At 65.3% G+C, this 115343-nt stretch carries 102 protein-coding genes, 1 tRNA gene and 1 pseudogene (2 of these 104 running past the window's edge); 37 read left to right on the top strand and 67 right to left on the bottom strand.

What is annotated here, in order from left to right; translation table 11 throughout:
• Together AC07NC_RS02290 and glmM are read right to left on the bottom strand one after the other, a co-directional pair.
• On the bottom strand, positions 1-754 hold the 5' end (the start) of the coding sequence (locus AC07NC_RS02290) for a DUF885 domain-containing protein (protein ID WP_292147953.1). The gene continues 1082 nt to the left of window position 1, outside the view; only the first 754 of its 1836 coding nucleotides appear in the window; it begins with the start codon at positions 752-754; the stop codon falls past the left edge of the window.
• 236 nt (positions 755-990) lie between these two features.
• Positions 991-2340 carry a phosphoglucosamine mutase gene (glmM, locus tag AC07NC_RS02295; protein WP_292147952.1) on the bottom strand — a complete coding sequence of 450 codons (1350 nt, stop codon included), beginning with the start codon at positions 2338-2340 and terminating at the stop codon, positions 991-993.
• 178 nt (positions 2341-2518) lie between these two features.
• On the opposite strand from glmM, the gene glmS reads away from it, so the two are divergent.
• Entirely contained in the window at positions 2519-4333 is a 1815-nt protein-coding gene (glmS, locus tag AC07NC_RS02300; protein ID WP_292147950.1) for a glutamine--fructose-6-phosphate transaminase (isomerizing), read from the top strand.
• On the opposite strand, the gene AC07NC_RS02305 is transcribed toward glmS, so the two are convergent.
• The 7 genes from AC07NC_RS02305 to AC07NC_RS02335 all read right to left on the bottom strand — a co-directional run bounded on the left by AC07NC_RS02305 (position 4294) and on the right by AC07NC_RS02335 (position 11623).
• On the bottom strand, positions 4294-4923 hold the full coding sequence (locus AC07NC_RS02305; protein WP_292147949.1) for a Crp/Fnr family transcriptional regulator: 630 nt from the start codon (positions 4921-4923) through the stop codon (positions 4294-4296). The two genes, glmS and AC07NC_RS02305, sit on opposite strands and share 40 nt — an antisense overlap.
• A 105-nt stretch (positions 4924-5028) precedes the next feature.
• Positions 5029-5796, bottom strand: coding sequence for a Crp/Fnr family transcriptional regulator (locus tag AC07NC_RS02310; RefSeq protein ID WP_292147947.1), 768 nt, complete (start codon positions 5794-5796; stop codon positions 5029-5031).
• Positions 5793-6056 carry a DUF6894 family protein gene (locus tag AC07NC_RS02315; RefSeq protein WP_008263959.1) on the bottom strand — a complete coding sequence of 88 codons (264 nt, stop codon included), beginning with the start codon at positions 6054-6056 and terminating at the stop codon, positions 5793-5795. The genes AC07NC_RS02310 and AC07NC_RS02315 overlap by 4 nt, the downstream gene beginning before the upstream one ends.
• Before the next feature lie 56 nt (positions 6057-6112).
• Positions 6113-7612, bottom strand: coding sequence for a phosphomannomutase/phosphoglucomutase (locus tag AC07NC_RS02320; RefSeq protein WP_292147946.1), 1500 nt, complete (start codon positions 7610-7612; stop codon positions 6113-6115).
• A 40-nt stretch (positions 7613-7652) separates the two neighbouring features.
• Positions 7653-8738, bottom strand: coding sequence for a glycosyltransferase family 4 protein (locus AC07NC_RS02325; RefSeq protein ID WP_292147945.1), 1086 nt, complete (start codon positions 8736-8738; stop codon positions 7653-7655).
• A 92-nt stretch (positions 8739-8830) separates the two neighbouring features.
• Positions 8831-11047, bottom strand: a complete 2217-nt coding sequence (locus AC07NC_RS02330) for an AGE family epimerase/isomerase (protein WP_292147944.1) — start codon at positions 11045-11047, stop codon at positions 8831-8833.
• A gap of 114 nt (positions 11048-11161) precedes the next feature.
• Positions 11162-11623 (bottom strand): Lrp/AsnC ligand binding domain-containing protein, encoded by a 462-nt coding sequence (locus tag AC07NC_RS02335; protein WP_039243792.1) that lies wholly within the window; start codon positions 11621-11623, stop codon positions 11162-11164.
• 109 nt (positions 11624-11732) lie between these two features.
• On the opposite strand from AC07NC_RS02335, the gene putA reads away from it, so the two are divergent.
• On the top strand, positions 11733-14864 hold the full coding sequence (putA, locus tag AC07NC_RS02340) for a bifunctional proline dehydrogenase/L-glutamate gamma-semialdehyde dehydrogenase PutA (protein ID WP_494568477.1): 3132 nt from the start codon (positions 11733-11735) through the stop codon (positions 14862-14864).
• A gap of 145 nt (positions 14865-15009) precedes the next feature.
• On the opposite strand, the gene AC07NC_RS02345 is transcribed toward putA, so the two are convergent.
• The 15 genes from AC07NC_RS02345 to gmd all read right to left on the bottom strand — a co-directional run bounded on the left by AC07NC_RS02345 (position 15010) and on the right by gmd (position 31918).
• On the bottom strand, positions 15010-16332 hold the full coding sequence (locus AC07NC_RS02345) for a glycosyltransferase family 4 protein (protein ID WP_292147941.1): 1323 nt from the start codon (positions 16330-16332) through the stop codon (positions 15010-15012).
• A gap of 43 nt (positions 16333-16375) precedes the next feature.
• Complete coding sequence (locus AC07NC_RS02350; RefSeq protein WP_292147940.1) at positions 16376-17218, bottom strand: FkbM family methyltransferase; 843 nt, start codon at positions 17216-17218, stop codon at positions 16376-16378.
• A gap of 15 nt (positions 17219-17233) precedes the next feature.
• A complete protein-coding gene (locus AC07NC_RS02355) occupies positions 17234-17902 on the bottom strand; it encodes a hypothetical protein (RefSeq protein WP_292147939.1) in 669 nt (222 codons plus the stop codon).
• Positions 17899-19014 (bottom strand): glycosyltransferase family 4 protein, encoded by a 1116-nt coding sequence (locus tag AC07NC_RS02360; RefSeq protein ID WP_292147937.1) that lies wholly within the window; start codon positions 19012-19014, stop codon positions 17899-17901. The genes AC07NC_RS02355 and AC07NC_RS02360 overlap by 4 nt, the downstream gene beginning before the upstream one ends.
• Positions 19011-20813, bottom strand: a complete 1803-nt coding sequence (locus AC07NC_RS02365; RefSeq protein ID WP_292147936.1) for a glycosyltransferase — start codon at positions 20811-20813, stop codon at positions 19011-19013. Before AC07NC_RS02365 ends, AC07NC_RS02360 begins: the two co-directional genes overlap by 4 nt.
• Before the next feature lie 56 nt (positions 20814-20869).
• Positions 20870-21781, bottom strand: a complete 912-nt coding sequence (locus AC07NC_RS02370) for an NAD-dependent epimerase/dehydratase family protein (protein ID WP_292147935.1) — start codon at positions 21779-21781, stop codon at positions 20870-20872.
• Positions 21778-24672 (bottom strand): glycosyltransferase family protein, encoded by a 2895-nt coding sequence (locus tag AC07NC_RS02375; protein ID WP_494568478.1) that lies wholly within the window; start codon positions 24670-24672, stop codon positions 21778-21780. The genes AC07NC_RS02370 and AC07NC_RS02375 overlap by 4 nt, the downstream gene beginning before the upstream one ends.
• A 199-nt stretch (positions 24673-24871) precedes the next feature.
• Positions 24872-25273 (bottom strand): hypothetical protein, encoded by a 402-nt coding sequence (locus AC07NC_RS02380; protein WP_292147932.1) that lies wholly within the window; start codon positions 25271-25273, stop codon positions 24872-24874.
• Between the two features lie 56 nt (positions 25274-25329).
• Positions 25330-26241: an FkbM family methyltransferase gene (locus AC07NC_RS02385; protein ID WP_292147931.1), complete on the bottom strand. Its 912-nt coding sequence runs from the start codon at positions 26239-26241 to the stop codon at positions 25330-25332.
• Between the two features lie 65 nt (positions 26242-26306).
• On the bottom strand, positions 26307-27227 hold the full coding sequence (locus tag AC07NC_RS02390; protein WP_292147928.1) for a hypothetical protein: 921 nt from the start codon (positions 27225-27227) through the stop codon (positions 26307-26309).
• The gene (locus AC07NC_RS02395; RefSeq protein WP_292147925.1) at positions 27209-27886 is read right to left on the bottom strand and encodes an ABC transporter ATP-binding protein; all 678 of its coding nucleotides are present in this window, start codon (positions 27884-27886) and stop codon (positions 27209-27211) included. The genes AC07NC_RS02390 and AC07NC_RS02395 overlap by 19 nt, the downstream gene beginning before the upstream one ends.
• Positions 27886-29049, bottom strand: coding sequence for a KpsE/RkpR family capsule polysaccharide export protein (locus AC07NC_RS02400; RefSeq protein ID WP_292147923.1), 1164 nt, complete (start codon positions 29047-29049; stop codon positions 27886-27888). The genes AC07NC_RS02395 and AC07NC_RS02400 overlap by 1 nt, the downstream gene beginning before the upstream one ends.
• A gap of 42 nt (positions 29050-29091) precedes the next feature.
• Entirely contained in the window at positions 29092-29910 is an 819-nt protein-coding gene (locus AC07NC_RS02405; RefSeq protein ID WP_292147920.1) for an ABC transporter permease, read from the bottom strand.
• The gene (locus AC07NC_RS02410; RefSeq protein ID WP_292147918.1) at positions 29903-30895 is read right to left on the bottom strand and encodes an NAD-dependent epimerase/dehydratase family protein; all 993 of its coding nucleotides are present in this window, start codon (positions 30893-30895) and stop codon (positions 29903-29905) included. Before AC07NC_RS02410 ends, AC07NC_RS02405 begins: the two co-directional genes overlap by 8 nt.
• 39 nt (positions 30896-30934) lie before the next feature.
• Positions 30935-31918, bottom strand: a complete 984-nt coding sequence (gmd, locus tag AC07NC_RS02415; protein WP_292147970.1) for a GDP-mannose 4,6-dehydratase — start codon at positions 31916-31918, stop codon at positions 30935-30937.
• A gap of 184 nt (positions 31919-32102) precedes the next feature.
• Here gmd and AC07NC_RS02420 point away from each other — a divergent pair, with 184 nt between their 5' ends.
• From AC07NC_RS02420 to dapD, 5 genes are all read left to right on the top strand, one after another.
• Positions 32103-32693, top strand: coding sequence for a hypothetical protein (locus AC07NC_RS02420; RefSeq protein ID WP_292147916.1), 591 nt, complete (start codon positions 32103-32105; stop codon positions 32691-32693).
• A 96-nt stretch (positions 32694-32789) separates the two neighbouring features.
• Positions 32790-34769 (top strand): glycosyltransferase family 61 protein, encoded by a 1980-nt coding sequence (locus tag AC07NC_RS02425; RefSeq protein ID WP_494568479.1) that lies wholly within the window; start codon positions 32790-32792, stop codon positions 34767-34769.
• Positions 34770-35056: 287 nt separating this feature from the next.
• Positions 35057-35986 carry an acetylglutamate kinase gene (gene argB / locus AC07NC_RS02430; RefSeq protein WP_292147912.1) on the top strand — a complete coding sequence of 310 codons (930 nt, stop codon included), beginning with the start codon at positions 35057-35059 and terminating at the stop codon, positions 35984-35986.
• On the top strand, positions 35983-36657 hold the full coding sequence (locus AC07NC_RS02435; RefSeq protein WP_292147909.1) for a pyrimidine 5'-nucleotidase: 675 nt from the start codon (positions 35983-35985) through the stop codon (positions 36655-36657). Before argB ends, AC07NC_RS02435 begins: the two co-directional genes overlap by 4 nt.
• On the top strand, positions 36654-37523 hold the full coding sequence (gene dapD / locus AC07NC_RS02440; RefSeq protein WP_292147906.1) for a 2,3,4,5-tetrahydropyridine-2,6-dicarboxylate N-succinyltransferase: 870 nt from the start codon (positions 36654-36656) through the stop codon (positions 37521-37523). The genes AC07NC_RS02435 and dapD overlap by 4 nt, the downstream gene beginning before the upstream one ends.
• On the opposite strand, the gene AC07NC_RS02445 is transcribed toward dapD, so the two are convergent.
• From AC07NC_RS02445 to AC07NC_RS02485, 9 genes are all read right to left on the bottom strand, one after another.
• Positions 37524-38861, bottom strand: a complete 1338-nt coding sequence (locus AC07NC_RS02445; protein WP_292147903.1) for a sensor histidine kinase — start codon at positions 38859-38861, stop codon at positions 37524-37526.
• Between the two features lie 152 nt (positions 38862-39013).
• Entirely contained in the window at positions 39014-39511 is a 498-nt protein-coding gene (locus AC07NC_RS02450; protein ID WP_292147901.1) for a YciE/YciF ferroxidase family protein, read from the bottom strand.
• A gap of 106 nt (positions 39512-39617) precedes the next feature.
• Positions 39618-40607, bottom strand: coding sequence for a UDP-glucose 4-epimerase GalE (gene galE / locus AC07NC_RS02455; protein WP_292147900.1), 990 nt, complete (start codon positions 40605-40607; stop codon positions 39618-39620).
• A gap of 96 nt (positions 40608-40703) precedes the next feature.
• Positions 40704-42641 carry a threonine--tRNA ligase gene (thrS, locus tag AC07NC_RS02460; RefSeq protein WP_292147898.1) on the bottom strand — a complete coding sequence of 646 codons (1938 nt, stop codon included), beginning with the start codon at positions 42639-42641 and terminating at the stop codon, positions 40704-40706.
• The gene (yidD, locus tag AC07NC_RS02465) at positions 42638-42889 is read right to left on the bottom strand and encodes a membrane protein insertion efficiency factor YidD (protein WP_008261575.1); all 252 of its coding nucleotides are present in this window, start codon (positions 42887-42889) and stop codon (positions 42638-42640) included. The genes thrS and yidD overlap by 4 nt, the downstream gene beginning before the upstream one ends.
• Before the next feature lie 79 nt (positions 42890-42968).
• The gene (locus AC07NC_RS02470; protein ID WP_291752501.1) at positions 42969-43424 is read right to left on the bottom strand and encodes an iron-sulfur cluster assembly scaffold protein; all 456 of its coding nucleotides are present in this window, start codon (positions 43422-43424) and stop codon (positions 42969-42971) included.
• A gap of 73 nt (positions 43425-43497) precedes the next feature.
• On the bottom strand, positions 43498-44388 hold the full coding sequence (locus AC07NC_RS02475) for an AraC family transcriptional regulator (RefSeq protein WP_292147897.1): 891 nt from the start codon (positions 44386-44388) through the stop codon (positions 43498-43500).
• A 63-nt stretch (positions 44389-44451) separates the two neighbouring features.
• Complete coding sequence (locus AC07NC_RS02480; RefSeq protein WP_292147894.1) at positions 44452-45117, bottom strand: HAD-IA family hydrolase; 666 nt, start codon at positions 45115-45117, stop codon at positions 44452-44454.
• A 246-nt stretch (positions 45118-45363) separates the two neighbouring features.
• The gene (locus tag AC07NC_RS02485; RefSeq protein WP_372705815.1) at positions 45364-46179 is read right to left on the bottom strand and encodes a tetratricopeptide repeat protein; all 816 of its coding nucleotides are present in this window, start codon (positions 46177-46179) and stop codon (positions 45364-45366) included.
• A 75-nt stretch (positions 46180-46254) separates the two neighbouring features.
• Between AC07NC_RS02485 and AC07NC_RS02490 the strand changes: the two genes are divergently transcribed.
• On the top strand, positions 46255-47634 hold the full coding sequence (locus tag AC07NC_RS02490) for a leucyl aminopeptidase family protein (RefSeq protein WP_292147813.1): 1380 nt from the start codon (positions 46255-46257) through the stop codon (positions 47632-47634).
• An 82-nt stretch (positions 47635-47716) separates the two neighbouring features.
• Positions 47717-48505 (top strand): C40 family peptidase, encoded by a 789-nt coding sequence (locus AC07NC_RS02495; RefSeq protein WP_292147812.1) that lies wholly within the window; start codon positions 47717-47719, stop codon positions 48503-48505.
• A 1-nt stretch (position 48506) separates the two neighbouring features.
• Here the strand turns inward: AC07NC_RS02495 and mmcB are convergent, their stop codons facing one another.
• From mmcB to thpR, 5 genes are all read right to left on the bottom strand, one after another.
• A complete protein-coding gene (mmcB, locus tag AC07NC_RS02500; protein ID WP_291752269.1) occupies positions 48507-48953 on the bottom strand; it encodes a DNA repair putative endonuclease MmcB in 447 nt (148 codons plus the stop codon).
• Positions 48954-49056: 103 nt separating this feature from the next.
• The gene (locus tag AC07NC_RS02505; protein WP_008259173.1) at positions 49057-49593 is read right to left on the bottom strand and encodes a carbonic anhydrase; all 537 of its coding nucleotides are present in this window, start codon (positions 49591-49593) and stop codon (positions 49057-49059) included.
• 149 nt (positions 49594-49742) lie between these two features.
• A complete protein-coding gene (locus tag AC07NC_RS02510) occupies positions 49743-50276 on the bottom strand; it encodes a lipocalin family protein (RefSeq protein ID WP_292147811.1) in 534 nt (177 codons plus the stop codon).
• 61 nt (positions 50277-50337) lie between these two features.
• Complete coding sequence (locus AC07NC_RS02515) at positions 50338-50913, bottom strand: GNAT family N-acetyltransferase (RefSeq protein ID WP_292147808.1); 576 nt, start codon at positions 50911-50913, stop codon at positions 50338-50340.
• Positions 50910-51449 (bottom strand): RNA 2',3'-cyclic phosphodiesterase, encoded by a 540-nt coding sequence (gene thpR / locus AC07NC_RS02520; RefSeq protein ID WP_292147815.1) that lies wholly within the window; start codon positions 51447-51449, stop codon positions 50910-50912. The genes AC07NC_RS02515 and thpR overlap by 4 nt, the downstream gene beginning before the upstream one ends.
• 130 nt (positions 51450-51579) lie before the next feature.
• On the opposite strand from thpR, the gene AC07NC_RS02525 reads away from it, so the two are divergent.
• A complete protein-coding gene (locus tag AC07NC_RS02525) occupies positions 51580-52329 on the top strand; it encodes a Bax inhibitor-1/YccA family protein (RefSeq protein ID WP_008263679.1) in 750 nt (249 codons plus the stop codon).
• Between the two features lie 55 nt (positions 52330-52384).
• On the opposite strand, the gene AC07NC_RS02530 is transcribed toward AC07NC_RS02525, so the two are convergent.
• Both AC07NC_RS02530 and AC07NC_RS02535 read right to left on the bottom strand, forming a co-directional pair.
• Positions 52385-52720: a DUF2794 domain-containing protein gene (locus AC07NC_RS02530; protein ID WP_291752284.1), complete on the bottom strand. Its 336-nt coding sequence runs from the start codon at positions 52718-52720 to the stop codon at positions 52385-52387.
• 345 nt (positions 52721-53065) lie between these two features.
• Complete coding sequence (locus AC07NC_RS02535; RefSeq protein WP_292147804.1) at positions 53066-54421, bottom strand: trypsin-like peptidase domain-containing protein; 1356 nt, start codon at positions 54419-54421, stop codon at positions 53066-53068.
• 154 nt (positions 54422-54575) lie between these two features.
• Here AC07NC_RS02535 and AC07NC_RS02540 point away from each other — a divergent pair, with 154 nt between their 5' ends.
• The 4 genes from AC07NC_RS02540 to AC07NC_RS02555 all read left to right on the top strand — a co-directional run bounded on the left by AC07NC_RS02540 (position 54576) and on the right by AC07NC_RS02555 (position 57630).
• Complete coding sequence (locus tag AC07NC_RS02540; RefSeq protein WP_494568480.1) at positions 54576-54875, top strand: DUF6356 family protein; 300 nt, start codon at positions 54576-54578, stop codon at positions 54873-54875.
• 81 nt (positions 54876-54956) lie between these two features.
• A complete protein-coding gene (gene rlmN, locus AC07NC_RS02545; RefSeq protein ID WP_292147802.1) occupies positions 54957-56117 on the top strand; it encodes a dual-specificity RNA methyltransferase RlmN in 1161 nt (386 codons plus the stop codon).
• 226 nt (positions 56118-56343) lie between these two features.
• Entirely contained in the window at positions 56344-56784 is a 441-nt protein-coding gene (locus tag AC07NC_RS02550) for a DUF350 domain-containing protein (protein WP_008263805.1), read from the top strand.
• Positions 56785-56799: 15 nt separating this feature from the next.
• A complete protein-coding gene (locus AC07NC_RS02555; RefSeq protein WP_154726334.1) occupies positions 56800-57630 on the top strand; it encodes a S1 family peptidase in 831 nt (276 codons plus the stop codon).
• Between the two features lie 58 nt (positions 57631-57688).
• Here the strand turns inward: AC07NC_RS02555 and AC07NC_RS02560 are convergent, their stop codons facing one another.
• Both AC07NC_RS02560 and AC07NC_RS02565 read right to left on the bottom strand, forming a co-directional pair.
• Positions 57689-60538 carry a M16 family metallopeptidase gene (locus AC07NC_RS02560; protein WP_494568481.1) on the bottom strand — a complete coding sequence of 950 codons (2850 nt, stop codon included), beginning with the start codon at positions 60536-60538 and terminating at the stop codon, positions 57689-57691.
• An 81-nt stretch (positions 60539-60619) separates the two neighbouring features.
• Complete coding sequence (locus AC07NC_RS02565) at positions 60620-61489, bottom strand: isoaspartyl peptidase/L-asparaginase family protein (RefSeq protein WP_494568482.1); 870 nt, start codon at positions 61487-61489, stop codon at positions 60620-60622.
• Positions 61490-61633: 144 nt separating this feature from the next.
• Here AC07NC_RS02565 and AC07NC_RS02570 point away from each other — a divergent pair, with 144 nt between their 5' ends.
• Positions 61634-62635, top strand: coding sequence for an NADPH:quinone oxidoreductase family protein (locus AC07NC_RS02570; RefSeq protein WP_490333984.1), 1002 nt, complete (start codon positions 61634-61636; stop codon positions 62633-62635).
• Positions 62636-62793: 158 nt separating this feature from the next.
• Here the strand turns inward: AC07NC_RS02570 and AC07NC_RS02575 are convergent, their stop codons facing one another.
• Positions 62794-63183: a YkvA family protein gene (locus AC07NC_RS02575; protein ID WP_154726330.1), complete on the bottom strand. Its 390-nt coding sequence runs from the start codon at positions 63181-63183 to the stop codon at positions 62794-62796.
• A gap of 55 nt (positions 63184-63238) precedes the next feature.
• On the opposite strand from AC07NC_RS02575, the gene AC07NC_RS02580 reads away from it, so the two are divergent.
• Both AC07NC_RS02580 and AC07NC_RS02585 read left to right on the top strand, forming a co-directional pair.
• A complete protein-coding gene (locus AC07NC_RS02580; protein WP_040349825.1) occupies positions 63239-64021 on the top strand; it encodes an SDR family NAD(P)-dependent oxidoreductase in 783 nt (260 codons plus the stop codon).
• A 242-nt stretch (positions 64022-64263) separates the two neighbouring features.
• Positions 64264-64338: transfer RNA gene (locus AC07NC_RS02585), tRNA-Gly, on the top strand.
• A 271-nt stretch (positions 64339-64609) separates the two neighbouring features.
• Here AC07NC_RS02585 and AC07NC_RS02590 read toward each other — a convergent pair.
• The 9 genes and pseudogenes from AC07NC_RS02590 to AC07NC_RS02630 form a co-directional block, all read right to left on the bottom strand.
• A pseudogene (locus AC07NC_RS02590) lies at positions 64610-65283 on the bottom strand (transposase).
• Between the two features lie 298 nt (positions 65284-65581).
• Positions 65582-66007, bottom strand: coding sequence for a hypothetical protein (locus AC07NC_RS02595; RefSeq protein WP_494568483.1), 426 nt, complete (start codon positions 66005-66007; stop codon positions 65582-65584).
• A gap of 4 nt (positions 66008-66011) precedes the next feature.
• The gene (copM, locus tag AC07NC_RS02600; RefSeq protein WP_494568484.1) at positions 66012-66458 is read right to left on the bottom strand and encodes a CopM family metallochaperone; all 447 of its coding nucleotides are present in this window, start codon (positions 66456-66458) and stop codon (positions 66012-66014) included.
• Positions 66459-66483: 25 nt separating this feature from the next.
• Positions 66484-69108, bottom strand: coding sequence for a heavy metal translocating P-type ATPase (locus tag AC07NC_RS02605; RefSeq protein ID WP_494568485.1), 2625 nt, complete (start codon positions 69106-69108; stop codon positions 66484-66486).
• A gap of 208 nt (positions 69109-69316) precedes the next feature.
• Entirely contained in the window at positions 69317-70015 is a 699-nt protein-coding gene (locus AC07NC_RS02610; protein ID WP_419755952.1) for a methyltransferase family protein, read from the bottom strand.
• On the bottom strand, positions 70012-70605 hold the full coding sequence (locus AC07NC_RS02615; protein ID WP_494568486.1) for a cation efflux transmembrane domain-containing protein: 594 nt from the start codon (positions 70603-70605) through the stop codon (positions 70012-70014). Before AC07NC_RS02615 ends, AC07NC_RS02610 begins: the two co-directional genes overlap by 4 nt.
• Entirely contained in the window at positions 70605-73826 is a 3222-nt protein-coding gene (locus AC07NC_RS02620) for an efflux RND transporter permease subunit (RefSeq protein WP_419755950.1), read from the bottom strand. The genes AC07NC_RS02615 and AC07NC_RS02620 overlap by 1 nt, the downstream gene beginning before the upstream one ends.
• Positions 73827-73838: 12 nt before the next feature.
• The gene (locus AC07NC_RS02625) at positions 73839-75056 is read right to left on the bottom strand and encodes an efflux RND transporter periplasmic adaptor subunit (RefSeq protein WP_494568487.1); all 1218 of its coding nucleotides are present in this window, start codon (positions 75054-75056) and stop codon (positions 73839-73841) included.
• Positions 75056-76309, bottom strand: coding sequence for a TolC family protein (locus AC07NC_RS02630; protein WP_419755948.1), 1254 nt, complete (start codon positions 76307-76309; stop codon positions 75056-75058). Before AC07NC_RS02630 ends, AC07NC_RS02625 begins: the two co-directional genes overlap by 1 nt.
• 871 nt (positions 76310-77180) lie before the next feature.
• On the opposite strand from AC07NC_RS02630, the gene AC07NC_RS02635 reads away from it, so the two are divergent.
• Entirely contained in the window at positions 77181-77528 is a 348-nt protein-coding gene (locus AC07NC_RS02635) for a DUF411 domain-containing protein (protein ID WP_419755947.1), read from the top strand.
• Positions 77529-77592: 64 nt separating this feature from the next.
• Here the strand turns inward: AC07NC_RS02635 and AC07NC_RS02640 are convergent, their stop codons facing one another.
• Positions 77593-77958 (bottom strand): MerR family DNA-binding protein, encoded by a 366-nt coding sequence (locus AC07NC_RS02640; RefSeq protein WP_421731961.1) that lies wholly within the window; start codon positions 77956-77958, stop codon positions 77593-77595.
• Between the two features lie 732 nt (positions 77959-78690).
• Between AC07NC_RS02640 and AC07NC_RS02645 the strand changes: the two genes are divergently transcribed.
• From AC07NC_RS02645 to AC07NC_RS02670, 6 genes are read left to right on the top strand one after another with little or no spacing between them, the layout of a single operon-like run.
• Positions 78691-79902 (top strand): TolC family protein, encoded by a 1212-nt coding sequence (locus AC07NC_RS02645; RefSeq protein WP_419755945.1) that lies wholly within the window; start codon positions 78691-78693, stop codon positions 79900-79902.
• Positions 79899-81062 (top strand): efflux RND transporter periplasmic adaptor subunit, encoded by a 1164-nt coding sequence (locus tag AC07NC_RS02650; RefSeq protein ID WP_419755944.1) that lies wholly within the window; start codon positions 79899-79901, stop codon positions 81060-81062. Before AC07NC_RS02645 ends, AC07NC_RS02650 begins: the two co-directional genes overlap by 4 nt.
• A 3-nt stretch (positions 81063-81065) precedes the next feature.
• A complete protein-coding gene (locus tag AC07NC_RS02655) occupies positions 81066-84314 on the top strand; it encodes an efflux RND transporter permease subunit (RefSeq protein WP_428061300.1) in 3249 nt (1082 codons plus the stop codon).
• Between the two features lie 54 nt (positions 84315-84368).
• Positions 84369-84716, top strand: coding sequence for a DUF190 domain-containing protein (locus tag AC07NC_RS02660; protein ID WP_419755942.1), 348 nt, complete (start codon positions 84369-84371; stop codon positions 84714-84716).
• Positions 84709-85617: a cation diffusion facilitator family transporter gene (locus AC07NC_RS02665; protein WP_494568488.1), complete on the top strand. Its 909-nt coding sequence runs from the start codon at positions 84709-84711 to the stop codon at positions 85615-85617. The genes AC07NC_RS02660 and AC07NC_RS02665 overlap by 8 nt, the downstream gene beginning before the upstream one ends.
• Positions 85618-85631: 14 nt before the next feature.
• Positions 85632-85964, top strand: a complete 333-nt coding sequence (locus AC07NC_RS02670; RefSeq protein ID WP_494568489.1) for a hypothetical protein — start codon at positions 85632-85634, stop codon at positions 85962-85964.
• A gap of 342 nt (positions 85965-86306) precedes the next feature.
• On the opposite strand, the gene AC07NC_RS02675 is transcribed toward AC07NC_RS02670, so the two are convergent.
• On the bottom strand, positions 86307-88418 hold the full coding sequence (locus AC07NC_RS02675) for a heavy metal translocating P-type ATPase (RefSeq protein WP_494568490.1): 2112 nt from the start codon (positions 88416-88418) through the stop codon (positions 86307-86309).
• Between the two features lie 100 nt (positions 88419-88518).
• Here AC07NC_RS02675 and AC07NC_RS02680 point away from each other — a divergent pair, with 100 nt between their 5' ends.
• The 5 genes from AC07NC_RS02680 (at position 88519) to AC07NC_RS02700 (ending at position 94880) form a co-directional block, all read left to right on the top strand.
• Complete coding sequence (locus tag AC07NC_RS02680; RefSeq protein WP_419755937.1) at positions 88519-88941, top strand: MerR family transcriptional regulator; 423 nt, start codon at positions 88519-88521, stop codon at positions 88939-88941.
• 117 nt (positions 88942-89058) lie between these two features.
• Complete coding sequence (locus tag AC07NC_RS02685) at positions 89059-90201, top strand: acyltransferase family protein (protein WP_494568491.1); 1143 nt, start codon at positions 89059-89061, stop codon at positions 90199-90201.
• 473 nt (positions 90202-90674) lie between these two features.
• Entirely contained in the window at positions 90675-93362 is a 2688-nt protein-coding gene (locus tag AC07NC_RS02690; RefSeq protein ID WP_419755935.1) for a TonB-dependent receptor domain-containing protein, read from the top strand.
• Between the two features lie 74 nt (positions 93363-93436).
• Positions 93437-94135: a hypothetical protein gene (locus tag AC07NC_RS02695; protein WP_494568492.1), complete on the top strand. Its 699-nt coding sequence runs from the start codon at positions 93437-93439 to the stop codon at positions 94133-94135.
• Between the two features lie 10 nt (positions 94136-94145).
• Entirely contained in the window at positions 94146-94880 is a 735-nt protein-coding gene (locus AC07NC_RS02700) for a PepSY domain-containing protein (RefSeq protein ID WP_419755933.1), read from the top strand.
• Positions 94881-94898: 18 nt separating this feature from the next.
• Here the strand turns inward: AC07NC_RS02700 and AC07NC_RS02705 are convergent, their stop codons facing one another.
• The 5 genes from AC07NC_RS02705 to hutI are packed head-to-tail and all read right to left on the bottom strand — an operon-like array spanning position 94899 to position 100693.
• The gene (locus AC07NC_RS02705) at positions 94899-95477 is read right to left on the bottom strand and encodes a HutD/Ves family protein (protein ID WP_419755932.1); all 579 of its coding nucleotides are present in this window, start codon (positions 95475-95477) and stop codon (positions 94899-94901) included.
• A complete protein-coding gene (gene hutU / locus AC07NC_RS02710) occupies positions 95474-97141 on the bottom strand; it encodes a urocanate hydratase (protein ID WP_419755931.1) in 1668 nt (555 codons plus the stop codon). The genes AC07NC_RS02705 and hutU overlap by 4 nt, the downstream gene beginning before the upstream one ends.
• Entirely contained in the window at positions 97138-97959 is an 822-nt protein-coding gene (gene hutG, locus AC07NC_RS02715; RefSeq protein WP_419755930.1) for an N-formylglutamate deformylase, read from the bottom strand. The genes hutU and hutG overlap by 4 nt, the downstream gene beginning before the upstream one ends.
• Positions 97959-99503, bottom strand: coding sequence for a histidine ammonia-lyase (hutH, locus tag AC07NC_RS02720; protein WP_419756008.1), 1545 nt, complete (start codon positions 99501-99503; stop codon positions 97959-97961). Before hutH ends, hutG begins: the two co-directional genes overlap by 1 nt.
• Complete coding sequence (hutI, locus tag AC07NC_RS02725) at positions 99488-100693, bottom strand: imidazolonepropionase (protein WP_419755929.1); 1206 nt, start codon at positions 100691-100693, stop codon at positions 99488-99490. Before hutI ends, hutH begins: the two co-directional genes overlap by 16 nt.
• Positions 100694-100779: 86 nt before the next feature.
• Between hutI and AC07NC_RS02730 the strand changes: the two genes are divergently transcribed.
• The gene (locus AC07NC_RS02730) at positions 100780-102183 is read left to right on the top strand and encodes a formimidoylglutamate deiminase (protein WP_419755928.1); all 1404 of its coding nucleotides are present in this window, start codon (positions 100780-100782) and stop codon (positions 102181-102183) included.
• A complete protein-coding gene (gene hutC, locus AC07NC_RS02735) occupies positions 102180-102908 on the top strand; it encodes a histidine utilization transcriptional repressor HutC (RefSeq protein WP_419755927.1) in 729 nt (242 codons plus the stop codon). The genes AC07NC_RS02730 and hutC overlap by 4 nt, the downstream gene beginning before the upstream one ends.
• Before the next feature lie 34 nt (positions 102909-102942).
• Here the strand turns inward: hutC and AC07NC_RS02740 are convergent, their stop codons facing one another.
• The 3 genes from AC07NC_RS02740 to AC07NC_RS02750 all read right to left on the bottom strand — a co-directional run bounded on the left by AC07NC_RS02740 (position 102943) and on the right by AC07NC_RS02750 (position 105127).
• Positions 102943-103404 (bottom strand): DUF411 domain-containing protein, encoded by a 462-nt coding sequence (locus AC07NC_RS02740; RefSeq protein ID WP_419755926.1) that lies wholly within the window; start codon positions 103402-103404, stop codon positions 102943-102945.
• A gap of 205 nt (positions 103405-103609) precedes the next feature.
• A complete protein-coding gene (locus tag AC07NC_RS02745; protein WP_421731960.1) occupies positions 103610-104713 on the bottom strand; it encodes an acyltransferase family protein in 1104 nt (367 codons plus the stop codon).
• A gap of 138 nt (positions 104714-104851) precedes the next feature.
• Entirely contained in the window at positions 104852-105127 is a 276-nt protein-coding gene (locus AC07NC_RS02750; protein ID WP_248120162.1) for a metal-sensitive transcriptional regulator, read from the bottom strand.
• Between the two features lie 99 nt (positions 105128-105226).
• On the opposite strand from AC07NC_RS02750, the gene AC07NC_RS02755 reads away from it, so the two are divergent.
• The 4 genes from AC07NC_RS02755 to AC07NC_RS02770 all read left to right on the top strand — a co-directional run bounded on the left by AC07NC_RS02755 (position 105227) and on the right by AC07NC_RS02770 (position 111879).
• Complete coding sequence (locus AC07NC_RS02755) at positions 105227-107578, top strand: heavy metal translocating P-type ATPase (RefSeq protein WP_419755925.1); 2352 nt, start codon at positions 105227-105229, stop codon at positions 107576-107578.
• 212 nt (positions 107579-107790) lie between these two features.
• Complete coding sequence (locus AC07NC_RS02760; protein WP_447941385.1) at positions 107791-108279, top strand: DUF305 domain-containing protein; 489 nt, start codon at positions 107791-107793, stop codon at positions 108277-108279.
• 136 nt (positions 108280-108415) lie between these two features.
• Entirely contained in the window at positions 108416-110284 is a 1869-nt protein-coding gene (locus tag AC07NC_RS02765; RefSeq protein ID WP_419755924.1) for a copper resistance system multicopper oxidase, read from the top strand.
• A gap of 311 nt (positions 110285-110595) precedes the next feature.
• Entirely contained in the window at positions 110596-111879 is a 1284-nt protein-coding gene (locus AC07NC_RS02770; RefSeq protein WP_494568493.1) for a copper resistance protein B, read from the top strand.
• A 188-nt stretch (positions 111880-112067) separates the two neighbouring features.
• Here the strand turns inward: AC07NC_RS02770 and AC07NC_RS02775 are convergent, their stop codons facing one another.
• The 5 genes from AC07NC_RS02775 to AC07NC_RS02795 all read right to left on the bottom strand — a co-directional run bounded on the left by AC07NC_RS02775 (position 112068) and on the right by AC07NC_RS02795 (position 114306).
• The gene (locus AC07NC_RS02775) at positions 112068-112475 is read right to left on the bottom strand and encodes a copper resistance CopC family protein (RefSeq protein WP_494568494.1); all 408 of its coding nucleotides are present in this window, start codon (positions 112473-112475) and stop codon (positions 112068-112070) included.
• Between the two features lie 28 nt (positions 112476-112503).
• Positions 112504-112827: a hypothetical protein gene (locus AC07NC_RS02780; RefSeq protein ID WP_419755921.1), complete on the bottom strand. Its 324-nt coding sequence runs from the start codon at positions 112825-112827 to the stop codon at positions 112504-112506.
• A gap of 174 nt (positions 112828-113001) precedes the next feature.
• Entirely contained in the window at positions 113002-113493 is a 492-nt protein-coding gene (locus AC07NC_RS02785; protein ID WP_494568495.1) for an RNA polymerase sigma factor, read from the bottom strand.
• 94 nt (positions 113494-113587) lie between these two features.
• Positions 113588-114028 carry a Spy/CpxP family protein refolding chaperone gene (locus AC07NC_RS02790; RefSeq protein ID WP_494568496.1) on the bottom strand — a complete coding sequence of 147 codons (441 nt, stop codon included), beginning with the start codon at positions 114026-114028 and terminating at the stop codon, positions 113588-113590.
• Complete coding sequence (locus AC07NC_RS02795; protein ID WP_494568497.1) at positions 114025-114306, bottom strand: hypothetical protein; 282 nt, start codon at positions 114304-114306, stop codon at positions 114025-114027. Before AC07NC_RS02795 ends, AC07NC_RS02790 begins: the two co-directional genes overlap by 4 nt.
• 117 nt (positions 114307-114423) lie before the next feature.
• Here AC07NC_RS02795 and AC07NC_RS02800 point away from each other — a divergent pair, with 117 nt between their 5' ends.
• Together AC07NC_RS02800 and AC07NC_RS02805 are read left to right on the top strand one after the other, a co-directional pair.
• On the top strand, positions 114424-115062 hold the full coding sequence (locus AC07NC_RS02800; RefSeq protein ID WP_494568498.1) for a DUF2231 domain-containing protein: 639 nt from the start codon (positions 114424-114426) through the stop codon (positions 115060-115062).
• A 78-nt stretch (positions 115063-115140) separates the two neighbouring features.
• On the top strand, positions 115141-115343 hold the start of the coding sequence (locus AC07NC_RS02805) for a YybH family protein (RefSeq protein WP_494568499.1). Its footprint extends 280 nt past the window's final position; 203 of the gene's 483 nt are visible here — the first part of the coding sequence; its start codon is at positions 115141-115143; its stop codon lies beyond the right edge, outside the window.

Below are 115343 nucleotides of genomic sequence, written 5' to 3' on the forward strand. Positions count from 1 at the left end.
CCAGCAGGGTCTCGACCTGGGCGCCCCAGTCGCCGGTCAGTCCCTTGGCGCGCGCCCGATCCGCCACCGAGGCGACCAGGGGCGAGGCGGCGGCGTTCGTGGCCAATATGCCGTCCTGCTGGGCGATGGCCTTGGCCAGGATAAAGTCCGGCGAAATGACGCCCAGGGCGTACTCCTCACGCAAACGGTCCGTCTCGGCGCTCAGCACGTCGGCGAAGGCGTTGACGCGGGCCACATAGGCGTCGGCGTCGGCGGCGGTCTCGATCGTGTGCTGGTTGGCCAGGAAGTCCGGCGTCGACTGATAGGCGCCGCCCTGCTGGCTGACCCGATAGGGATTGGGCCAGCCGCCCTGGCCATAGGGGATGGCGAAGGTGGCGATCACCCCGTCCAGATTGTCGGCGATAGTGTCGTAATAGATGCCGTCCTGGGCGTCCATGGACGTGCGGTCCATGGCGCTCAACGCGGCGCGCTGGGCCTTGGTGAAGGCGCGGAACTTCTCCTCGTTCTCCAGGGTCGGCGCGGTCAGCTGGGACTTGGCGGCGGCGCGCGGGCCCTTGTCCAGGCCGAAGGCGGTGACGGCCTCGGGGCTCAGGTCCAGCGTCTGTTCGAAGGCCTGGTCCATGAAGCCGGCCAGGGCGGCCTTGGCTGCGGCGGCGTCGCCGGCCGGGGGGGTTCCGGCAAAGACCTGCCCCCCTGCTGCGGCCAGGCCCGCCCCGGCTGCGGCGGACAGAAGAAGGCGGCGACGGTCGATCATGGAAGGCCCCTGCGAAGATGTCGGCCGCAATGGAGCGCTGCTCGCTTCGCCCCGCAAGTGAAATTGCGGACAGGTAGGCCGCTTCCTTCTCCCATAGGGAGAAGGTGGCCCGAAGGGCCGGATGAGGGTTCCGCCGGTGGGCCAGTTCGCACCACCGTAGCCCTCACCCTTTCGCGCCAGAACGACGGCTTCGCCGCCGTGCGCTCAAGCCCTCTCCCGCCGGGAGAGGGAGGCTGTCACCCCGCCGCCTTCACCGCCGCCGCGACCTCGCCCACCACCTGTTTGACCAGGGCGGCGTCGTCGCCTTCCGCCATGACGCGGATCAGCTTTTCCGTGCCCGAGGGGCGGACCAGCAGACGCCCCTGGCCGTTCAGGGTCGCCTCGGCCTCGGCGATGGCGGTCTTGACCGTGTCGCTCTCCAGCGGCTTGCCGGCGGTGTAACGGACATTCTCCAGCCGCTGCGGCACCGGGTCGAACTGGCGGGCCAGTTCGCTCATCGGCTTGCCGGAGTCCACCAGAACGGCCAGCACCTGCAGCGCCGCCATCAGGCCGTCGCCGGTGGTGGCGTGGTCGTGCAGGATGATATGGCCCGACTGTTCGCCGCCGATGTTGAAGCCGCCTTCGCGCATCCGCTCCATCACATAGCGGTCGCCGACCTTGGTCCGCTCCAGCGTCAGGCCCTCGGCCTTCAGCCGGCGCTCCAGCCCCAGGTTGGACATGACGGTGGCCACCACGCCGCCGCCGGTCAGCAGGCCGCGTCTGGCCCAGTCCAGCCCGACGAGGGCCATGATCTGGTCCCCGTCCACCACCTGACCCTTTTCGTCGCAGATGATCAGCCGGTCGGCGTCCCCGTCCAGGGCGATGCCGATGTCGGCGCGATAGCGTTTGACCGCCTCGACCAGGGTCGCCGGATGGGTCGAGCCGCATTCGGCGTTGATATTGGTCCCGTTCGGGGTCACCCCGACCGGGAAGACCTCAGCGCCCAGTTCGAACAGGGTGGTGGGCGCGACCTTGTAGCCGGCGCCGTTGGCGCAATCGACGGCGATCCTCAGGCCTTGCAGGCTCAGCCGCTTGGGGAACGCCTGTTTGGCGATCTCGATATAGCGGGCCTGGGCGTCGTCGATCCGCTTGACCCGGCCCAGCCTGTTCGACGGCGCCAGCCCCTGGTCCAAGCCATCGTCCATCAGGGCCTCGATCTTCAGCTCGATCTCGTCCGACAGCTTGTAGCCGTCCGGGCCGAACAGCTTGATCCCATTGTCGGCGTAGTCGTTGTGCGAGGCCGAGATCATCACCCCCAGGTCGGCGCGCATCGACCGGGTCAGCATGGCCACCCCCGGCGTCGGCACGGGACCGAAGGTGCGCACGTCCATCCCCACCGAGGCGAAACCGGCGACCAGGGCCGGTTCGATCGTATAGCCCGACAGCCGGGTGTCCTTGCCGATCACCACCAGATGCCGGCGGTCATCCCCGGTGCGGAACAGTTTGCCCGCCGCCAGGCCGACGCGCAGCGCGACCTCGGCCGTCATCGGATAGGTGTTGGCGCGCCCGCGAATGCCGTCGGTGCCGAAATATTTCCTGTCGCCCACGGGCTGGTCCTTCGTCTGGCGGTTTCCGAACAGGAAACCTTCCGAAACCCCTTTTTAGGTGCGGTCCGTCCTAAGATTGCATAGACGGCCGGTGGGGGCTGGTGCGTGGCTTAGCCCCGGATCGCCGTCTGTGCAAAGCGGCGCCCTTCTGTTTCCCTCTTCCTCGGAGTCCCTGCGCATGTGCGGCATCATCGGCGTCACCGGCAATGGACCTGTCGTTCCCCGGCTGATCGACAGTCTGAAACGGCTGGAATACCGCGGTTATGACTCGGCCGGGGTCGCCGCCATGGTGGACGGCGCGGTCGAACGCCGCCGCGCCCAGGGCAAGATCCGCAATCTGGAAGCCGTCCTGGCCGAACAGCCTCTGACAGCCTCGGTCGGCATCGGCCACACCCGCTGGGCCACTCACGGCGCCCCGACAACGGCCAACGCCCACCCGCACAAGGCCGGGCGCGTCACCCTGGTCCACAACGGCATCATCGAGAATTTCGCCGAGCTGAAGGCCGAGCTGGCCGCCGAGGGCCATGTCTTTGAAAGCCAGACCGACACCGAGGTCATCGCCCATCTGCTGGACGCCGAGCTGAACACGGGCCGGGCGCCGCTGGAGGCCTTCAAGGTCACGCTGGACCGGCTGACCGGCGCCTATGCCCTGGCCGTGCTGATCGACGGCCAGGACGATCTGATCCTGGGCGCCCGTCGTGGCAGCCCCCTGGTCGTCGGTTGGGGCGAGGACGAGATGTATCTGGGCTCGGACGCCCTGGCCGTCGGCCCCTTCACCCAGAAGATCAGTTATCTGGAAGAGGGCGACTATGTCGCCGTGACCCGCAGCGGCGCCCAGATGTTCGATGTGACCGGCTCTCCGGTCGAACGGGCGGTGGTCCAGGTCTCGGCCTCTTCGGCGATGGTCGAGAAGGGCGAATATCGCCACTTCATGGAAAAGGAGATCCATGAACAGCCCGACAGCGTCCAGCACACCCTGTCGGAATATCTCGACCTGGTGACGGGCGCGGCCAAGCCTCAGGCCGTGGACTTCGCCGCCCTCGACCGGATCCAGATCGTGGCCTGCGGCACGGCCTTCTACGCCGGCCAGATCGCCCGCTACGCCTTCGAGAAGCTGGCGGGCCTGCCCTGCGACGTCGAGATCGCGTCCGAGTTCCGCTATCGCTCGCCGGCGGTGTCGCCAAGGACCCTGGCGGTCGCCGTCAGCCAGTCGGGCGAGACGGCCGACACCCTGGCCAGCCTGACCTGGTGCAAGGCCCAGGGGCTCAGGACGGCGGCGGTGGTCAATGTCCATTCCTCGTCCATGGCGCGCGAGGCCGAGGTGCTGTGGCCGACCCACGCCGGGCCCGAGATCGGCGTCGCCTCGACCAAGGCCTTCACCGCCCAGGTGGCGGCCCTGCTGGCCCTGGCCGTGGCGGCCGGGGTGGCGCGCGGCCGGATCGACGCCGCGACCGAGGGCGAACTGGTCAAGGCCCTGTTCGAAAGCCCGCGCCTGATCGCCGACGCCCTGCGCATGGGCGACAGCATCCGCGCCGTGGTCCAGGACCTGGCCAAGGCCGACGACGTCCTGTTCCTGGGCCGGGGGGCCATGTTCCCCCTCGCCATGGAAGGGGCGCTGAAGCTGAAGGAGATCAGCTACATCCACGCCGAAGGTTACGCCGCCGGCGAGCTGAAGCACGGTCCCATCGCCCTGATCGACGAGGAGACCCCGACCATCGCCCTGGCTCCGCTGGACGATGTGTTCGAAAAGACCACCTCGAACCTGCAGGAGGTCGCCGCCCGCGGCGGCCCGGTCATCATGATCACGCCGGAAAGGGCTCCGGATCTGCACGGCGCCGGCATCCGCCGCATCCACGCCCCGGACTGCCACCCCCTGATCGCGCCCCTGGTCTACGCCGTGCCGGTCCAGCTGTTGGCCTATTACACCGCCGTCCAGAAAGGCACCGACGTCGATCAGCCCCGCAACCTGGCCAAATCCGTCACGGTGGAGTGAGGGGCCTGTTCGCCGACCGAGCCCGCCGCCGCCCTTTGCAGGGCGGCCATGTCGGACAGCAGTATGGCCGCCCGTCGCACCCGGATCGCCCCGGTCGCCCGAAGCTCGCCTGCCGCGGTGGAAATTCCGGCCCGGCGTACGGCCAGAAGATCGGCGAGGTCGCTCTGGCGCAATGTGACCTCGGTCGCGCCGACGAGAGCGTGGATGTCGAGCAGGAGGCCGGCCAGGCGTTCCGTCACCCGGCCATGCGCGTGACGCGTCACCTCGGCCCGGGCTGTCTCCATCCGACGGCGCATATCCGCCAGGGCGGTCTCGATCAGGGTGTCGCGATCGATCGCCTCGATGAGGCTGTCGGCTGAAATCACGACCTGGCGACCGCGCGTCAGCCACAGAGCGCTCTCGTCCGGTCCCGTTCCCAGCGCCGCGTCGAAGTTCAGCAGGTCGCCGGGACCGACGAGGCCGAGGCAGACCGGATCCTTCGCTCCCTGCCGCGCCGCCACGCCTTCCAGAACCAGGGTCACAAGCGATCGACCCGCCTGCAGTGACTGGCTGCGGGCGCCGGGAAAGACGGGGTCTTCGCCCGGTTCCATCCCTTGGATCGCCAGTTGGGAGAGGAGTGCGCGCGCGAGATTCGGTCGGAGCATGGGCCGATCAATCGCGAAGCGGAGCCGCGCGCGATAACATGGGTTAAGCCGTCACACCGGCTCGTTCTGAAGGCGCAGATAGGTGGCGTCGAATTCCGCGATCTCGGCCAGCCGGCGCCAGTCCAGGATTTCCACCTGTCCGCCGCTCCAGTTGATCACCCCCTCGCCGCGCAGCTCGGTGACGAGACGGCTGACGTGAACGGTTGACAGGCCCAGGGCGTCGCCCAGGGTCGCCTGGGTGAGGGGCAGGTCGAAACGCATTCCGTCGACCTTTCCACTGGTCTTTCCCGTTGTTTGGCCGACCGCCTGAAGACGCAGATAGAGTTCGCACACCAGATGGGCCAGATGGCCCAGGCCGCTGCGACGCCCCATGGCCACCAGCCACTGGCGATGGATGGCGGCGTCGATGATGGTGTCCAGCCATAGAAGCCGCGTCAGGTGCGGATGGCGCTCGGTCAGGCGGATCAGCTTGGCGTGGGGGGCGGAGGCGACGACACAGTCGGTCAGGGCCACGACCCCATGATCCATCTGTTTCATCAGCAGACTGTGCAGGTCGATGAAATCGCCCGGCACATTGAGCTCCGTGATCTGGCGCGCGCCGTCCGCCAGACTGCTGTAGCGGGCCGAGAAGCCGGAGATCAGAAGCGTGCTGTGCAGGGGATGGGAATGTTCCTTGACGATGTCCGCGCCGCTGCGAATCTCGCGCGGCGGATCGAGCACATCCTTCAAGGCCTCGATCTCATCCGGCGCGACCTGATCGCGCAGCGAGAGTTTCTCGACCAGGGTGGTGATCCTGGAGGGGGGCGAGACGGTGGTCATTCGCCGGTCTCCTGCAAGGTCCAACCTTCCGGCGCCGCGTCCGAGGCCCGGGCGGTGACGCTGACTACCGTGCGGCCGTCGGCATCGGTCACGATCACGCTAAACGACGCCGTTTCCCAAAAAGCCGCGCCGCGATAGCGCAGAATCTCCCCAAGGACGGTGACCGCCTCTTCGCGGGCGGCTTCGACATCGGGCAGATCCTCGCCCTGGTCATCGCGAATACAATCGCCGTTTTCGGTGTGGAAATAGAAATGCGGCAATCTGGCCTCCAGCAGCAGGTCTGCAGGAAGCGGTCGTCAGGCCGATTGGTTCAGCCCTAGATTTCCTGGTTGAAGGCGCCGATTTCGGGATAGGCGGCGAGGCGGGGCTTGATCTCCCTGCGGAACAGGTCGCGCATGTCGTCCTCGGATCGCATGCTCTCGACCACCACGACCAGTTCGGGCTTGTTCGACGAGGCGCGGACCAGGACCCAGGAGCCGTCCTCCAGGTGCACACGCACGCCGTTGACGGTGATGGCCTCGAGGATCTTGCGACCCAGGATCTTGCCGCCCGCCGCGGCCAGATCCGAGTATTCCTTCACGATCCGCTCCAGCACCCCGTACTTCAGCTCGTCGTCGCAGTGGGGCGACATGGTCAGGCTGGTCCAGGCGTCCGGCAGGGCGGCCTTCAGCTCGCTCAGTTTCTTGCCCGGATTGCGGTCCAGCATGGCCAGGACCGCGCCGGCGGCCACCAGGCCGTCGTCGTAGCCATGGCCCAGGTCTCCGGCCATGAAGAAGTGGCCTGACTTCTCGAACCCGGCCAGGGCGCCCAGTTCAGCGGTCTTGCGCTTGATGTAGGAGTGGCCGGTCTTCCAGTAGACCACCTCGGCGCCATTGGCCTTGAGGATCTCGTCGGTCTTGTACAGGCCGGTCGATTTCACATCGACCACGAAGGTGCTGTCCGGATAGACCTTGGATAGGTCGCGAGCCAGCATCAGGCCGATCTTATCGGCGAAGATCTCTTCGCCCGTGTCGTCCACCACGCCGCAGCGGTCTCCGTCGCCGTCGAAGCCCAGGGCCAGATCGGCGCCCGTCTCACGGACCCGCTGGGCCATCTGCACCAGCATGGCGTGATCTTCCGGGTTCGGATTATATTTCGGGAAGGTATAGTCGAGTTCGGTGTCCATCTCGATCACCTCGACGCCCATCCGGCGCAGGGCGTCGGGCGCGAAAGCGCCGGCTGTGCCGTTGCCGCAGGCGCAGACGACCTTCAGCGGTCGCTTGATCTGCACCTTGGAGGCCACGTCGGCGACATAGGTTTCGCGGAAGTCATCGACGCGCACCAGCTTGCCGCCGGGGCGGGCCACGCCCTCGCCGTTCAGCACGATTTCTTTCAGGCGGCCCATCTCGTCGGGGCCGAAGGTCAGGGGCTTGTTCGCCCCCATTTTCACCCCGGTCCAGCCATTCTCGTTGTGGCTGGCGGTGACCATGGCGACGCACGGCGCATCCAGTTCGAACTGGCCGAAATAGGCCATGGGCGACAAGGCCAGGCCGACATCCAGAACCTCCATCCCGCCTTCCAGCAGCCCGAGTATCAGGGCCTGTTTGACGCTGAGGCTGTAGCCACGAAAGTCATGGCCGGTGACGATCTTGGGCGCGATGCCGATTTCATGGACATAGGTGGCCAGGCCAAGGCCCAGCGCTTGAACGCCGAGAAGGTTGATCTCCTTTTCCAGGATCCAGCGCGCGTCATATTCGCGGAACCCGGTCGGCTTGACCAAGGCCTGGGTTTCATAAGCGGCCGTGTTCGGCTTCAGGTCCTGACGGGGCTTGAGCATGGTTGTAGTCCTTGGTTGTCTCGGTTGGATTGCCGGCCGATCAGGCTGCGGCGCGATTGCGGATGCGGGCGATGCGGCGCAGGCGGCGCCAGAAGCGCCCGCGTTCGGGTTCGGGATAGGGTTGCAGGTTTTCGACGAACTGCTCGGCTGAGGCACGCCAGCTGAACTTCTCCGCATAGGCTCGGACGGCTTTGCGGTCGAGGTCGAGACACTCCAGGCAGGCGGTCCTGAGATCCCTGTTGATCGCCCCGGCGTTCGAGCCGGGAATGATGTCGATCGGGCCGTGAGCCGGATAGGCGGCGACCGGCGTGCCGGCAGCCATGGCTTCCAGGATCACCAGGCCGAAGGTGTCGGTCCAGCTGGGGAAGACGAAGACGTCGGCGTCGCGGAAGCAGCGGGCCAGATCGTCGCCGAACCGGGCGCCCAGAAACTTCGCCTCTGGATATTTCTCCTGCAGCTCCGCGCGGGCGGGGCCGTCGCCGACCACAATCTTGGTGCCGGGCAGGTCGAGCTGAAGGAAGGATTCGATGTTCTTCTCAACCGCCACGCGACCGACGTTCAGGAAGAAGGGCCGCGGCCAGTTCTTGCCGCCGAGTTCGTGGTAGATGCGCTCCAGGTCGGGATTGAACACATCCGTGTCCACGCCCCGCGACCATGGCGAGACATTCTTGAAGCCATGCTCGACCAGCTCGTCGCGCAGGGTCGGCGTCGCCACCATCAGCCGACCGGACGGCTTGTGGAACCATTTCATATAGGCGTAGCCGACCTGGACCGGGATCGGGAAACGAGCCGAGACGTATTCGGGGAATTTTGTGTGGTAGCTTGTCGTAAACGGCAGCTTCCACTCGACGCAGATGCGGCGCGTGGCAATGCCGATTGGTCCCTCGGTTGCGATATGGACGGCCTCGGGTTCAAAGGCCCGCAGCATCTCGCGGATTTCTTCCTCGGCTCCGAGCGCCAGCCGGATTTCCGGATAGGTGGGGCAGGGGATGGTCTTGAACAGGCTGGGTTCGATGACTTCGACCTCATGGCCCATGCCGCGGCATTCCGCGACGGTGCGCGTCAGGGTGCGGACGACGCCATTGACCTGAGGTTCCCAGGCGTCGGTGGCCAGAACGATGCGCATTGAGGCGGGCGGACCCTGAGCCGTTGAGTAAGGGTGGAACTTCTAGACGGTTCGAATGACGAAGGCGAGACAGTCTCCGATGTCTAAGGCTCCTATAGCAGCCGCAAGGGCGGAGCTATATCAGGCTCCATTACGGTCAGGGTTTCTTTCGCCTGAACGTAAGCGGCCATGATGTGATAGAAGGAACTGGCAGGAGCCGGCTCGTCGATGAACTCGCCAGTGGCAAGGAGCTTGTCGTGCCAAAGTCCTTGCGGCGTGAGATATTTCCAAAGCGCACGCTGCGCATTGGCGGCCTGTTCCAAACATTGAACGCGTCTGCCGTCGTCACTTAACGACGCCAGTATAAGAGAGGCCTTGAGCCATTCGGTTTGGGGCCAGAGCCTGGATCTGCCGCTCCTTACGCTTCCGTCGGTGTTCATGGCGTCTATGGCGATATTGCGCTTCCTGTCGATACCCTTCAGACCCGCTTCATAAAGTCTCCAGGCGTCCGCAATGACGGATTCATCGCGCCTGTTGCGGCCATGCCGTGCAAATAGCCAAGCCCACTCAAACTGATGTCCCGGCTCGACCAAGCGCCCGTCTTCTCCTGCAGCCGGAGACCAGTCCTTCTGGAAGAATTCCAGCAGATATCCGGACTCGGGATCAATGAATCGGGTTCGAGCGAGGTCTACGATGCGGTCAGCGAGACGCCCCCATGCCGCGTCGCCGTTTGCTTCTTCCCAGGCGAGCGCGGACTCCAACAGATGCATGTGCGCGTTTGATTGATACGGGTGGGCCCCGCTTTCCATTACGCCGCCGACAGCATCTGCCCGCTTAAGTATTTCCTCTCTGACGGCAGCCGCATCGACTTCCAGCGCAGGGTCGCCGGTTGCGACCGACGCGCGTGCGAGAGCGAAGATCAGGAACGCTTGATCATAAACCATCGCGGTCTCGTCCATCGGCGAGCCGTCGGCTGCAAGAAGCGTCCGCATCAGCCCGTCAGGGCGCAGGTAGAGTGACCTAAGCCGCTCAAGACCCTTTGAAATCACCGGCTTCCACGGGCCCTGCCAGCCCTGCAATCCTGCTTCCGCATAGACCTGCAACTGCCTCGCCTGTACACGGGCGCGGCGCGGCGCCGAGACGTGGCGGCCGTCGAGCGCCAGAACTTCTTCAAAAGCCCCCGTAGCGTCCTGGCCCAAACCGGACCAAACCGGCAGCGCGGCCTGCCGCAACCAGTTCGTCAACCTGACCGCACCGTCCTTCAACCCTTCCGGCTCCGGAAGGGGCGGGAAGTCCAAATGTTGAGGAGAGAGGTTTCGAAGGCGATCAACAACCTTCTTCACATCTTGGCTTTTTCTCAGATCGGTCACCAGGACCGCATCGCGCTCTACGACAATTCCGACGTCCCGCAAGCCAATTGCGGCGACCATTACGCCATCGCACGCTCTGATCAGACAGCCCTCTGAGTCCTCCAAGACATGCAGGCCGACATTGCCCTCGCCTGAGGCGTGCACGGAATCCCAAGCGCCGAGGTCAGTCCAAGCGAAACGTACCGGCAGCACCGCAGCGAGACTGGTTTTTTCCATCACCGCATAATCTATCGAGATTTTCGGAGCCAGTTTGAACTCCGAGCCCAGCAGGAGGCATGCGTCATCCTGCACGGCGCTTGCCAACGCGCCCTCTACGGCTTCCGCGACGGCGGCGGCGCGCTCTGTTATTTCTTGAACGAGGACCTTGGACTGGACAATAAAGTTGCCGCTGTTCCAGAGGTACCCCTCGGAGATATAGCGCTGCGCCGTCGTAGCATCGGGCTTTTCAACAAAAGCGGCGACTGCCGACAAGCCAGGGCCTTCTGGCGCAATATATCCGTAGGCCGACGACGGTTCGGTCGGCACGACGCCCAAAGTGACGATACGTCCGTTCTCAGCGCCGACGACGGCTTCGCGAACCGCGTCCCTAAAATCTTCTCCGTGGGGGATATGGTGATCAGAAGCGACGAACAGGTTGATCGCGTCAGGATCTCTGCGGGCCGTCCACAGGGCGGCAGCGGCCATAGCGGCTGCAGAATCCCGACCTTCAGGTTCCAAGATTACGATTGCCGATATCCCGATCTCGTCAAGTTGGGACTGAATGGCATCGCGATGCGATAGCCCAGCGACGACGATGAGGTCAGCGCCCGCCGCCAAAGACATCACGCGTTCGGCCGTCTCTTGAAACAGTGACCGGTTTCCCGCCAGCGGGATGAATTGCTTCGGCAGGGAAGGCCGTGACGCAGGCCACAACCGTGTACCTGAACCGCCGCACATGATGACCGGGTAAAGCGTTGCCATATTCTTAAAGCTGCCATTTCTTGACCGAACCGCCTACTACGCGAGCTTTGCTGTCGCGTCACCTGTTGAATGCGCCAGAGTTGTGCGACCCGTCACTTGGGTTGACGCTTCCAGTCACAGCGGCAGAACTGTCGTCGATTTGACCTCTTCCAGCACCGCATAAGTCCGCGTTTCCCGCACGCCCGGCATCCGCACCAGAACGTCGCCCAAGAAGGCGCGATAGGCGTCCATGTCGCCGACGCGGGCCTTGATCAGATAGTCGAAGCCGCCGGCGACCATGTGGCATTCCAGCACCTCCGGCTGACTGCGAACGGCGGCGGCGAAGGCTTCGAAGACGTCGCCGGTGGTGCGGTCCAGCAGGACCTCGACGAAGATCAGCAGATCGCGACCGACCTGGGCCGGGTCGATCATGGCGGCGTAGCCGGTAATGATCTTCTTTTCGCGCAGCCGTTTGACCCGTTCGAAACAGGCGGCGGGCGACAGGTTGCAACGCCGCGCCAGTTCGGCGTTTGAGATGCGGGCGTCAGTCTGGAGCACCCTAAGAATGCGGCGGTCGACGGCGTCGATATCGATCATCGGAAATCCGAGACGTAAGCCGAACAATCTTCGGCTTGGGATTATATCATACGAAGCACCTTCAATGAACTCCGGCATATACGGCTGAAATCCACAGGATTTGTCGCCGATGACCAAGCCCACCTTCCTGCCTTCGAGCCTGGCCGCCTGGGACGGTCTGGACGCGCACAAGTTCCGCGATGAACGCGACGCCGTCGCCGCCAATCTGACGCGCATGCCTCTGAATGCGATCGAACGGGCCGATGTGGTCGCCGAGGCGACGGCTCTGGTCGAACACGCCCGACGCAGTCAGAAAAAACAGGGGGTCGTCGAAAGTTTCCTGCAGCAGTTCTCGCTGGGCACCCGCGAGGGCCTGGCCCTGATGTGTCTGGCCGAGGCCCTGCTGCGTGTGCCGGACGAGGACACGCGCGATCGTCTGATCGCCGAGAAGATCGGCTCGGCAGACTGGGCCGCCCACCTGGGTCAGTCCGACAGTCTGTTCGTCAACGCCTCGACCTGGGGTCTGATGCTGACCGGCAAGCTGGTCGATGTGGACGACGAGGCGCGCACCGATCTGCCCGGCTTCCTCAAGCGGATCGCTGGTCGTCTGGGCGAGCCGGTCATCCGTCAGGCCGTGGCCACCGCCGTCAAGATCATGGGCGAGCAGTTCGTCGTCGGCCGCACCATCCAGAGCGCGCTCAAACGGTCGAACAAGGAAGGCTGGCTGTGCAGCTTCGACATGCTGGGCGAGGGCGCCCGGACCATGGCCGACGCCGACCGCTATGAGAAGATTTACGCCGACGCCATTGAAGCGGTGGGCAAGACATCCAAGGGCCAGGGGCCGGAACACGGCCACGGCGTCTCGGTGAAACTGTCGGCCCTGTCGCCCCGCTATGAGGCGACGCATGAGGATGATGTCTGGGCGACCCTTTATCCCCGCATCCTGCGCTTGGCTCAGATCGCGGCCGAATACGACATCAACTATACGATGGACGCCGAGGAGGCGGACCGTCTGGCTCTGTCGCTGAAACTGCTGGACCGGCTGGCGCACGAGCCGTCGCTGGGCGGCTGGACCGGCCTTGGTCTGGCGGTTCAGGCCTATCAAAAGCGTGGCCTGGAAACGATCGAGCGGGTCGCCGACCTCGCCCGCCGCTCTGGCCGTCGTCTGATGGTGCGCCTGGTCAAGGGCGCCTATTGGGACACCGAGATCAAGCGCGCCCAGGTGTTCGGCCGCACTGACTATCCCGTCTATACGACCAAGGCGGCGACCGATCTGAACTACCTCGTCTGCGCCAAGGCCATGATCGAGGCCGCGCCGGCCATCTATTCCCAGTTCGCCAGCCACAACGCCCACACCCTGGCGGCCGTGCGGCGTATGGCGCGTGATCACGGCGTTACGGTCGAGCACCAGCGCCTGCACGGCATGGGCGAGGCGCTATACGACGCCGCGCACGAGGCCTGGGCTGACGAAGTGGTCATCGTGCGCGCCTATGCCCCCGTCGGCGGGCACGAAGAGTTGCTGCCCTATCTGGTGCGGCGTCTGTTGGAAAACGGCGCCAACTCCTCCTTCGTCCACGCCCTTCTGGACGAGCGCGTGCCCGCCTCGGCCGTCGCGGCCGATCCCATTTCCCTGGTCGAGCAGGCGCCCGACCGTCACCCCAAGATTCCGGTTCCGAAAGACATGTACGGCGATCGTCAGAACTCCCTCGGCCGCGATTACTCTCAGGCCGCCGACCGCGAAGCCCATGCCAAGGCGCTGGAACTGGTCGACCGCGAGAAGTTGACCAGCGGCCCGATCATCGGCGGCAAGCTGCGGGCCGGCGTCGGTGCTCAGAACGTGACCAATCCCTTCGATCGATCACAGGTGCTGGGCCACGTCTCGGAAGCGGAGGCGGCTGACATCGACGCCGCCGTCCGGGCCGCCGCCGAGGCTCAGGTCAAATGGGACCGCCAGGGCGGCGCCAAGCGCGCCATCGTGCTGCGCACCATGGCAGACGCGCTGGAGGCCGATCTGGATCGGCTGGTCGCCCTGCTCAGCCGCGAGGCGGGCAAGACTCTGAACGACGGCGTCGCGGAGGTGCGCGAGGCTGCCGACTTCTGCCGCTATTACGCCCTGCTGGCCGAGCGCGACTTCACCGCCCCCGAGACGCTGAAGGGCCCGACCGGCGAGACCAACCAGCTGTTCCTGCACGGACGGGGCGTCTTCGCCTGCATCTCGCCGTGGAACTTCCCTCTGGCCATCTTCACCGGCCAGATCGCCGCCGCCCTCGCCGCCGGCAACGCAGTCCTGGCCAAGCCCGCCGAACAGACGCCGCTGATCGCGGCCGAGGCCGTGCGCCTCTATCACAAGGCCGGCCTGAACCCCGACTTGCTGGCCCTGGTCCCCGGTCGTGGCGAGACGGTCGGCGCGGCGCTGGTCACCCATCCGGGCATCGACGGCGTCGCCTTCACCGGTGGCACCGACACGGCCGCCGCCATCAACCGCGCCATCGCCGCCCGCGCTGGCGCCATTATCCCCTTCATCGCCGAGACCGGCGGCCTGAATGGCATGTTCATCGACACGACGGCGCTGAAGGAGCAGGTCATCGACGACGTAATCCAGTCGGCCTTCGGCTCGGCCGGCCAGCGCTGCTCCGCCCTACGCGTCCTCTATGTGCCCAAGAATTCGGCCGACGCCCTGATCGAGGGCCTGAAGGGCGCTCTGGCTGTGCAGACCGTCGCCGATCCCGCCGATCCCAAGACCGACATCGGCCCCGTCATCGATCCCGAATCCCGTCGCGCCCTCGAAGCCCACGTCGAGCGCCTGTCGAAGGAAGCGAAAATCATCGCCCGCGCCGCCCTGCCGATGGGCGCCGACAAGGGCGACCTGTTCGCCCCCACCATCGCCGAAATCCCGACGCCCGACTTCCTGGAGCGTGAGGTCTTCGGCCCCATCCTGCACATCTACCGCTACGCCCCATCCGACTTGAAGGCAGTCGCCGGCAAGCTCGCCGCGCGCGGCTACGGCCTGACCCTGGGCGTCCACAGCCGCATCGAAGCCTTCGCCGCCGAAGTCGTCGACCTGGTCCCCGCCGGCAACGTCTACGTCAACCGCTCGATCACCGGCGCGGTGGTCGGCGTCCAACCCTTTGGCGGAGAAGGCCTGTCAGGCACCGGTCCCAAGGCGGGCGGCCCCAACAGCCTGATCCGCTACGCGGCCGAGAAGGCGATCAGCGTGAACATCGCCGCGCAGGGCGGGGATCCGGCGCTGCTGAACCTATGAGTATGTTCGGCCGCCTAATTCCTTAGTCTTCCGCTTGGCTGAAGCCGTGCCATCAGTTCGTCCGTCAGCAATACAGGTCGCTCACAACCCAAACCATACAGGGGCCTGAATTAGGTTTAGCGCCTCACATCAACAGGCCCTGAGTCTAAACGGACGCTCCTGCCTGGACGCCGACATGACGATAAAGCTCGATCAGGCGTTGCTGATAGTTTTCCGGGGTGAACTTCCTAGCCTGCACGAGCCCTTTGACGACCAGCTCATTCCGAAGTCCTTCATCCGCATCCAGCGCCTGGAGAGCCCGCGTCATGGCCGGCACATCATAGGGATCGACACTGACGGCGGCGTCTCCGGCGACTTCGGGCAGGGCGCCGGCCGTCGAGGTCAGAACCGCCGTTCCAAGCGCCATGGATTCCAGAACCGGAAGACCGAACCCTTCATAGAGCGAGGGGAACAGGGTCGCGCGCGCGCCGCGGATCAGCGAGACCAACATTGAGAACGACATGTACTGATAGCGCCGGATCCGGTCCGCCGCCGGGCCTCCATCGGCCTTCACCTGATCTAGCAACGCAACTTCCGGGCCATCCAGCCACGCGCGCCCGCCCACGATGACTAGAGGCGTCGTAAGACCGGATGCGAGATAGGCTTCGACGATACGGCCCAGGTTCTTCTTGGGTTCGATAGCGCCGAAGTAGAGGAAATACTCCTTCCAGCCCAACGAGAATATACCCTCGAGTTCCAACGCCACATCTCTCTGAGGCCGTCCCGTAAGAGCAGGCGGAATGTTGACGGCCTGATAGGTCGTCGTAATTCGGTCCTCTGGAACCCCCAGAAGTCGGATCACATCCTGACGCGTAGTCTCGGAGACCACGGCGATATGGTCAGCCCGGTCAGCGATGAACTGGCATTGCTGAAGATATCGCGCCTTGTCGTCTTCCGTGGAATGCGGAAGGCGCAGCGGGATCAGATCGTGAATGGTGTAGATGTTGGGGACCGATTTGGCATGGAGCGGCACGGTCGCCGTCCAATGCATTACGTCCGGGAGAGGCAGGCGCTCGTTACGCTCGAACGTCACCGGCGTCGCCTTGCCGTACGCCTGAAAGGCCCGATTAGCGAGGGTGAACAGATCCTGCGCGGCCCAGTAAGCATCCGCGTCGGGACGACCGCCAGCCCTTGTCGGCCAGATGACTTCGCCGCTGGGCAGGATAGGCCATGCCTCCACCCCGAAACGGCTCATGAAAGTGCGCTTGAAACGCTCGCTCTTCCTGAATTTGGTCGGCGGACCGCCAGCTTCGACAAGGGCCGTTTCGTTCAGAACGTCGTTCTTGCCCCTTTTGCGGGGTGGACCATATAAAACTTGGGTCCCCAGGCCTATCTCGCGAAGATTGGACAGGAGATTTCGCCCATAGGTCGCGATCCCCGAGCCGTTGGTCAAAGCGATATTGAAACCGTCAACGCAAATGGTCGGCACGGATATACCTCTGGTGTTTTCGCGGCGGTCTTAGCGGTCCGGCTTAGGCGCGCTGTTCCAGAATCAGGTTTGCGACCGTCTGTCCGACGATCTCATACTGCGCCGCGACAAGGGGATCGACACCAATCTGATCCAGAGAGCGTGTCAGGAAGTTGTTGGAGGCCTCGATGACGATCCATCTAGGGCGAAATTCCGAGTTTCGAATCAGGTCGTTCAGAACCCGGACATCTTCGCCTTCCAGGTCGATAGACAACAGGCCGAAGTCGGACGGCACGTTGTTTTCCTCAAGGATCGAGGCCAGCCGGCGAACGACGACGCGTATCGTCGCCGTCGTATCTCCCCAAGCATGAGCATTTTCGAAGTTGAGCGAGGAGACATCGTCGTTGATGCCGATATGGAAGTCGGCCTCGCCCTCATAATCAGACACCGCGCCTTCAACGAGGGTGATGTCCAGTCCCTCGAAGTCACGGCGAATTTCGGGGATCAAGCCAGGATTAGCCTCGATCAGGACTCCACGCCAAGAAAACCGGCGCATGAGATCGAAGGAGTTGGAGCGCTCCCTGCCGCGGGCGCCGACATCCACCACGACGGGATTAGGGGAGGCCCGAAGGCACATCCGGTTAAGCAGCATGCTCAGCTCGCCGAACTGGGTATATCCCCACATCAGGCGCTTTTCGCTCGCCACGCGATACTCGTTGGAGTCGATAAACTCTTTCACCATCGCATCGACGGTGGCTTGGCCGCTAGCAAGCCGTGCGCATTTGTCGGACAGACCGTCCGCGTCCGGCTCACGTCCCAGCACATGCCGGTAGAGCGCTGATATCAGTTCCGAGAAATCCACGAGACACCTATAATCTTCGATGATCGCACTGGATAACGCGACCAACCCCGTGAACGCCCGCTAGCTGAGCAGCGTGCGATCGTAGCGGAACGATGGATGAAAAGGCCCAGGCAGTCTGACCGCTGCGGGAGCCGCTTCCGCGATCTCCTTGATCAGGGTTTCCAGCAACTCACCCAGGCCCGCATCGGTCTGCACGATGCTGTGCCAAAGTTCGATTTCCTCCGCATCGGGCAATCGATCCAGAAGCATTTGCCAAGTGGCCTCAATGACCGAGTGGATGCCCCGTCGATTTCGATGATCGATGGCGAAAGGCATGATCCAACGGATGTTCTGACATCGCTCGCTCCCAGCGAAGTCGAACACCTCTGTCGCGGTCAGCGCCTGCCGCCCCTGCGGCCGGGACGCTAAAACCTCCGGTGTCAGGTTGATTCGCTCGAGCACGGCTCCTGAAGCCGCGCAGGTCACGACGCAGTCCGACGACAGCGCCAAGGCGCGCGGCAGGCCAGCCAGCTCAAAGCCGCACCAGCCGTAGCGGATGCCGGCGGCGGCGGCGGCGTCATTGAACCGGGACGCCTTGGCGGAACAGATGACCTCTCCGGCAGCGACGAGATTGACAACAGATGGGCGCAGACCGGCCTTGGGCGTCGCGTATCCGACAAGGCGGTCCGAACGCGATAGGACTTTGAAGAGGGTTACAGGCGCGTGGGCGACTAGATCGGATTGCATCATTGCGACAGCACCCATTCGCGGATCGGTTGATAGGCCCCGTCCCAGGACAGACGACGCGCCCGGGTCATGATGTCTTCAAGTGATTGTCCGGCCGATCGTGTCTGTGCGGCGCGAAGCTCGGCGACGCGAAGAGCCTGTCCGAACTCGAAGATGTCTAGCGGATCGAAGAAGACGCAGGATTCCGGCGCGACTTCGGGCATGCTCGAACTGTTCGAGCAGACCGTGACCTTCCCGAGGGCTGAGGCCTCCAGCACCGGCAGCCCGTAACCTTCGAATCGCGAGGGGTAGACACAGAAGGCGCTGTTGATCATCAGGGCCAGCTTTTCGGCCTCGCTGACGTAGCCGGTGAACATCACGCGCGATGGATCGATCCCGCTTTCCTCCAGGCGCGCGAGCAAGCGGGACTTCTGGTCCAGCCAGCCGTCGCGGCCGATGAACACAATTCTGAATCGCGACGCGAAAGACGGGTTTTGAAGCAGATAGTCGAACATGAGCCCGCCGTTCTTGCGAGGCTCTAGCGTCCCCACGATCGCGACATAAGGCTCCGCAAACTGACCCGAGAGCCCCAGGAGTCCCGCCGAAACATCAGCCGGGTCAAAGGCCACGCCCATCTCGATCAGGGACATTTGCTTGTCAGGCACTTGGAAATAGGCGCTGACGTCTCGTCGGGTCGCTTCCGAGATGCAAAAGACGTGATCGGACGTCTCCATGTCGGATCGGAAGTTCGTCGCGAAATGATCGATATTGGCTCCAACGTGGAATTCCGGCGTCAGAAGCGGGCTGAGATCATAAACGACTGAGGCTTCCCGCGGGAAGAAGCGCCGCATCGGCTTGATGTTGGGGTAGATCCCCGCGGCATCGACGACATCCTCGCGCGTCAATTCGGCAGACTGCCATATCCGGGCGCTCAGCAGGCCCAGTGCGCCCAGGCCGGACCGCTGATCCAGCATCGCGTTCACACGCTCGCGGGGAAGCAGAAGGTTCTCGTAGCAGAATGACCAGTCGATCTCTGGATCGGCCATGGCCCGCGACGCGATCGCGGCGATTACATTGCCAATACCTGTCCAGGTATCCTCGAATAGACCGCCGATCTCCAAGAAGGCGCGCTTCATTGGTCAGCTCCCGGCACGGCTAGGCGTTGCTCCAAGCCTTTTATGGCCGCGGCGAAGGCCTCGACGCCATAGCGTCGCCGAACGGTGTCAAGCCCGGCGGCGGACTTCGCTGAATAGATTACTGAAGGTAACTGCACCGCAGCCCTGAGCGCGTCAGCGACCCAGTCAGCCGTAGTGAAGTGCGTGTTTAGGCCATAAAGCCCGTAGCGCGCCGTCAGGCGTTTTCCGAAGGGACGCACCTCGGTCTGGACGACGACCGCCGTGTCTTCCGAAATGTAGTCATCCATGGCCGTCCCGGCGACCGAGACGGGAACGACGCCACGTCCCATGGCCTCAAGCAACGGCAGATTCTGTCCTTCCGCGTGCGAGGTGCAGAGATAGTGATCCGAGACGTCGTAGAGGGCCGTCATCTCCTCGCGGGTTAGCACCTGTTTGGTGATCCAGATCTTTTCATTGATTATTGGAGGCAGCAGGCGTCCGACTTCCGCAAACTGTTCGCGCGAAAGGATGTCGTTGATCGAATGAACCCGATCCACGCTGGTCATCTTGCAAAGCAGCAGGGCGTTGGGATTGGTCCGGAGAAATTCGACGAATCCCCGGATCATGGGAGCGATCTGTTTGCGATAGTCGTGCGCGTTGAAAACCGTGACGAAAATGGCCGGCGAGGCCTCGAAATGTACGTCGAGAATGGTCTGGAGGCGGGCCTCCCGAGCCTTCGTGGCGCCGTTCACCTCGGGCTGAATTCGGGGCGCGATCGCCAGAGGCTGCCAAGCCACGTCTGCAAGCTGACGGACAGCCTTCGCCTTCGGACGCGACGTTGGAGTTTGGTCGCGAGGCCCCGCCGCCACATTGTCGATAAGTGGCGCGGGCACGACATGAACCGGGCGCGACAGTGAGGGCCGCGTCGCCACAGCTCCATGCTCCGAAGGCATCCAAATCTCGTCCGCCAAGTCGAGCATGACCGCCTGATCGGCGAAGGCGTGGGCGGACAAGACTTCTTCAGGCGACCGTAGCCGGTCAAACTCCCACGCGAAGCAATTGATGTTGTAGGCGCCTTTCAGGAGTCGAAGCCGTTCTGGCGGATAAAACCCCAGATGAACGTTGGTGGCGGCGTCTGACCGGTCCGTAATGGTCGAAACATACTCGGGATGCTGAAGGACAATGAAATCTGCGCCGATGGCTTCAAGGCCGGCGGCGAAAGCCTGCATGGCGAATGCGTAGGAGTAGTCGCCGTGGCCCAGGCCCGCCTGCATGCTGGCCTTGCTCGATTCCTGGATGCGGCCCGCAGGAGCGGACAGGAAAAAGCGAAGCGCCGATGCGTCTTCAGGTTCCCCATACTTCTGATACACGACAGAATTGTCGATCTTCTTGAGGATGCCAAGTTCGAACGTCACAGCGTCGGGCGCCTTGACCCCGAGTTGCAACGCCTTTTCGAAATGCGTTTTGGCGGTAGCGAAATCGCCCAAGATCTTGGCGAGGTGCCCCAGATGGACCTGGAGATCCCCGTCGTCGGGACGAATTTCTTCAGCCATGCGATAGGCATCGAGCGCGCGCTTGTGGAACCCGGCTTCCTTCAGGGCATGGCCCAGTTGAATCCAGTTGCCGGCCCGTTCCGGTTCGATCTCGCAAAGGCGACGACGATAGAAGGCGTCCGCGTCAAAATCGCGCCGTGTGCGGGCGTTGTCCGCCAGTTGGCGGAGCTCTTCCGGCCTCTTGTTGCCGCTGCCGTCGCCCAGATTGACGCTGGGCGGACTCAGGCGCCGAAGCAGGGCGCGGGTGAGATGACGCCTGTTGTTCATTCGAATCTCAATCAGCGAGACGCTGCTGGCAAGTCAGCGCCCCTCTAGCTTTCATACTAGGAACGAACGTCCGGATACGCTGATTCATACCAGTCGAAAGTCTCCATGAGACCCTGCTCCAGCGAGACTTCCGGCGTAAACCCGATGCCCGCTAGTCTCGAGACGTCGTAGTTGCGCAGCAGCTGGCCGTCGGGCTTGTTCGCGTCCCACTCCACGTTGTTGACGCCGGAATGCGCCTGGAGGATATCGACGACCTCCCGGATGCGGACGGTGGTGCCGGTCGCGACATTGATCGGCCCCTCGAAGCTTTCGCCAATGGCCACCAGCGCCCGGGCGGCATCGCGCGAGAAGATGAAATCACGTTCCGCCTTGCCGGTCCCCCAGATCTCTACCACTTCGCCGGTCTGCTTGGCCTTGTGAAATTTGGCGACCAACGAGGGGATGACGTGGCCGTAGACGGGATCGAACCGATCGTGGGGACCGTAGATGTTGGTCATGATGGGGTAGGCGAAGCGCAGGCCGTGCTGGGCGCTGTAGGCTTCCAGTTGCGCTAGCATTCCGCGCTTGGCGTGAGCATAAGCAGCCTCGGAGGCGTGCGGCGGCCCGTCCCAGATGGACGTCTCCTTCACGGGACGGGGCGCATCTGAAGAATAGGTCGCGATGGTGCTGATAGCGACGATCTTCTGGCACTTCGCCACAGAAGCGGCGTCAACGATATTCGTGTTGATACGAACGTTGTCCGTATACATTTCCGCCGGATACTTGCCGTTCCCTCCCAAGCCATGAACACGACCTGCGACGTGATAAATCACGCGGGGACTGATGTCCTTCACTCTTGCCGTGGTGGCGTCGGCATCCCGAAGATCCAGCTCGCTGCTGGAAATGGTGACATATTCTTCTTCGCGCCGGTCAAGCTCTTCCTGCAACGCGCGCCCGAGGACGCCGCTTCCACCCGTGACGAGAATCATTGCTTGCCCTCAACCAGCTTGCCGGATTCTTCTCTTGAGCCGGCTTTCGTCGAGTCCCCGATATGGGACACCCCATCCTGTACGTCTTCTAGCACTGCAATAGCGCAGACCGCTACTCCCAGCAGCCTACCATCGACAATGTCATGCGCTTCGTCGAACACAGCTTCGGCGTGGGCCGCAGTCAACCGGACCTTAATTGAGGAACCGGCCAGATCTTCAGGCAATAATTTGATGTTGAGCGTCTGACGCCCATCCTTGAGTTCAAAGACGCCGAGCAAGCGTTCATTGACGCTGATCGTGACATCCTGCAGCTTGCCCGTGAGCAGTGAAGTGCGCGCGATCAAATCCAGGTTTAGTACTGGATTGTTGGGCTCGCTGCTCAGAGCAAAACGCAGGTCTCCCTGAAGCCCGGCCACCCAGGTCAAGTCCGCTTCCGGCGCGTAGAAACCCTCAACCAGCGCCTCGGAGCCCCGCCCAAGCGTCGTGCAGCCGTAAACCTCTCCGGGCACAAACACCGGGACAGGCTGCGTTCGCGACACCAGCGTGACTCCGGTTAGCCGCAAGCTTAGACGTCGCTCATCGGCGATTTCGCCAGCACTACCGAATACCTGTTCAGCATGATCGGGAATCAGTTCGACGTGGCACGATCGGACCTGTTCAGTCAGGCTGGTCGGGAGGGCGATCACAATGTCAGAATAGTGTTCCGGCACCCGTACGTAGGAGATAAGCTTGCCGTTCAACGCCACGGCGCATCTCTGCTCCAGACCAGTGATGGCGGAGCGTCTCCCGCTTCCACTCAGAACCAGTTCATAGGACTCGAACCGAGATGTGCGTTCGGGTAGCACAAAGTCGATCGTGCCCCGCTCGGCGGTCAGCCAACTGAATTCGGGCTCAGCCGGGGCGAATCCTGAGGTGAGATAACGTAGAGCCGGCCCATCAAGACCCGCGCTCAAGGTGCGGCTGACCGGCATCCGATGCGTGATTTCGAAGGGCACAGTGAAGTCGGTCCATCGGACAGCGGGACCCTGCTGAGCGCTTGATGCGGTCAAGGCTCCAGGCTGGTAGAGCGCCGAGCGTTCAGACATGCGCGAATCTCGCGCGAAGGTGTCACGAATATACTGCCGCTGATATTCGGCGGCATCTGTGCCTCGGAACTGCGCCCAGTTGCCGCTCTCCCTGAAGCTGTAACTTACGTAGTCGGACTCCGCGAGAGGGCCGCTCAAGGCTCCTGCCAGCCTGAAATAGTTGTGCTCTTCGCCGTCGAGCATGTCGAACAGATGCGGGGGGAGATCCGCAGCCAGCTCGGATCGGAACATGAAGCGCCCCCGGTGCCCTTCTCCCGTGACCGCAATGAGCGAGGCGCGATCGGTAAACTTCAGACCCTCGAAACGCCGCGCCTCCAGCCCGTGAGTGTCCTGGGTTTGGATCACAATCCCCGAGCACGCTAGACGGGCTTCAGCGTTCAACTCAAACGCCTTGGCCAGCGACGCGAAATGGTCGTGGAACAGCTGATCCTGAAGATCCATGAGAGCGAAATAGTTCGTCTTCACACTCTTGAGGGCGTCCCGGGTCAGAGGCCCTGAGCGCTGATTGCGGGGCGGGGGGCCATCAAACGTGCTCGGGGCGCCCTGAAATTGGCCAGGACAAAGGACCACGCTGCGAAGCGCTCCGGACGGCTTGCCGGGCGCCAACGTCGCGCGGTGCTGGTTAGCGAAACGCTCGTCACAGATGAGATGCAGATCGATTTTCGTACGTGTCTGGGCCTTGAGCACATCATAGGCGGCAAGGACACCGGAGAGCGTGCCTCCTCGGGCGTCAAGAACCACCGTGACTTCGCATGGCGCCAGAAACTGGTCCTCAAAGTGCGCCTTGCGCGCCGGAGTCTGCTCGCACAGCGCCAGGAGGCTGCGCTCAAGCGAACAGGTCTCGCGCAGAATCCGCTGACCCTCGAGCACCCTTCGTTTGGCCTCTTCCGGATTGTCACGAATGCGGCGCATCATCGTCAGAACCTGCTGGCCGAGCGCCGCTTCGCCGCGGGAGTCGTCGACTAGATAGACGACATCTGAAAAGTATTTGTCGATCAGGGCGTTCGGGGTGGCAATGATTGCGGCGCCGCCTGCCAGGCCCTCAAACAGGCGATTGCTCATGATGCCTGCATTTTTGTGGGGCACCGAGGAGAACGCGAGGCAGATCCCCGAGTGATTAATGGCGTGCTTGACGCTGTTCCCATCGAACGGAAGCTCGCCCCGATAGCTTTCAAATCCGGCCCAGGGGGCCACACCGTGAACCAGTTCGGGGCCATAAATATCAAGGAGGTCCTTGTTATCCAACGCGACCAGCAGGTCGTGGAAGCGTCCTTTGGGACGACCCAGGCGCTCCCAATTGATCCCGATATAGAATAGTCGCGAGTCCGAGCTGATATTCGGCTTCAGGAATGGCTCGGGAAGCGTGTGGAACATACGCGGCAGAGGCAGCTGCGGTTCACGCCCGAGACCGGAGAAGATGTTCAGGGCATGAGCATCCGCCAGATCGGAATCACAGGATATCAGGTCGATATGGCTACTGAGCTTTTCGATGCTGCTCAGATATCCGAAATCGTGATAAAATTCAATCGGTTGCCATATCGCATAGTAAGTATGCAGGTCTACTACACGCGGCGATAGAAAATGGAGGGAAATGGCGAAGTCGACCGCGTCCTCAGGGAGGCGAGATTTGTGAGGAATAGAAAGACCTTCAGTCGCCCATAGGACCTGCGCATTGTCATCGATTACTACGACCTCGATTCCAACATTGGCCGCCGCAGCGAGAATTCTCTGCAATACTTCGTATTCAGCGTTACGCAGGTCGGGCCAAGTGTGGATGATGGCAAAGGCGTTCTTCAAGACGATCATCCCTCAAGCAATCTGAATTCGCCGCTGATGCTGGAAATTATGAGCCGACACCAAGCGGGGCCTTGGTGTCGGCTCAGAAACATCGCCGGCTCAAATAATTCTTACCCAAACATTGGCTTGGGTGACGCGGTTATAGACGGGGTCAGCGCTGTGTAAATAGAATATCTTTGTCATATGAGCGCTGGAAGGCCTCACAAAACTAGCAACCCGCGCCCGCTTTGGAAAAACTGCGCGCGCTGGCCCAGAATGCGCGCAGCGACCCTATGATGGCGTCACGGCCGGCTGTATCGACGCTATGGACCGACAGAACCAGAAAGATCGATTTTTGGTCAGCTTTAGGTTTCAGGCACGCCAATGCCAATATGGCACCTGTGCTGATCTCCAGTATCAGGAAGTCTGGGTTGTCCTCGATGACACTATAGTTTCCCCTCTCGACTGCATTTTTCACAAGATCGACATCTGCAGCACTTTCACCCTGGCCGTTCCGGATTTCAGACGTCCTAGAAAAGGCGGCGCAGGGGACCGCCTCGCTGCTGACGGAGCGATTTCGCGCTGCCTTGATCAAACGTTTGATGCGCTTCCGCAGGGCCTTCAAAAACACGACGCTCGCCTTGCTGTTCTGTGTTGAACGATCCGTCCAGATGGACGGATGGCCGGTCAGCTCGCCAGATAAGGGTGGTTTCTCGCCATCACGACGTCGCAGTGTGCCAAGCTGGCCATCTCGATATGATCGACAGGTATCAAATCGGAATCGTACCCAATCCGCCAGAACTTAAAGCCCATGGCGTTGAGCCAGTCCACCAGTTCCGGCACGTCGCCTCGGGACGCCATCTGCAACACGTCCCATTCCATACAGACCACCACGTCGGGCCTGTGAAGCATACGTTCCGCCCCCCGCAGAATCAGGACCTCGGATCCCTCGGCGTCCAAGCGCAGAATGCGCGGTGAGATAGCGACGGCGTCGTCAAGTCTGACTGTCTCCACTTCGATCAACCGTTGATCATCCTGCTGGGCGTTAACCGCTGTTGCGCCACCGCCGGCGTTCCGGCGCGAAATGGCGAAGGTGGTGACGCCGTTCTGATTGGAAGCCGCTTTGGTCACCAGCGTCACGCGGGACTGGAGTTCGTTGAAGATCAGTGACCGGCTCAGCAGCGGAGTGAGGTCCGGGTTAGCCTCAAAGGACACGATCGATCCGGAGGGGCCAACGTCCCTCGCCATCGCCAGGGTGTAGTATCCAAAGTTGGCGCCAACCTCGACAATATGATCGCCGGGTTTCACGATATTACAGGTGACGGCATAGACCCAGTTCTCCCAGTACCCTCTCGTGATGAGGTGGGACGCAATGCTGTAATCTTGCGGATCGATATATATATACATACCATTCTTGAGCAAACAAAGCGCAAGATCTGGCCCAAGATAGTGATAGCGCGTATCATTGACTTGGGGCTCATTGAGCGCCCATCGCCATTTGACGATCGGCATCCCGGTATCCTTGGACACACGGAATATTTTCCATTCGGCCGGCAAAAGGGCGTTCGCCCATTTGACCGCATTGCTGGCCAGACTCATTCCATCTCACGGCGCGCCGCCGCCCCCTTGCCCGCAAAGGGGCCCAATACGAAAACTGGCCGACCTCACGCCCGTTGGACGCGCATCCCCAGAAAATTGAAGCAACCGCCCAGAGTGCCTTGCGTCAATATAACTCGCATTTCCGCTCCCTCAGCCTCGGACCATTCGTAGTCGAGCTTGAGTTCGAAAACGCCAGCGTTCCCGGGTGTGACAGTTTCACTTGCGTAGTCGGTGCTAGTTCCCCATTCCACGCGATAGCGATGTTTGGCGGCGTCGGCATCAAAGGAAAAGCGCACGGTCGCCGTCCATCGCCCTTTCGGCAGGACGAGGTATGGCCCGAACACCAGCGCCCGCGCCGGACCCATGATATCCATCCCAGATATCAGTGACCTTTCTTCAACGCGACGCATGTCGTAGAGAAAGAGGTCCTCGCTCCATCTGGCGTCCTGCTCGTCCGGCTTCTGATAGAGCCGTAGCGCATCTCGAACCGCCGCGTCTCGGGCGCTTTCTTCCATGGGCGCGGCCTGAAGGGGTGCCGCGATCCTGAAACCAGGCCAAAGTTCGATGTCGTGACGGCCGGCGTCACGTTCGGTAAGCCAGATCGCATCAAGGCGAGAGGCGTTCTCCAGCAAGCCGGACGTCCTGGCGAGCGCTTGAGTAAACTCCGGTCCAGCCAAGCCTGAGACGCATCGGTCAAGCCCGACACACACGATCACCCCATAGGCTTTGGAGAATCGTGAGACGAGGGACGGATCGACGCTGAGCACCACATAGTCCCCCAAGGGAACATCAGGGGGCGCCGCAGCGTCGTTAAACACGACGACGGGCAGACCGATCGCTGCCGCGGCGTCCCGAATGACGATTTCCCATGCCCGAGCTTCTGGCGTGGGCAATAGAACGACCCAGGCGATCACCCGGGATTCGGTCGATGCATCTTCGTCGGCATCCGCAACTGCATTTATGCCCGTCATGCGGATCGCAGCCATTTGTAAGTATCGACAGCTTCTTCGATGTCGTCGAAAATTTTTGCGCGGCCACCCTCAACAATCAACGCCCGGTCGCAATGCTCCGCGATCATCGCCGTGTCGTGTGACGCCATCAAAAAGGCGCGCTTCGCCCGCCGCTCGAAGAGCTCTCTCTGGCACTTCTCCTGGAATCTCGCATCGCCCACCGCGACGAGCTCATCGATCAGATAGCAATCGAACTCGATAGCGATCGATAGGCCGAACGCCAGCCGCGCCCTCATGCCCGAAGAGTAGTGTTTGACCTGCATCTTCAATGCGGGCCCCAGCTCCGCGAAATCATCAACGCGGGCCAGGGTGCTCCTCAGATCCCTGTTGTAGAGGCGTGCGAGGAACTTGATATTGTCCAGTCCAGTGGTGCTGCCTTGGAAGCCACCGCCGAACCCGATCGGCCAGGACGACGTCATTTGCCAATCGACTTTCCCCCCTGTCGGCGGGAGAACGCCACCAAGGATTTTGATGAGGGTAGACTTTCCTTGACCGTTGCGTCCCATGATGGCCAGCCGACCACTGCGAGCGACCTCAAAATTCAGGTTTGTGAACTGGTCTTTGTGAGATGTCCGGTAGCGCATGGTCAAGTTGGATACGCGCAACCCGATATTCTCGGGGCTCTCGGGGGTCATCATGCCTGCCTGTGTTCGCGCACCCCTGCATAGATCAGCCAACCCACGCCGTAGGCCAACATAGTCGTCAGGAAGACGGTGAAGATCGACGTGAGCCGACGGGGTTCTGCCGCCTTGTCGGGTAGGCTAGGGCTTACAACGCGTTCCAGATAAAGCTGCTGGCGGCGCACCTCCTGTTCCGCCGAAGTTAGGGCTGCTGTCGCCGCCGCCAACTGCTTGTCAGCCAGTTCGCGGTCCATGACGAGATCCTCATAGGTTCCCACTTTGGGAGCAAGAGATTCCGACGATCCGACGATCTTGACCCGTTCCGCCTCGATCTGACGCTCGTAGGCAGCGATTCGACTGTCGATAGACGGGAGTTGCGGACTGTTCGGAGCCTGGGCCGCGACCTGCGAACGCTCTGCCTGAAGATTGGCAAGGTTGGCCCGAAGCGACGAAATCAGCTCGGCCGATTCTCGCGCGCTCAAGGACGGGTCGATCATGCGCTCGCGATTGCGGAAACTTGTCAGCGCCTGCTGGCTCTCCGACACCTTGGCGTTCGCGCGCTCCAAGGCAGCCTCTGCCTCTGCGACGGCGTTGGAGGCCGACCTCTCGTTCAGACGGTTCACGAGGCCCTCTCCTCCCGTCAAAAGGGTCTCTGCAACGCCCTGTGCCTCGGCGGCCGAGAACGCTTTAACCCTCAATGTGCTGATGCCGGAGGTGGAATCGTAACCGACCGTCACGAACCGCTTGAAAGCTTTGTACAGCCCTTCATCAGACTCGGACTCCCAGAAACGCGGATATTTTGAGAAGAGGTCGGCGCTAGCTGGCCCCAGCAACGCGCGCACATCGTATCGCTGACGAACGGTCGCTAGGCCGTCACGCGAGTCTATATATTCATGGACCGCGAACGCATCGGTCTGATTGCTCGACAGGCCGACCCCCTGCAGCGCAACCCCGATCGAAGAAGGTTGCGCTTGGTTGGGAGAGCGGACAATGAAGCGCGCCTCCGATATATACATCGGCGAGGCGATAAGAATAAAGTACACTGCAGTTACAAGGGTCGGCAGAACGACGACGACCAGAAACGCCACGGGTATCTTTTCCCACCAGGCCTTGCTCTGGGCTGGTCCGGTCAGAAGTTCGGGGTAAGGCCCGACATAGGTCAGTTTAGGTTCGGTCATGATCTATCCAATGTACAGCTCTTACTAGCGCGACACGGCGAGCTATTCCACATCGATCCGATCACGCGATCCCGCGATCAGCACCATTCCGAAGATGTTCATACCGGTTCCCACAGCCAAGGCGTACGGAGGGTTGTAGTGGGTCTTCACAAACTCGCCGAACACGCCGGCGCGAATCATCTCGATTGGGTGGGCGAAGGGCATAAGGAGGAAGGGCTCCTGGATGCGCGGCGGCAGCCAATCGACCATGAAGAAGGCGCCCGAAAGAGGTATGAGGAGATAGGTCAGCAGCGGCACGATACGCTCAAGCATCTCGAACCGGATCGAAAGCCCTGCCAGAATCAAAGCAAAACCCATACCGATCCAAGCCAAAAGCAACCAGCCTAGATAGATTATGAGCAGGTCGTGAGGCGGATCCACCTGCCCTATCATGACTAGTGCGACATACACGACAATGAACGCGCAGGTCGCCCCCCCGAATTCGAGAAGATTCCGGGTCAAGAAGACATGCAGCGGTTTCACCTTCCGATGGTGAAGCAGTCCAATGTTGGCTTGCAGCGCGCCCAGCGAAAAGGCCACCATGTGGCGCAGGATGATGAGGGAAATATATCCCGTCATCACAAAAGCCTGAAGTTTTACGCCGTGTTCATAGGCCGGCTTGGTCAGGGTCCACATGATCAGCACGCCTACGCAAAAAGCCAGAGGCTCTACAATCAGCCAGACGAAGCCGATCCCTTCTCGCCCGAACCTCGTGGCCATTTCACGCAGAAACAGAGCGCCCATGATCCGGAACTGTTCCGACAGAAAGCCGAGCAATCCCCGTTTGCGCCTTTTGGAAGGCGCGACCGCAAGCTCAGACATTCTTCAAACTCCGTGAAAGCGCGTTTCTTTCATATTCCAACATCTCGGCGATAGTCGAGCTGAAGTCATAGCGAGGGCGCCATGCGAAGGTGTTTCTGAACTGGTCAAAGATTCCTTCTGTTCGCCGCAGGTCGGCAACGCGCCGCAAATCGGGGTGAGGTGCAGCTGCAAGAGGGGCGCCGTGCAGGGCGGCGATTTCGTCCAGTATCGATCGCACGCTGCGAATTCTGCCTGATCCGACGTTGTAAATTGCAAAGGCCTTGGCGGACTCGCGCTCTACAATGACCCGCAGATAGGCTTCGACCACGTCCCGCACATCCGTGAAGTCGCGCTCAGACTCTAGGTCGCCCACCGCGATCGTGCCGGAGGCGCCTAGCTCCAAGGCCGCAACCTGCTTTATCAGGGACGGCACCACAAACCGACCGTCTTGTCCCGGGCCGCTATGGTTGAACAGACGCAACACCATAACCGAGAAGAAGTCGCTGGCCAGATCGCGAAGCATGAACTCGCTTGCAGCCTTGGCGCGGCCGTAATTGGTGATCGGCGCGATAGGCGAGGTCTCATCACAGGGGCCGCCAGAGAAGGCGGCGCCGTATACTTCGGCGCTGGATGCGAAAATCATACGGACGTGCGACCCGTCCCGCGCAATCAAACGCGTCGCGGCTTCGGCCAAGTTTCGCGTCGCGTCAAAATTGCTCTTCCACATCTCCAGCGGCTCTTGCGCGCCCTCCCTGATCGAAGAGCGCGCGGCGAGATGCACGATTGTGGTCGGACGAAACTCATCGACCAGCCTGCTCGCAACTTCGGAGTCCGCCAGGTTAACCGAGGGGAAATCCCGAAACGCTTTACTGGAGGAGCTCGGCCCCCGGACCGCCAGATGCGATATCCGGGACCCAAGCTCCCTCAACCGTGTCGCCAGACGCTCCCCTACAAAGCCGGAAGCCCCGGTGAGCAACACTCGTTCTTCGACATCGTCAGCAGTCATGGCCGGCTTTAGACCAGACATCTCGGACGATCAATCAAGTCAGGACTGCGCCTTATGTCGCGCCAGATCGGCATCGACCATTTCGCTGATCATTTCGTCGAGGCTGATTTTGGGCTCCCAACCCAGCTTGGCTTTCGCCTTGGCCGGATTGCCAAGGAGGACATCGACCTCGGCCGGTCGCATGAAGCTGGGATCGATCTTGACATATTTGTCCGGATCCAGACCCACGCGGCCGAAGGCCGAGGTAATCAAATCCTTGACGCTGGTCGTCACCCCGGTGGCGACGACATAGTCGTCAGCCACATCCTGCTGGAGCATCAGCCACATCGCATGAACATAGTCCTTGGCGTGCCCCCAGTCGCGCGTGGCGTCCAGATTGCCCATGCGAAGTTCGTCGGCCTTGCCCAGAGCGATCATCGCGGCGGCGTTTGTGACCTTGCGGGTCACAAACTCCAGTCCCCTCAGCGGAGACTCGTGATTGAACAGGATGCCCGAGCAGGCGAACAGATTGAAGCTCTCGCGATAGTTGATCGTCATCCAGTGCCCCATCAACTTTGCGACGGCATAGGGCGAGCGGGGGTAGAACGGCGTGTCCTCGCTCTGGATAGGCTCCTGGATCAGCCCATACATCTCGGACGATGAGGCTTGATAGAAGCGAGCTTCGGGCGCGGCGATCCGCACCGCCTCAAGAACGTTCACCACGCCGACCCCGGTCGCCTGTGCCGTCAGAACTGGTTGATCCCAAGAGGTTTTGACGAAGGACTGGGCCGCGAGGTTGTAGACCTCATCCGGCTTGACCTCGGAAATGGTCCGGATCAACCCGCCAAGATCCAGAAGGTCGCCATCGACCAGTTCGACCTGGTCCGTGATGCCGAGCCAATCCAGACGGTGGGTGGCGACGCCATAGTGGCTTGAACGGCGGACAACACCCACAACGCGATAGTCCTTTTCCAGCAGAAGCTGTGAAAGATATGCTCCATCCTGGCCGGTGATACCGGTGATGACCGCGCACTTCTTCGTCATGAAAATCCCCTGCTGATAAGAAAGGCAGGACCCTGATAGAGGGTTGATTTCGAGCGTCCAACATAAAAATCGTCGCTTCAACGCTTTTACTCGGGTGCCGGAACGCCAGGGCGCAATTTCTTGACATCATAGACATCTGACGGTCTAGGCAGGAGCCTGTTCCAGAATATGAGCTCGTTCCCAAATGCCCTCCACCGTACGAGACAAGATTTCTGCAGACCTGGCACGTCGCATTTCACACTCTTCTTATCCCTCCCCATTCGAAACCCGCAGTCTCGCCGCTTTGGAATCGTGGTCAGGCCCGATCCCAAAAAGAGTCCGCGCCAAGGTGCTCATGTCCCTGATCGCGGCCGAACCGACGCCTGCTGTGGTTGAAGCCCTCGCTGATGCGATCGGCGCCCTGGACGACTGGAACGTCGTATTGGCTGAGTTTCTGAGGAACGCCCATGTCACGCCGGCGGTCGTCTTCGCGGCCGCGCGGATTGCTCAGGCGCGGGGCCTCGACGTGCCTTGGGCCGCCATGACCGAGCCTCCCAGCTATGCAGAAGCGGTCTATGAGGCGCTGGAGGACGGAAACGTGATTCGCTTCAAACGGCCAGATACCTATCCAAAAGCCGGCCCCTGTTTCATCGTCGGTATCGAAAAGCCTCTGGTGCAGTACGGAACCGGGGACCTCGCCTTCGACGGCGACGGCTGCATCCTTTCCGGCATTGATGACGCCTGGATCGAGCCTGGTCGTCTGGTCTGCCCCGCCTTCGCCGTCGTTGTTCGCTGACGCTTGAGTTAGGTCCTGGTTGTTATGGATATTGCATCGCTTCTGTACGGATACCGGCCGCTGTCTGAGCCAAATGTGGCGTCCAAGACATTAAGCTTGAGGTCCGCCTATTCTGTCTTGACTGACGCTGGCCACGACATTTCGACTGACCAGTTCGTCGATGTCGTTTCCGATATCGCCGAGATGCAGTTCGGCGGCGGCGCGGCGGACTCCTATTTCACCGCTTTCCTCTCTGTCGCGAAATTCTATGACCGCGACATCGATACCTTCGCCGGCGCCGTCATCAACTCGGTCGTGCTGGATCTGAATTTTCAGACCCGGCTATCCATCGACGGCGTGATCGGCTCGACCGAAGCGGCGCTCTATGAGGGTGATGAGGGTCTCTTCCCCGTCGCCATGACGCACGCCAACGTCGTGATCGGCTTTCATATCGATGGCGCGAATGAGAACTGGCCGCCGGAATGGGCGAGGATCCACCCGTCCATCGAAATCAACTGGGACAACGCCGTAAAGGCTTTGATCGAGGACCTTCCAACCGAGTTGGCCAGACGGGGCAAGGATCGCATCGGCGCCATTATCGTCGCCTTCCCCCAGCGCGTCGGCGGTTTCAATCTGGCGGAGCGTTATCAGCCTGTTGCGCACATGGTGTCACGCCACACCATATATGCCTTCGCGGGTTCGGCGGAAATGATCCTTTCGATCGCCGCCCAGTTCGAAGCGCTCGGTCACGCCAAATTCGATTTGCGGCTTTATAACCATGACGTTGGCAACGCGGTGGAACATCGAGGAGTGTTGGTCGCCACAGGCCTGTCGTCGATCCCTGCCATTTCAGTAATTCCCGGCGTGACACGCGACTGCAGCTTCATCGAAGCCGCGCCCATCGACGCACAGATACATCCTGGTGTGGAAATCTTTTCGTATCTCGATCCCGAGGTGCCACTCAGTCGGACGGAGTATCGGGAACTGGAAGGCGACAAACCGGAGATCGGTCGATGGGAGCTCGCGCCACGACGGACGCCGTTTGTCGTGAGATCGAGCGCGCCCATTCCAGGGGAGGGTAGAGCGCGGATTTCGGATAATTCGGAGATTTTTCACACTACTGCGGTGCTGGAAAACGGCATTTTGATCGGTTCTCAAGACTTAGCGTCCTCGACCTATCTTCACGCCACAGGCAAAGGAGAAATCCTTCTAGACTATGGGGACGAAAGACGAAACATCACCAGTTCCCCGATCTTCCAGAATGGTGCGGTTGACGAAGGCGGCGTTCTCAGAAGTGTGTTGTCGTCAAACCGCATCATACGCGTCCGCGGCGCCGCCATGCCGTTGATGTTCACGCCCATGCTGCACAAGTGGCACTCTCATTTCATGATCCAGTGCCTGCCGCGCGTGATTATTGCGCGCGCCTACGGCGAAGATGTAAAAATCCTTATACCGCAAGACTTGCGTGCCAAGCAGCTTGAGATGCTGGAGGTCTTGGGTTTCGGACCGGACCGCCTCGTCAGAATACCGCCCAACTGTCTGGTTCAGGCGGGCAAGCTGATCGTTCCGCGTGCCTGGCAGTTGGCGTTCACCGCATCAACTCTTGAAGTATATCAGGAAATAGCTGACAAACTCGACTTTAAATCTATCGAGTCTCCTAAGAGGATACTTATAAGCCGGGAATCCAGGAAGTCTTGGCGGAACATGCTCAATTACGAGAGCCTGCAGTCGCTGCTTGTGAAAGATTACGGCTTTGAAGTCGTTGCGCCTGAACGTTTGTCGCTGACAGAAGAGGTGGCGACCTATGCCAATGCTGAAATCGTGATCGGCGCCGAGGGCGCCGGCATGTACGGGGCCGTCTTCAGCAAGCCCGGCAGCGCCTACCTGACAATCTGCGACGAGGACTATGTCATGGTAATCCTCGCCACGATCGCTGAGAGGCGCGGCATCGACCTTGGCTATGTGTTCGGCGAAAGCTTCCGAAGCGACGACGATGTCCTGCGTCGCCTCCCTTTCGGTCACGCGGATTTCGTGATCGACTTGGCCAAGGTCGAGGAGGCCCTCATCGCCGCTATCGCCCGTACCAGCGAGCGTTGACTGGACGAATACATAAGCCCGTCAGGTTCATTCGGAAGCTTCTGCGCCGCCCATTTAGCCCGTTCCGCTACCGGCCGGCACCTGGCAAGCGGCGCATAGCCCTTGCGCTCCGTCCAAACGACAAACGCGCTGGCCTGACGCCTGCGGAGGGGATTGCCTTGGCCGACAACCTGGGACGCTTCGCTGGAAGTCGTTTCTGATCAGGTGTCCCGTCCCTATCAATAGCGGCTGCATGAGTATGTTAAGGCCGTGACAGTGGGGCTGCGTAGGTCTATTTCGCGCGCGTGATGAACGAAACAGAACGCCAGTCGGAAGAACGCAGCTGGGAGACGGCGAAGACGCTCGCCGAGGCCTTGCCGTATATTCAGGTGTATGACCGCGAGACCGTGGTTATCAAATACGGCGGTCACGCCATGGGCGAGAGCGCTGTGGCGCGCCAGTTTGCGGCCGATGTGGTGCTGCTGAAGCTGATGGGCGTGAACCCGGTGGTGGTGCATGGCGGCGGGCCTCAGATCAGCGCCATGTTGGACAAGGCGGGGGTGAAATCCAGCTTCGTCGACGGGCTGCGGGTCACCGATCCGGCGACGATGGAGGTCGCCGAGATGGTCTTGTCGGGCGCGGTCAACAAGGAGATCGCCCACTGGATCACCATGGCCGGCAAGGAGGCGGACGTGCGCGGCGTCGGCCTGTCGGGCAAGGACGCCGGTCTGCTGACGGTCGAGAAGACACGTCGCACCAAGCGCGATCCCGACAGCATGATCGAGCATGAGGTCGATCTGGGCTATGTCGGCGAACCGACCAAGGTGGATCCCAAGCTGATCGCCGGCCTGATCGCGTCCGAAACGGAAGACTGGGTTCCGGTCATCGCCCCGATCGGTGTGGCCGAGGACGGACAGACCTACAACGTCAATGCCGATACGGTGGCGGGCGCGGTCGCGGGTTCGCTGAACGCCAAGCGGATGCTGCTGCTGACGGACGTGCCGGGGGTCAAGGGCGCGGACGGCGACATCATCCGTCAGATGACGCTGGACGAGGCGCAAAACCTGATCGACTCCGGCGTGGCCACTGGCGGCATGATCCCCAAGCTGGAGACCGCCATGGCCGCCGTTCGCGCGGGCGTCGAAGCCGTGGTCATTCTGGACGGGCGTCGCCCGCACGCCATGCTGGTCGAGTTGTTCACAGAGTTCGGCGCCGGCACCCTGGTGAAGGCGTCTTGATCGACCCCCATTCCACATCCCTTGGGCACGTGCGGGCCTGGGTGTTCGACATGGACGACACCCTGTATCCACGCGAGCAGGGGTTGATGCGGCTGGTGCAGGCGCGGATCAATGCCTTCGTGGTCGAGGCCGTGGGGCTGGATCCCGGGGCGGCGGCGGCGATGCAGCGCCAGTTCCTGGACGAGCACGGCACAACCCTGGCCGGTCTGATGGCCAACTATGCGGTCGATACCGAGCGGTTCCTGCATGAGGTGCACGACGTGCCGCTGGACGGGGTCGAGCCCAATCCACGGCTGGCCGAGCGACTGAAAAGCCTGCCCGGCCGCTGCTACGTCTTCACAAATGGCGCGCGGGAGTATGCGCATCGGGTGCTGGAGCGGATCGGGATCGCCGACTGTTTCGCCGACGTCTTCGCCATCGAGGACGGCGACCTCACGCCCAAGCCCAACCCCGCCACCTTCCGCTGGATGCTGGAACGGTTCGACATCGATCCGCACCGGGCCGCCTTCTTCGAGGATACGCCCAAGAACCTGGAGCCGGCCAAGGCGCTAGGCATGGCCACGGTCCTGATCGGCGACGGCCACGGCAAACCGCTGGGCGACCACATCGACCATGTGGCCCCCGACCTTCTCGACTTCCTCTCCGACCTGACCTTCAAGGACGCCGCATGACCGATCTGTCGCATCTAGAATCCGTCGTCGAGGCCGCCTGGGAACAGCGCACCGAGGTGTCCGCCGCCACCCACGGCGAGGTCCGCGACGCCGTCGAGACGGCGCTGGCCCTGCTGGATTCCGGCCAGGCGCGCGTCGCCTCGCGCGGCGCGGACGGCGTCTGGACCACGCATCAGTGGCTGAAGAAGGCGGTGCTGCTGTCCTTCCGTCTCAACGACAACCAGATCATGCGGGCGGGCGCGCCGTCCGTCATGCCGCTGTCGGCGGATCATCCCGTCGCCGTCGGTCCCTTCTGGGACAAGGTGCCTAACAAGTTCGGCGACTGGACCGCGTCGGATTATCAGTCGGCCGGCTTCCGCTCGGTGCCCGGCGCCATCGTTCGTCACGGCGCCCACATCGCCAGGAATGTCGTCCTGATGCCGTCGTTCGTGAACATCGGCGCCTATGTGGACGAGGGTTCGATGGTCGATGCCTGGGCCACGGTCGGCTCTTGCGCCCAGATCGGCAAGAACGTGCACCTGTCAGGCGGGGCGGGCATCGGCGGCGTGCTGGAGCCGCTGCAGGCCAATCCGACCATCATCGAGGATGGCTGTTTCATCGGCGCCCGCGCCGAGGTCGCCGAGGGCGTGATCGTGCGCGAGGGCGCGGTCCTGGCCATGGGCGTCTATCTGTCGGGTTCGACCAAGATCGTGGACCGGGCGACGGCCGAAGTCTTCCGTGGCGAGGTGCCGGCCTATTCGGTCGTGGTGCCGGGTGCGCTGCCTGATCTCAATGGCGGGCCGTCGCTGTACTGCGCCGTCATCGTCAAGCGGGTGGACGCCCAGACGCGGGCCAAGACCGGCGTCAACGAACTGCTGCGCGACTGATCAGGCGGCGATGCGGGCGTCTTGCATCACGGGCGTGTCGAACGTCGCATGAAGGGTGAAGGTCGATCCCTGGCCCGGGATCGACGCCACCGTGATCTCGCCGTCCATCAGGACGGCCAGACGCTGGCAGATGCTGAGGCCCAAGCCGGTGCCGCCGAACTTGCGCGTGGACGAGCCGTCCACCTGGGAGAAGGGCTGGAACAGGCGCGACAGATCGTCGGCGGCGATGCCGATACCGGAATCGACGACGCTGATCCCAAGGGCGATGCATCCGTCGGCGCGCGGTTCGCTTTCGACGACCAGACGCACCTCGCCTTGCGGCGTGAACTTGATCGCATTGGCCAGAAGATTATGCGCGACCTGGGCCAGGCGCAGCGGGTCCATCTTCAGAAGGGGCGGAAGATCGCCCCGGATTTCGGTCGCGAAAGTCAGGCCACGCGCCTCGGCCTGGGCCTTGAACGGCCCCGTCAGCCGGGTCAGCAGCGTGTCGGTCTCGATGTCGGCGATGTCGAGTTCCATCTTGCCGGACTCGATCTTGGTGATGTCCAGGATGTCGTTCAGCAGCACCATCAGCCCTTCGCCCGAGTTGCGGATTACGCCGACAAATTCCTTCTGACGGTCGCTGAGTTCGGACATCTGAAGCAGTTGCGCCGCGCCTAGCACCCCGTTCATCGGCGTACGCAGCTCGTGCGAGATGACGCCCAGGAAGTTGGACTTGGCCGCGCTGGCGGCGTCGGCGCGATCGCGAGCGATTTCCAGCTCGGCGATCAGTTCGGCCTGGCGGCGGTTCACGGCCTCAAGGTCGCCGTCCTTCATCTGGGTGATGACCACCTTGATGAACAAGGCCAGCGCCAGGACGGGGACCATGCCGAGCATGACCCAGAAGCCCGGATCGCCCCATAGGCTGATCAGCAGCAAGACCGTCACGATGGAATAGGGCGCCGAGACGATCACCGCTTCTCGCGGCGCGGCGCGCATCTGGGTGAAGACCAGCACGTAACCCGCCATCAGAAGACCGACGCCCAAAGGCACGCCATAGGCGCCGCCATGAACGAAGGCCAATAGCGGCGCGGCCGCCCAGGCGATGCAGGATAGGGTCGCGATCGTCAGCTTGATGCGGTCGTGAAGTCGGCGATCCGATAGCACCAGGCGGCGTTCGACGAAGGTTCGGACCATGCCGATGGACGTGGCGGCGCAAAACCAGGCCACGGCTTCCCGCCAGCCCGTGACCGTGCCCAAGGCAAGCGCCCAACTGGCGATCAGAAGGTAACGCATATAGCCAGCGGCAATCACGTATTGCAGAACCGGACGGCCTGCGGCGGATTGGGGCGGGATCATCGGATAGCTCTCCAAGGTCAGAGAGCCAGCTTCGATGACGGTCGCCTAACATACGGTGAACGCTAGTCTTTATCGCCACCTATGTCCGGTATCGTATCTTTCGAGGGCAAGAGGAAGGGTGGAGGCGGTTGCGAAACCGCCTCCACCGAGGGTCAGGCCGTCTTCATCGCGTCGGCGTTGACCGCGGCGTCGGCGATGCCGGTCAGGTCTTCGTCGGTCTGGGATTCTTCCTGCAGGGTCTCGTCCAGCAGGGCGGCGGCGTCCTTCATTCCCAGCACCAGCGCCCAGCGCTTCAGCGTGCCGTAGCGGGTGATCTCATAGTGTTCGACCGCCTGGGCGGCGGCCAACAGGCCGGCATCCAGGGCCGGGGTGTCCTTGTATTCCTCCATGATTTCGTCGCCCTCGGCCAGGATGCCTTCGATGGCGTCGCAGGTCTTGCCGCGCGGGGCCTTGCCGATGATCTCGAACACCTGTTGCAGGCGTTCGATCTGGCCTTCGGTCTGATCCTTGTGCTTTTCGAAGGCTGCCTTCAGCTCGGGCGACTGGGCCGCACGGGCCATCTTGGGCAGGGATTTCAGGATCTTGCGCTCAGCGTAATAGATGTCCTTGAGCGTGTCGTGGAACAGTGTGTCGAGGGTTTTCTCGGCCATGATCGTATCTCGCAAATTGTGATGGGGCGCGGGGGGCGCACCTCATCACAAGCGATCAGGCCGGCTTCCGTTCCTGTGCACGGTTCCGTGCGCAGGGCTCTGAACGCTAAGCCTCGTGCGCCTCCCGCTCGGCGGCATGCCAGCGCCAAGCCGTACGAACGATGTCGTCCAGAGTCCGCGTTGGTCGCCAGCCCAGCACCTCGCGCGCCCGGCTGTTGTCAGCCACCAAACAGGGAGCATCGCCCGCGCGACGGGGCGCGGTCTCGACGGGGAAGGGGCGGTTTGTCGTGCGGCGGATGGTGTCGATCAGTTCCCTGACCGTCGTCCCCCTTCCGGTCCCTAGGTTGAAGACCGTCGTCTCGCCCCCGTCGAGCAGGTATTTCAGCGCCCGCACATGGGCGTCGGCGAGGTCCATGACGTGGACGTAATCGCGCACCGCCGTGCCGTCGCGCGTGTCATAGTCGTCGCCGAACAGTTTGAAGCCCTTACGTTGGCCCAGAGCCGTCTGAAGGGCGAGCGGAATGGCGTGGGTCTCGGGGTGGTGGCGCTCGCCGATCCGGCCTTCTTCGTCCGCTCCGGCGGCGTTGAAATAGCGCAGGCAGACCGAGCGGAAGCCAGCATAGGTCGAATAGTCTGCTAAGGCCTGTTCGACCATCAGCTTGGATCGGCCATAGGGGTTCAGCGGCGCCTGCGGATGGACCTCGTCCATCGGCAGGTACGCGGGATCGCCATAGGTGGCGCAGGTCGAGGAGAAGACCATCGCCTTGATCCCGCCGCGGCGCCCCGCCTCGATCAGGGTCAGGGCGCCCACGACATTGTTGTCGTAGAAGCGGCCAGGTTCCTTCACCGATTCCCCGACCTCGATAAGGGCGGCGAAATGAAGGACTGCAACGGGCCTGTGCCTGGCGATCACCGCATCGAGGCGTGCGCCGTCACGGATGTCGCCGATCTCGAGCGCGCCCCACTGGACGAAGGTCTCATGGCCGTTCGACAGGTTGTCGTAGACCACCGGCGAGAAGCCGGCCTGGTGAAGGGCAAGACAGACATGTGAGCCGACATAGCCGGCTCCCCCCGTGACCAGGATGGTGGTCGACATGACTGCTCTCTCCTTTGACCCTCGCCACGACGAACAAGGGGGCGTGCGAGTGCTTGACGTCCTACCCCAGGCGAGTTTCGCCGTGAAGGTGCGGCCTCAACAGACCACTTGCGATTGCTTCAGATCCGGCGGGGTCGCTTCGTCGGTCAGGAGGCGGATCGCCTCCTCCACCGTGACCACCGTCTGGGCCTGGGAGCCCAGGCGGCGGATGGCGACTAGGCCCTGTTCGGCTTCCTGGCGGCCGACCACGGCGATGACGGGCACCTTGCCCATCGAGTGTTCGCGCACCTTGTAGCCGACCTTCTCGTTGCGCAGGTCGATCTCGGTGCGCAGGCCCGCCGCCTTGAACCGGGCCATCACGTCGCGGGCGTAGTCGTCGGCGTCGGAGGTGATGGTCGCCACCACGGCCTGGGTCGGGGCCAGCCACAGGGGGAAGGCGCCGGCGTAGTTCTCGATCATGATGCCGATGAACCGTTCGAAGCTGCCCAGAATCGCCCGGTGCAGCATGACCGGACGGTGCTTCTGGCCGTCCTCGGCGATGTAGGTGGCGTCCAGCCGTTCCGGCAGGACATAGTCCAGCTGGATGGTGCCGCAGGTCCATTCGCGGCCGATGGCGTCCTTGACGATGAAGTCCAGCTTGGGCGCGTAGAAGGCGCCGTCGCCCTCGGTGACGACCGGCTCGGTCCCGGCGGCGCGGGCGGCCTCGGCCATCAGGGCCTCGGCCTTGTCCCAGAACTCGTCGGAACCGGCGCGGTTCTCGGGCCGGGTGCCCAGGCTGATATAGGCGGTCTCCATGCCCAGGTCGGCGTGGACGCTGCGGGCCAGTTTGATGAACTCGGCCGTCTCCTCGACGATCTGGTCCTCGCGGCAGAAGATGTGGGCGTCGTCCTGGGTGAAGCCGCGCACCCGCATCAGGCCGTGCAGCGAGCCCGACGGCTCATAGCGGTGGCAGGCGCCGAACTCGGCCATGCGCAGCGGCAGTTCGCGGTAGGAGCGCTGGCCCTGGTCGAAGATCTGCACGTGGCCGGGGCAGTTCATCGGCTTGAGGCTGAGGGTCTCGCCCTCGACCGTCTCGCAGACGAACATGTTGGGGCGATACTTGTCCCAGTGGCCGCTCTGTTCCCAGAACTTACGGTCCAGCACCTGGGGCGTCTTGACCTCGACATAGCCGGCGGCGTCCAGGCGGCGGCGCATATAGGCCTCGAGCACGCGCCACAGGATCCAGCCCTTGGGATGCCAGAAGACCATGCCCCGGCCCTCTTCCTGCATGTGGAAGAGCTCCATCGCCTTGCCGACCTTGCGGTGGTCGCGCTTCTCGGCCTCTTCCAGCCGCTGCAGATAGGCGTCCAAGTCCTCCTTGGTCGCCCAGGCGGTGCCGTAGATGCGTTGCAGCTGTTCGCGCTTGGAGTCGCCGCGCCAGTAGGCGCCGGCCAGCTTGGTCAGTTTGAACGCCTTGCCGACATGGCGCGTCGAGGGGAAGTGCGGCCCCCGGCACAGGTCGATCCAGTCGCCCTGCTTGTACAGGGTGATGGTCTCGTTCTCGGGCAGGTCCTTGATCAGCTCGGCCTTGAACTTCTCGCCGCGCGCCTCGAAGAAGACGATGGCCTCGTCGCGGTCCCAGACCTCCCGCTCGAACTTGGCGTCGCGATCGACGATCCGGCCCATCTCCTTCTCGATGGCGGCGAAGTCGTCGGTCGAAAAGGGCTCGTCGCGATAGAAGTCATAATAGAAGCCGTCCTCGATGGCCGGGCCGATCGTGACCTGGGTGCCGGGGAACAGGGTCTGGACCGCCTCGGCCAGGACGTGGGCCGTGTCGTGACGGATGGTGTAAAGCGCGGCGGGATCGTCGCGCATGATCAGGCGGAAGTCGCCGCCCGTCTCCAGCACCCGCCCCATGTCACGCTGCTCGCCGTTCAGCTCGGCCAGCACGGCCTTCTTGGCCAGGGACGGCGAGATCGAGGTCGCGACGTCACGCGCCGTCGAACCGGCCGGATATTGGCGCACGGCGCCGTCAGGGAATTTCAGATCGATCATGACTGTTGTTCTTTTTCGTCAGTCTTTGCAGGCGGAACCGGGTCATAGCCCGAGCCGCCGAAGGGATGGCATTTACAGAGGCGACGCACGGTGAGCCATCCCCCCTTGAGCGGTCCGTGCTGGATCAGGGCGTCGCGCCCGTAATCCGAACAGGTCGGCAGAAACCGGCACTGCTGGCCGATCAGGGGGGACAGCGTCAGCTTGTAGCCCCGATGGGCCGCGCGGACGCCGCGTTCATAGAGAGACATATGTCCCTTCGCCGGGGGCTGGATGGGTTCGCCGCGCTTATCCCCTGTCATCGCAGGGGGATCAACCGCTGAGAGCCGGTCAGGCCGCGCCGGCGAGACGAGTTCGTTCCGCCAGGGCCTGGTTCACGGCCTCCAGCGTCGCCTCGACCGCCACCAGGGTGGAGGCGTGACGCGCCGGATAGTCGGCGACGGGCCTCAGCACCCGCAGATCCTCGAACCGGCCGATGGGGCCTTCGCCGCCGGATTTCAGCATGGCCGACAGGGCGTCGCGCGCCTCGGCGATCTCTGCGGCCGCGGCGCCGATCACGGCCTGGCCCAGCACCCCGGCGGCCGCCTGGCCCAGGGCGCAGGCCTTGACGTCCTGGGCGAAGGCGATGACCCGGCCCTGGTCGTCCAGCGTCACATCCACCGTCGCCCGCGACCCGCACAGTTTGGCCACCCGCTCACCGGTCCCGTCCGGCGACGCCAGCCGCCCCGCATGGGGCAGGTTCGCCGCCAGCATCAGGATGCGCGCGCTGTAGAGATCGTCGATCATGGTGCGAACATAGGACGACAGCCGCGCCCGCGAAACCTCCCTCTCCCCTGCAGGGGAGAGGGAGAAGGGCGGCCTACGACTGGATCGGCAGGAAGATGTCCGTGACGGCCTCATGCTCCGGCACGTCGGGGAAGAAGCTGACGCGTTGGGCGAACAGGGGGAAGTCGCGAAGCTCGTGTCCGCTGCGCGGCAGCCACTGCCCATAAAGCCAGGCGGCCGAGGCGCTCAGATCGTCGCCGCCGCCGACCTGCCGCAGCACCGCACAGCGTCCGGCGGGGATGACGCCGGCGACCACGCCCGCCGCGTTCGGCAGGATCGCGCGCGGGGTGGCGGCGCACAGATCGATGCGATGGGGCGCGGCGGCGTCATCCTCGGGCTCCGTATGGAAGATGTTGAAGGTGGCGCTGATCTTCGGCGGCAGGCCCGCCGCCTTCCGCCAGGCGATGAAACGACGGATCGTGTCGCCGATGTGGGCGGGATCGCCGCTGTGCGTCAGCAGGCCGACGGCGGTTTCCGGGAAGTCGAGAATGCGAACCTCGGCTTCGGTGGGTGTGGTGGGTGTCATGGTCTGGCTCCGGGCTTGGGTGAGCGGCGTCTGGGCCGCAAGCCAGGGCGTCCAGCGGGGCGCTCTTCGGAACTCGGTCGGGCTCTGGTCGAAATGACGTCGGAAGGCGCGGCTGAACGCCTCGGGCCCCTCGAACCCGCTGTCGAGCGCGATCTCCAGCACGCTGGCCCCGTCACGAAAGGCCAGCCGGTAGGAGGCGCGCTTCATCCGCTTCAGTTGGACGTACCGACCGACGCTGATCCCGAACAGCGAAGAGAACTGCCGCTGGAAATGGTGTCTGGAAAAGGCGGACACGTCGCTCAGCAGCTCCACGTTCAGATCCGCCTCCAGGTTTTGGTCGATGAAGACCAGCACCCGGCGCATCCGCGCATGATAGTTGTCGATGACGCTTCGGCTCATCCGCACCTCCCTGGCACGGCTGGAGATAAGGGAAGAGGGGCGGCCGAGCCTGACCCGGAATGCTCAGGTCTCGATCGAGAACCCAAGCGCCCCGTCGGCCTCCACCTCCAGCCGCGCCTGGGCGTAGTCCGCCAGTTTCGGGTGCGGCGTCTCCAGCGGATGGGTCCAGGCGGCGGTGATGACCACGACGTCCGCGCCCGCGGCCTCGCCGGCCGTGATCCCGGCCTCGGCGTCCTCGAACACCAGACAGTCCTTGATATCGACGCCCAGGGTTTGGGCCGCCAACAGATAACCCGAGGGGTCCGGCTTGCCGCGGTCCACCCGTTCGGCGGTGACCATGACGGCGGGCGGCTCCACCCCGGCGGCGCCCATGCGGGCGCGGGCCAAAGGCACGCTGGCCGAGGTGACCACGGCCCAGCGGTCGGGCGGCAGGCGTTTGAGGAAATCCAGGGCGCCGGGAATGGGGACGACCCCGTCCACATCCTCGATCTCGCCGCGCTCGACCCAGGCGGCCTCCTCGGCAAGGTCGATGTCCGGCAGGTTCTGGCGGCGGATGGTGTCGGGCGCGCGCACGCCGTGGATGGTGGGAATGAAACGCGCCACGTCCAGGCCGTGCCGCTCGGCCCAGCGGGTCCAGACCCGCTCGGCGGCCGCGGTCGAACTGATCAGGGTGCCGTCCATGTCGAACAGGAAGGCCTGATAGGTCTTGGGCGTGTGGGGAGAAGCCATGCGCCTATCCAGCACGGGTCTGGACCGGGGGCAACCGGACGCCGGCCAGCCCCCGTAATGACGCTGGTTCGCCGCCTGTGTTTTCAACGGCTTGACGAAATCTCGCGGCCATCGACCTGTCGGTCTTCCGATCCGTGCGATCCTGGATGGGGTGTGGTCGCCGCAGGGGCGGCCAGAGTTCGGATGGGGAGATTTCAGACGATTCAGACAATTCAGACTATGTTTTTGTGAGTCTGAAATCGCGGCTCAACCGCCCTGAAGCGAACTCCAGGTCCGGGCCGTGTCCGGCGTCGTCCCGCCCGAGGCCGCCGCGCCGCCGTCGGAATTGCGCGCCTGCAGCCATTGCAGGCTCTGTTCGGCCTGTTCGGGCGGCAGTTCGCGGCGCAGGATCTGTTCGGCCTCGCCCATCTTGCCCTGAAGGCCCACCACCATGGCCAGGTTCTGGCGCACCCGGCTGGAGGCGGCGGGCTGGGCCGCCGCACGCCGCAACAGGGTCTCGGCGCCCGGCGCGTCGCCGCGGGTCAGGGCGGCCGTGGCGGCGTTGGTCAGGACGTCGGGATTGTCGGGGGACAGGACCAGGGCCTGGTTCCAGGCGGCGTGGGCGTCGTCGAACCGCCGCACCTGTTCGTAGGCCACGCCCAGCAGCGAATAGGCCCGCCAGTCGCGCGGCGCCAGGTCGCGCGCCTTCTCCAGCGGAGCGACGCCGTAGAAGGCCTGGCCTCGGGCGATATGGGCGCGACCCAGCTCCAGCAGGGCGTCGAGATTGGCCGGCTGGACGGTCAGCACCCCCTCGGCGGTCTGGACCGCCTGGTCGTACCGCCCCATTTCGCGCAGGGCCTGGGCCAGTTTCACCCCGGCCACGGGATCGGCCGGATTGATCTCCTGCTCCCCGGCCCAGAAGACCGAGCGCGACAGGGCGTCCATCCGTTCATAGGCGGCGCGGGTCTCGGCCGGGGCCGGGGCGCGGCCCTGTTGGGCGGGGGCGGGATCGGCCGCAAGCGCCGGTGCGGCCGAGAGGCTGAGCAGGGCGGCGGTTGCGAGAAGGGCGGGCATGGGCGACATGGGTGGAGTCCTGACGGTCCTCGGTCGCCCCCAGACTCGCCGGTTCGCGTCAACTGTTGGTTAAGAAGGCCCGTCATGTCCGTATTCCATCCCCTGCTGGTCGCCGCACAAGACGGCGCAGACGCCGTGCCGATCCGCTTCGTCGGTTCGGATCAGGCGCTGGACGGCGCCGTGCGCCCCTGGGCCGATCTGCACGGGTTCGAGGGCAAGCCGGGTCAGCTTCTGATCGCGCCCCGGGGCGACGGGATCGGCCAGGTCCTGGTCGGAACGGGGCCGGTCTTCGATCCGATGGCGGCGCGGGGCCTGTCCGCCCGCCTGCCCGGCGGCCTCTATCGCCTTGAGGCTGAACCGCACCAGGCCCAGGCCGCCGCCCTGGCCTTCCTGCTGGGGGCCTATGTCTTCGACCGCTACAAGGCCCGGCCGGACAAGACGCCGGTGCGGCTGGTCGCGCCCGAGGGTCTGGACGTCGCCGAGACAACGCGGATCGTCGCCGCCTGCGCCCTGGCGCGCGAGATGGTCGATACGCCTGCCGCCGACATGGGGCCTTTGCAGATCGAGACCATCGCCCGCGAGATCGCCGAAAGCGCCGGAGCCGCGATCACTGTCGTCGAGGGCGACGCCCTGCTGGAGGCGAACTACCCCGCCGTCCACGCCGTGGGTCGCGCGGCGGCGGCGCACCGGGCCCCGCGCCTGATCGAGATCGGCTGGAAGCTGGACCAGACGGACCTGCCGCTGGTGGCCCTGGTCGGCAAGGGGGTGGTGTTCGACACCGGGGGGCTGGACCTGAAGCCGGCCGCCGGGATGCGGAACATGAAGAAGGACATGGGCGGATCGGCCCACGCCCTGGCCCTGGGGCGGTTGGTCATGCAGGCCGATCTGCCGGTGCGGCTGGTGGTCATCGTCGCGGCGGTGGAGAATGCGGTGTCCGCCGACGCCTTCCGGCCCGGCGACATCCTGAACAGCCGCAAGGGACTGACGATCGAGATCGGCAACACCGATGCGGAGGGGCGGCTGATCCTGGCCGACGCCCTGACGCGGGCGGGGGAGCATGAGCCCGACCTGACCCTGGACTTCGCCACCCTGACCGGGGCGGCGCGGATCGCCCTGGGGCCGGACCTGCCGCCCCTCTATACCGACGACGCCGCCCTGGCCGAGGGGCTGCTGGCGGCGGGGACCGCGGTGCGCGACCCCCTGTGGCGGATGCCGCTGTGGGCTGGCTATCGCAGCGCTCTGGACACCGAGATCGCCGACCTGAAGAACGACTCCTCGGCCTGGGCCCAGGCGGGGTCGGTGACGGCCGCCCTGTTCCTGCAGCGCTTCGCCCCGACCACCGGCGCATGGGCGCATATGGACATCTTCGCCTGGAACCCCCGCGCCCGGCCCGGCTATCCCGAAGGCGGCGAGGCTCAGGCCCTAAGGGCTTGTTTCCACTATTTGAAAACGCGGTTCTGTTGATTTCTTTCAGAAAAAAGACGGCTGTTAACGGCCCCTTCGGCATCTGCCGATAGGGTTTGGGTTCAACCATGCGAGTCCACGTTTGACCGACGTCCTCGACCTTCTTCCGACCGGCGACCGCCTCGCTCGCCCCGACCTCGCCGAACAGGCGCTGGAAGGGCTGGTGCGCGCGTCCGCCTATCGCAAGACCGAGCCCATGCATTGCCGCGTCGCCGTGGCCGACATCCTGTCGGACCGCGACGCCCGCATCGACCAGCTGCTCCACGGCGAGATCTTCGACGTTCTGGACCGGGCCAACGGCCGGGCCTGGGGCCGGGCGCGCCGTGACGGCGTGGTCGGCTGGGTGGTGCTGGACAGTCTGTCGGCCGGGGCGCCCCTGCCGACCCGCCGCGTCGCCGCCGTGGACGCCGCCCTGCCGCTGAACGCCCTGGTGGTCGAGACGGCCGAGGGCCTGGCCGAGACGGATCTGCAACCCGTCGGCGATTTCGAACGCGACCTGGCCGCCGTGGCCGAACGCCTGCTGGGCCGGCCGCACGAGTTGGGCGCCCGCTCCTCCGTCTCCACCGACTGTTCCGGCCTGGTGCAGCAGGCCTTGCTGGCCTGCGGCCTGCCCGGTCCGCGTCGCTCCGACGCCCAGGCCGAACTGGGCCAGGCGGCCCCCGCCGGCCCGCACCTGCGCGGCGACATCGCGGTCTGGCTGGCGCCCGGCGGCGATCAGGACTGGACCGGCCATTCGGCCCTGATGATCGACGCCGAACGGATCATCCATTCCACAGGCGACAAGGGCGGGGTCGTGATCGAGGCCCTGGCCGAGGTCGAGGCGCGCCTGACGGCCGAAGGTTTCGCCTCCGCCGTCTTCCGCCGCCTCTGATTTAATCCCGCATCGTCCGCATCGCCCCCAGCCGCGCGAAGGCCAGGGTCAGGGCCTTGCGTCGCGCCGGCGCCAGCGGACTGACCGGCGCCGTCCGCACGACAGCCCCGCCGAAGCCGTCGGCCACGATAAGCCCGGGCGCCTCCGGCAGGATGTCCTGCGGAAACTCCGGCGCGACCGCAAAATAGAGGGCGTCGCAGAACGGCCCGTATTCCTGCCATTTGCGGTCGACGCGATAGTCCTCCACCCCTGACTTGACCTCGCAGATGACGATGTCGCCCTTCGGCCCGACCGCCATGACGTCGGCCCGCCGTCCATTGGGCAGGCAGACCTCGAGCAGGGGCGCATAGCCCATGTCCAGCATCAGCCGCGCCGTCCCCCGCGTGACCGACAGGGTGGTTTCCGGCCGACTGAAGACCAGTTCGAGCGAGACTGCGGTGGCGGCCATGCCGGATTTATGTTCCGGATACGTTCCGGACACAAGCGGCGGATCGTCCGGCGGCCCCGATCGGGCTCAGGATTATGGATGGGCTCCTGGGAGGGGATGCGCCTCAGGCGATCTCCTCGACCTCGCCGTCCAGATCCATCAGGGCCAGCTCGACCTCCACGTGGGGGTGGCGCTGCTTGATCGCGTCGCGCAGGGCGTGAAGCTGCTGAGTGTGGACCGCCAGTTCCTTGTCGGGCGTATCGACGGTCTCGGCGCCCAGAAGGACCTTGTAGGCGCCGCAGTCGCGGTGGTCGATCACCATGACCTTGTGGATGTGGTGGAGGTCGATGGCGACGTCCATGTGGGTCCAGAAGGTCTCGCCCCAGCTGGGGAATTTGTCGGTCAGAGCGCCCAGCGAGGCGCCGGCCAGGACGACGTGGTCGTATTTGTCATGGAGACCGTGGCCTTCCATATAGGCGATGGTGTCATCGGTCAGGCGATAGTCCATGCAGGTCAGCAGCAGGATTTCGGTGTGGCCCCGCGCCCGGGCGACGCCGGGCGCCAGGGTGGACAGCAGGCTGACGCCGCCGCCCAGGGCGATCAGACCGAAGGCGCTCCGGCGCGACAGGTTGGGGGTGTTGTGGGCGCAGCAGTCGGTCACGATGATCGCTCCGTGGTTGAGGGCGATGTCACGGGTAACTGCGTTCGTCCAGCTTGACTATTCAGTAGTCGTGCGGACCAGGGGGATAATACGGCCTTAAGGCTTGGGGGCGGGCGAGCGCGGCGTGTTGCGACCTCGATCCGGGCCTCTCAGCGCCCCGTGCTGACCACCCGGCTCATGTCCAGGCCCAGGGCGCGGGCGCGGGCCATCAGGCGGCTGCGTTCCGCCGCGGAGACGCTCTGGTGGCGATGCCAGATCCACCAGTCGGACTTGTTCGGCAGGGCCAGGATGGCCCAGCTGTATTCCGGATCATGGTCCCAGACCCAGTAGTTCTGGCCCGCCAGACCGCCGAAGCTGAGCAGGCCGGGCAGGGTGAAGCGGAATTTGGCGTTGGTCGTGGTGTCGGCGATGCGGGCGTTGGCGCGCAGCACCTCGTTGCGCCCGTCGGCGCGGCGGGTGCAGGTGACGACAATGCCGTAGCGGTCGGGTCGATCCTGACGCGTGAAGTCGATCTGGGCCCGGCTGCAGTCCTTCTGGACGTCGTTATGGCTGCGCTCGATCTCGAACCAGCGGCCGTCGAACCGGTCCAGATCGACGGCCCGCGACTGGGCCAGGGCTGCGGAGGGCAGGGCGATCAGGGCGGCGGCGACGAGGGAGGCGGTAATCTGGGCGGCGCGGATCATCGGGCGTATCCTCGTTCGGGTTTGAAAAACGGATACGTTGCAAGCCGGCCTTCGGTTGCCGTCAGGGGTTCAGGCGCGCCCGATTGACGGCCCAGTCGGCGCGCGTCTGACCCCACAGGTCGATGACATGATCCTGCATCGGCTCGGGCAACTGGCCGCGTCCACGATTGACCGAGCCCAGCCGCGTCGCCACCCGGGCCGAGGGCAGGTTGTCGGGATCGATGCAGTGGATCACGTCGCCCCAGCCCAGGACGTCGAAGGCGTAGTCCATCGTCGCGGCTGCGGCCTCGACCGCATAGCCCTTGCCGGTGGCGTCGCGGTGCAGGCTCCAGCCCACCTCACGGCCCGGCCAGCCATAGGGGTGGAGGGGGCCGATCCGTCCGACCCATAGACCGGTCGATTTTTCCAGGATGGAGAACATGCCCTCGCCCGTCAGGGCCCACATGCCGGCGATGGTGCAGAGGGTGCGCCAGACCTGGGGCGGGGGTTGGACGCCGCCGATGAAACGGGCGGTCTCCTCATCGGCCATGAATTCGGCCCAGCGTGGAAAATCCTCGACCGCCGGCGGACGCAGGATCAGCCGCGCCGTCTCCAGCGTCGGACCGAGGGTTACGTGCGGCGGAACGGCGTAGGTCACAGCAGATACTCCCGCTCCAGCGCATACTGGCTGCCGTCGCCGGTCAGGACGCTGGAATAGAGGCCGAAGCGGTCGAGCCGGATCGGCGGCGAGTGCAGCAGATTGTGGCCCGCCATCCAGGCGCCGATCCGGTCCGGATTGGTCTGGGGCTTCAGATAGGCCAGGGTGACGTGCGGGCGGTAGTCGCGGGCCTCCAGCCTCAGCCCCGCCCGTTCGCCGGCCTTCTTGCAGCGGCCCGCCAGGACGGCCAGCCTTTCGTTGGGCGTCTCGACCCCGGCCCAGAGGGTGTGGCTGCGGTGATCGTCGCCGAAGGCGCCCACGCCCTTCAACACGATCTCGAAGGGGCCTCCGGCGACGCGGGCCAGTTCGGAGGCCAGGTCGTCAGCCCGGCGCTCGTCGGTCTCGCCGTAGAAGGCCAGGGTGACGTGCAGGGCGTCCAGGGGTCGCCAGCGCGCGCCCGGAAGGCCCGACTGGCGGCGTTTCAGCGTCTCCTCGACGTCCGGCGGCAGGGTCAGGGCGGTGAACAGGCGCAACATGCGACCGAAGGTAGCGGCAGGAACCGCGCCCTCCAAGTCCGGTTTTCCTTGCAGTGGAGCCTGTGGCTCACGATATTCGAGCCCTGTGATCGGAGAAGTCTCTCCGGCCAATCGGAGAAAGCACGTCGCCATGAGCGATTTCAACAACGGCTACGCCCGCCCCCTGCCGCAGACGGCCGACATGTCGGTGGACGCCGGCCTGCGCGGCTTCATGCTGGGCGTCTACAACAAGCTGGCCCTGGGCCTCGTGGTCGCGGCGGCCCTGGCCTATGTCACCGGCAATGTGCCGGCGGTGCAGCAACTGCTGTTCGGCGTAACGCCGGACGGCCGCGTCGGCCTGACCATGCTGGGCATGATCGTCCAGTTCTCGCCCCTGGTCCTGCTTTTCGGTTCGATGTTCTTCATGAAGAACCCGACGGCCAAGGGCGTGAACCTGCTGTACTGGGCCGTGGTCGCCTCGATCGGCGCGGGCCTGGGCGTCCTGTTCCTGCGCTATACCGGCGCCTCGCTGGCCTCGACCTTCCTGGTCACGGCGGCGGCCTTCGGCGGTCTGAGCCTGGTGGGTTACACCACCAAGAAGGACCTGACGGCCATGGGCACCTTCCTGATCTTCGGCGTGATCGGCCTGATCGTCGCGATGATCGTCAACATGTTCATGCAGTCGGGGACCCTGTACCTGATCATCTCGGGCCTGGGCGTGCTGATCTTCGCGGGTCTGATCGCCTATGACACCCAGCGTCTGAAGATGACCTACTACGCCCTGGGCGGCGACCAGAACGCCATGGGCGTGGCCACGGGCTTCGGCGCCCTGAGCCTGTTCATCAACTTCGTGAACCTGTTCCAATTCCTGCTGGCCTTCATGGGCGGCAACCGGAACTAAGACCTGTCGCAAGACGGATGCGGAAAGGGCCCCTCGCGGGGCCCTTTCTTTTGGGTCAGTCGATCACCTGGAACTTCCGCCCGTCGAAGACCCGTAGCGCCTGGGCCAGGTCGCGGCCGCGTTTCAGGATCTGGCCGCCTTCGCCGATGATCGCCCACTGGCCCTGACGCGCCTGGAGCGCCGGGCGTTTCTCGATGCGGTAGAAGGGGGCGTCGCCCGACCGGCGGAAGACGGCGAACTCGGCGAAGTCCTTGTGGCCGACCATGGCGTAGTCGCGCCATTCCCCCTGGGCGACCATGCGGCCATAGACCCGCAGGATCAGGTCCAGCTCGCGCCGTTCGAAGAAGACCGTGCCGGATTGGGGCTGGGCCTCGTGCGGGGTCATGCTCATGGTCTGAACTTAGTCGCCCCGGCGAGCGGCGCCAGAGGGGTCTGGCGGGGAAGAAAACGCCCGCGACACCAAATGGCCCTGTTTCGGTCCTTCGCCCGCCCGTTTGGAAGGCGAGATACCGATCATCGGCTCGTCGGAGTTCGGAAGCGTCCGGATCCTGAACAGCCCCCCCCAGCCCCCTGGATGTTTCCACAAAGGGCTCCGGCGGCCGATGCTTCCTCCAAGCGAGCGCCCGCCTTGCCGATCCCCTCCCCCTCCCAGGCAAGGCGGGTGTTTCTTTCTGGAGCCAGGCTCGGGTCGGATGCGCCACGGTCGGCGCCCGACCCGAAGCCTTTAGGCCGCGCCTCAGGCCGTAAGAGGGATTTCCAGGTTCACCGTCACCGTATCGCCATTGCGGCGCCCCTCGATCGCGGTCGCGCCCGCCGATCCGCGCAGGGCCTCGGCCGCCGCGCGGGCGTCTGCGACCGGGGCGCCCCCGACTGAAGTGATGATGTCGCCGGCGATCAGTTCGCCCTGGGCCGCCGCCGAGCCGCCCTCGACAGCGACGACCTGAACCTCGCCATCGAGGTCGCGCAGGGTGGCGCCGTAAGCCAGCACCCGGTCCGCGCCGATATGGATCGCGCCCTCGACGGGGGCCGCAACCGTCAGGGCGGTCGTCGCCTCGTGCCCGGCGCGCAGATAGACCACGTTCAGGCTGGACCCCGGCGCGGCGACGCCGACCGTGGCGTTGACCGACCCGGCGTTGGCCACCGGCCGGCCCTGGATGCGGGTGACGACGTCGTCGTCGCGCAGGCCTGCCCGCTCGGCCGGCGAGCCCGGGGCCACGTCGGCGACCACGGCCCCGCGCACGATGCCCAGCCGCATCTCGCGGGCGCGTTCGGCGGTCAGGGAGGCGAAGATGGCCCCGGTCTCGCCGCGCTTGACCTCGCCGTGGGCGCGCAGCTGGTCGGCGACATACAGCATGATCCGCGTCGGCACGGCGAAGGCGATGCCGTCATTGCCCCCGCCCATGCCGCCCGACAGGATCGAGGTGTTGATCCCGATCAGCCGCCCCCGGCTGTCCAGCAGCGGCCCGCCCGAATTGCCCGAGTTCACGGCCGCGTCGGTCTGGATATAGTCCTCGACGGCGTCGCCCAGGCCCGAACGGTTCAGGCCCGAGATGACGCCCATGGTCAGGGTCTGGTCCAGGCCCAGCGGATATCCGACCGCAAAGGCCAGGTCGCCGGTGCGCAGGGTGTCGGAATCGACCGTCTGGACCTGTTTCAGGTTCAGCGGCCGGCCGTCGGGCACGATCTTCAGCACGGCGATGTCGGTGGCCTTGTCCGCCCCGACCAGGACGGCGTCGAACAGGCGGCCGTCGGTCAGGTCGACGGTGAATTTCCGCCCGTTCTCGACCACGTGGTTGTTGGTGATCAATATGCCCTGGGCCGCGTCGACGATGACGCCCGAGCCCGAGGCGTAGGGTTTGGGATCGTCGGCGTCCGAGCTGGGGCCGCGCGACTGGCCCAGGGTCGTCACCTGGACCACGGCGGGCAGGGAGGCCTCCAGGCCGGCGGCGAAACTGAAGACTCCGCGCCGGGCGTCATAGGGAAGATAGCTGGGGCCGGACTGCGCCGGAGACTGCGCAAGGACCGGACCGGCGAAGGCCAGCAGAGCGGCCGCAAGAGCGAGGGTCGAGGCGGCCGTGGAGCGAAGCGTCATCGAGATTTCCTTGATCGAGACGCGACTCTAGCCCGAGTTCTCGCGCATGACGATGGGCTCGGCGGCGGCTTGTGTCGGGCGGTTGCAAAACAAGGCTTGCGTCAGGCCCGCTCCCACATGACCATCGGCGTTCGCGAACACCCGGAGCCGCCGCATGAGCCAGACGACGATCGACCGCGCCCGCTCTGGTTCGACGGCGTTCGACCGCCTGTTCCGCGAGCACCCCCGCCAGGTCGGCGAGACCTATCTCCAGCATATGGCCGCCTCGACCGTCTTCGGTTTCCGCCTGCTGCGGCTGGCCGGCGCCGCCTTCGCCCACGCCCTGGTTCCTGGCGTGCACAAGACCACCGTCTCCACCGCCGTGCGCGGCATGGCCCAGGAGATGGGCGGCCGGGCGGAAGAGGCGAAACTGACCCGGATGCGCGACGCTGGGGTGTGGGACGTGGGGCTCTAGCCGGGTCGGGAACCGCCCGGTCATGCAATTGCCGGGGTTCGTGCTATATAGGCCGGCTAAACCGCATCCAGGATCGCCGCCTTGAGCATCACGCTCGATCTTTCCCGTGTCTCCAACGCGCCGGCTTTGAAAGCCCCCGTCAACCTGTCCGGTCTGACGCGTGCGGGCCTGCGCCAGGCCCTGATCGACGCGAATGTCTGTCCGCCCGAAAAGGCCAAGATGCGCGCCAGCCAGGTGTGGGGCTGGATCCACCACTATGGCGTCACCGAGTTTTCGGCCATGAGCAATGTGGCCAAGGACATGCAGGCCAAGCTGGCCGAGCATTTCACCCTGGCCCGGCCCGAGATCGTCGAACGTCAGGTGTCGAAAGACGGCACCCGCAAATGGCTGATCCGAACCGCGCCGGGCATCGAGATCGAGACCGTCTATATCCCCGACGTGGGCCGGGCCGGCGCCCTGTGCGTGTCCAGCCAGGTCGGCTGCACCCTGAACTGCACCTTCTGCCACACCGGAACCCAGAAGCTGGTCCGCAACCTGACCGCCGCCGAGATCGTGGCCCAGGTCCAGGTGGCCCGCGACGACCTGGAGGAATGGCCGTCTCCGAAAGAAGACCGTCGCCTGTCGAACATCGTCTTCATGGGCATGGGCGAGCCGCTCTACAATCTGGACCATGTCGCCGACGCCATCGACATCATCTCTGACAATGAGGGCATCGCCCTGTCGCGTCGGCGGATCACGGTCTCGACTTCGGGCGTGGTGCCGCAGCTCGACGCCCTTGGCACGCGCACGGCGGCCATGCTGGCCATCAGCCTGCACGCCACCAACGACGCCCTGCGCGACGTTCTGGTGCCGCTGAACAAGAAATATCCGCTGGACCAGCTGATGGCGGGCATCCGGGCCTATCCGGGCCTGTCGAACGCGCGCCGGGTGACGTTCGAATACGTCATGCTGAAGGGCGTCAACGACAGCCCCGAAGAGGCGCGGGCCCTGCTGAAGCTGATCGAGGGCATACCGGCCAAGATCAACCTGATCCCGTTCAACCCCTGGCCGGGCGTCGAATACGAATGCTCGGACTGGAAGACGATCGAGCGTTTCGCCGCCATCCTGAACAAGGCCGGCTACGCCAGCCCCATCCGCACGCCGCGCGGCCGCGACATCCTGGCCGCCTGCGGCCAGCTGAAGTCCGAGAGCGAGAAGGTGCGGGCGAGCACGCTCAGGAAGACGGAGCAGGCGGCGGCTTAGTTTCGTTGCCTTCCCATGAGATGGGGAGGGCGTCGCGCGTGGCGTACAGGGGTTTTTGAGGCCCCTCGGGCGCGGGTGATGCGGAAATGCCCCCTCCGCCACGGCTGAAGAAGCGCCGCGCCATCGCCCCAGAGGGGAGGTGACGGCCCCTTCGACACATAATGTCACGCACTGTGTCCGCCGCGCGCTTGCGGATTGGGGCGGCAATCGGGCAAGGCGTGTGGATATGGACCCATCACTGTCCGACGTTCTGTCCAGCGCCGAGGTGCAGGCTTTCGCCTCGGGCTTTCCGGTCATGGTCATGCACCTGGCCGTCACCCTGCTGCTGCTCGCAGCGGGGGCGGCGATCTACGCCATGCTGACGCCGTGGAAGGAGATCGCCTTGATCCGCGAGGGCAATCCGGCCGCCGCCGTGGCCTTCGCCGGGATTCTGGTCGGTCTGGCCATTCCGCTGGCGGTGTCCCTGTCGGTCTCGACCTCGGTTCGGGACATCACCATCTGGGGGGTGGCGACCCTGGTGCTGCAGTTGCTGGCCTTCCGGGTCGTGGACCTGATGCTGCACGGCCTGCCGCAGCGGATCAAGGACGGCGAGGTCTCGGCCGCCGTGGTCCTGGTGGGGGCCAAGCTCGCCACGGCCGTGATCCTGTCCGCCGCCCTGACCGGCTGATCGGCGGGCTGGCCCATGCAATTCCCCCGCCTGCCGGACTGGGCCATCTACAGCGCGGTCGCGGGCGTGCTGCTGGCCGTGTCGCTGGGCCGGCGCGAGAACGCCGACGCTCCGCCTGCACCGCCGCCGCCGGACGAGATCGAGGGCGCCCTGCTGGGGCCCGTCACCCCCTTCGATGCGGCCGTCACCCTGGACGCGCCTGACACGCCTTTCAGGCCCCGGTCCGGCACCGCCTTTTCCATCGCCGGGCGCGGCCGCTGGATCACCGCCCGCCATGTGGTCGAGGGCTGTCGTCGCCCGGCCCTGGTGATCGGCGGCGGCCGGGCCGTGGCCGCCGACGTGCGCCTGGCGCCCCGCGCCGACGTGGCGCTGCTCATTACGGACGGCGGCCCGCCCGCCCTGCCGGTCGCCGCCCAGACGCCGCTGCGCAAGGGCCAGCGCGCCTTTCATCCCGGCTTCCCCCAGGGGCGGGCCGGCGAGGTGACCTCGCGCCTGCTGGGTCGCGAGACCCTGAAGGTGTTCGGGCGCGGCGCCCGTGACGAGCCGGTCCTGGCCTGGGCCGAGGTCGGACGCACCGACGGGCTGGAGGGCACCCTGTCGGGTCTGTCGGGCGCGCCGGTGATGGATGGACGCGGCCGCGTCCTGGGGGTCACTATCGCCGAGGCCCCGCGCCGGGGGCGAATCTACACCACGGCGCCGGAATCCTTCGCCCCCGCCATTCGCGGCGAACAGCGCGCGGACGAGGTGGTGCTGGGCGAGCCGGTGACCATCGACAACTATGGCCGGGTGGCGGATGCGTTGCGGCGGGACCTGCGCGTGGCGCAGGTGGTGTGTCTGTCGGTTTGAGGATTTGAGGCGGCGCCCCTCCCTCCCCGGAACGGGGAGGGAGAGGTCTTCGCGAACCCTACTTCAGCGCGCCGCTGTTCAGGTTCAGGTCCCCGGCCTCGATGACCTCCAGGTTCGGGTGTTTGGCGCGCAGGGCGTCGAGGAACAGCGAGCTGTCACCGACGATCACCAGGCTGGCGCGATTGACCGGCAGGTGGTCGGCGAAGGCGGCCTGGACCTGTTCCGGGGTCACGGCGCGGACGCGGCCGGCGTAGTCGGCCAGATCGCTCATCGGCAGGTCGTACAGAGCCAGATTGGCGACCAGCGAGCCCAGGCCGTCGACTGTCTCCAGCGAGCGGCCGAAGCCGCCGATCAGGGTGGCCCGGCGCGGGGCCAGGTCGGTCTGGGTCGGGGTTTCGGCGCCCAGTTTGGCGATCTCGGCCAGGATCAGGTCGGCGACCTCGTCGGCGGTCTCGTTCTTGGTCTGGGCCGAGGCGGTGAAGAGACCCGCGTCGGCGCGGACGCCCAGCGAGGATCCGGCGCCGTAGGACAGGCCGCGCTTGATGCGGATTTCCTGGTTCAGCCGCGACGAGAAGCCGCCGCCCAGCAGGGTGTTGCCCACCGTCAGCGGGAAATAGTCGGCGTCGGTGCGCGACACGCCGCGGATGGCGGCGGTGACGGCGGCCTGACCAGCGCCCGGCTGGTTCACCACCACGATGCGCGGGGCCAGAGCCTGACCTGCGGGATTGGCGGCGCCGGCGGGCGCCGTCCCGGCCGGGCGCCAGTCGCCGAACGCCTGTTGCGCCAGGGCGCGGGCGGCGGCGGGGGTGATGTCGCCCGAGAAGACCAGGGTGGCGTCCGACGGCCGATAGCGGGCGGCGTGGAAGGCGGCGACGTCGGCGGGGGTGATGGCCGGCACCGTCTGTGGCGTGAGCGTCGCGCCATAGGGGGCGTCGCCATAGATGACGCGGCCCACGGTCATGCTGGCGATGGAGCTCGGCTGGCTGAGCGCGACGCGCAGGCCGTCCAGGGCCTGGGCCTGCTGACGCTCAAGCTCCTCGGCGGCGAAGACCGGGTTCTTCACCAGATCGGCCATCAGGGCGACTGTCGCCGGGAAGGCGTTGGCCGGGGCGTTGGCGTAGACATTGGTGAAGTCCACGCCGGCGCCGGCGCCGACCGAGGCGCCCAGTTGTTCGATCTGGGTCGCGATCTCGGGCGCCGTCCTGGTCTTGGTGCCCTGGGTCAGCAGGGCGGCGGTCATGGCGGCGATCCCGGCCTTGCCCGTCGGATCGTCGGCCGAGCCGGCGTCGAAGCTGAGACGGGCCGACACCAGCGGCAGGCCGTCGGTCGGGGCGACCAGGACGCGCAGGCCGTTGTCGAGACGGAAGTCGGCGACGCTGGGCGTGGCCGGGGCCACTTCGGCTCCCGGCTGCGGCAGGGGCGTGCGTTCGGCCTCGGGCAGCAGGACCGCAGGGGTTCCGGCCGGCGCCAGGTCGGCGACCTTGACCGGGGCGTCGACGTTCATCTTCTGAACCGAGGGCGGGTTCTGCTCGTCGGCGGCCAGGTAGCGGATCGTCGCCTGGCGCTGCGGCGTCAGATATTTGCGCGCCACGCGCTGGATGTCGGCGACCGTGACGGCCTGGATCTGGGCGATCTCGCGGTCGGCGGCGGCGGCGTCGCCGGTGTTGATCAGGGCGAAACCGAGCGCCGTGGCGCGGTCGTCCACCGTCTCGCGGCTGCGCAGGGCGTCGGCGACGATCTCGTTCTTGGCCTCGGTCAGTTCGGCGGCGGTGACGGGGGCGTCGCGCAGCTTGGCGATCTCGGCGTTCAGGGCGGCCACGCCCTCTTCGGCCGTATGGCCCTGGGCCATGATGGCCAGGGCGGTCAGATTGCCGGCCTGCTGGGCGAAGTCGGGGGTCGAGCCGATCTGGGCGGCGATCTGCTGATCATAGACCAGCGACCGGTACAGGCGGCTCGACTCGCCGGTGGACAGGATGCCGTCCAGCACGGTCAGGGCGGCGCGATCGGCGTCGGCGTACTTGACCGTCGGCCAGCCGACGACAGCGGTGGGCAGGGGCACGTTGGGCGCATAATAGGTGGCGTCGCGCGGGCCGGTCGGCTCGGGCTCGACGACATTATTGGCCGGCAGGGGCGTGGTCGGGTTCTTCAGCGGGGCGAAATACTGGTCGATCCAGCGGTCCAGCTGGGCCTGGTCGAAATTGCCCGCCACGATCAGATAGGCGTTGTCGGGCCGGTAATAGGTGGCGTGGAAGCGCAGCACGTCGTCCAGGGACGAGGCCTCGAGCTCCTCGATCGAGCCGATGCCGGCGCGGCGATAGGGGCTCTCCTGATACAGGGTCTCGGGCACGAACAGGCCGAACAGCCGGCCGTAGGGATTGGCCAGGATGCGCTGGCGGTATTCCTCCTTCACCACGTCGCGCTCGGCGACGAAGGTCGGCTCGTCCACGACCAGGGAGCCCATCCGCTCGGCCTCGGCGAACAGCATCCGCTGCAGGTGGTTGGCCGGAACCGTTTCGAAATAGGCGGTGGTGTCGTCGGCGGTGAAGGCGTTGTTGGACCCGCCCACGTCCTCGGTCAGCCGGTCGAAGGTCTCGGGCGGCAGGTTCTTCGTCGCCTTGAACATCAGGTGTTCGAACAGGTGGGCGAAGCCCGAGCGGCCGGCGGGATCGTCCTTGGACCCCACCTTGTACCAGACCTGGACCGTCACGTTCGAGGTGTCGGCGTCGCGCGCCGTATAGACCTCAAGCCCGTTCGGCAGCACGCGCTTGGCGAATCCCAGCGGCGGCACGACCACGCCCTGGGCGGCTTGGACAGCGGCGGGCGCGGGGGCCGGGGCGGCGAAGGCGGGGGCGGCCAGCCCCAGCAGCAGGGCCGAGGCGGCGACGGTAAGGGACAGGCGGAATTTCATGCGGCTCTCCAAGGCCCGGAACGCCGGGCGGCTGGACCGTATCAGCGATTGCCCGCAACGCACCTTACAGAGCTGTAATCTTCAGCGTCCGAACACCTCGACGCCGATATCGCCGGCGGACGTCAGCCAGGCGCGCTTCATGCCCTGGCTGTTGAAAGGGCAGGCGATGTTTCCGGCGGCGTCGAGGGCGATCATTCCGCCGTCGCCCCCCATCCCGCCGATCTCGTCGATCACGGCCTGGGTGGCGGCGGCCAGGGTCTGGCCGGCGGCGACGCGCCAGGCGACCTGGGCGGCGGCGGCGACGCGGATGAAATATTCGCCCTGGCCGGTGCAGGAGGTCGCGGCATGGCCGTCGGCCCAGGTTCCGGCGGCGGGGATGGGGGTGTCGCCGACGCGGCCCGGCATCTTGCCGAAGACCCCGGCGGTCGAGGTGGCGGCGGCGAGACGGTCCTGGCTGTCCAGCACGCAGGCGCCGACCGTGCCGTGGCTGAGGGTTCCGGGCGGATGATTGTCCTCGCCCTGGCCGGCGCCGGTGTACCAGGCGGCCTCGTCGGCGATGGGCTCAAGCCCCTGATCGTGCGCGAACAGGGCCGCGCCCTCGCCGACCAGCATGACGTGGGGCGTGCGGTCCATGACGGCGCGGGCGGCGACGACGGGGTTGCGGAAGCCTTGCAGGGCGGCGACCGACCCGGCGCGCTTGGTCGATCCGTCCATCAGGCTGGCGTCCAGCTCATAGGCGCCGGCCAGATTGGGCGAGGCGCCCTTGCCGGCGACATAGAGGCCGGAATCCTCAAGCAGGGTCACGGCCGCCACGGCCACGTCCAGGGCGCTGTCGCCCGCGTCCAGCCGCGCCTTCATGGCCTCGACCACCTGGCGCATGTGCACGACCTCGGCGTCATAGTTGCGTTCGCGCCGGGCGCCGGCGCCGCCGTGGAGGATGAGGGCGGTCATGTCGTCTTCCTGAGCCTGTTTCTGTCGCCTCTTTCAATCGGGCGTGGCGCTCTTTAGCGTTGGGATGAAGGCCGCGCCATGTCGGCTTGTCCAATAAACCAACGGCCTCAAGTCGCGCGAAGCGCGCTAGGCCAAGGAGGAATAATGCGCGCTGTCTTGTCCAAGGCTCCTGGCGGTCCCGAAACCCTGGTGGTGGAAGACGTGCTCGATCCTACGCCCAAGGCGGGCGAGGTGGTGATCGAGGTGAAGGCCGTGGGGATCAACTATCCCGATACGCTGATCATCGAGGACAAATACCAGTTCCGGCCCGAACGTCCCTTCTCGCCCGGCGCGGAAGTCGCCGGCGTGGTCGAGGCGGTGGGCGAGGGCGTCAAGGGCGTGGCCAAGGGCGACCGGGTCATCGCCGTGCCCGGCTGGGGCGGGCTGGTGGAGCGGCTGGCGGTGCGGGCCGAGACGGTCATTCCCATTCCAGAGGCCATGAGCTTCGAAGAGGCCGCGGCCCTGATCATGACCTATGGCACCAGCTATTACGCCCTGAAGGACCGGGCGAAGCTGCAGCCGGGCGAGACCCTGCTGGTGCTGGGCGCGGCCGGGGGCGTGGGCGCGGCCGCGGTCGAACTCGGCAAGGCCATGGGGGCGCGGGTCGTGGCGGCCGCCTCGACCAATGACAAGGTCCAGTTCGCTTTGGACCTGGGGGCCGACAACGGCCTGATCTATCCAACCGGGCCGATGGACAGGGCGGCGCAGAAGGAACTGTCGGGCGAGTTCAAACTGGCGACGGGGCGAGACGGGGCCGACGTGGTCTATGACGCGGTGGGCGGCGACTACGCCGATCCGGCGCTGCGGGCCATGGACTGGAACGGGCGCTATCTGGTGGTCGGCTTCCCGGCGGGAATCCCGTCCCTGCCGCTGAACCTGACCCTGCTGAAGTCGGTGTCGGTGATCGGCGTCTTCTGGGGCGCGGCCGTCGCGCGTGATCCGAAAGGCCACGCCGCCAATATGGCCGAGCTGATGCAGATGTACGCTGAGGGCAGGATCAAGCCGCGCGTGTCAAAGACCTTCCCGCTGGAGAAGGCCGGAGAGGCGATCAAGGCGCTGGGCGACCGTCAGGCTCTGGGCAAGATCGTTGTGACGGTGGGGGATTGAGTCTCCTTCTCCCCTTGCGGGAGAAGGTGGCCCGAAGGGCCGGATGAGGGGTTTGTGCGAAACGGCGAGGCCGGCGCGACCCCTCGCCCGACCGCGCCAGGACGACGGCTGCGCCGCCGTGCGCGGTCTCCCTCTCCCGCAAGGGGAGAGGGGTTGGACTATTTGTCCTTCAACCGCTGAACCGCGTCCTCGGCCTGGTCGCGGTGGCGGCGTTTGATGTTGGCGCCCAGGGTGGCGATCAGGGCGGCGATGACGGCGGCGTCGTCGGTGTAGCCGATGCCGGCGAACAGGTCGGGGATCGCGTCGATCGGCATGATGAAATAGGCCAGGCCGGCGAAGATCATGCCCTTGGCGGGCAGGGGCGTGGCCGGGTCGCGGGCGGCGTACCAGGCCGCCAGGGCCTGATCGGCGAAGGGGATGCGGGCGGCCGTGCGCTGGATCTTGGGCCAGAAGCCCTTGGCGACTCGCACCTCGTTGACCTTGACCACAGAGGGCACGAGGGCCTTTCGCGGATCCAGGGCGTCGACGGGTTTGGCTTTGGCGCTCATGGCCGCTAAATCCTCAAACGAAACTCAGGTTCAATACAACATAGGAATGACCGGGATGAAACTCGACAGCACCATTTCCGCCGTGGTCACGGGCGGTGCCTCGGGTCTGGGCGAAGGCACGGCGCGCGCCATCGCCGCCACCGGGGCCAAGGTCGCCCTGTTCGACCTGAACGCCGAGAAGGGCGAGGCCATCGCGGCCGAGATCGGCGGCGTCTTCTGCCAGGTGGACGTCACCGACGACGCCTCGGTCGCCGCCGCCTTCGCCAAGGCCCGCGCCGCCCACGGCCAGGAGCGGCTGACCGTCAACTGCGCCGGCATCGCCACCGGCATGAAGACCGTCTCGCGCAAGAAGGACACCGGCGAGATCAAGGCCCACGACATGGCCCAGTTCGAACGCACGGTGCGGGTCAATCTGTTCGGCACCTTCCGCGTCCTCTCGCAGTCGGCGGCGGGCATGGTGACGCTGGAGCCGATGGCGGACGGCGAGCGCGGCCTGATCGTCAATACGGCCTCGGTGGCGGCCCAGGACGGCCAGATCGGCCAGGCGGCCTATTCGGCGTCCAAGGGCGGGGTCTACGCCATGACCCTGCCGATCGCGCGGGACCTGGCCCAGGAAGGCGTCCGCTGCAACACCATCCTGCCGGGCATCATGTGGACGCCGATGATGGCCGGCATGGACCAGAAGATCCAGGACGCCCTGGCCGCCGCCATCCCCTTCCCCAGCCGCCTGGGCACGCCCGCCGACTACGCCTCCCTGGTGCTGGAGCTGGCGCGCAACGTCTATATCAACGGCGAGTGCATCCGCCTGGACGGGGCTATCCGCTTGGCGCCGCGCTGACGCGCGGAGGGGCGCTACGCTCGCGACGCGTTCCCGCCTTCGCGGGAATGACGAAGCTCGCTGCTTGAGCGCGAAGGCGCTCAGGCGGCGAGCGGCGGGAGTGTTCCTGAACGGGGTCGTCAGAGTTTTCCTGGCTCAAGCAGCGCGAAGCGCGATAGCCTGAAAAAACCTCTTGCAGGACCGATCAACCCTCCGCTATACGCCCCCTCCTCGACGGGGAGCGCACCTAGCTCCTACGGAGTGCGGGCGTAGCTCAGTGGTAGAGCACAACCTTGCCAAGGTTGGGGTCGAGAGTTCGAATCTCTTCGCCCGCTCCAGTCGAGATAGCTAAGGCTATCAATAGGTTACGGCAGGGCGATCCCATAGGGATCGCCCACCCTAATTTTCCCGCCGCTACCATCCCGCTACCAAATGGTTTTGGTCTCTGTTTTTCGGCTCATCTGCGATTTGCACTCGCTGCGATGAAACTGGTTGAAATCCGCTGCAACTATGTCACGCCCGAAGCATCGTAGGTGTCTGAGTCCAGGCTCCGGCAAGGGCGAAACGGCTTGGACAGGCACATTCTTCACAACCGCTTCGGCTCAAGACTCATAGCCAGAAGATCACGTCAGGGGCGAAGGCCATGGCGTAGAGGAAGATGGTCGGGCATCAGTCGTGGTGACGCGACGCCTGTTTTTCCGCCCGCCGAACATAATCTCGATGGGATTTCGGTTTTTGTATCGACCCTTGTCATATTTGATGGGTCCGTTTCGCAACTTACTTCCGTGGATGCGGGCGTGATGCCTTTGGCCTGCAAGGCACCTTTGAACCAGTTCGAGTCATAGCCCTGATCGCCCAACAGCCAGTGCGCCTTTGGCAGGCTGTCCAGAAGGTCTGGTGCACGGGCGTAGTCACTGGACTTAACCCGCCGTCATGAAGAAACCGATCCGGCGTCCGTGCGCATCGGTCACAGCATACAGCCTTGTGTTCATGCCGCCTTAGGGACGTCCGATAAACAAGCCAAAGACTTTTTAACCCCATGATCGAAGCTGTGCGGTGCGCCTTTGGTTAGAGTTACGTCGCGTCGATCATGAGGGCGCGCCGTTCGGCCTGAGCGCCGATAACACCTCCCTCATCCGGATGAAGACCCCAGCCTCGCTCCACCGCTTCCAGATCCCGCTCGGCACGCGCCGATCGTCAACCCTGGGCTTGCCATGGCTCTTTGGAAGGTGCGGCTGCAGCCGCGCCATCTGCTCGTCAGTCACCCGGTCGCGGTCGCTTATGTTCAGTCTCCTTGCAGAGGCTAGTTCAGATCGAGCGCATCACAGGAATGGGGCCTGAGCCTAGGTCAGACGGTCCCCGAGGTGCGGGGCAGTACAGGCCGGAATCGAAGCTGTTGAGGTTGGTGAGTAGAAGACCGCGATCGAAAGCTGGATAAAACAGGCCCTACGACACCGGGGCTACCTGCCTGGATAGATAGAGGTGATCTGAGCTCCGGCTGTGACCAGCAGAACGTCCAGCCATTCGCCGCGCGTGAGGCCGGAAGATCTCGCCTGACCGATAGCCGCCTCCACGCCCGTTTCAGCGCGCTCGGGGTTGCACGACTATGCGGCTGACCGCATCGCGATGCTCATGACGATGTAGCTGTATTTCGTGGCGAATCAGAAATAGGCCAATCACGCCCACAATCCAGAACAGTGTGAGGCCTACGGCAACGATTATCCCCAGACGATCGCGTGGCCCCAAGATCAGGCCCCCGGCGCCAACGAACGCGAGCAAGGCTCCATAACTAATGTACATGGGCACCTGGAAAGACCCCAGGAGAATGAAGGCCATTGCCAGAACGAACGCCACCGCAACAATGCTGGAGATCAGGCCCAGGCCATACTCAAGCAAAGTGGGCGGTTTCGGCGCGACCTTGACGCCCCGGGCGCGTCTGCGCTTACCGTAACGCCCTTCCTTCCAACTTATACTGCGCTGCAGGCGTGTGAACTGTTTGCCGCCCATGAAGTCAGGGCTTCCCGGCGGACGGCTTCGAGGTCTCCCGGCGCGCAAGCCAGATTCGCATCCGTTCGATCTCGGCCGTCTGGGCGGCGATGATTTCCCCGGCCAGGCCCCGCACATCCGGATCGTCGCCGAACTCTTGCTCGACCTTGGCCATCGCGATCGCGCCCTGGTGGTGGGCGATCATCCCGCGCATGAAGTCGAGGTCCGCGTCGCCGCTGTAGTCGATGGCCATGTCGCGGTGCATCTGGTCGCTTGCCTCCCGATAGGAACGTGTCGACGCGCTGTCGGTCGGGGCGTCGGCATGGCCGGCATGCGGATCCAAGGGCCGGGCGTCGACCGCCGCGGGCGCCTTGAGGTCGACGGCCGGATGGCGGGAAATCCAGCCGAAGCCGAAGGCGGCTGCGGCGATAAGCAGGGCCACGAGCGAAGTTAAGCCAAGACGGGTTTTCAATGTTCTGTCCTCTGGAATTTTCGAGTCAAATCCGCCGGGCGTCCGACGCCCCCGCTTGGGCCGGATCGCGATAGGCTAGCAGGCGCAGGGCGTTGATGACCACAAGCAGGGTGGATCCCTCGTGAAGTGCGACCGCCGGGCCGATCCCAAGACCCAGGATGGTGGCGGGAACCAGGAAGGCTACGACACCCAGGCTGACGATCAGGTTCTGCAGGATGATGCCGCGGGTGCGACGGCTGAGGCCGATGGTGAACGGCAACTGAGCCAAGTCATCGGACATCAGGGCCACGTCCGCCGTCTCTAGGGCCACGTCCGATCCGGCCGCTCCCATGGCGATGCCGACGGTGGCCGTAGCCATGGCGGGGGCGTCATTGACGCCGTCGCCGACCATGGCGATCATTCCTTCCAAGCGGAGCTTCTTGATCGCCTCAACCTTGTCCTCCGGCATCAGGTCGCCCCACGCCTCGGTCAATCCGACCTGACCCGCAATGGTTTGGGCGGCCTTCTGGTGGTCGCCGGAGATCATGATCATGCGCGAGATCCCCAGGTTGCGCAGGGCGGTCAGCGTGCCGCGCGCCGCCGCGCGCGGCGTGTCCAGAAGGCCGATCACGCCCAAGTCGCGTGCACCTTTGCGAACCACCATGAGGGTCCGGCCCTGCAGACGGAGCTGCTCCACAGCCGCTGTCGTCTCGTCGCTGAGCGCGCCGACGTCGCCCCTTCCGAACATCTCCGGCTTGCCGATCCAGATCGTCTCTCCCTCGACCAGGGCAGTCACCCCCTGCCCTGTCAGGCTTCTCACATCGGAGGCGGTCGCGATCGGCGCCGATCCGAGCCTTTCGGCGCCGTCTCGCGCGATGGCTTCAGCCAACGGATGATCACTGAGCCGTTCAACGGCGACGGCCGTGGCGAGCAGGTCCGCCTGCCGCGTCCCCCGGACCGTAACGACGTCGGTGATGCGAGGCCGGCCCTCGGTGAGGGTGCCGGTCTTGTCGAACGCGATGGCCTTGAGTGAGCCCAAATTCTCGAGGGGGGCGCCGCCCTTGATCAGAACACCGGCTCGCGCAGCTCGGGCCACGCCTGAGAGGACGGCGCTGGGCGTCGCGATCGCCAGGGCGCAGGGACTCGCCGCGACCAGGACCGCCATGGCGCGATAGAAGCTGTCGCGGAAGGGCTCGTCGACCACGACCCAGGCGAACAGGAGCAGGAAGGCTAGGGCCAGGACCACCGGAACGAAGATGCGTTCGAAGCGGTCGGTGAAGCGCTGGGTCGGTGACTTTTGCGTCTCCGCCTCGCTCACCATCCTCACCACCTTGGCCAGGGTGGTGTCGCTGGATTTGCGGGTCGTCTCGATCTCGATAGCGCCAGCGCCGTTGATCGTGCCGGCGAACACGAGCGAGGCCGGTTCAAGCCGGGAAGGATCGGCTCGGGCCAGCGCAGGGTCGGCGACGGGCTGTTTATCGACCGGCATGCTTTCGCCGGTCACCGGCGCCTGGTCGACACTGGTCACGCCCGCCACGACGAACCCGTCGGCCGGCAGACGTTCGTTGGGGCGAACGACGACGGTGTCGCCAACCTCGACCTGGTCGACTGGCAGTTCAATGATTTGGTCGCCGCGCTTCACATGGGCAGTTCGTGGCGCGAGGTCGGCGAGCGCTTCGATGGCGCGCTTGGCCCGACCCAAAGCATAGTGCTCGAGCGCATGACCGATGCTGAACAGGAAAAGCAGCAGCGCGCCCTCCGCCCAGGCCCCCAGGGCTGCGGCCCCGGCAGCGGCGACGAGCATCAGGGTGTCGATCTCGAACCGTTTGCGTCGCAGATTCTCGAACGCCTCGCCGACAGTGAAGAAGCCGCCAAAGCCATAGGCGACGATGTAACAGGCGATCGAAGCCCAGACCGGAAGGCCGCTCGCCAGATTTTCGAGGCCGAAGCCCAGAGCCAGGGCGGCTCCGCAAGCGAAGGCGAAGACCAATTCCGTATTCGGCCCCAGGAACCCGCCGTGAGCGTGGTCATGGGTGTCCTCTCCCCCTGGGGCGTGATCGTGGGGGCTCTCACCTTCCTGGACATGGGAAGGAGGGGCCGCTTCGGTCGGGTTGAGGACCAGCCCGACGGTGTGGTCCTCGGCGGCCCGGACCGCGTGGCCCCGCAACGACGGCTCGCCGTCGACCACGGCCCTCGTTTCCATTCCCGCGTCTCGCGAACCGCTGGCAGCCGCCACAAAGACGAGTCCTTGGCTCTGGATGAGGGCCTCGATCTGACCCTGGTCGATCCGGGTCCTGTCAAACTCGAGCCGCAGCGCGCCCGACGGGTCCAAGCGCGCTTCAAGCACCCCGTGCTGATCCGTCAGGGCGGCTTGAACGCTGCGCGCCTGACGGACATGACGAACGCCGACGATCTGACCGCTGATATGGCCGAACCTGGCGTCGATTTCAGCTCCTGCAGCTTGCGCTGTTCGCCGCACTTGCCCCAGCGTCAAGTATTCGGGGTCATAGTGGATGCAGAGCAGAGGGTCGGTCCCGCCTTCGGCGACATGGACCCTAGCCACGCCCGGCTTTTGCCCGAGGCTCGCGATCAGTCGGGCGACACAGGCGTCCGACGCCTCCGGCGCGTCGGGTAGAAGCAGCGGCAGATCGAGTTGGACGGTTTTGGTCATGGCTGAACTCCGGCGCGACAGACAGTCCGTGAAGGCTCCGCAGGCGATGTTTGTTGCGTGTACGCGGCCTTGCGCACTTCCTGTGGCGACCGCCGAGGAGTGGCCCGGTCGGCTTTCTGGCCGAAGCCCGGCGTGAGGACTGTGTCGACCGCCGGAATCGCCGCCCCAGTTGACCACCATCTCTCTCGCAAAAGTAGCCTACCGGCAGTCATGGCAGCCTCAGGAGTACGCGCACCAGTCCGAGATGCTGAAGCCGCTCCAGAGCCTCGAACAGAGGCAAGGCCAGCAAGAAAACCAAGCCGTCGCGCACGGTCCGGACAAAGAAGGCGGGCCGGATCGTCAGTTCCGCCTCGTCGCGCCACAGGCGCGGATCCGGTAGGAACCGCGGCGTGCGCGCGACATAGGATCGGTAGGGTGCGCCGAAACCGTCCGTGAGGAACGCTTCCTCGCGCGAAACCACGAGACGGAACACCATCCAGGCGGCGAGGGCGAAGATCGCACCCACGGTCACGCTCCCCGTCTGACAACCGATGCCGAAGGCGCCGATGAAGCTGAAGACATAAAGCGGGTTTCGGCTGATCGAATAGGGGCCGGACGATACGATTTCCTGCTTCTTGCGACCCCCGATGTAGAGCGAACACCAGGAGCGCCCGATGATGCAGACCATGATGGCGATCAGGCCCACGTGTTCGACCGCATGTTCGAGCACCGGGATGAAGGTGACCGTCAGGGTCGTTGCGGCAAGGAGAAGACCGCCACCGAGAATCGTCACTTTGCGTAGACGCTGGACCGCCTGGATATCTATCGCAGGACGGTCTGGCTCGTCGTGCCGGGGGGGCTCTGGGCTCGGCGCCCCAGGCGGACGCGGTGGCAGCGGCGGGAGGCCGCGAGAATCCACGGGTATCATGTCGTCTCTCCTGCCTTGTCGCGGGCCGCGTCCCGCAGGATGTCGAGCCCGCCCTTGATCGCGATTGCTGCCACTAGGACCCCGACGACGAGATCCGGCCACGCCTGACCCAGCCAGAGGACCAGCCCGCCGGCGACTAGGATGCCGCCGTTGGAGGCGAAATCGTTGAAGCTGAAGGTCTCCGCCGCCTTCATATTGACGTCGCCACTCGGCTGCCTGCGGATCAGCATCAGACAGACGAGATTGATTACCGCCGCCACGACCGCGAGGGCCATCATCGTGGGCCCCACCGGCTCCGTTCCGGTCAGGAAGCGGCGAAGGGCGTCCAAGAGGACGCCCGCCGCGAAGATCAGCAGCATCAGCCCCGACAGACGCGCAGCGCCGCGTTTCCAGGATCCGGCTCGGCCGATCGCCAGATAGCTGAACAGGTAAACGGCCGCGTCCGATCCATTATCGACAGCGTTGGCCAGCAATGCGCTGGAATCGGCGGACACGCCGCCGATCCCGAGCGCCACGGCCAGACCGGCATTGAGCGCGAGGACCACCAGCAGGGTTCGCCCTTGCCGGCGGTCCGAGTCGTCCTTGGTCATCAGTCCTCGATCCCCTCGTCTTTGCGATGCTTTACCGCCCGAGCCGCGAAGGTCGGCAGCACCAGTAGGGTCAGGGCTGTGGCGGTCAGCAGGCCACCGATGACGACGGTGGCGAGAGGCTTCTGCACCTCGGCGCCGGCGCCGTGAGCCAGCGCCATCGGGATGAAGCCGACGATAGCGACGAGCGCCGTCGTCAGCACCGCCCGGAGGCGGCTGAAAGCGCCTTCGATGGCGGCTTCACGGGGTCCGAGCCCTGCCTGGAGCCGTTCGCGAATGGCCTGCATCAGCACCAGACCGTTCAGGGTGGCGACGCCGGACACGGCGATGAAGCCCACCGCTGCCGAGACCGAGAACGGCATGCCCCGCATGACGAGGGCCAGAACGCCGCCAATCAGTGCCAAGGGGACACAGGCGAACACCAGACCGGCCTCCGCAAACGAGCCCAAGGCCATGAACAGCAGCACCCCGATAAGGACGAAGACGATCGGAATGACGAGACCCAGCCGCTGCTCCGCCCGCTTCAGGTTTTCGAACTGCCCGCCCCAGGTGAGACGAACACCCGGTGGAAGCGCGATCTCCGCGACCTTGCCCTGCGCCTCGGTGACGAAGCCGCCGAGATCGCGGCCGCGGACATTGGCCTGCACCACCATCCGCCTCGAGCCGTCGTTGCGGCTGATCTGGTTCGGCCCTTCCGCCGTCTGGATCCGGGCCACCGAAGACAGGGGCACGATCACCCCCGTGGACGATACTATCGGCAGCGCGGCGAGCGCTGCGGGATCGTTGCGGGCGTCGGCGGGCAGACGAACGACGACGTCGAAGCGGCGGTCACCCTCGAAAATCCGGCCGGCCTCGGCGCCGCCGATGGCGGCCGAGACCGTCTCGGAGATATCTGCGGCGGACAGGCCGTAGTTGGCCGCGGCGAACCGGTCGACGCTGATCGTGAGAGTCGGCAGGCCCGACGCCTGTTCGACCCTGACGTCGGCCGCGCCCGGCGTGGCGCGAAGTTGGATCGCCACCTGGTCCGCCACCTTTTGCAGGGTGTCGAAATCATCACCGTAGACGAGCACCGCGAGGTCCGTTCGCACCCCGGAGATCAACTCGTTGAAGCGAAGTTCGATAGGCTGGCTGAACTCGAAATTGTTGCCGATCTGGGTACCGGCGACCTTTTCGAACCGCTCGAGCAAGGCTTCCTTCTCAAGCTTGGGATCGGGCCATTCCTTGCGGTCCTTAAGGATGATGACGCTGTCGGAGATGTTGGGCGGCATGGGATCCACCGCCGCCTCCGCAGTGCCGGTCCGAGAGAACATAGTCTTGACTTCCGGCTGGGCTTTGATGGCGCGCTCTAGCGCCATCTGCATGGCGAGGGACTGCTCCAGCGACGCGGATGGGACGCGCAGGGCCTGCATGGCGATGTCGCCCTCATCCAGGGTCGGAATGAACTCCCGGCCCAATGTCGTGAAGGCGAAACCGCCCACGACGAGCGCGCCGACGACAGCGACGATGACGATCCTGGAGTGATCGACCGCCGCCCGGATGGCTGGCTGGATCCAACGCCGCGCGAATTTCAGGATAAACGTCTCATGCTCCTCAGCGTGGCCCCTTTCGTCGACATGTACGGTCTTGGGATCGCGCACGAGGAGCGCTGTCATGGCCGGCACGAAGGTAAACGAGAAGATGAACGCCCCGACGAGGGCCAGCATGACCGTCGCCCCCATGGGCACGAAGGTCTTACCCTCGACGCCTTCCAGCATCAGCAGCGGGGTGAACACCAGCAGGATGATCAGTTGGCCGAAGGCGGCTGGCTTGACCATCTGTCTCGCGGATTGAACAGCGACGTCCAAGCGTTCGCGGCGGGTGAGCATCCGGCCGAGCGACGCCCGGCGCTGCGTCAGCAACAGCAGGGTGTTTTCGATCACCACCACTCCCCCGTCGACCATCAGGCCGAAGTCGAGGGCCCCCAGGCTCATCAGGTTTCCGCTGATGCCGAACCGGTTCATGCCGATGACGGCGAACAGGAAGCTGAGCGGGATCATCAAAGCGGTGATCGACGCAGCCCGGATGTTACCGAGCAGCAAGAACAAAACCACGATCACGAGAAGTGCACCCTCGATCAGGTTCCGCGCCACCGTGGCGATTGTGGAGTTCACCAGGGCGCTACGGTCTAGAACCGTCACCGCCTCGATCCCCGACGGCAGGGTGCCGCGGATTTCCTCCAGACGTTCGCCGGCGGCCTGGGCAACCGTGCGGCTGTTGCCGCCCGCAATCATCAGCGCCGTACCGAGGACCGCCTCATGGCCGTCGCGGCTTGCCCCGCCCAGCCGTGGAGCCTCACCGATTTCCACGGTCGCAACATCGGCAACCCTCACCACGAGACCACCGCGATTGGCGACCGGCGCTTGGGCCAGGTCCTCGATGGTCGAGGCCAGGGCGTCGGTGCGCACGGTCAGGGCCTCACCGGCCCGCTGGACATAGCCGGCGCCGGCTTGAGTGTTGGCTCGGTCCAGCGCCTGGATAAGGTCGTTTAGGCTGAGACCGTAGCCGGATAGCCGGGAGGCGTCAGGTCGGACGGCGTACTCCTTGACATAGCCACCGACGGTGTCGACGCCTGCTAGGCCGGGAGCCGTCCGCATCTGCGGAGCGACGATCCAGTCCTGTACAGTGCGGAGATAGGTGGCGCGTCGTTCCGGCGTCGTCAGCAGATCACCTTCGGGCGTCAGATAGCCACCACCGGCTTGCCAGCCCGGTTGCCCGGGTTTGGCCATGTTGGCCGCCGTGAAGGGTTTGTAATCGACGGTCCACATCAGAACCTCGCCAAGCCCTGTCGTGATCGGCGCCAGGTTGGGCTCGACACCCTCCGGAAGACGCTCGCGCGCCTGGGCCATCCGTTCAGCGACCTGCTGTCGGGCGAAGTAGATGTCCGTCTGATCGGTGAAAATGACGGTGATCTGGCTGAAGCCGTTGCGACTCAGGGAGCGGGTCGAGGTGAGGCCGGGAATGCCTGCCATGGCCGTTTCAAGGGGATAGGTGACCTGTCTTTCGATCTGTTCGGGCGCCAGCGCAGGCGCGACGGTGGTGATCTGAACCTGCCTGTTGGTGATGTCGGGCACGGCGTCGATCGGGAGCTTCGTCAGTTCGAACAGGCCAAGCGCGGCGACGAGCGCCGTAACAAGGACGACGAACCATCGGAAGCGGACGGAAGTCTCGATGAGAGCTTTGAACATGATCAGTGCGTCCTAGTGGCCATGCTCGGCTTCGCCCTTGGCCAGTTCGGCCTTGAGCAGGAAGGCATTCGTGCCGGCGATCCGGTCGGACGCTGACAGGCCACGCAGGATCTCGGTGCGGCCGTTGGCCTGACGTCCCGCCAAAACAGGGGCGGCTCTGAAGCCGGTCGCGGTGCGAACGAAGACGACCGTGGCTCCCTCCACCGTCTGGACGGCCTCTGTCGGCACGGTCATACCCCCTGTCGCCTGTCCTGTGACGATCGAGCCCGAGAGGGCCGATCCTGCTGGCGGAAGGGTGGCTCCGGTCGGTCGTGCCCGCACCACGGTGGCTCCGCTTTCCGCGCCCGCGCCGGCCGCGACCCCTGTGACGATGGCGTCGAATTCGGCTCCGGGGCCTTGAACCCGCATCGCCGCGCCAGCGCGAACGAGCGCCGCTAAGGCGGGCGGAGCGTTGAACACGATCTCGACCCGTGCCGGGTTGGTGATTTCAGCGATCACGCCCCCCTGGGCCGCGAAGCCCCCGGGTCCGACCTGGACGCTAGTCACTACGCCAGAGATCGGGCTGGAGACATTGACCCGCCCCGAGGCGTTCGGACCGCCAGCGGCGGCTGCGCGAGCCCGGGCCGCTCGCGCAGCCGCCTCTGCGCTGAGCGCCTGCGCATGGGCCATCTCGGCCTCACGTTTGGCAACCACCCCCTGCTCGGCTAAACTTTCTTCGCGTGCATGGGCCTGTTGGGAGGCGACGGCGTTGGCCTGGGCGGCGTCGGCGTCGGCGCGCAGACTGGCGGCGTCCCCGCTGACGAGTATGGCCAGGGCTTGACCCGCGCGAACGGTCTGGCCCGGGACCACAAGCACGCGCTCGACGCGGCCGCCGACGACGGCGGCGACGGCGGCGCGCGCGTCGATCATAGGCTCGACACGGCCCGACAGACGGGTCTCGCCGCCGCCTCCGCCGACCACTGAAACAATCGAGATACCGGCCGCCTCGACTTGGGCGGCGGTCAGTTCAACGACGCCCTCTACAGCGCTCTCGGCGGCCTCGCCGCCCTCGGCATGCCCGGCCTCCCCCCCGGCATGTTCGCCCTCGGCTTCGGCGTGCCCGGCCTCCCCCTCGGCCGCGACCGGCGGGGCCGGTCGGTTCACGGCCAGATAAGTAGCGCCGCCGCCGAGCACGACGAGCGCAGCGGCGCCGCCGATCAGCAAAGTCTTGTTGGAAGTGCGCTGGCGCATCATTCGGCTCCTTGGAAGGGGGCGCGGCCGTCCTGGCGCGCAAGGTCGATCTCGGCGCGAACACGCGCAAGGCGGGCGTCCACGGCGGCGTTTCGGGCGTTGATCAGGGTTGTGCGGGTCAGGCGCAGCTCAAGCTGGGAGATACGCCCCGCCTCGAACCCGATCCGGGAAAGGCGGTAGGCTTCCTCAGCCGAGGCGATCCCGGCCTCGGAAGCACTGACCCGACTGGCCGAAGCCCCGAGACGGGCTCTGGCGGCGGCCCTGTCAGCCTGGGCGTCCTGTAGCGCACCCGACAGTCGGGCGTCGGCGGCGCGGAACTGGGCCTGGGCTGCCTCGATATTTCCGCGGTTACGATCAAACAGCGGCAGCGGCAGGCTTAGGCCGATGGTCAGGGCGGTCGCATTTTGCGCCTCGAACCGACGAACGCCAACACTGGCGCTGACATCAGGCCGCGCCCGGATTCGCTCGACTGCGATACGGCGTTCGGCAGAGGTGCGCTCCGCTTCAGCGACGCGGACGGTCGGCGCGGCCAGGACCGGCACTATGGCCATGGCGGGCGTCCGGTCGAGCAGGCTGGCCTCGATCTCGGTCACCGGGGTCGGCAACATAGCGATGGCGGTCAGGCGGGCGAAGGCAGCGTCCCGTTCGGCCTGCGCCTCGTCGAGGCTTGCGCGGGCTGCAGCGGCCTCGCTCTCTCCTTGGATGCCGCGTAGCAACGGCTCCCGCCCCTCCTGCACGAGGACGAGGGCGGCGCGCGCATCGGCGAGGGTGAGGGCAAGAAACTCCTCCGCCAGGTCGAACCGACGCTGGGCGGCTTCAGCGGTCGCATAAGCCAGGGCCAGCCGGCCTGCCGCGTCCACGACCGCGAGATTCCGGCGCAGTCCCGCAGTTCCCGCCTCGGCGCGCGCCACATCGATCCGCGCCGAGCGCCGCCCCCAGAGCTCCAGGTCCTGGGTGATCGACAGCGTGGTTTCGGCATTGCCGTAACCCGAGAAGTCCCGCGTGCCGAAGCCGTTCTCCGAGGTCAGGCCCACGGTCGGATTGGGCCTGACGCCCGCTTGCCGCAGCTGGGCTTGGGCCGCGTCGGACAAGGCGTCGGCTTCGAGGGTGGCCGGGGCCTGATCGAGCTGAGCTAGAAGATCGGCGAACGACGGGGCCGGGTCAGCCTGGGATGGGCTGGCCAGCGTAACCGCAAGAGCGGCCAGCGCGCAGCCCACCGCGAAACGCGGCGGCCGGCGATAGGAGGGAGGCATGTTTCATTTTCCAGAGAGTTGACACGAGAACAGGCGCGAGTGCGCGGCGGTCGTGTCAGCCTCTAGGGGGTCGTTTTAGGCCGTCGGGCGATATCGAGGCCCGAACCTTATGCGGGAGCGAGGCGTGAACTGGCCGGCCGTAGTGCTGAGCCAGAACAGCGTCTTGTGAATCGGTTCTGGCCGACCCGTTGTGATGGCAGTGGCCATGCGCGCAGATTCCGTGCTCGGTTTCGGGATCTTGCGGTTCGTCGTCTGACGGGTGGGGGTCCGCCGCAGCGTGGGCGACAACAAGCTCAGACGCGCAGGTCGCCGCCTCGGCGATGGGGGCGACGAAAAACGTGGCGGCGACCAGGGTCACCGCCAGCATCAGTTTCGCCAATGTCGCCATCGACCAGGTCATTTTGGGGCGCTTACTGTCATTTGCCAGACGGTGCAATCTGTTACTTCGTCCGCCAAGGTGACGCTTGCAAACCCTTCGTGGCCTTGGTCGAACCTGCGGAGCGCACCTGTTATCCGAAGCGGCGCGGCGTTGTGAGGACTGCTGCGCACAGGGTTGCCGCTCCCGGGCCCTTGCTGTTCGCGAACCCTCGCGTCACAGGGCGGCGACGTGTCGCACCTGTCTCCATCGGATCGGGCGCAGGTGGGTCGGGCGCATCGGAGCCCCATATGCCAGAACAACAGCGGGCCGCCTGACCATCCTGACGGGCAAATTGCTGGCGTTATCCCCAGCGCATCCCTGACGCAGGCACGCACGCGACCCGGCTTGTCGTTTACAAAACGCCCAGCGGCTGGATCGACCATACGCGCCGGACGGGATGGGGCCTTGACGTGATTCACCGCATCCACTTTGCATCGTAGAACCGGACACGGCGTGCCTCTTCCCGCCTCCTGCCACACGGCTGTTGTTGGCGCCTATTTCCTTGAAGGCCAGGCGCCCATCGCCGATCTCGAGGGGCTTGTCCGCAAGGCCCTTGTCGCCAAGGGTCTGGCAGTTCGGGGGACGTCGGCGGGATCACCGGCTGGAAGGCAGGCAGGCCTTGGCCCTTGTCAGCCTCCTGGTACTGGACAACGGCCAGACCCGGGTATGGAGCTGACAAAACGGCGGCTGAGGCTTCCGACCAAGTCTGTCCACGCTTGGGATTGGGGGTTCGGTCACCTCGCGGGAAGTGGCCCCCCAGTCCGCCGAAAGGTCGAGAAACGGCAATCGACCCAAGCTTAACCGACGAGACCGCAGGATCAAAACCGCGGGCGGCGCTTAGTCGCCGCCCTGACAGACGAAGACGTTACGCCGTCCCGACCGACAACAGACAGTCGTGCTTGGCCTCCGTGCAGGGCTTGAGCCGTTCCATCTTGAGCTCAAACTCGACCAGATGAAGTCCCGCAATCACAATGGACTCCGCGCAGGGACGATCGAGTTGATCGCTGAGGTCGAGCAGCGAGCGGATCGCGTCCAGGTCGAAGTTCAGGAGACGGGCGTGTTTGAAGAAGGCAAACCGCCGGTAGACCGCCGCGTCGTAAGGCCTGCGGCCGTCGGCGGTCCGAGACGGCTCCGTCCCCAGGCCGATCCACTCATAGGACCAGATGGTCGGAACCTTATCGCCGGTTTCGGCGGAGCGCCGACCGATCAGTTTCGGCGAACCGGATGACAAGATTGAGGTCATGCCGGCAAAACAAGTGTCGATCCTCTAGTGGCTAGAGGATGCAGGCTGGGTAGTACGCGAAACGCCATGACCAGTCTTCAACCTTTCAAACTTTTCGGCCACGGATTGTCATACGACGGGACGATAGCGCCTTCGCTGGTGTGGTCACGACCCGAACCGCCGACGCTCGCCCGAGCTTCCGCCGGCCGGACACACGCTGCCGGTCCAGACCGCCAGTGCGCGCAAAGGGACAGGATAAGGCGATTGCCCCTTGTTGCGAACGTGGTATGGAGCCCGATGGTCGCGAATTCCCGCAAACACTGGTTGGTAACGGCGCTCATTGCGCTGGTCACCGTCCTGTTTGTCTTGGTTCCCCTGGCTGACGCAGCGGCCTGTGGTTCGGAACTCTCCCCTCCGCATGCCACAGCGTCCTTCGATACGCCGTCATCGCCAACAGACAAAGCCCCGACCGGCCATGGACTTTGCGTTCACGGTCACTGCCACCACGGCGGCGTCGCCATCCCTCAGCCGCTCAGCCCCGATCTCGGCCGGACGGCGATAGGGGCGCCCGAGCTGCCGCTCGGCGCAGCCCCGCTGGCATCACACGCTCCCGGCGGACTGAAGCGCCCCCCCAAGGGCTGACGAGCCGCGCGCCCGTGCGCGCTCCTCGTCAGCAACCCTTGGGATACATCAATGCCACCCCTCCAATTCCATCGACCGCATTGGGCGGTCGGCAGCGCTGTGGTCGCCCTGACCACCGCGCTCAGCCTCACGGCGCCCACTCGCGCCTGGGCTGAACCGATCACCCTGGCCGAGGCGCTGTCACGCGCCTCGGCCTCCTCCCCGATCCTCGCCGCGGCCGAATCCGCCGTCATGGCGGCCCAGGGCCGTGCCCGACAAGCCGGGTTCAGGCCCAACCCCGAACTCGACCTCGCCGTCGAGAACTTCGCCGGAACTGGCGGCTTTCGGGGTTTGGATCAGACCGAAAGTACGCTTTCTGTTGGTCAAAAGTTCGAACTTGGCGGCAAACGAACCGCGCGCCAGCGGGCTGCCGAAGCTGAGACCCAAGCTACCCGTGTGCGTCTCGCCGTCGCCCGTGCGGATCTGCTGAACGATGTACGGATCGCCTATGCCGAGGCGTATGCCGACGGTCGTCGCGTCGATCTCGCGCGCGACCAGTTCGTTCGGGCCGAAAACCTACAGACGATTGCAACCGAACTGGTTGACGCAGGACGGGAGCCGCCGCTGCGCGCTCTGCGGGCCCGGACTGCGGCGCTTGAGGCGGTCGGTCGCGTTCGGGCGGCCGAAGCCGAGTACGCCCAGGCCCAGCGTGCGCTGGCCGCTCTATGGGGCGGCGTCGAGGATCTGCCTGAACCTCAAGCTCCGCTCGTCGAGGCGGCGCCAGTTGTCGCTATCGATCCGGCGGATTCGCTTGACGTTCGTCTGGCCGAAGCCGAGGTCGCTTCGTCCGTAGCGATATTCAACCGGGAACGAGCCTCGTCGCGACCGGACGTCACGCTAAGCGTGGGCGCCCGCCAGTTTCGCGGCACCGACGACACCGCTGTGGTTTTCGGAGCCTCGATGCCAATCGGGGTGTTCGACCGCAACCAGGGCAATATCGCCGCCGCCAACGCTGATCGTACAGGCGCCGAAGCTCGACGCAATGCCGCCCTTGCGGCGGCGATCCGTCGGACCCGAGACGCCCAAGCGGCGCTCCGCACCGCCGAGGCACGCCTGACCTTCCTCCAAACCCGGGCCGAGCCTGAAGCCATCGAAGCTGTCCGTATCGCTCGCGAGGGCTTCGCTGCCGGCCGATTCACACTGCTGGATGTGCTGGACGCTGAAGACGCGCTCAACACCCTTCAGTCCGACCTCATCACCGCTGAACTGGAACGCTCTCAGGCGCTCGCCGCCCTGACCCGCGTGACCGAGACTCAAGGATCCACCCAATGAGACAGTCCAAAACCAAGACGCGACTCATGATCGGCGGCGCTGTCGCCGCCGTCGTGATTGCTGGAGCCGGTGTGATGATATTCGCCGGCTCCAAACCTGCCGAGGCCCCGGTCGAGGCGACCGCCGCCGAAGCGCCGGCGCATGGCGCCGACGCCCTACCCATGGACGCCGCCCGCATCCAGGCCGCCGGGATCGTGCTTGCGCCCGTGGAAGATGGTTCCCTGAGCGCGGAAATCCTTGCCCAGGGCACCGTCGCCGGCACGCCCCAGGGGGAGGCCGTCCTCGCGGCCCGCGCGGACGGGGTAGTCAGCCGGATCAGCCTCCGCCTCGGCGACGCCGTGTCAGCGGGTCAGACCGTCGCCCTGATCGAGAGCCGTGAGGCCTCGGCGATCGCCGCCGAACGCGCCACCGCCTCGGCCCGGCTGACGGCCGCGCGACAGGGGTTGGCGCGCGAGCAGAGACTGTTCGACGCCAAGATCACGGCGCGCCAGGATCTTGAAGCCGCCCAGACCACACTGGCCGAGGCCCAGGCTGAGGCCGGAAGGACCGCCTCCGCAGCGGCCGCCGCACGCGTGTCCCGCGATGGGCGCAGCACGGGTGTGGTCAGTCCGATCAGCGGCCGGGTGACTGCCGCTCCAGTGGTTCTCGGATCCTTCGTCACCGCCGGCACCGAACTGTTCCGGGTCGCCAACAGTCGGGAGGTCCAGATCGAGGCCTCTGTTTCTGCTCAGGACTCGGCGCGGATCATGGTAGGAGATCGGGCGCGGATCACCCTTCCCGAAGGCGATCTGGATGCGGTCGTGCGATCCATCACGCCGGGCGTCGATTCCGAAAGCCGCTCGGCGACTGTCCTTCTGACGCCGTCGGCCAGCACAGGACTTCGCCCCGGTCAGGCGATCTCCGCCAGGATCTTCACCCGCGATGGCCAGGGCGTCGCCGGCGTCTCGGTGCCCGACGAGGCCATCCAGTCCTTCGAGGGCCGCGATGTCGTCTTCATCCGCACACCAACGGGCTTTGTCGCCACCCCGGTCCTGACGGGCCAGCGCAGCGGGGGGCGGACCCAGGTCACCTCCGGCCTCACGGCCGGCCAGACCATCGCGACGCGCAACGCCTTCCTGCTGAAGGCCGAGCTCGGCAAGGGCTCGGGCGAGGACGAATAGGTCATGATCGCAAACCTTATGGCCCTGTCGGTGCGGGCGCGATGGATGATCATCGCGCTCGTACTGCTCGTTTCCGCCTACGGCGCCTGGCAGCTGACGAAGTTGCCCATCGACGCCGTGCCGGATATCACCAACAAGCAAGTCCAGATCAACACCCAGGACCCCTCCCTCTCGCCCGTGGAGATCGAGAAGCGGGTCACTTTCCCGGTTGAGACCGCCATGGCCGGGATTCCCGGCCTGCAGTCGACGCGCTCCCTGTCGCGCAACGGCTTCTCCCAGGTCACCGTGATCTTCAACGAGAACGTAGACCTCTACTTTGCCCGCCAACAGGTCAGCGAGCGGCTTGGCCAGGCCCGGGACAGTCTGCCCGAGGGCGTTCAACCCCAGATCGGACCGGTCACCACCGGTCTCGGCGAAGTCTTCATGTACGCCATCGACTTCGCCAACCCCGGCGGTCGCGGCGCGACCGTACGCAACGGCCAGCCCGGCTGGCAGTCGGATGGGTCCTTCCTGACGCCCGAGGGCGACCGATTGACCGACGACGTCTCGCGTTCGGCCTATCTGAGGACGGTTCAGGACTGGATCATCGCGCCGCAATTGCGGACGGTGAACGGCGTCGCCGGCGTCGACACCATCGGCGGCTTCCAGAAGCAGTATGTCGTCGAGCCCGACGCCACGCGTCTCGCCCAGTATGGCGTGTCGTTCAGCGAACTGGCGCAAGGTCTCGAAGCCGCCAATCTCTCGGTAGGGGCGAACTTCGTCGAACGCGGCGGCGAGGCCTATCTGGTGCGGGCCGACGCACGGATCCGAAGCCTGAGCCAGATCGAGGAAGCGATCATCGCCACGCGCGGCGGGGTTCCCGTCTCCGTTCGCGACGTCGCCGCGGTTCGCCTCGGCGGCGACCTGCGGACCGGAGCCGCCACGATGAACGGACGCGAGGTGGTCATCGGCACCAGCCTGATGCTCATCGGCGAGAACAGCCGCACCGTCGCCAAGGCGGTCGGCGAGAAGCTTGACCTCACGACCCGGTCTCTCCCGCCCGGGATCAAGGTCACGCCGGTGCTCGACCGCTCCAAACTCGTCAACGCCACGGTCGCGACGGTTCAGCGCAACCTGCTGGAAGGCGCCTTGCTCGTCGCGGTCGCCCTCTTCCTCCTGCTCGGCAATGTGCGGGCCGCGCTGATCGCGGTCCTGATTATCCCGATCTCCTTCTTCATGACGGCGATCGGCATGAATTTCATGGGCGTTCCCGGCAATCTGATGAGCCTGGGCGCCCTCGACTTCGGCCTGATCGTCGACGGCTCGGTGATCATCATCGAGAACTGTCTGCGACGACTGGCGGACCGGCAACATCACGAGAACCGTCTGCTGACGTTGCGCGAGCGGCTCGAGGAGACCACCCTTGCCACCCAGGAGATGATCAAGCCGACGGTCTTCGGCCAGACCATCATCCTGCTCGTCTTCGCCCCGCTGCTGACCTTCCAGGGCGTCGAGGGCAAGACCTTCTCGCCCATGGCCATTACCCTGATGCTGGCCCTGGTCTCGGCCTTCCTGCTGTCCATCACCTTCATCCCGGCGATGATCGCGCTCCTGATGCGCAACAAGGTCTCGGAGAAAGACGTCTTCATCATTCGCTGGATCAAGGCGAAATACGAGCCCGTCCTGCGCCAGTCCGTGGCCAGACCCTGGCCCTTCATCGCTGCGGGGGTGACCCTGTTCGGCGTCGCCGCCTTCGTCTTCACCCTGCTGGGCCAGGAGTTCATCCCGACCCTCGATGAACGCAACCTCGCGCTGGCCTCGCAGCGGGTGCCCTCGACCGCCGTCGAACAATCGGTGCGCATGCAAAGGGGCGTCGAGACGGCGATATCGCAACTGCCCGAGGTGGAGGTCATGTTCTCCAAGACGGGTACGGCGGAGGTGGCCACCGACCCGATGCCGCCCAACATTTCCGATGGCTTCATCATCCTGAAGGATCAGAAGGAATGGCCCAAGGACGTGAAGTCCAAGGAAGATGTCCTCGGCCGAATCGAACAGGCGGCGAGCAGCCAGCTCGGTCAGGCCTATGAGCTCAGCCAGCCAATCGAGATGCGGTTCAACGAACTGATCGCCGGGGTGCGGGGCGACGTCGCGATCAAACTCTATGGCGACGATCTCGAGAAGATGACGGCCACGGCCAATCTGATCGCGGCCCAGCTTACCGCCACCCCCGGCGCTGCGGACGTCAAGGTCGAGCAGACCGACGGGGCGCCGTCCCTCGACGTCACCTTCGATCGGGCCGCGATCGCCCGGTTCGGCCTCACCGTCCAGGAGGTGGCCGATACGGTGGCCGCCGCCATGGGCGGACGCGAGGCCGGGCAGCTCTTCGAGGGCGACCGCCGCTTCGATGTCGTCGTCCGCGTGCCGGGGATCAGTCGCAACAACCTGGACGCCCTAGCCGCCCTGCCCGTCATGCTGCCGGAACAGGAGGGCCGCACGCGCGCGTCCGTCCCGTTGCGCCAGGTCGCCGAGTTCCGGTTCGCCGAGGGTCTGAACCAGATTAGCCGAGAAAACGGAAAGCGGCGGGTAGTCATCCAGGCCAATGTCCGCGGTCGCGACGTCGGCTCCTTCGTCACCGAGGCGATGCCCAAGGTTCAGACGGTCGCCCTGCCCGCCGGCTCCTGGATCGAATGGGGCGGGCAGTTCCAGAATCTGAAGGCGGCCTCCGACCGGCTGGCCCTGGTCGTGCCGATCTGCTTCCTAGCGATCTTCGCGGTCCTCTTCCTGGCCGTGGGGAGTTTCGGACGGGCGATCGCGGTGTTCGCCGCGGTGCCGCTCGGACTGGCGGGCGGTGTCTTCGCCCTGGCGATCACCGGCATCGCCTTCTCGGTCTCGGCGGCGGTGGGCTTCATCTGCCTGTCGGGCGTCGCCGTGCTGAACGGTCTGGTCGTCATGTCCAGCATCCGGCAACGGCTCGAGGACGGAATGGAGCTTTCGCGCGCGATCATCGACGGCTGTATGGAGCGGGTCCGCCCCGTCATCATGACGGGTCTCGTCCCGGCCATCGGCTTCGTGCCCATGGCGCTCGCCCACGGGACGGGAGCCGAGGTCCAGAAGCCCCTGGCCATGGTCGTCATCGGTGGGTTGATCACGGCAACTCTGCTGACGCTTCTCGTCCTGCCCGCGATCAGCAAACTGATCCTTGGCCTGAGCGAGAAGAAGCCGACCCCCGAGAGCTCGCCGGCTGAGCGGCTTTCGCCCGCGCCTGCGGAATGATCTGATCCGCGTCGCGCCTACCCGGCGCGACGCGGGTCCTTTTTGGAGAGACCCATGACCGGCCCGATCAAACTTCTCAGAATCTACACCGATGAATCCGCCTATTTCGGAGACCAGAAGGTTTTCGAGGTCGTCACCACCCGGGCCCGCGCCGCAGGGGTGGCGGGCGCCACCGTACTACAGGCCCTCGTCGGCTTTGGTCATAGCCCTCGTCTCCACCGTCGCCATGTGCTGGACGACGATCAGTCCGTGGTCATCGAGATCCTCGACGAGGAAGCCAAACTGCGCGCCTTTGTCGAGACCTTGTCGGACCTGGAACATCTGGGGCCCGTCACGCTTGAAGCGGTGGAGGTCTTGCGCTGGACGCAATCCGGAACCGAAGGAGACCAAATCAATGGGTGAAGGCCATTCCCACGGCGCGGCCGCGAGCAGTAAACGGCTGACCATCGCCCTGACGCTGACGACCACCTTCCTGGTCGCGGAGGTGGTCGGCGCGGTCGTGTTCAAGAGCCTCGCGCTGCTGTCCGATGCCGCGCACATGATGACCGACGTCGCCGCGCTCGCCATCGCGCTGGCCGCCATCAAAATCGGCCAACGCGGCTCCGACGACCTGCGCACCTTTGGTTACCGTCGATTCGAAATCCTCGCCGCCACCTTCAATGCGGTGCTGTTGTTCCTCGTCGCGGGCTATGTCCTCTACGAAGGCATTCTCCGCCTGTTCTCGCCCGAGCCGGTAGGATCGACGGGGATGCTGATTGTCGCCGCCTTCGGGCTGGTGGTGAACCTCGTGTCGATGCGCCTGCTCGCCGGCGGCGCGGACACGAGCCTCAACGTCAAGGGCGCCTATCTGGAGGTCTGGGCCGATTTGCTGGGCTCGATCGGTGTCATCGGCGGCGCCATCGTCATCATGCTCACAGGCTGGACGTGGGTCGACCCGATCGTCGCGATCGGTATCGGGCTGTGGGTTCTGCCCCGCACCTGGATCCTGTTGAAGAACACGACCCACATTCTTCTCGAAGGCGTGCCTAAAGGTCTCTCTCTGTCCACCGTCCGCGCCACCATAGCCACCGTTCCCGGTGTGACCGACGTTCATGATCTGCATTTGTGGGGCGTCAGCAGCGACGACGTGAATGCGTCCGTGCATGTGGTCATCGCTGAAGGCCAACCACCCGAGCCGGTACGGTTCGCCGTGTTGACCAAGCTGGAGGAGGTTCACGGGATCGAGCACGCGACGGTCCAGATCGAACTCGGGCCCGACGGCGACAAGACCGGACCGGGCCATGGCGACACGCCTCACGCCTAGGGCGGGGACACGTGATGGCGAAGTTCGGGAAGACCATACGCAGTCGCGCGCCGTCCTACAGCGTGCGCCAGACGCCGCGTCGGCGACGCCGGCCGGAGCGCCCTGAAAGGCCGCTGGGTCTCCTGGCTGAGATCGTTGCGGTCTTTGTCGGCGTGGGGCTGTCCGCCCTGTCCGGCCTGTTCGTGGCGGCGCGACTCTTTCCGTTCGGAGCGGTCGTCGTCGTCACCTACGCTGTCGTCCTGACCCTGGGGAGCGGGGCAACCTTCATCATGATGAAGCGCTTGCCTGCCCGACTGGCGTGCCTGGCTTGCTGGGCGTGTCTCATCGCCCTTGGCTTGACGGTTTAGGCAAGCCAGGGACGCCGACCGGAACGAAGGCAGGATGACAGGCCTTCCTGATGGGAAAGCGAGAACAACATGCCTGATTCAGACGCCACTAACCCGAAGGACGCCAACCGATCCGATCCTCGCGACCTTGCGGACGAGCCGGTCGCGGAGCCTTCGCCTTCCGTCCCGACCGAAGATAAGACCGCCAAGCCCTCCGCTATGATCGACGAAGGAGAACGGCCCTCCGCCGACCACGGCTCGGTCGAGGGGCTGGCCACAGCCGACCGACCCGGCGGCATGGCTGGAGAGGGCTAACCCGTCTGCAAACCCATCAGCTAGCCACTGGACATGTGCGGCTTTCGCTCAGCTCTTGGGTTTCCAGCGCAGCAGCCGCATCGCATTGGCGGTGACCAGCACGGTTGCGCCGGTGTCGGCGAGGATCGCCGGCCAGAGGCCGGTGATCCCGAGAATGGTCGTGACCAGGAAGACGACTTTCAGCCCCAAGGCGATCGTGATGTTCTGATGGATGTTACCCATCACGCTTCTCGACAGGGTGATCATGTCGGGTATGTCCTGGACGCGTCCGTGAAGCACGGCGGCATCGGCCGTCTCCAGCGCGACATCGGTGCCGCCGCCCATGGCGATCCCGACATCGGCCTGGGCCAGCGCAGGGGCATCATTGATGCCGTCGCCAACCTTTGCGACCACGAACCCTTCGGCCTGAAGTTCCTTGACGATACGAAGCTTGTCCTGCGGCAGCAATTCCGCCCGCGCCTCGATGCCTAGACCAGCCGCGACAGCCTCGGCCGTGCGACGGTTGTCGCCCGTCAGCATCACGAGCCTGATGCCGCGCGCCTTCAGGCTGGCGAGACCCGACATGGCGTCGGGCCGCGCCTCGTCGCGCATGGCGAGGAAGCCGGCGATGTCCTTGTCGACCACGATGATGGACACGGTCTTTCCTTCCGCATTGAAAGCGGCGATCTGCGCATCCTGCTCGGGGGAGAGAGATGCGCGCTTAGACACGGCCTGTGGGGAAGCCAAGAAGACGCGCTCCCCGGCGACGACGCCTTCAACACCTTCGCCAGCAATCGCCTGAGTCTCGCTTGCGGGTAGCGTCTGCACACCGTCCGTTTTCGCGCGACCAAGGATCGCCAAGGCGAGCGGGTGGCTCGATCCCGTCTCAAGCGCTGACGCCAGAGCAAGGACGGCGGCCTCATCCCGCGTTCCCGCAACGACGTCGGTGACGACAGGCTTGCCGGCCGTGAGGGTGCCGGTCTTGTCCAGGGCAATGGCTGTGATCTTGCCGAGCGTCTCCAGCACCGCCCCGCCCTTCATCAGGAGGCCGCGCCGGGCGCCCGACGACAGGCCTGCCGCAATGGCGGCCGGTGTGGATATAACGAGCGCACAGGGGCATCCGATCAGGAGAATGGCCAGCCCCTTGTAAATCCAGTCGCTCCAGACCCCGCCGAACACCAGCGGAGGAACGACGGCGACCAGGGCGCCGACCACGAGCACGGCCGGGGTGTAGACCTTCGAGAACCTGTCGATGAACCGTTCGGTCGGCGACTTGGATTCCTGCGCCTCCTCCACCAGCTTCACCACGCGGGCGATGGTGTTGTCGGCGGCGGCGGCCGTCACCCGCACCCGCAGGACGCTGCCGCCGTTGATCGTGCCGGCGAAGACCGGATCGCCGACGGCCTTGCGTTTGGGCACACTCTCGCCCGTGACCGGGGCTTCGTCGATTTCGCCCGCGCCTTCGAGGATGTCGCCGTCGGCCGGGACCCTGTCGCCGGGGCGCACCAGGATCGTCGCCCCGATCACGAGCGTCTCGGCGGGGATTTCCGTCGTGATCCCGTCCACCTCCACCAAGGCGGTCTTGGGCACCAGAGCTGTCAGGCCCTGGATGCTCTTGCGGGCGCGTCCGGCGGCGACGCCTTCAAGCATCTCGCCAACCAGGAACAGCAGGACGACAGCTGTGGCTTCTTCTTCCGCGCCGATGAAGACCGCGCCGACGGCGGCGATCGTCATCAGCATTTCGATGGAGAAGGGCGTGCCGTAGCGCGCCGCCGAGATCGCGCGCCGTCCCACGGGGATCAGGCCGACCGCCAGGGCGGCCAGAAACACATAGCGTTCGATTGCCGGGAAGGCCGAGCCGAGAGCGTAGGCCAGGAGCAGAGCCAAGCCGCAGGCCGCCGTCAACCGGGCCTTAGCGGTCGCCCACCAGGGTCGATCGTCATCGCCTGGCGCGCCATGAACGTGGGCTTGGCCCTCAGTCTTGGCGACAGAGTTTTCGGCTTCGCCCTCGTAACCAAGGTTGCGGAGTTGTTGCAGGACCGCGTCGTCACCGACGGCGCCGCCGTGCTGGACCTTGAGAACGCCCGACGACACGCTGACGGACACGTCCTCGACACCGGCCAGCCGGCGCATGGCGGTGTCGATCTTGCGACCGCAGCCGGCGCAATCCATGCCGGTCACCCGGTATCGGCTCTCGATCGTTGCCGCTGACATCACCTGCTCCTTGTCTCGAACTCAGAGCGACGCTAATTCCTCTAGTGACTAGAGGAGCAAGCGGAAAATGAGCCAGGGCGTGACGATCGGCGGGGCCTCAAGGGCCTGCGGGATCAAGGTTCCCACGATCCGCTACTATGAGCAGATCGAACTTCTGCCCTCGCCGCCGCGCACCGACGGCAACCGGCGGCTCTACGAGGAAGGCGACCTCAAGCGGCTGCGCTTTATTCGGCACGCCCGCGAGTTGGGGTTCGAGATCGAACCCATTCGCGAACTCCTGGCCCTGGCCGGCGACCCGAGCGGTCCGTGCGAGAGCGCCGACAGCCTGGCGCGCTCACACCTTGCGGCGATCGACCACAAGATCGCGAGACTGACGGCCTTGCGGGTGGAGGTGGCGCGGATGGCCGATTGTCCGCACGGATCGACTGCGGAATGTCGGGTGATCGAGGTGCTCGGCGATCACGCCGAATGCCTCACCGCTCAGCACTGAGCTGTTCGCCACGGGAAGGGTGAAAGCCCATAAGCCTGGATCAGGACACCGCGCCCGCAAACGGAGCGAGTTCCGGCGATAACCTTTCTTTGCCCCCTGCGGGTCTAGAGTCGGCCCATGCGCCGCGTCGCCGATGAGCCCATGAACCGATCCCCGCCGCGCATCGCGCGCGGCGGATGGCTCGACGCGCTCCGCTTCATTGTCGGGGCGCTGATCATCCTCTACCATTTTCGCGAGGCGGCGCCGGTCCCGCTGCCCCAGTTCCATCCGGTGTTCGACCGCGGTTATCTGCTCACCGACTTCTTTATCATCGATTCCGGCTACGTCCTGGCCCGCATCTACGGCGACAGGCTGGCTACCCGGCAGGCGTCGCTGGGCGCCTATGTCCGCCAGCGTCTGCTTCGCGTCATCCCGGCCCATCTCGTCGTCAGTCTGATCCTCATCGCCATCGTCGGCGGCGCGGCATTGGCCGGCGTCTCGCCAAGCAATCCGCAGTGGTTCGACTGGTCGCAGCTGCCGGCGCAGGTGTTTTTGGTCCAGGCCTATGGCGTGCCGGGCGGGCAGGGCTGGAACGCCCCGACCTGGACCCTTTCGGCCCTGATTGGCTGCTACCTTCTCCTGCCCTGGATCTGTCGCGCGCTCTGGCGCTGGCCGCCGGCTCTCGTCCTGGTCGGCGCGGTGATCGTCGTCATGATCTCCAATCTCGCCGCCTTGATGTGGCTGGGCGATCCGATCTACCGTTTGCCGCTGCGCTTTGGCATTGTTCGCGCTCTACCGCTCTTCCTGCTGGGTGTGGCAGCGGCCTACTACGGCTCACGCGTCTATGTCGCGCCGCGAACCTCGGGTGCGATCGGCCTCGCGGCCGCCGCCACGCTCATCGTCCTCCAGGCTTTCGGCGCCTTCAGTTTGCTGTCCCTGGGTTTGATGACGGTGATCATTTGGGCGGCCGGGGCCATCCCCGTGATCAAGCCCTCGCGCCTGATCGAACATCTCGCCCTGATGTCCTTTTCGATGTTCCTCACCAATGAGGTGACCCGCATCGTCTGGTTCGGCCTGCTTGAGGCTTTGGGGCAAGGAGCCCTGCCGTCAGGACCCCGCTGGGCGCTCTGGTGGGTCGGCTTCATCGGCGCCTTTCTCGCTGCGGCCGCGTTTCGTTACGGATTCGACCGCCCCGTCCAGACTTGGCTCGGCTCCTCCCCTCCTCGCCACGCAAAGACAGGTCAGTCAGGCGCCGTCCTCTCGGCCGAACACGCGATTTGAACGTTATTTAGGATCAGCACGGTCGCATACGGCTTGCACTCTGCTGCCAGCGTGAGCGACTTGCGATCGGCAGACGAGTGCGCGCTCGATGCAATCAGATCTCGTCTATAAAAAATCGACGCACTGAGTGAAATTTTTACGGGGGGTCAGGCTGATTGCTGCGTAAAGCGATGTGCAGAGCGCCATTCAAGATGGCTGTGGCTTTTGCGTTGCACCATTGCTTTTGCTCGTAGAAGTCGGGCTGCCTTGAAAAAGCCACGTCCAGCCCCTGGACCCGGTGATGCCGCTGCTATTCATGCGCGCATGCGCATTTCTTAGCAATAGCCCACCCCAATGTACGCAATCTTCGCAAGCTGCGGAGAAGATCTGACCCCTTAATATGTCTATACATGTCTTGACTCGGCGGGTTGGGGATCGGAGCTTTGTTTGCACAGGGACGGCTATCGGGAGCTGAACCGGCAAGGGGAACCATGATGAACCGCCTGAGAAAGAGGCTTTTGTTCGCAGGTGCGGTCATCACCTCGACCCTGTGTGCTGCGGCCGCCTCGGCCCAAGATGCGACCACCAATATCGATGAAGTCGTGGTCACAGGGACCCGGATCAAACGGGCGGACATAAGCGGCGTCGGCCCCGCCACGGTGATTACCGAGGAGCAGATCGCCAACACCGGGATCACCAATCTCGAGAACCTGCTGCAGCGCTTGCCGGCCTCGGCCGGAAACGCCGGAGGACAAACCAACGCGTATTGGACCGGCAACGGCTACGGCACGGCCCAAGTCAATCTGCGCGGCCTTGGCATCAATCGGACTCTGACCCTCATCAATGGTCGACGCGTGGTCAACGGCGGCACCGGCGCCAACAGCGCGCCGGACCTCAACATGATCCCCACCGCGATCATCCAGCGGATCGACGTCCTGAAGGACGGCGCCTCGGCGATCTACGGCGCCGACGCGGTCGCCGGCGTGGTCAACATCATCACGGCCAACGATTTCGAAGGCCTAAAGCTCTCCGGCAAATACGGCATCACTGATGAAGGCGATGGCCAAGATTACACTCTAGACCTGCTCTGGGGGATCCACAGCGACCGGGGTCGCGTCGTCGCCGGCCTGTCGTATCAGCAAACCGAAGCGGTCAATCTAGCCGATCGCGCAGCCTGCGGGCTCGGCGAGGTCGGCGGACAGCTAGTCTGCGTATCGAGCGCCTCGACGATCGGCGGGCGCGCCGTGTTGCCGAACGGTCAGCAGATCAACTTCAACCAGACGCCGGGCGGGAACGGCAATTTCTACGAGCCTTATGACGCCGCCAAGCACAACTTCAACTCAAATCCCTATCTGAACGCGGTCTCGCCGATAGAACGGTTCAGCACGGCCTTCCTCGCCGACTACCGGCTCACCGACAACGTCACCCTGTTCGGGGAAGCCTTCTTCACCCACCGCAAGAGCAACCAGGTGGCCTCGCCCGGAACGCTGCGCAACCTGGCGATCCTCGCCACGAACCCTACCAATCCGACGGGTCAGAACATCACCCTGATCCAGCGCCGCCTGCTGGAACCCGGCCCACGCCAGTTCTTCCAGGAAACGGACACCTACCGCTTCGTGGGCGGGGCAAGGGGCGACTTCATGGGCGACTGGAGCTGGGAGGTCGCCGCCAACTGGGGGCGTAGCACCGGTGTCGACGGCAGCACCAACGTCGCCAACCTGGAGCGGGTTCGCAACACGCTCAACACGGCGGTTTGCAGTTCCGCCGCCGGCGCGGCCATTCCCTGCGGCGACTACCTCGGCTTCGGCGACATCAGTCCTCAGGTCCTCAACTACATCCTGTTCACCTCACGCGACACCGGCGGCAACGAACAGCGCAGCGTCACCGCCGACGTAACCGGCACGGTCCTGCAACTTCCTGCCGGTCCCCTCGCCGCAGCCGCCGGGCTCGTCTACCGCGAGGAGGAAGGGTATCGAAACCCCGACGCCCTGACGGTGCTGGGGATCGCCAATACCAACCAGCAGTCGCCCATCGCGGGCAGCGTCACCGCCAAGGAAGCCTATCTCGAGCTGTCTGCGCCCCTGCTTGCGGACCTGCCCTTCATTCAGCGGCTCGATCTCGACGCAGCGGTTCGCTACTCGGACTACAATCTGTTCGGCGACAACACGACGTACAAGCTGGGCCTTAACTGGACGGTCATCAACGACCTGAGGTTCCGGGCGACCTTCGGAACGGGCTTCCGGATTCCGAGCGTCCCGGAACTGTTCGGCGGCGTCGCCGAAGGCAATCTGACGACGACCGATCCGTGCAGCCGTTATTCCACCAGCACCAACGCGACCCTGGTGGCGAACTGCCGTGCGTCGGGCGTGCCGGCGAACTATGTCCAGCTGGGCAACTCTATCCTGACGACGGTTGGGGGCAACTCGGCCCTCCAGCCGGAATCCACGGAAACCCTGACCCTCGGTTTGGTCTGGCAACCCTCGCAGGTGTCCGGCCTGTCGATGACCGTCGACTATTTCGATATCAAGATCACCGATGCGATCCGGTCCATCCCCGGCTCGACCCGCCTGGCGGTCTGCTACGCCTCGGTCGGACTGAGCCATCCGTTCTGCGGCCCGACGAACTTCACTCGCAGCACCCTGACCGGCGAGGTCAACTATCTGTCGGCTCAACCCTCCAACGCGGGTGAGGAACAGATGACGGGCGTCGATATCGGGCTGCGCTACGCCTTTGACCTCTGGGACCGTCAGGTCAGCCTGGACTGGAACACAACCTATCTGGACGAGTATACGATCACGCCGTTCCAGGGCGGGGCCCCCATCGAATTCGCCGGCCATATCGGCGGTGGCAACGGCGGCTATCCGCACTGGCGCTCGCTGGCCAGCGCCTCGGTGACGGACGCGCGCTGGACGGGCGCCTATTCGGTGCAGATGATCGGGGAGGCGACCGACTTCAACGCCGCCCCGACGGACATCGGCTACACCTCGCCGAACGTCTTCTATCACAACGCCCAGTTCGCCTATCGCCTGGGCGAAAGCGCCGATATCGCCTTCGGCGTCGATAACCTGTTCGACAAGAAGGCTCCGTTCATCAAGAGCTGGACCGACGGCAACACCGACACGATGACCTATGATCTCCTGGGTCGCCGCGGCTATGTCCGTCTGACCTACCGCTTCAACTAAGTCTTGTAACCGCCGGGTGGCTTCCAGCCGCCCGGCGGGTGCGTTTTGCGACCAAGCTTATCGAGAGACCGCCCATGCGATTGCCGGCCCTTGCCAGAACATCCCACAAGTGGCTCGGCCTTCTGCTGGCCATCCAGGCCGTGTTCTGGACGGCGGGCGGCCTCTACATGACGGCCGTCCATATCGACATCATCCACGGCGACCGTCTCGTGCGGCCTATCCCGGCCACGCCGCTGAACCTCGCTTCGCTGGTCGAGCCAAGCGCGCTCGCGGCGGGCGCCGAAACCGTCAGGCTCGAAACCCAGTTGGGGCGCCCGGTCTATATCATCGGCGGGTCCGGCGGGTCTCGACTGGTCGATGCGCAGACCGGCGCTCAGCTATCGCCGCTGGGCGAGGCCGCCGTTCAGGCGCGCGCCGACGCGCATTTCGCCGAGCAGGGCGAAATCGTCGACGCCGAGCTCCTCAGCGAAGCGCCCGGGGAGTTGCGCGGCCGGCCCGCGCCCTTGTGGCGCGTGCAGTACGAAGGGGCGTGGAAGCCGACCCTCTACATCTCGCCCCAGACCGGGGAGCTGATGGCCAAGCGCCACGACCTCTGGCGGACGTTCGACTTCGTCTGGATGCTCCACATCATGGACTACGAGACCCGGGACAATGTGAACAATATCCTGTTGCGCATCACCACCTGGATGGCCTTCATCACCTCTCTCACCGGGGCCTGGCTTCTCTTCTACAGTTTCCGTCGTCGGCGCCGCGCGCGTCCGGCCAAAGCGTGAGGCCGCACCGATGTTCCTGATCCGCACACTTCACAAATGGGTCGGCCTCATCCTGGGCCTCCAGTTCATCCTCTGGAGCTTCAGCGGGGCGATGATGGCGCTGCTTGACACCGACAAGGTCTCGGGCGCGACCTCGGTGCGCGAACCCGCCGCCGTCGTCATTCCTGCCGCCGTTCTGCCGCTGGGCCAGGTGGCCGAGAGGATCGGCCAGCCGATCACCAGTCTTCGCCTGAAACCGCTGGGCTCAGCCTATGTCTACCAGGCGGCGACGCCCACCGGCGTCCGGTTGATCGACGCCGTAACAGGCGCGCCCCTCGCCATCGACGCCGGCCGGGCGTCGGCGCTGGCGACAGCCGACTTCAGCGGCGCCCAGGCTATCGCCTCCGTGCGAAGGATCACCGAAGGCGACGTCGAAACGCGCAAACTGCCGCTGCCGCTGTGGCGGGTGGAGTTCGCCGATCCGGAGAAGACGACCCTTCTGCTTTCCGAGGCGACCGGAGAGGTATTGGAGCGACGCACCGAAACCTGGAGGCTCTGGGACGTGTTCTGGATGATCCACATCATGGACTACACCAAGCGCGAAAGCTTCAACCACCCTCTGATCATCACCGTCGCCACGGGAATCCTGTGGCTGGCGATCAGCGGGCTGATCCTGCTGTTCCGCGCCTTCCGTCCTTCCGATTTCAGCTATGTCACGGAGCCTGTCGCCCGCACGCGCGCCGCCATCGCCTCTCGTCGTCGGTAGGCGAGGATTCGCCAAGTATCACAGGGCCGATATCGACACGCCGAGAGCGCGGCCGCCGACCTGAAGCGTCGGAGGCGGAGGCGCAGGGGCGAAGGCGCAGATCAGTCCGTCGAGGACCCCCAAGGTGGTCCTGTGGTCTGACCTGGTCTCCTCGATGACACTGAGGGGTTCGAGCGCAATCAGGAGTGCGACGTCGCCAATGGGGCGCCATCGGGCGTTTGACAGCCGCTCGACCTGCGATCGAAAACGGCCTCGACGAACCATCACATTGAGGTCCACCACCGCCCCCCCGACAGGCAGGCCGTGACAGGCCCGATCGCCCGGAAAGATTGACGGCTCGGAGCGTGCGTTTAGCGACACGGCGCGCCCTCCGCCGAAGGTCAGGCGCAGTCCGCCCTCGATCACCGTCAGGCAGCGTTCGACGCCGGGGAACAGGGAGAAGGCGCCCGGCTCCCTGACCTCCGCCATGCTGACGCGCCAGTCGAAATCGTCGAGGCCGGAGCCCGGTGGCCACACCGCGACTTCGCGGGTGACGCCGCCCCCGTTCTTCCACGGTGTGGCGGTCCGTTCCGATGCGGGAAGGACCGTGGTGATCATCCGAGAATGCCGGGCAGGTCGAGCCCTTTCTCGCGGGCGGTGTTCAGGGCGATGTCGTAGCCGGCGTCTGCGTGGCGCATGACGCCGGTCGCCGGGTCGTTCCAGAGGACCCGCGCAATCCGCCTGCCCGCCGCCTCGGTGCCGTCGCAAACGATGACGAGGCCCGCGTGCTGGGAGAAACCCATTCCGACGCCACCGCCGTGGTGCAGGGACACCCAGGTCGCGCCCGAGGCCGTCGAGAGAAGCGCGTTGAGCAGGGGCCAGTCGGATACCGCGTCCGAGCCGTCGCGCATGGCCTCGGTCTCGCGGTTGGGAGAGGCGACCGAGCCGGAATCGAGGTGGTCGCGACCGATCACGATCGGCCCCTTCAGTTCGCCCGACGCCACCATCTCGTTGAAGGCGAGGCCGAGCCTGTCGCGGTCGCCGAGGCCGACCCAGCAGATCCGGGCGGGCAGGCCCTGAAACTTGATCTTCGCCGCCGCCATGTCGAGCCAGTTGTGCAGGTGCGGATTGTCGGGGATCAGTTCCTTCACCTTGGCGTCGGTTTTGGCGATGTCCTCAGGATCGCCCGACAGGGCCACCCAGCGGAACGGGCCGATGCCCCGGCAGAACAGCGGGCGGATATAGGCGGGCACGAAGCCGGGGAAGTCGAACGCGTTCGTGACGCCCGCCTCCTTGGCCACCTGACGGATGTTGTTGCCGTAGTCGACGGTCGGCACGCCTGCGGTTTGGAAGTCGAGCATCGACTGAACGTGTTCGGCCATGGAGGCGCGCGCCGCCTGTTCGACCTGATCGGGCGCCTGGGCGCGCATCGCGGTCCAGCGCTCCAGCGTCCAGCCCTTGGGCAGATAGCCGTTGATCGGGTCGTGGGCCGAGGTCTGGTCTGTCAGCAGGTCGGGCCGGACGCCGCGCCGGAACAGTTCGGGCAGGAGCTCGGCCGCGTTGCCGAGCAGGCCGACCGAGGTCGGCGTCTTCGCCTCGCAGGAAGCGCGGATCAGGTCGAGCGCCTCGTCGAGATCCTCGGTCGCCTGATCGAGATAGCCGGTGCGCAGACGCATCGCGATCCGGCTCGGATCGCATTCGATGGCCAGGCACGACGCCCCCGCCATAACCGCCGCCAGAGGCTGTGCCCCACCCATGCCGCCCAGCCCCGCCGTCAGCAGCCAGCGCCCCGACAGGTCGCCGCCATAGTGCTGGCGACCCATCTCGACGAAGGTCTCATAGGTGCCCTGAACGATGCCCTGGGCGCCGATATAGATCCACGACCCGGCCGTCATCTGGCCGTACATGGCCAGCCCCTTGCGATCGAGTTCGTTGAAATGTTCCCACGTCGCCCAGTGCGGCACGAGGTTGGAGTTGGCCAGCAGGACGCGCGGCGCATCGGCATGGGTGCGGAAAACGCCGACCGGCTTGCCCGACTGGATCAGCAGGGTCTCGTCGTCCTCAAGCCGGCGCAGTGTGTCGACGATGGTGTCGAAACTCTTCCAGTCGCGGGCGGCCCTGCCGATGCCGCCATAGACGACCAGTTCCTCGGGCCGTTCGGCGACGTCGGGATCGAGGTTGTTCATCAGCATTCTAAGCGCTGCCTCGGTCAGCCAGCTCTTGCAGGTGCGATCCGGGCCGGTGGCGGCGCGGATAACGCGGGTGGGGTCGTTGCGGTTCATGACGGGCTCGGAGTTTCAGCAAAGGTCAGGCAGGCCATCAGGACAGCCTGCAAGGTGGCGCGCAGGGGCTCAGCCTGTTGAGGGTCGTAGGCTGAGGGCCATGTCGTGGGGTCAGGCGCTTTGTCCGGGTCATCCATATAGCCGCGACAGGCCAGCTCCATCTGGACGGCGTGGATCCCGATCTCGGGCCTGCCATAGTGCCGCGTGATCCAGCCGCCCCGGAATCGGCCGTTGGTGACGCGGGTGAACGCCCCGGCGTCGCAGGCGGCTTCGACCGCGCGGGTCAGGGCCGGGTGGCACGAGAGGTCGTCGTTGGTGCCGATGTTCAGATTGGGCAGTTCGCCGTTGAACAGGCTGGGAACCATCGATCGGATGGCGTGGGCGTCGTAGACGACGATGCGATCATGCTGGCGGCGGAGCCGGGCGATCTCATCGCGCAGAGCGACATGGTAGGGCTCGAAATAGGACCTGCGGCGCCGCTCGATCTCATGAGCATCCGGACCTGCCATCCTGTACAGCGGCTCCCCGTCGAACGTCTCCCTTGGACAAAGGCCCGTGGTGAACTGACCGGGATACAGGGAGGCGCCCGAAGGGTCGCGATTGACGTCGATCACGCTCCGGCTCAGCCGGGTGCGGACGGTGGTCGCGCCGAGATCGGTCGCGAAGGCGTAGAGTTTATCGACCCACCAGTCAGCGTCCTTGGTCGCCAGCCAGGGCGAGACGAATCCGCCCACGAGTTCGTCCGGAATATCCGAGCCGGTGTGCGGTAGGCTGATGATCAGGGGCGCGGTTCCACGATGGATTTCAAGCCAGTCCATCAGCAGATCCCGGGAAGCGCGACGCCGGCCGCCTCGACCGCCGCGCCGGACCGTACCAAGGACAGCGCGGCCTCGATGTCGGGATGGAAATGGCGGTCTTCGTCGAGATGCGGGATGCCCTCGCGGATCAGGCTGCGGACAGCTTCCAACGCGGTGCTCGAACCCAGCGGGCGATGGAAGTCGCAGCCCTGGGCCGCAGCCAGAAGTTCGATACCGACGACGGCGTTGGCCGACTCGACCATGGCCAGCAGCCTGCGCGCGCCGTGGGCGGCCATGGAGACGTGGTCCTCCTGGTTGGCCGAGGTCGGGATGGAGTCGACGCTGGCCGGATAGGCCTTCTGCTTGTTTTCCGAAACGAGGGCGGCGGCCGTCACCTGGGGGATCATGAAGCCCGAGTTCAGCCCTGGTTTGGCAGTCAGGAAGGCGGGCAGGCCGGACAGGGCGGGGTCCACCAACATGGCGGTTCGCCGTTCCGACAGGGAGCCGATCTCGCAGATGGTCAGCGCGATCATGTCGGCGGCGAAGGCGACGGGTTCGGCGTGGAAATTGCCGCCGGATAAGGCCTCGTCGGTATCGGGGAAGATCAGGGGATTGTCGCTGACGCAGTTGGCCTCGATCGACAGGGTGGTCGCCGCTTGTCGCAGCACGTCGAGCGCCGCACCCATGACCTGAGGCTGACAGCGCAGGCAATAGGGGTCCTGGATCCGCTCGTCATCGACCGCGTGCGACGCCCGAATGGCCGAGCCGCCCATGAGGGAGCGCAGCGCCGCCGCCGTCTCGATCTGACCGGCGTGACGGCGCAGGACGTGGATGCGCGGATCAAACGGGGTGTCCGATCCCTTGGCCGCTTCCGTGGACAGGGCGCCGGAGACGAGCGCGCTCTGGAACAAGGTCTCGGCGCCGAACACGGCGGCGAGCGCATTGGCAGTCGAGAACTGGGTGCCGTTGAGCAAGGCCAGGCCCTCTTTCGGCCCCAACTTCAGGGGCTCCAGCCCCGCCTCGGCGAGCGCCTTGGCGGCAGGACGACGGACGCCTCCAACCTCGATCTGGCCCACCCCGATCATGGCGGCGGCCATATGCGCCAGAGGCGCCAGGTCGCCGGACGCGCCGACCGATCCCTGGCACGGAATTATCGGCGTCAGGTTGCGGACGATCAGCGCCTCCAGCAGGGCGACCGTCGCTGGCTGCACGCCTGACGCGCCTTGGGCGAGGCTGGCCAATTTAAGGGCCATCATCAGGCGGATGACCGGCGTCGGCGACGGGTCTCCTATGCCGGCCGCATGGGACAGGACGATGTTGCGCTGAAGCGTGGCCAGGTCGCCCGCCTCGATGCGGACGCTGGCCAGTTTTCCGAAACCAGTGTTGATCCCGTAGACCGGTTCGCCGCGCGCCAGAATGCGCTCGACGGCGGCGGCGCTGGCGCGGATCGGCCGGGCGGCGTCGGGGTACAGAACGGCTGCGGCGCCGCGATAGATGGCGCGCCAGTCCGCGAGACCGACCTCGCCCGGATGCATGACAATGGTCTCGGTCATTGGCCTCTCCAGACGCGGGCATGGAGCGGGTTGAAGCCCATGCGGTATACAAGTTCAGCGGGCCGCTCGATGTCCCAGATCGCGAGGTCGCACCGCTTGCCGACCTCCAGCGTCCCGACCTGATCGAGCTGGCCCAGGGCGCGGGCGGCCTCGCGGGTTACTCCGGCCAGACATTCGTCGACCGTCATCCGGAACAGGGTCGCGGCCATGTTCATGGTCAGTAGCAGCGACGTCAGCGGCGAGGTTCCGGGGTTGCAGTCGGTGGCGAGCGCCATTGGCACGCCTGCGGCTCTCAAGGCCTCGATCGGCGGCAGGCGGGTCTCGCGCACGAAATAATAGGCGCCGGGCAACAGGGTCGCGACGACACCGGCTCCGGCCATGGCGGCTATCCCCGCGTCATCCAGATATTCGAGATGGTCGGCCGACAATGCCCCGAATTCGGCGGCGAGCGCCGCGCCGTGCTGGTTCGACAGCTGCTCGGCATGAAGCTTGACGGGTAGGCGGTGCGCCCTGGCTGTCTCGAACACCCGGCGCGTCTGGGCGGAGGTGAAGCCGATGCCTTCGCAGAACGCGTCAACCGCATCGATCAGGCCTTCGGCGGCGAGCGCCGGGATCATCTCGCGGCAGATGAGGTCGATATAGGCGTCGGCCTGGCCCGCGAACTCGAGGGGCAGGGCGTGAGCGCCGAGGAAGGTCGTGCGGATCGACACGGGGCGAAGTTCGCCCAGCCGCCGCGCCGCTTGAAGCGTCAGCCGCTCGTGTTGAAGCGACAGGCCATAGCCGGACTTGATCTCGACAGTGGTCGCGCCCTCGGCGATCAGGGCGTCGAGCCTGGGCAAGGCCGTGGCGATCAGACCAGCCTCGTCGAGCGCGCGTGTCGCCGCGACCGTCGAGGCGATGCCGCCGCCCGCGCGCGCGATCTCCTCATAGGCAGCGCCGGCCAGCCTGACTTCGAACTCATGGGCGCGGTCGCCGCCGTAAACCAGATGGGTGTGCGGATCGATGAGGCCGGGGGTGATGCACCGGCCCCCGCAGTCGACGATCTCGGCGGGATCAAATGGGGGTGCTTCGGAGGCAGCGCCGACGTGGACGATGAACCCGTCACGGGCGGCGATGACCCCATTCTCGACGATCCCGAGACCAGCGGCGTCGGGCGCGACCGTCGCCAGCCGTGCATTGGTCCAGACGCGATCACATTCCATGGTCCGCCCTCCAACATCTCACAGGAATCGCTAGCCGACCGCCCCGGTATTGTATAGACATATTGCAGACTGATGAGGATTGTCCAGTGACAGTCGACGCCCAGAACGCCGCATCGCCAGAGACCTGGCTTTGGTTCGAGCAGGCCCTTCTCGACACGGGATGGGCGCAGTCCGTCCGTATCGGACTTCGCAATGGCTTGATCGATGTGATTCTGACCGGGGCCGTGGCCGAACCCGGCGACCACATCCATGTGACCGGCGTCCCTGGACTGTCCAATTTACACAGCCATGCGTTCCAACGCGGCATGGCGGGACTGGCCGAAGCCCGGGGGCCATCGCGCGACAGCTTCTGGACCTGGCGCGAGACCATGTACCGCTTCGTCGATCGGCTGCGTCCCGACGAGGTGGCCGCCATTGCAGCCATGGCCTTCGCCGAAATGCTTGAAGGGGGGTTCACGCGCGTCGCCGAGTTTCACTATCTGCATCACGACCTCGACGGTCAGCCTTATGGCAATGTCGCGGAGATGGCTGAGGCGATCGCGGCGGCGGCGGCGGAGACCGGCATCGCCCTGACGTTGCTGCCGGTCTTCTATGCCCATTCGGGCTTCGGTGGCGCGGCGCCTGCGGAGCCGCAGCGGCGGTTCGTCAATGATCTGAATGGCTTCCACCGTCTGATGCAAGCCAGCGAAAGGGCGATCTCGATCCTGCCTGACGGTGTCATCGGCGTCGCGCCCCACAGTCTGAGGGCGGTGACCCGCGAGGAACTCGGCGTTGTCTGCGGCATGACGCGCGGCCCCGTGCATATCCACATTGCCGAACAGGTCCGCGAGGTGGACGATTGCCTCGTCTGGTCGGGCGCCCGGCCGGTCGATCTGTTGTTCGACACGGTCGAGGTCGATCGCCGGTGGTGTCTGGTTCACGCCACTCACATGTCCGCCTCGGAGACCTGGCGACTGACGAACAGTGGCGCGGTCGCCGGTCTGTGCCCGATCACGGAGGCCAATCTGGGCGATGGAATATTCCCGGCTGCGGCGTATTTGGCGGCGGGGGGCGTCTGGGGCGTGGGGTCGGATTCCAACGTCCTGATCGACGCGGCGCAGGAACTGCGGATGCTCGAATATTCCCAAAGATTGGGCGAACGATCGCGCAACGTAATGGCGGATGAGGCGGGCGGTTCGACGGGCGGCGCGATGTTCCGTGCGGCGCTCGCCGGCGGCGCGCAGGCGGCCGGGGATTCGGTCAGTCACGGGCTGGCGGTCGGCCAGGTCGCCGATCTCGTCGCCTTGGCCAACGAGTCAGGCGCGGACGAAAGGGTGTTCGGAGACGTCCGCCTCGATCAATGGATCTTCGCCTCGCGTGACCGCCGGGTGGACGCCGTCTGGCGGCGGGGTGGACAAGTCGTGAGGAATGGTCGTCATGTGGCGCACGCCGAAACAACCCGCCGGTATGCTCGCGTGCTGGCGAGGATTCTGGACCTGGGGAACGCATGACCGGCGGCGCTGACACCACCCTGCATAAACGCATCCGGTCCGACATCGCGGAACGGATTCTATCAGGGGACTGGGCTCCCGGACACCGCATTCCGTTCGAACACGAACTGATGGCCCAGTACGGCTGTTCCAGGATGACGGTGAACAAGGCGCTGACGCCTCTGGCCGACAACGGCCTGATCGTTCGCCGACGGCGGGCGGGGTCGTTCGTCGCCCGTCCGCGCATCCATTCAGCGGTGCTGGATATCCCCGACATCCAGGCGGAGATCACGGGGCGAGGCGAGCCCTACGGATACGAACTTCTGTCTCGCAAGATCCGCACGGCGAGCCGGCGAGACAACAAGAGCCTGGAGCTTGCCGTCTCAGGCCGGATCCTCACCTTGCAGTGTCTTCACCGGGCGAGCGGGCGTCCCTTCGCGATCGAGGAACGGTTGATCAGTCTGAGCGCCGTACCGGCCGCAGAGGCGGTCGATTTCACCCGGACCCCGCCGGGAACGTGGCTTCTGGGGTTTGTTCCCTGGACCGAGGCCGAGCACAAGATCAGTGCGATCAATACGTCCAAGGCGTCGGCCAAATTGCTCCTGATCGAACCTTCGGTCGCCTGCCTGTCGCTCGAACGGCGGACGTGGCGGGGAGATGATCCCATTACCCACGTCCGACTGACCTTCCCCGGGGAGGCCTACGATCTGGTCGCCCGGTTCGCCCCGAGAGGGGAAAAGGCGTAAAAACCAAGGTCGGTTCTCGAGCTGCCGGTTCGCCTCAGGCGCCGTTGTGACGGCCGAAGGGGCGCGTCGAGCCGTCATGTAAGACGAGCACAGTCGTATAGGGCTCGCGTCCGGCGGCTTCCATGCCCGGCGAACCGGCCGGCATCCCGGGCGCGCTGAGCGCTCGCGCGACCGGGCGTTCGCGCAGCAGACGGTCGATGTCGCTCGACGGAACGTGACCTTCGATCGCGTATGAGCCCACCACGGCCGTGTGGCAGGAGGCCGCCGTGTCAGGGACGCCGTGACGGCGTCTGAGGGGCGCCAGATCTTCAAGCTCGACGACCTCGACGGTCCACCCGGCCTGCTGCATGTGAGCGATCCACCCGCCGCAGCAGCCACACCATGGGGTCTTGTAGGCTGTCAGTCGCTTGGCCGGTGCGGCTTTGGCGGCGCCGCCGCTAAGGACGACCACGGAGAGACCCAGCATCAGGGATCGTCGCGAGGTGCGGATTTTCATCGGCGTGTTCTCCAGTGCGTCACGGGGCGACGAGACGATGGATGAGACTCAACGGTTTGGCGACCCAAAGCCCAGTGGTGCGACGCTGCGTTCCATCCGGGCTTTCCTTGCTAATCCGGCGATCAGCGACCGCCTGTGGCGCTGTCGGAGACGGAGAGAAAGCCGCGCGAGCCTTTTAACGCGACGCTATCGGCTGTCGTCCGCCTCATGTCCAACGTGCGCTGCGCTCGCGAATCCATAGCCGGCCCGGCTTTTCGACCACAAGGTGGAGAGCGATGGCGAGCGCGCACGTCGCAACGAACAAGCCGACCAGTTCCAGGGGCGTGACCCTGAACGCGCTGTCGATGCCGCGCATTTCGGCGATCACGCCTTTCCAGGCCACGATGACCGGCATGTGAACCAGGTACAGGGCGAAGGATACTTCGCCCGCGAACACCAGGGGCGGCGACGCGAGGACGCCCTCGCACTGGCTCTTGCCGAGCATGGACCAACTGAAGACGACCGGCGCGGCCAGGGCGACGATGATCCGGTCGTCCAGCGACATCTGCATGGCGGTCAGGAGCAGGATCGTCGACCCGAGAGCCAGGCAGACGGCTGCGGCGCGGGACCAGGTCAGGCCGCGCCCCAGTCCGTGAAGCGCCATGCCGAGCAGGAAGGCGGGAACGATCCGCAGGATGCCCATGTCGTCCTCCGCGCGCGGCAGAACCTTGCCGAAGAGCGACCGGTAAACGGCGTCGATAAGGACGTAGGCGATCAGGCTGACGATCACCAATGCCCATGGTCTGCGCCCGAACTTCACGGCCAGGAAGGCGAATGCCGGGAAAAGCAGATAGGCGAACCACTCGGCGGAGAGCGACCAGGCCGGGCCGCTCCAGTTTTGGCCCACCGCGCTGGGAAACCAGGCCTGAACCAGAAACAGCGTCTCGAAGAAGCCCCTGACGGTGAAGGTCGACGGGTCATAGCGGACGCCGAACGCCAACGCGCCCAGCACCATGACCAGCACACCCAACAAGACGGTCAAATGAAGCGGATAGAGCCGCGCCAGGCGCGCGAAGATGAAGCGCCTGTAGCTGAAGGTCCCTGCCGCGAAGGACGGACCGTAGACATGGGCCAGGATGAAGCCCGACAGCATGAAGAAGGCGTCGACGGCGAGACGGCTGCGTTCAATGATCGGACTGAAGCCCAGGGCGGGGTCCCACTGGAGTTGGTAATGGAACAGGACCACGCCCAGAGCCAGAAAGGCCCTCAGGCTGGTCAGCGCGCGAAGATCGGCGGGATAGCCCTCGCGGGTCGGCGATACGGATGTCATGTGCGAGCCCCGCCCCGTACAGGACTCTCTGCCTGTCCAATGGACTACGCGCGCGGAACGGACATCCCTCACGCCGATCGGGGAAGGCGCCGTTCTGACGTGGGAGCCCTTGGCGGATCGGCGCAAGGGCGAGCGATCCTATCGGGACGCCCGGCCGAGAAGCGCGATCAACTCTGTCGCCTTGGCCTTCCGATCCGCAGGATCGTCGCCGGTCATGGCTCCCATCACACAGTGGTCAAGGTGATCTTTCAGCACCTCGCTCTCGACACGCAACAGAGCGGCCCGCACAGCTTGGAGCTGGGTGAGCACATCGACGCAATAGCGCTCGTCCTCGACCATCCGCACGATGCCGCGCACCTGCCCTTCGATGCGGTTCAGGCGGTTCAACACCTTGGGCTTTGTCTCTGCCTGCATCCGGGCCTCCGATCCAATAGGCTGGATATAGCGTGACCCGGACCTTGTCGCATACCCCCATAGGGTATAACTAGCATTCAGCCCTTCAAGGAGCCTGTCATGTCCTCGCCTTCTCATCCGCACGATCACAGTCGCTGTTCGACGGCGAAAGCGCCCGATGACGCAGGAACCGTGATCGACCCGGTCTGCGGCATGTCCGTCGATCCGGCGACGACGGCGCATCATGCCCATCACGACGGGGCCGATTATTCCTTCTGTTCTGCGGGATGCCGGACCAAGTTCGTCGCTGAACCCGGTCGATATCTTGATGAGAAGCGGACGCCCCCGGCGGAAATCCCCGGCGCGATCTACACCTGCCCGATGCATCCGGAGATCCGGCAGCCGGGCCCCGGGTCCTGTCCCATCTGCGGCATGGCGCTGGAGCCCGAAACCGTCACCGCCGTCGCACCCCCAAACCATGAGCTGATCGATTTCACGCGCCGCTTCTGGATCGGTCTCGTGCTGACCGTGCCGGTATTCGCGCTGGAGATGGGCGGGCATCTGACCGGCCTGGCGATGCGTATTCCGGGCCAGACGTCGAACTGGATCCAGTTCGCCCTGGCCACGCCCGTCGTTCTGTGGGCGGGCTGGCCGTTCTTCCAGCGCGGCTGGACCTCGCTGCGCACGCGCCGTCTGAACATGTTCACCCTGATCGCCATGGGCGTCGGCGTGGCCTGGGTCTACAGCGTGGTCGCAGTCTTCCTCCCCGCTCTTTTCCCGCCCGCCTTCCTGCGCATGGATGGAAGCGCGCCGGTCTATTTCGAGGCGGCGGCGGTCATCACCGTCCTCGTCCTGGTCGGCCAGATTCTGGAGTTGCGCGCGCGAGAACAGACGTCCGGCGCCATCCGCGCCTTGCTGGATCTGACACCCAAGACGGCCAGGCGGGTGCGGGACGATGGAACCGACGAGGATATCACGCTCGATCTGGTCATCGTCGGCGACCGGTTGCGCGTCAGGCCGGGCGAACAGGTGCCCGTCGACGGGGAGGTGCTGGACGGGCGGGTGTCCATCGACGAGTCGATGGTGACCGGCGAGTCCATGCCGGTGACGAAGGAGATCGGATCGAACGTCGTCGGCGGCTCGCTCAACAAGACCGGGTCTTTCGTGATGCGGGCCGACAAGGTCGGCGCGGACACGCTCCTGTCGCGAATCGTCCAGATGGTGGCCCAGGCCCAGCGCAGCCGCGCGCCGATCCAGCGGCTGGCCGATACGGTGTCGGGCTGGTTTGTTCCCGCCGTGATCGCGATCGCCCTCCTCGCGGCCTTGATCTGGGGATTGATCGGTCCGGAGCCCCGGCTGTCCTATGCCCTCGTCGCGGCGGTTTCGGTTTTGATCATCGCCTGTCCCTGTGCACTGGGGTTGGCCACCCCGATTTCCATCATGGTGGGCGTCGGTCGCGGCGCCCACGCCGGCGTCCTGATCAAGAACGCCGAGGCGCTCGAGCGTTTCGAAAAGGTCGATACCCTGGTCCTGGACAAGACAGGCACCCTGACTGAGGGGCGTCCCTCCGTGACCGCTGTCCGGCTCGCGGCCGGGTTCGACGAGGTCGAACTGCTGTGGTTGTCGGCCAGCCTTGAACGCGGCAGCGAACATCCCCTGGCCGACGCCATCGTCCGGGCCGCGACTGAACGCAAACTTGTCCTCTCCGAAGCCAGCGAGTTCGACAGCCCGGTCGGACGCGGGGTTTCAGGGGTCGTCGACGGGCGGCGCGTGGCCCTCGGCAACGCCCGTTACCTGGGCGAAATCGGTGTCGAGGTCTCGGCGCTGGAAGCTGAAGCCGAGACGCTGCGACGCGACGGCGCCACGGCGATCTTCGCAGCCGTTGACGGCAAGGCCGCAGGCGTCCTCGGCATCGCCGACCCGATCAAGGCGACCACGCCCGAGGCCATCCGGGCGCTTAAAGCGGCGGGCCTGCGCCTGGTCATGATGACGGGCGACAACCGCACGACCGCCGAGGCCGTGGCTCGCAAACTGGGCATCGACGAGGTCCAGGCCGAGGTCTTGCCGCAGGACAAGGCGGCGGTCGTCGAGCGACTGCGCGCCGAAGGGCGGATCGTCGCTATGGCCGGGGACGGCGTCAACGACGCTCCGGCCCTGGCCGCCGCCGACGTTGGCGTGGCCATGGGCGCGGGATCCGACGTGGCCATCGAAAGCGCCGGCGTCACGCTTTTGGGCGGTGACCTTCAGGGCATCGTCCGGGCGCGAAGACTGTCGAAAGCGGTGATGGGCAACATACGCCAGAACCTCCTCTTCGCGTTCGGGTACAATGCGCTCGGCATTCCGATCGCGGCGGGACTGCTCTATCCCGCCTTCGGTCTATTGCTGTCGCCGGCGCTGGCGGCCCTGGCCATGGCCTTGTCTTCGGTCAGCGTGATCGGCAATGCGCTCCGTCTACGGGCCATAAAGCTTTGATCCGAGCCGGCGCGTCCTCGAAAGAGGCGCGCAAGCGGCTTCATTACGCATTTTGGCGCAGTCCCCCTCGCTGTCCGAACGCGGTTCCGGGTTTATTTAATCGGGTCGGAACCGTCGCCGTAACGCAGGATTACGAGGTTCAGGCGGCGGCCCGGACGGATCACGCCGGAAACCCGGACCATGCCGATGGATCGTCGGCGGAGGATTTTGACATGCAGCCGATGCAGGACACTCACGACATGAAGGGCATGGCTCCCATGAAGGGGAGCTACCGTTCGTTTGCGATCGAACTGACCCTCGATTTCATCATCATGTATCTGGTGATGTACACGATGATCGCGTCGCTCGATCATTTCTACCTCAACCTCAACAACGTCTACATGACCCTGATGATGGTTTCGCCGATGGCGATCCTCATGTTGGTGTTCATGCGCTCGATGTATCCCTCGAAGCGCACGAATGTCCTGATCGGCGGGGTCGCGGCGCTCGTATTCGCGCTCAGCTTCATCGGCATGCGGACCCAGGCCGGGGTGGGGGACAGGGAGTTCCTGCGCTCGATGATCCCGCACCATTCCGGCGCCATCCTCATGTGTCGGCAGGCTTCGTTGAAGGATCCCGAGGTTCGGGGTCTGTGTAACGAGATCGTTCAGGGCCAAGAGCGTGAGATCGCCCAGATGAAGGCGCTGCTCGCGCGACCGTAAGCCCCGGTAGGGCGCTCCGACCCGTTTTCCGCGGTCCTGCGTCAGCCTGTCGCGAGGGCGGGGAGCGCCGCCTGCGTAAACCCCTAGAGGTCCTCGCTGAAGAGCGAGACGGCCGCATGACTTTGAGGAGTATCCCATGAAACTCGATCGCCGGGCGCTGCTGCGCGGGGCCGTCGCCGGAGGCGGCCTGTTGAGCCTTCAGGGGCTGATGCCGGCCTGGGCGCAGACCGGATCACCCGGCCTGCGTTCGGACCTTCCGACCCTGAGCGGACCCGACATCGCCCTGACCGTCGGGCAGACGCCGTTCACCCTGAACGGCCGCACCGCGATGGCGACCACGATCAACGGCGTCCTGCCGGCGCCCGTGCTGCGTCTGCGCGAAGGCCAGAACGTCCGGCTGTCCGTGACCAACGGTCTGGACGAGGACACCTCGATTCACTGGCATGGCATCCTGCTGCCCTTCCAGATGGACGGTGTGCCCGGGATTAGCTTTCCCGGCATCCGGCCGCGCGAGACCTTCGTCTACGAGTTCCCCGTGCGGCAGTCGGGCACCTTCTGGTATCACAGCCACTCCGGCCTTCAGGAGGCCATGGGCCATTACGGTCCGATCGTCATCGATCCGGCGGGGGTCGATCCGATCGGCTACGATCGCGAACACGTCCTGGTCCTCTCGGACTGGAGCTTCATTCATCCCCACGAAATCCTGGAAAAGCTCAAGAAGAGCCCGGGCTATTTCAATCGGCAACGCACCACGCTTGCTGGCCTGTTGGACGGCAGCGACAGGATGAGCCTGGAAGAGCGTCGGATGTGGGGACAGATGCGCATGGACCCGCGCGACATCCTCGACGTCAACGGCTCCACCTACACCTATCTGGTCAACGGCCATGGGCCGCAGGAGAACTGGACCGGTCTGTTCCGGCCGGGGGAGCGTGTCCGGCTTCGCATCATCAACGCTTCGGCGATGTCGATCTTCAACATCCGCATTCCCGGCCTGGCGATGACCGTGGTTCAGGCCGATGGCGAGAACGTCCGTCCCGTAGAGACCGATGAGTTCCAGATCTCGGTGGCGGAGACCTATGACGTCATCGTCCGCCCCACCGAAGATCGGGCCTACACCATCGTGTCCGAGGCGATCGACCGTTCGGGTATGGGGGTGGCGACCCTCGCGCCCCGCCTGGGCATGACGGCGGAGGTCCCTCCGCTCCGCGAAGTGCCCAATCTGACCATGAAGGACATGGGAATGGGCGGCATGGATCATGGGGCGATGGGCGGGCAGCCGATGAGCGGGATGGACCACGGCGCGATGGGCGGCCAGGCGATGGCCGGTATGGACCACGGCTCCATGGCCGGGATGACTCCCCAGACGCCGATGGCGGGCATGGACCACGGCGCGAGCCCGGCGCCGGCCGCCGGCGCCATGGCGGGCATGTCGATGGCCGGGATGAATATGCGCGACCCGGAAAACGCGCCTCCCAACATGGAGGTGGGTGTCGGCGTCGATGCGGTCGCCATGTCTCCGACCAACCGGCTCGGCGAGCGCCCGATGGGCCTGGAGAGCGTCGATCACCGCGTGCTCGTCTATACCGACCTGGTCGCCTTGTCGCCGAACCGCGATCAGCGTGCGCCGAGCCGCGCCATGGAAATCCACCTGACCGGCAATATGGAACGGTTCATGTGGAGCTTCGACGGTCGCAAGTTCAGCGAAGGCGTCGAGCCTTTCCGGTTCGAGTTGAACGAGAGGGTGCGTGTCACCCTCGTGAACGACAGTATGATGGCCCACCCCATCCACCTGCACGGCCACTTCTTCGAACTGGTGACCGGCGGTCCCGCGGGTCACCAGCCGCTGAAGCACACGGTGAATGTGCCGCCGGGAGGCAAGGTCAGTTTCGATCTCACGGCGGATAACCCCGGCGACTGGGCCTTCCACTGTCACATGCTGATGCACATGCACGCGGGCATGTTCAACGTCGTCACCGTCCGCCCGATGGAAGGGGCCTCGTCATGATCCGCGGATCCATTAGCCTTATCCCATTGCTCCTGGCCGCCTCGGCAGGCCCGGTCTTCGCGCAAAGTCATGCGGGCCACGGAACGACGCCCGCGGCCGCGCAGGCTGCACCCGTTCTTCCTGCCGGTTGTGTGCGCCGCGGTTCGCCGACGGCGGATGCGGCCCGTATCGGGACGCCTGGCGCGCCGGTGTGTCCAGCCGGCTCCGTGCCGGAGCAGTCGCCGCCGGTCGCGGTCGACCCCCACGCAGGCCATGATATGGCGACGATGGGCCAGGCTCAGCCCGCTGCGGCTGCGCCCGCAGGTCACGACATGTCCGCCATGGGCTCCATGCCCGCAGGTCACGACATGTCGACGATGAGCCAGGCTCAGCCCGCACAGGCGGCGCCGGCAGGTCATGATATGTCCGCCATGGGTCCGATGCCCGCCGGACACGACATGTCGACGATGGGTTCGACCCAGCCTGCTCCGGCTGGGTCCGCAGGCCACGACATGTCCGCCATGGGCTCGATGCCGGCCGGTCACGACATGTCGACGATGAGCCCGGCTCAGCCCGCTCCGGCTGCGCCCGCAGGTCACGACATGTCGACGATGGGGCAGGCCCAGCCCACTCCGGCGATGCCGGCGGGCCATGACATGTCCGCTATGGGATCGATGCCAGCCGGACACGACATGTCGACGATGGGCCAGGCTCAGCCCGCTCCGGCGATGCCTGCGGGTCACGACATGGCCGCGATGGGCTCGATGCCGGCCGGGCACGATATGTCGGCTATGCCCGCAGGCCATGACATGTCGGGCATGGCGATGCCGCCTGACGTGCCGACCAGTGCGAACAACCCGGGAAGACCGGCGCAGACGTCCGCCCCAGCGGGTGCGGTCAGCGGGCCGCCCCACGCAGCCGATCTGTTGTTCGACCCGGCCGAGATGGCTGCGGCGCGGGAACAACTGCGTGTGGAGAATGGCGATGTGCGCACCACCGCGGTCATCATCGATCAGCTCGAAACGACCTTCGCTGACGGCGAGAGCGGATATGCGTGGGACGCTCAGGGCTGGAGCGGCGGCGACATCAACCGGTTCTGGTGGAAATCGGAGGGAGAAGGCGCCTTCGGCGACGGCGTCGAGGAGGCCGAGGTTCAGGCGCTCTACAGCCGCGCTATCCGGCCCTTCTTCGACGTTCAGACCGGGGTTCGCCAGACCTACCGGCCCGAGGGGGATCGCACCGATCTTGTGCTCGGCATCCAGGGACTGGCGCCCTACTGGTTCGAGGTTGACGCTGCCGCCTTCCTGTCGACCAAGGGCGAACTGACCGCCAGGGCTGAGGCGGAATACGATCAGCGGATCACCCAGAAATGGATCGTGCAACCGCGCGCCGAAGTGGTCCTGTCGGCGGAGGATATTCCCGAGCTTTCAATCGGCTCGGGACTATCGTCGCTCCAGCTGGGGGTCCGTGTTCGCTACGAAATCCGCAAGGAGTTCGCGCCCTATATCGGCGTGGAATGGACACGACGATTCGGCGACACGCGGGACTTCCTGGAAGCCGATGGTCGCAGCGCCGAGGAGACCCGGCTGGTGGTTGGCATCCGGACCTGGTTTTAACAGGTCCATTGTGCTCTGCACGGTCTGAATCGGCCGGCGTCTTGCGAAAGGCGACCGTCCGGTGATCAAATGCGACGCCAACGCGGCAGTCCTGCAGGGTGTCGTCACGCACTAAAAACGCCGCGCGGACAGCCGCGCGGCGTTTTCTTGAATGTGGACCCGGCTCCCTGGAGCGCGGGCCGTAGCCTTCAGTGCACCATGAAGCGAACGACACCGTTCATCTGATGGCCGTCAGCGCCGGTGGCGCTCCAGGCGGCGGAATAAGAGCCCGGCGCCAGGGCGGGGAGCGGGGCGCTGACCGTCGCGGACGGCGTGGAACCCGATGCGACCGCGACATCAACCGCCTGACCGGCAGCGGATGTCAGCTTGACGCTGGTCAGCGTCATGGGGTGCGGGAAGGTGACGGAGAAGGCCGTGGGCGCCGCGCCCATGAAGTTGTCCGCCGGGCTTGTGACCACGCCTTGTGGGGTGGGAGCCGCCTGCATCGTGGCGTGATCTTGCATGGCCATTCCGGCGTGGGGATCGGCCTGGGCCAGCGCGGCGGCGGGCGCGAGGGCCGCGAAGAGGGCCAGGACGGCGAGGGAAGGACGGTTCATCGAAAAACTCCTGATTTGAAAGCGCGAACTACTGTTTGGGCGGCATGGTCATGCCGTCCATGTTTGACATGTCGTGCCCCGCCATCGGGTCGGCCGGAGGGGGCGTAGGCGCCGGTTGCGGTGCGGCGGGCTGGGTCGGGCGCGGGGTTGCGGCCCGGCTGGGTGCCGCAGGCGCGGGCGCCGTGGGCGCAGCGGCCGGCGCTGCGGGGGCGATCTCCTGCGGAACCGGGGGAGCGGCCGCGACGGGGGAAGTCGGCTGTTCGACCGGCGTCGGCTGGGGTTCAGCGGCGCGCTGGCATGCGCCCAGCGCCAGCGCGAGCGCGGCGGCGGCGGAGAGGAGCAGGATTTTCATGGACGAACTCCGGAGAGAGACAAAACAGGGGCGGCCGTCAGCGCGGATCAAGGATCGCTGGCGCAAGGTGCCGCCGATGTCACGCGGCGGCGCCTTCTTACTGGAATACGCATACAGCCCCACTTCCCCTCGCGCGACGCGCGATCCTGGGCGAGAGGAGCGTCCCGTCGCTTGTCAGGCGTCCGATCGAAACCGAACAGGGACCGCGCTCAGGGCCTCAGACAGTTTGCGGCGCGCCCGGGCGAGCCTGGTTTCGACGGCCTTGACCGAGATGCCGAGAATTTGCGCCGCCTCGCCCTGACTGCGGCCTTCGATCGCCGTGAGAAGCAGAGGCGCCTTGAGCTGGTCCGGCAGGCGGTCCAGTTCGGCGTTGAGACGGACGAGCCGGGCTGCGGCCTCAATCCGTTCATCGGCCGGCTCGGATCCATCCGGCACGGCCATGGCTTCGGGCGAGGAAAGATCGACCCCGCCCCGGATCAGGCGTCGGACGAAGCGCCTCCGGCTCCAGTCGCGGCATTTGTTCAGGGCGATCGTACGAATCCATGCCTCGAACGGTCGGCCCGGATCATACCGCCGGATGCCGACCCAAGCGGCGGCATAGGTGTCTTGCAACAGGTCATAGGCTTCCTGCTCGTCGCCGACATAACGACGCACGAAACGAAACAAGGCGCTCTTTGTCTGCCGCATCAGCGCACTGAACGCCGCCCGATCGCCGGCGGCGGCGCGCGCAGGGAGGTCTGTCTCGGTGTCCACTCCGACGCTAGGTTTCGCCCGGCGCAAGGGCGGCGACGACACGCGCGTCGAAAAGGTCCGCCTGCTCCGGAGTGAGGACGGACCGCATTTCAAAGACGTGGCCGAGCGTCTCCTTCTGCAGGACGCCCATCGCCATGTGGAAGTGATCGACGGCCGCCTGCACCTGGGGACTGTCGCCGTCGCTCTGTTCGATGGCGCGCGCCAGTTCCAGGTTGGCCGCCCGGACAGCGGCCTCCAGCGCGGGGCGTCGCGCTGCGAACCGGGCTTCGATCTCTTCGATCCGGCCGAGTTGATCGGCGGACAGTTTGAGGTCGTGGTGGACGATATCGTGGAGCGATGGAGGTTCGCGACGACTGAGAACCCAGCTGGCGCTGATCCAGGTGCCCGCCCCACTGGCCAGTGCGGCCAGCACGGCTGTCAGGGCGATGGCGCGCCAGCCGCGCATCATCGTCCGGCCTCCAATCTGACGAGAGGTGAAAGATTCGCATCGACCGTGAAGACCGCCATGTCGCCGGACGGACGCGGGGCCGCGACGGCCCCGACGCCGCCCGCGGCAAGTCCGGTGGCCAGGGCGACCGCGACCGCGCCCACGCGCAACTGAGACATCAGTCTCTCGCTCCGAAGCGCCTCGACCCGACGCCAGACAAGCGGCTCCATCCCGTCGAGCGACCAGCCGTCCGGCGTCGCGGCCAGGCGTCCGAGAAGATCATCCAGATCACGCGTCATCCCACAGTCTCCTCGTAGCCCCTGACTTCATCTACGCGAGAATGACGCTAACCCCTCACGCGAGGGGCCAGACGCTCCGGCGCGTAGGGAAGATAGAGCACGAGAGCGGAGACGACGATGAGATTTCGCGACTGTATGGCCGGGTTCGCCCTGGCGCTGATCCTCTCGACGAGCGCGCCCGCCTTCGCTCATGAGGACCATGAAGCCCCAGCGGCCGCGGTGTCGCATCCCGCGGGATCCAGCTCGGCCATGCCGGCCATGGCTGGCATGGCCGAGGGCATGGACCACGCGCAGGCCATGGGGGATGCGGCGCCCAGGACTATTCCGCAGCGTGTCGTCCGCTGGCTCGGCGCCATGCATCCGGCCGCGGTCCATTTCCCCATCGCCCTGTTCATCGTCGCCGCCTTGCTGGAGATCGCCGCCTTGACCTTGCGCCGTCCGGTTCTGACGCAGGGGACGCGGGTGATCATCGCCCTGGCTGCGGTGTCCGCCGCCGCCGCCGCCGCCCTGGGTTGGTTCGCCATGGGATGGCCGGGACAGGACGACGCGACCCATACCGCCCACAGGTGGCTTGGAACCTCCATCGCCCTACTGGGAATGATCTGCTGGTGGGCCAAGGAACACTGGGTCCGGAGCCCCGGGCGGGCGCGCGAGTGGCTCTACATCGGCGTCCTGACGACCACCGCCGCCGCCGTGCTGGTGAATGGCCTGCTCGGGGGAATGCTGACCCACGGCATGCGGCATCTGATGTTCTGATCCGGCAAGGCGTCCCATCCCGGGGCGTCCCTGTCCGTCGCAGCGAAGGCGACGGACCTAAACAGACTGGAGACACCTATGATTTTTCGTCCCGCGCTCGCGGGGCTGGTCCTCGCCATCGTGCTGACGACCACGGCCCACGCCCAGGCCCCGTCACAATCCACGGACGAGGCGCAGGTCCGCACGGTCGTGACGGCCTACCGGGATGCCGTCGCCCGGCTGGACGTGTCGCAAACGCCCGACCTGTTTTGGCAGGACTCCGAGGTCTTCGAAAGCGGCGG

Source organism: Brevundimonas sp. GW821-FHT10A07 (assembly GCF_059415785.1).

What these genes read in the sequence shown, in the direction of transcription:
- AC07NC_RS02665 (WP_494568488.1), top strand. Translation starts at nt 84,709, where the DNA reads ATGGGTGAAGGCCATTCCCACGGCGCGGCCGCGAGCAGTAAACGGCTG.
- AC07NC_RS02655 (WP_428061300.1), top strand. Translation starts at nt 81,066, where the DNA reads ATGATCGCAAACCTTATGGCCCTGTCGGTGCGGGCGCGATGGATGATC.
- AC07NC_RS02625 (WP_494568487.1), bottom strand. Translation starts at nt 75,056, where the DNA reads ATGCGCCAGCGCACTTCCAACAAGACTTTGCTGATCGGCGGCGCCGCT.
- AC07NC_RS02395 (WP_292147925.1), bottom strand. Translation starts at nt 27,886, where the DNA reads ATGACCCCCGAGAGCCCCGAGAATATCGGGTTGCGCGTATCCAACTTG.
- AC07NC_RS02310 (WP_292147947.1), bottom strand. Translation starts at nt 5,796, where the DNA reads ATGACCACCGTCTCGCCCCCCTCCAGGATCACCACCCTGGTCGAGAAA.
- AC07NC_RS02760 (WP_447941385.1), top strand. Translation starts at nt 107,791, where the DNA reads ATGCAGCCGATGCAGGACACTCACGACATGAAGGGCATGGCTCCCATG.
- AC07NC_RS02475 (WP_292147897.1), bottom strand. Translation starts at nt 44,388, where the DNA reads ATGAGCCGAAGCGTCATCGACAACTATCATGCGCGGATGCGCCGGGTG.
- argB (WP_292147912.1), top strand. Translation starts at nt 35,057, where the DNA reads ATGAACGAAACAGAACGCCAGTCGGAAGAACGCAGCTGGGAGACGGCG.
- AC07NC_RS02405 (WP_292147920.1), bottom strand. Translation starts at nt 29,910, where the DNA reads ATGTCTGAGCTTGCGGTCGCGCCTTCCAAAAGGCGCAAACGGGGATTG.
- AC07NC_RS02780 (WP_419755921.1), bottom strand. Translation starts at nt 112,827, where the DNA reads ATGAAAATCCTGCTCCTCTCCGCCGCCGCCGCGCTCGCGCTGGCGCTG.
- AC07NC_RS02480 (WP_292147894.1), bottom strand. Translation starts at nt 45,117, where the DNA reads ATGGCTTCTCCCCACACGCCCAAGACCTATCAGGCCTTCCTGTTCGAC.
- AC07NC_RS02390 (WP_292147928.1), bottom strand. Translation starts at nt 27,227, where the DNA reads ATGGCTGCGATCCGCATGACGGGCATAAATGCAGTTGCGGATGCCGAC.
- AC07NC_RS02400 (WP_292147923.1), bottom strand. Translation starts at nt 29,049, where the DNA reads ATGACCGAACCTAAACTGACCTATGTCGGGCCTTACCCCGAACTTCTG.
- AC07NC_RS02630 (WP_419755948.1), bottom strand. Translation starts at nt 76,309, where the DNA reads ATGCCTCCCTCCTATCGCCGGCCGCCGCGTTTCGCGGTGGGCTGCGCG.
- AC07NC_RS02575 (WP_154726330.1), bottom strand. Translation starts at nt 63,183, where the DNA reads ATGAGCGCCAAAGCCAAACCCGTCGACGCCCTGGATCCGCGAAAGGCC.
- AC07NC_RS02765 (WP_419755924.1), top strand. Translation starts at nt 108,416, where the DNA reads ATGAAACTCGATCGCCGGGCGCTGCTGCGCGGGGCCGTCGCCGGAGGC.
- AC07NC_RS02615 (WP_494568486.1), bottom strand. Translation starts at nt 70,605, where the DNA reads ATGACCAAGGACGACTCGGACCGCCGGCAAGGGCGAACCCTGCTGGTG.
- AC07NC_RS02325 (WP_292147945.1), bottom strand. Translation starts at nt 8,738, where the DNA reads ATGCGCATCGTTCTGGCCACCGACGCCTGGGAACCTCAGGTCAATGGC.
- AC07NC_RS02540 (WP_494568480.1), top strand. Translation starts at nt 54,576, where the DNA reads ATGAGCCAGACGACGATCGACCGCGCCCGCTCTGGTTCGACGGCGTTC.
- AC07NC_RS02535 (WP_292147804.1), bottom strand. Translation starts at nt 54,421, where the DNA reads ATGACGCTTCGCTCCACGGCCGCCTCGACCCTCGCTCTTGCGGCCGCT.
- AC07NC_RS02570 (WP_490333984.1), top strand. Translation starts at nt 61,634, where the DNA reads ATGCGCGCTGTCTTGTCCAAGGCTCCTGGCGGTCCCGAAACCCTGGTG.
- AC07NC_RS02660 (WP_419755942.1), top strand. Translation starts at nt 84,369, where the DNA reads ATGACCGGCCCGATCAAACTTCTCAGAATCTACACCGATGAATCCGCC.
- AC07NC_RS02410 (WP_292147918.1), bottom strand. Translation starts at nt 30,895, where the DNA reads ATGACTGCTGACGATGTCGAAGAACGAGTGTTGCTCACCGGGGCTTCC.
- AC07NC_RS02770 (WP_494568493.1), top strand. Translation starts at nt 110,596, where the DNA reads ATGTCCGCCATGGGCTCCATGCCCGCAGGTCACGACATGTCGACGATG.
- hutC (WP_419755927.1), top strand. Translation starts at nt 102,180, where the DNA reads ATGACCGGCGGCGCTGACACCACCCTGCATAAACGCATCCGGTCCGAC.
- AC07NC_RS02305 (WP_292147949.1), bottom strand. Translation starts at nt 4,923, where the DNA reads ATGGAACCGGGCGAAGACCCCGTCTTTCCCGGCGCCCGCAGCCAGTCA.
- yidD (WP_008261575.1), bottom strand. Translation starts at nt 42,889, where the DNA reads ATGTCTCTCTATGAACGCGGCGTCCGCGCGGCCCATCGGGGCTACAAG.
- AC07NC_RS02680 (WP_419755937.1), top strand. Translation starts at nt 88,519, where the DNA reads ATGAGCCAGGGCGTGACGATCGGCGGGGCCTCAAGGGCCTGCGGGATC.
- hutI (WP_419755929.1), bottom strand. Translation starts at nt 100,693, where the DNA reads ATGGAATGTGATCGCGTCTGGACCAATGCACGGCTGGCGACGGTCGCG.
- AC07NC_RS02490 (WP_292147813.1), top strand. Translation starts at nt 46,255, where the DNA reads ATGTCCGTATTCCATCCCCTGCTGGTCGCCGCACAAGACGGCGCAGAC.
- AC07NC_RS02370 (WP_292147935.1), bottom strand. Translation starts at nt 21,781, where the DNA reads ATGATTCTCGTCACGGGTGGAAGCGGCGTCCTCGGGCGCGCGTTGCAG.
- AC07NC_RS02530 (WP_291752284.1), bottom strand. Translation starts at nt 52,720, where the DNA reads ATGAGCATGACCCCGCACGAGGCCCAGCCCCAATCCGGCACGGTCTTC.
- AC07NC_RS02445 (WP_292147903.1), bottom strand. Translation starts at nt 38,861, where the DNA reads ATGATCCCGCCCCAATCCGCCGCAGGCCGTCCGGTTCTGCAATACGTG.
- AC07NC_RS02775 (WP_494568494.1), bottom strand. Translation starts at nt 112,475, where the DNA reads ATGAACCGTCCTTCCCTCGCCGTCCTGGCCCTCTTCGCGGCCCTCGCG.
- putA (WP_494568477.1), top strand. Translation starts at nt 11,733, where the DNA reads ATGACCAAGCCCACCTTCCTGCCTTCGAGCCTGGCCGCCTGGGACGGT.
- AC07NC_RS02610 (WP_419755952.1), bottom strand. Translation starts at nt 70,015, where the DNA reads ATGATACCCGTGGATTCTCGCGGCCTCCCGCCGCTGCCACCGCGTCCG.
- AC07NC_RS02550 (WP_008263805.1), top strand. Translation starts at nt 56,344, where the DNA reads ATGGACCCATCACTGTCCGACGTTCTGTCCAGCGCCGAGGTGCAGGCT.
- AC07NC_RS02485 (WP_372705815.1), bottom strand. Translation starts at nt 46,179, where the DNA reads ATGTCGCCCATGCCCGCCCTTCTCGCAACCGCCGCCCTGCTCAGCCTC.
- AC07NC_RS02650 (WP_419755944.1), top strand. Translation starts at nt 79,899, where the DNA reads ATGAGACAGTCCAAAACCAAGACGCGACTCATGATCGGCGGCGCTGTC.
- gmd (WP_292147970.1), bottom strand. Translation starts at nt 31,918, where the DNA reads ATGACGAAGAAGTGCGCGGTCATCACCGGTATCACCGGCCAGGATGGA.
- AC07NC_RS02385 (WP_292147931.1), bottom strand. Translation starts at nt 26,241, where the DNA reads ATGAGTCTGGCCAGCAATGCGGTCAAATGGGCGAACGCCCTTTTGCCG.
- thrS (WP_292147898.1), bottom strand. Translation starts at nt 42,641, where the DNA reads ATGATCGATCTGAAATTCCCTGACGGCGCCGTGCGCCAATATCCGGCC.
- dapD (WP_292147906.1), top strand. Translation starts at nt 36,654, where the DNA reads ATGACCGATCTGTCGCATCTAGAATCCGTCGTCGAGGCCGCCTGGGAA.
- AC07NC_RS02745 (WP_421731960.1), bottom strand. Translation starts at nt 104,713, where the DNA reads ATGACATCCGTATCGCCGACCCGCGAGGGCTATCCCGCCGATCTTCGC.
- AC07NC_RS02525 (WP_008263679.1), top strand. Translation starts at nt 51,580, where the DNA reads ATGAGCGATTTCAACAACGGCTACGCCCGCCCCCTGCCGCAGACGGCC.
- AC07NC_RS02795 (WP_494568497.1), bottom strand. Translation starts at nt 114,306, where the DNA reads ATGACGCGTGATCTGGATGATCTTCTCGGACGCCTGGCCGCGACGCCG.
- AC07NC_RS02330 (WP_292147944.1), bottom strand. Translation starts at nt 11,047, where the DNA reads ATGGCAACGCTTTACCCGGTCATCATGTGCGGCGGTTCAGGTACACGG.
- AC07NC_RS02470 (WP_291752501.1), bottom strand. Translation starts at nt 43,424, where the DNA reads ATGATCGACGATCTCTACAGCGCGCGCATCCTGATGCTGGCGGCGAAC.
- AC07NC_RS02755 (WP_419755925.1), top strand. Translation starts at nt 105,227, where the DNA reads ATGTCCTCGCCTTCTCATCCGCACGATCACAGTCGCTGTTCGACGGCG.
- AC07NC_RS02560 (WP_494568481.1), bottom strand. Translation starts at nt 60,538, where the DNA reads ATGAAATTCCGCCTGTCCCTTACCGTCGCCGCCTCGGCCCTGCTGCTG.
- AC07NC_RS02555 (WP_154726334.1), top strand. Translation starts at nt 56,800, where the DNA reads ATGCAATTCCCCCGCCTGCCGGACTGGGCCATCTACAGCGCGGTCGCG.
- AC07NC_RS02605 (WP_494568485.1), bottom strand. Translation starts at nt 69,108, where the DNA reads ATGACCAAAACCGTCCAACTCGATCTGCCGCTGCTTCTACCCGACGCG.
- AC07NC_RS02595 (WP_494568483.1), bottom strand. Translation starts at nt 66,007, where the DNA reads ATGGGCGGCAAACAGTTCACACGCCTGCAGCGCAGTATAAGTTGGAAG.
- AC07NC_RS02690 (WP_419755935.1), top strand. Translation starts at nt 90,675, where the DNA reads ATGAACCGCCTGAGAAAGAGGCTTTTGTTCGCAGGTGCGGTCATCACC.
- AC07NC_RS02420 (WP_292147916.1), top strand. Translation starts at nt 32,103, where the DNA reads ATGCCCTCCACCGTACGAGACAAGATTTCTGCAGACCTGGCACGTCGC.
- AC07NC_RS02800 (WP_494568498.1), top strand. Translation starts at nt 114,424, where the DNA reads ATGAGATTTCGCGACTGTATGGCCGGGTTCGCCCTGGCGCTGATCCTC.
- AC07NC_RS02375 (WP_494568478.1), bottom strand. Translation starts at nt 24,672, where the DNA reads ATGATCGTCTTGAAGAACGCCTTTGCCATCATCCACACTTGGCCCGAC.
- AC07NC_RS02580 (WP_040349825.1), top strand. Translation starts at nt 63,239, where the DNA reads ATGAAACTCGACAGCACCATTTCCGCCGTGGTCACGGGCGGTGCCTCG.
- glmS (WP_292147950.1), top strand. Translation starts at nt 2,519, where the DNA reads ATGTGCGGCATCATCGGCGTCACCGGCAATGGACCTGTCGTTCCCCGG.
- AC07NC_RS02740 (WP_419755926.1), bottom strand. Translation starts at nt 103,404, where the DNA reads ATGAAAATCCGCACCTCGCGACGATCCCTGATGCTGGGTCTCTCCGTG.
- AC07NC_RS02355 (WP_292147939.1), bottom strand. Translation starts at nt 17,902, where the DNA reads ATGATGCAATCCGATCTAGTCGCCCACGCGCCTGTAACCCTCTTCAAA.
- AC07NC_RS02670 (WP_494568489.1), top strand. Translation starts at nt 85,632, where the DNA reads ATGGCGAAGTTCGGGAAGACCATACGCAGTCGCGCGCCGTCCTACAGC.
- AC07NC_RS02750 (WP_248120162.1), bottom strand. Translation starts at nt 105,127, where the DNA reads ATGCAGGCAGAGACAAAGCCCAAGGTGTTGAACCGCCTGAACCGCATC.
- AC07NC_RS02320 (WP_292147946.1), bottom strand. Translation starts at nt 7,612, where the DNA reads ATGCTCAAGCCCCGTCAGGACCTGAAGCCGAACACGGCCGCTTATGAA.
- AC07NC_RS02620 (WP_419755950.1), bottom strand. Translation starts at nt 73,826, where the DNA reads ATGTTCAAAGCTCTCATCGAGACTTCCGTCCGCTTCCGATGGTTCGTC.
- mmcB (WP_291752269.1), bottom strand. Translation starts at nt 48,953, where the DNA reads ATGGCCGCCACCGCAGTCTCGCTCGAACTGGTCTTCAGTCGGCCGGAA.
- AC07NC_RS02790 (WP_494568496.1), bottom strand. Translation starts at nt 114,028, where the DNA reads ATGATGCGCGGCTGGCGCGCCATCGCCCTGACAGCCGTGCTGGCCGCA.
- AC07NC_RS02450 (WP_292147901.1), bottom strand. Translation starts at nt 39,511, where the DNA reads ATGGCCGAGAAAACCCTCGACACACTGTTCCACGACACGCTCAAGGAC.
- hutG (WP_419755930.1), bottom strand. Translation starts at nt 97,959, where the DNA reads ATGGACTGGCTTGAAATCCATCGTGGAACCGCGCCCCTGATCATCAGC.
- AC07NC_RS02565 (WP_494568482.1), bottom strand. Translation starts at nt 61,489, where the DNA reads ATGACCGCCCTCATCCTCCACGGCGGCGCCGGCGCCCGGCGCGAACGC.
- hutU (WP_419755931.1), bottom strand. Translation starts at nt 97,141, where the DNA reads ATGAACCGCAACGACCCCACCCGCGTTATCCGCGCCGCCACCGGCCCG.
- AC07NC_RS02360 (WP_292147937.1), bottom strand. Translation starts at nt 19,014, where the DNA reads ATGAAGCGCGCCTTCTTGGAGATCGGCGGTCTATTCGAGGATACCTGG.
- AC07NC_RS02335 (WP_039243792.1), bottom strand. Translation starts at nt 11,623, where the DNA reads ATGATCGATATCGACGCCGTCGACCGCCGCATTCTTAGGGTGCTCCAG.
- AC07NC_RS02700 (WP_419755933.1), top strand. Translation starts at nt 94,146, where the DNA reads ATGTTCCTGATCCGCACACTTCACAAATGGGTCGGCCTCATCCTGGGC.
- AC07NC_RS02365 (WP_292147936.1), bottom strand. Translation starts at nt 20,813, where the DNA reads ATGAACAACAGGCGTCATCTCACCCGCGCCCTGCTTCGGCGCCTGAGT.
- AC07NC_RS02695 (WP_494568492.1), top strand. Translation starts at nt 93,437, where the DNA reads ATGCGATTGCCGGCCCTTGCCAGAACATCCCACAAGTGGCTCGGCCTT.
- AC07NC_RS02685 (WP_494568491.1), top strand. Translation starts at nt 89,059, where the DNA reads ATGCGCCGCGTCGCCGATGAGCCCATGAACCGATCCCCGCCGCGCATC.
- thpR (WP_292147815.1), bottom strand. Translation starts at nt 51,449, where the DNA reads ATGTTGCGCCTGTTCACCGCCCTGACCCTGCCGCCGGACGTCGAGGAG.
- galE (WP_292147900.1), bottom strand. Translation starts at nt 40,607, where the DNA reads ATGTCGACCACCATCCTGGTCACGGGGGGAGCCGGCTATGTCGGCTCA.
- AC07NC_RS02510 (WP_292147811.1), bottom strand. Translation starts at nt 50,276, where the DNA reads ATGATCCGCGCCGCCCAGATTACCGCCTCCCTCGTCGCCGCCGCCCTG.
- AC07NC_RS02705 (WP_419755932.1), bottom strand. Translation starts at nt 95,477, where the DNA reads ATGATCACCACGGTCCTTCCCGCATCGGAACGGACCGCCACACCGTGG.